Annotated in this window: 77 protein-coding genes, 2 tRNA genes and 3 pseudogenes (2 of these 82 only partly in view); 48 read left to right on the forward strand and 34 right to left on the reverse strand. The window is 63.3% G+C overall.

Annotation, left to right across the window (positions count from 1 at the left end; translation table 11 throughout):
- Positions 1-846: pseudogene (locus tag HRU71_09235) on the reverse strand (IS5 family transposase); it reaches 20 nt to the left of the window's first position.
- 1,225 nt (positions 847-2,071) lie between these two features.
- Here HRU71_09235 and HRU71_09240 point away from each other — a divergent pair.
- The 6 genes from HRU71_09240 (at position 2,072) to HRU71_09265 (ending at position 9,477) form a co-directional block, all read left to right on the forward strand.
- The gene (locus tag HRU71_09240; GenBank protein QOJ03659.1) at positions 2,072-2,293 is read left to right on the forward strand and encodes a hypothetical protein; all 222 of its coding nucleotides are present in this window, start codon (positions 2,072-2,074) and stop codon (positions 2,291-2,293) included.
- An 81-nt stretch (positions 2,294-2,374) separates the two neighbouring features.
- The gene (locus HRU71_09245; GenBank protein QOJ03660.1) at positions 2,375-2,980 is read left to right on the forward strand and encodes a hypothetical protein; all 606 of its coding nucleotides are present in this window, start codon (positions 2,375-2,377) and stop codon (positions 2,978-2,980) included.
- 174 nt (positions 2,981-3,154) lie between these two features.
- Positions 3,155-6,721, forward strand: a complete 3,567-nt coding sequence (locus tag HRU71_09250; protein ID QOJ03661.1) for a DUF3883 domain-containing protein — start codon at positions 3,155-3,157, stop codon at positions 6,719-6,721.
- Between the two features lie 31 nt (positions 6,722-6,752).
- Positions 6,753-7,301 carry a hypothetical protein gene (locus HRU71_09255; GenBank protein ID QOJ03662.1) on the forward strand — a complete coding sequence of 183 codons (549 nt, stop codon included), beginning with the start codon at positions 6,753-6,755 and terminating at the stop codon, positions 7,299-7,301.
- Positions 7,302-7,468: 167 nt separating this feature from the next.
- On the forward strand, positions 7,469-8,023 hold the full coding sequence (locus HRU71_09260) for a hypothetical protein (GenBank protein QOJ03663.1): 555 nt from the start codon (positions 7,469-7,471) through the stop codon (positions 8,021-8,023).
- A 32-nt stretch (positions 8,024-8,055) separates the two neighbouring features.
- Positions 8,056-9,477, forward strand: coding sequence for a hypothetical protein (locus HRU71_09265; protein QOJ03664.1), 1,422 nt, complete (start codon positions 8,056-8,058; stop codon positions 9,475-9,477).
- A 30-nt stretch (positions 9,478-9,507) separates the two neighbouring features.
- Here the strand turns inward: HRU71_09265 and HRU71_09270 are convergent, their stop codons facing one another.
- Positions 9,508-9,846, reverse strand: coding sequence for a hypothetical protein (locus HRU71_09270; protein QOJ03665.1), 339 nt, complete (start codon positions 9,844-9,846; stop codon positions 9,508-9,510).
- Positions 9,847-9,870: 24 nt separating this feature from the next.
- Between HRU71_09270 and HRU71_09275 the strand changes: the two genes are divergently transcribed.
- The 5 genes from HRU71_09275 to HRU71_09295 all read left to right on the forward strand — a co-directional run bounded on the left by HRU71_09275 (position 9,871) and on the right by HRU71_09295 (position 19,680).
- Positions 9,871-10,623 (forward strand): hypothetical protein, encoded by a 753-nt coding sequence (locus HRU71_09275; protein QOJ03666.1) that lies wholly within the window; start codon positions 9,871-9,873, stop codon positions 10,621-10,623.
- Complete coding sequence (locus HRU71_09280; protein QOJ03667.1) at positions 10,620-11,057, forward strand: hypothetical protein; 438 nt, start codon at positions 10,620-10,622, stop codon at positions 11,055-11,057. Before HRU71_09275 ends, HRU71_09280 begins: the two co-directional genes overlap by 4 nt.
- On the forward strand, positions 11,054-14,494 hold the full coding sequence (locus HRU71_09285; protein QOJ03668.1) for a DUF1156 domain-containing protein: 3,441 nt from the start codon (positions 11,054-11,056) through the stop codon (positions 14,492-14,494). The genes HRU71_09280 and HRU71_09285 overlap by 4 nt, the downstream gene beginning before the upstream one ends.
- A gap of 19 nt (positions 14,495-14,513) precedes the next feature.
- Positions 14,514-16,286, forward strand: a complete 1,773-nt coding sequence (locus HRU71_09290) for an AIPR family protein (protein QOJ03669.1) — start codon at positions 14,514-14,516, stop codon at positions 16,284-16,286.
- A 70-nt stretch (positions 16,287-16,356) separates the two neighbouring features.
- On the forward strand, positions 16,357-19,680 hold the full coding sequence (locus HRU71_09295; GenBank protein ID QOJ03670.1) for an ATP-binding protein: 3,324 nt from the start codon (positions 16,357-16,359) through the stop codon (positions 19,678-19,680).
- Between the two features lie 54 nt (positions 19,681-19,734).
- Here the strand turns inward: HRU71_09295 and HRU71_09300 are convergent, their stop codons facing one another.
- A complete protein-coding gene (locus HRU71_09300; GenBank protein ID QOJ03671.1) occupies positions 19,735-19,995 on the reverse strand; it encodes a hypothetical protein in 261 nt (86 codons plus the stop codon).
- 303 nt (positions 19,996-20,298) lie between these two features.
- Here HRU71_09300 and HRU71_09305 point away from each other — a divergent pair, with 303 nt between their 5' ends.
- The 7 genes and pseudogenes from HRU71_09305 (at position 20,299) to HRU71_09335 (ending at position 27,728) form a co-directional block, all read left to right on the forward strand.
- Positions 20,299-20,763, forward strand: a complete 465-nt coding sequence (locus HRU71_09305) for a hypothetical protein (protein ID QOJ03672.1) — start codon at positions 20,299-20,301, stop codon at positions 20,761-20,763.
- Positions 20,714-21,813, forward strand: a pseudogene (locus HRU71_09310) (IS3 family transposase). Before HRU71_09305 ends, HRU71_09310 begins: the two are co-directional and overlap by 50 nt.
- A gap of 143 nt (positions 21,814-21,956) precedes the next feature.
- Positions 21,957-22,097: a hypothetical protein gene (locus HRU71_09315; protein QOJ03673.1), complete on the forward strand. Its 141-nt coding sequence runs from the start codon at positions 21,957-21,959 to the stop codon at positions 22,095-22,097.
- Between the two features lie 592 nt (positions 22,098-22,689).
- Positions 22,690-23,844 (forward strand): hypothetical protein, encoded by a 1,155-nt coding sequence (locus tag HRU71_09320; protein ID QOJ03674.1) that lies wholly within the window; start codon positions 22,690-22,692, stop codon positions 23,842-23,844.
- 243 nt (positions 23,845-24,087) lie between these two features.
- Positions 24,088-24,354: a helix-turn-helix domain-containing protein gene (locus HRU71_09325; GenBank protein ID QOJ03675.1), complete on the forward strand. Its 267-nt coding sequence runs from the start codon at positions 24,088-24,090 to the stop codon at positions 24,352-24,354.
- Positions 24,351-26,444 (forward strand): AAA family ATPase, encoded by a 2,094-nt coding sequence (locus HRU71_09330; protein ID QOJ03676.1) that lies wholly within the window; start codon positions 24,351-24,353, stop codon positions 26,442-26,444. The genes HRU71_09325 and HRU71_09330 overlap by 4 nt, the downstream gene beginning before the upstream one ends.
- Before the next feature lie 30 nt (positions 26,445-26,474).
- Positions 26,475-27,728: pseudogene (locus tag HRU71_09335) on the forward strand (site-specific integrase).
- Between the two features lie 268 nt (positions 27,729-27,996).
- Here HRU71_09335 and HRU71_09340 read toward each other — a convergent pair.
- A tRNA-Thr gene (locus HRU71_09340) sits at positions 27,997-28,069 on the reverse strand.
- A 334-nt stretch (positions 28,070-28,403) separates the two neighbouring features.
- Here HRU71_09340 and HRU71_09345 point away from each other — a divergent pair.
- Positions 28,404-28,583, forward strand: coding sequence for a hypothetical protein (locus HRU71_09345; protein QOJ03677.1), 180 nt, complete (start codon positions 28,404-28,406; stop codon positions 28,581-28,583).
- Between the two features lie 634 nt (positions 28,584-29,217).
- On the forward strand, positions 29,218-29,829 hold the full coding sequence (locus HRU71_09350) for an FG-GAP repeat protein (protein QOJ04971.1): 612 nt from the start codon (positions 29,218-29,220) through the stop codon (positions 29,827-29,829).
- A 214-nt stretch (positions 29,830-30,043) separates the two neighbouring features.
- Here the strand turns inward: HRU71_09350 and HRU71_09355 are convergent.
- From HRU71_09355 to HRU71_09365, 3 genes are all read right to left on the reverse strand, one after another.
- Positions 30,044-30,116, reverse strand: a tRNA-Lys gene (locus HRU71_09355).
- A 144-nt stretch (positions 30,117-30,260) separates the two neighbouring features.
- Positions 30,261-31,268 (reverse strand): hypothetical protein, encoded by a 1,008-nt coding sequence (locus HRU71_09360; protein QOJ03678.1) that lies wholly within the window; start codon positions 31,266-31,268, stop codon positions 30,261-30,263.
- A gap of 106 nt (positions 31,269-31,374) precedes the next feature.
- The gene (locus HRU71_09365; GenBank protein ID QOJ03679.1) at positions 31,375-32,349 is read right to left on the reverse strand and encodes a hypothetical protein; all 975 of its coding nucleotides are present in this window, start codon (positions 32,347-32,349) and stop codon (positions 31,375-31,377) included.
- A 301-nt stretch (positions 32,350-32,650) separates the two neighbouring features.
- Between HRU71_09365 and HRU71_09370 the strand changes: the two genes are divergently transcribed.
- Positions 32,651-33,895, forward strand: coding sequence for a DUF1573 domain-containing protein (locus tag HRU71_09370; protein QOJ03680.1), 1,245 nt, complete (start codon positions 32,651-32,653; stop codon positions 33,893-33,895).
- Between the two features lie 14 nt (positions 33,896-33,909).
- Here the strand turns inward: HRU71_09370 and HRU71_09375 are convergent, their stop codons facing one another.
- From HRU71_09375 to HRU71_09400, 6 genes are all read right to left on the reverse strand, one after another.
- Complete coding sequence (locus tag HRU71_09375) at positions 33,910-35,196, reverse strand: hypothetical protein (protein ID QOJ03681.1); 1,287 nt, start codon at positions 35,194-35,196, stop codon at positions 33,910-33,912.
- Entirely contained in the window at positions 35,193-35,774 is a 582-nt protein-coding gene (locus tag HRU71_09380; protein QOJ03682.1) for a thymidine kinase, read from the reverse strand. The genes HRU71_09375 and HRU71_09380 overlap by 4 nt, the downstream gene beginning before the upstream one ends.
- Positions 35,775-35,903: 129 nt before the next feature.
- A complete protein-coding gene (locus HRU71_09385; protein QOJ03683.1) occupies positions 35,904-41,255 on the reverse strand; it encodes an ATP-binding cassette domain-containing protein in 5,352 nt (1,783 codons plus the stop codon).
- Positions 41,252-43,222: an excinuclease ABC subunit UvrA gene (uvrA, locus tag HRU71_09390; protein QOJ03684.1), complete on the reverse strand. Its 1,971-nt coding sequence runs from the start codon at positions 43,220-43,222 to the stop codon at positions 41,252-41,254. Before uvrA ends, HRU71_09385 begins: the two co-directional genes overlap by 4 nt.
- A 126-nt stretch (positions 43,223-43,348) precedes the next feature.
- The gene (locus HRU71_09395) at positions 43,349-44,275 is read right to left on the reverse strand and encodes a methyltransferase domain-containing protein (protein ID QOJ03685.1); all 927 of its coding nucleotides are present in this window, start codon (positions 44,273-44,275) and stop codon (positions 43,349-43,351) included.
- A gap of 170 nt (positions 44,276-44,445) precedes the next feature.
- The gene (locus HRU71_09400; GenBank protein ID QOJ03686.1) at positions 44,446-45,387 is read right to left on the reverse strand and encodes a hypothetical protein; all 942 of its coding nucleotides are present in this window, start codon (positions 45,385-45,387) and stop codon (positions 44,446-44,448) included.
- Between the two features lie 187 nt (positions 45,388-45,574).
- On the opposite strand from HRU71_09400, the gene HRU71_09405 reads away from it, so the two are divergent.
- The gene (locus HRU71_09405) at positions 45,575-46,756 is read left to right on the forward strand and encodes a trypsin-like peptidase domain-containing protein (protein QOJ03687.1); all 1,182 of its coding nucleotides are present in this window, start codon (positions 45,575-45,577) and stop codon (positions 46,754-46,756) included.
- Between the two features lie 33 nt (positions 46,757-46,789).
- Here the strand turns inward: HRU71_09405 and HRU71_09410 are convergent, their stop codons facing one another.
- The 6 genes from HRU71_09410 to HRU71_09435 all read right to left on the reverse strand — a co-directional run bounded on the left by HRU71_09410 (position 46,790) and on the right by HRU71_09435 (position 59,401).
- Positions 46,790-49,039 carry an FdhF/YdeP family oxidoreductase gene (locus HRU71_09410; protein ID QOJ03688.1) on the reverse strand — a complete coding sequence of 750 codons (2,250 nt, stop codon included), beginning with the start codon at positions 49,037-49,039 and terminating at the stop codon, positions 46,790-46,792.
- A gap of 45 nt (positions 49,040-49,084) precedes the next feature.
- Positions 49,085-50,767, reverse strand: a complete 1,683-nt coding sequence (gene ettA, locus HRU71_09415) for an energy-dependent translational throttle protein EttA (protein ID QOJ03689.1) — start codon at positions 50,765-50,767, stop codon at positions 49,085-49,087.
- A 33-nt stretch (positions 50,768-50,800) separates the two neighbouring features.
- Complete coding sequence (locus tag HRU71_09420) at positions 50,801-52,873, reverse strand: cation:proton antiporter (GenBank protein QOJ03690.1); 2,073 nt, start codon at positions 52,871-52,873, stop codon at positions 50,801-50,803.
- A gap of 301 nt (positions 52,874-53,174) precedes the next feature.
- Entirely contained in the window at positions 53,175-56,603 is a 3,429-nt protein-coding gene (locus tag HRU71_09425; protein ID QOJ03691.1) for a PDZ domain-containing protein, read from the reverse strand.
- 124 nt (positions 56,604-56,727) lie between these two features.
- Positions 56,728-57,663, reverse strand: coding sequence for a hypothetical protein (locus HRU71_09430; protein QOJ03692.1), 936 nt, complete (start codon positions 57,661-57,663; stop codon positions 56,728-56,730).
- Between the two features lie 277 nt (positions 57,664-57,940).
- On the reverse strand, positions 57,941-59,401 hold the full coding sequence (locus HRU71_09435; GenBank protein QOJ03693.1) for a hypothetical protein: 1,461 nt from the start codon (positions 59,399-59,401) through the stop codon (positions 57,941-57,943).
- A gap of 141 nt (positions 59,402-59,542) precedes the next feature.
- On the opposite strand from HRU71_09435, the gene HRU71_09440 reads away from it, so the two are divergent.
- A complete protein-coding gene (locus tag HRU71_09440; protein ID QOJ03694.1) occupies positions 59,543-59,881 on the forward strand; it encodes an STAS domain-containing protein in 339 nt (112 codons plus the stop codon).
- 58 nt (positions 59,882-59,939) lie between these two features.
- Here HRU71_09440 and HRU71_09445 read toward each other — a convergent pair whose 3' ends face one another.
- From HRU71_09445 to HRU71_09510, 14 genes are all read right to left on the reverse strand, one after another.
- Positions 59,940-60,977: a metallophosphoesterase gene (locus HRU71_09445; GenBank protein ID QOJ03695.1), complete on the reverse strand. Its 1,038-nt coding sequence runs from the start codon at positions 60,975-60,977 to the stop codon at positions 59,940-59,942.
- Positions 60,978-60,998: 21 nt separating this feature from the next.
- A complete protein-coding gene (locus tag HRU71_09450; protein ID QOJ03696.1) occupies positions 60,999-61,625 on the reverse strand; it encodes an NYN domain-containing protein in 627 nt (208 codons plus the stop codon).
- A 191-nt stretch (positions 61,626-61,816) separates the two neighbouring features.
- Entirely contained in the window at positions 61,817-62,884 is a 1,068-nt protein-coding gene (gene ruvB / locus HRU71_09455) for a Holliday junction branch migration DNA helicase RuvB (GenBank protein ID QOJ03697.1), read from the reverse strand.
- A 93-nt stretch (positions 62,885-62,977) separates the two neighbouring features.
- The gene (locus HRU71_09460) at positions 62,978-63,610 is read right to left on the reverse strand and encodes a Holliday junction DNA helicase RuvA (protein QOJ03698.1); all 633 of its coding nucleotides are present in this window, start codon (positions 63,608-63,610) and stop codon (positions 62,978-62,980) included.
- Positions 63,611-63,616: 6 nt separating this feature from the next.
- Positions 63,617-64,255, reverse strand: coding sequence for a crossover junction endodeoxyribonuclease RuvC (locus HRU71_09465; protein ID QOJ04972.1), 639 nt, complete (start codon positions 64,253-64,255; stop codon positions 63,617-63,619).
- Positions 64,252-65,760 carry a cysteine--tRNA ligase gene (locus HRU71_09470; protein ID QOJ03699.1) on the reverse strand — a complete coding sequence of 503 codons (1,509 nt, stop codon included), beginning with the start codon at positions 65,758-65,760 and terminating at the stop codon, positions 64,252-64,254. The genes HRU71_09465 and HRU71_09470 overlap by 4 nt, the downstream gene beginning before the upstream one ends.
- Positions 65,761-65,888: 128 nt before the next feature.
- A complete protein-coding gene (gene ispF / locus HRU71_09475; protein QOJ03700.1) occupies positions 65,889-66,389 on the reverse strand; it encodes a 2-C-methyl-D-erythritol 2,4-cyclodiphosphate synthase in 501 nt (166 codons plus the stop codon).
- Complete coding sequence (locus tag HRU71_09480) at positions 66,386-67,387, reverse strand: diaminopimelate epimerase (GenBank protein QOJ04973.1); 1,002 nt, start codon at positions 67,385-67,387, stop codon at positions 66,386-66,388. The genes ispF and HRU71_09480 overlap by 4 nt, the downstream gene beginning before the upstream one ends.
- Positions 67,388-67,488: 101 nt before the next feature.
- A complete protein-coding gene (locus HRU71_09485; protein QOJ03701.1) occupies positions 67,489-74,418 on the reverse strand; it encodes a type I polyketide synthase in 6,930 nt (2,309 codons plus the stop codon).
- A 21-nt stretch (positions 74,419-74,439) separates the two neighbouring features.
- The gene (locus HRU71_09490) at positions 74,440-81,051 is read right to left on the reverse strand and encodes an SDR family NAD(P)-dependent oxidoreductase (GenBank protein QOJ03702.1); all 6,612 of its coding nucleotides are present in this window, start codon (positions 81,049-81,051) and stop codon (positions 74,440-74,442) included.
- A 246-nt stretch (positions 81,052-81,297) separates the two neighbouring features.
- Positions 81,298-83,055, reverse strand: coding sequence for a PfaD family polyunsaturated fatty acid/polyketide biosynthesis protein (locus tag HRU71_09495; GenBank protein QOJ04974.1), 1,758 nt, complete (start codon positions 83,053-83,055; stop codon positions 81,298-81,300).
- A 296-nt stretch (positions 83,056-83,351) separates the two neighbouring features.
- Positions 83,352-84,323 (reverse strand): 4-hydroxy-3-methylbut-2-enyl diphosphate reductase, encoded by a 972-nt coding sequence (ispH, locus tag HRU71_09500; protein ID QOJ04975.1) that lies wholly within the window; start codon positions 84,321-84,323, stop codon positions 83,352-83,354.
- A gap of 67 nt (positions 84,324-84,390) precedes the next feature.
- Positions 84,391-86,121 (reverse strand): M3 family oligoendopeptidase, encoded by a 1,731-nt coding sequence (locus HRU71_09505; GenBank protein ID QOJ03703.1) that lies wholly within the window; start codon positions 86,119-86,121, stop codon positions 84,391-84,393.
- Positions 86,122-86,634: 513 nt separating this feature from the next.
- A complete protein-coding gene (locus tag HRU71_09510; GenBank protein ID QOJ03704.1) occupies positions 86,635-87,270 on the reverse strand; it encodes a hypothetical protein in 636 nt (211 codons plus the stop codon).
- 449 nt (positions 87,271-87,719) lie between these two features.
- Here HRU71_09510 and HRU71_09515 point away from each other — a divergent pair, with 449 nt between their 5' ends.
- The 4 genes from HRU71_09515 (at position 87,720) to HRU71_09530 (ending at position 90,804) form a co-directional block, all read left to right on the forward strand.
- Positions 87,720-88,640 carry a hypothetical protein gene (locus HRU71_09515; protein ID QOJ03705.1) on the forward strand — a complete coding sequence of 307 codons (921 nt, stop codon included), beginning with the start codon at positions 87,720-87,722 and terminating at the stop codon, positions 88,638-88,640.
- A 223-nt stretch (positions 88,641-88,863) separates the two neighbouring features.
- On the forward strand, positions 88,864-89,166 hold the full coding sequence (locus tag HRU71_09520) for a hypothetical protein (GenBank protein ID QOJ03706.1): 303 nt from the start codon (positions 88,864-88,866) through the stop codon (positions 89,164-89,166).
- Positions 89,167-89,256: 90 nt separating this feature from the next.
- Positions 89,257-90,180 (forward strand): PhnD/SsuA/transferrin family substrate-binding protein, encoded by a 924-nt coding sequence (locus HRU71_09525; protein QOJ03707.1) that lies wholly within the window; start codon positions 89,257-89,259, stop codon positions 90,178-90,180.
- A gap of 42 nt (positions 90,181-90,222) precedes the next feature.
- On the forward strand, positions 90,223-90,804 hold the full coding sequence (locus HRU71_09530) for a biotin transporter BioY (GenBank protein ID QOJ03708.1): 582 nt from the start codon (positions 90,223-90,225) through the stop codon (positions 90,802-90,804).
- A 256-nt stretch (positions 90,805-91,060) separates the two neighbouring features.
- Here HRU71_09530 and HRU71_09535 read toward each other — a convergent pair whose 3' ends face one another.
- Entirely contained in the window at positions 91,061-92,986 is a 1,926-nt protein-coding gene (locus HRU71_09535) for a fibronectin type III domain-containing protein (protein ID QOJ03709.1), read from the reverse strand.
- Between the two features lie 157 nt (positions 92,987-93,143).
- On the opposite strand from HRU71_09535, the gene HRU71_09540 reads away from it, so the two are divergent.
- The 21 genes from HRU71_09540 to guaA all read left to right on the forward strand — a co-directional run.
- Positions 93,144-93,560, forward strand: a complete 417-nt coding sequence (locus tag HRU71_09540) for a hypothetical protein (protein QOJ03710.1) — start codon at positions 93,144-93,146, stop codon at positions 93,558-93,560.
- Between the two features lie 320 nt (positions 93,561-93,880).
- Positions 93,881-94,075 carry a hypothetical protein gene (locus tag HRU71_09545; protein ID QOJ03711.1) on the forward strand — a complete coding sequence of 65 codons (195 nt, stop codon included), beginning with the start codon at positions 93,881-93,883 and terminating at the stop codon, positions 94,073-94,075.
- 37 nt (positions 94,076-94,112) lie between these two features.
- Complete coding sequence (locus tag HRU71_09550) at positions 94,113-94,871, forward strand: flagellar hook-basal body protein (GenBank protein QOJ03712.1); 759 nt, start codon at positions 94,113-94,115, stop codon at positions 94,869-94,871.
- A gap of 50 nt (positions 94,872-94,921) precedes the next feature.
- Positions 94,922-95,731, forward strand: a complete 810-nt coding sequence (gene flgG / locus HRU71_09555) for a flagellar basal-body rod protein FlgG (protein ID QOJ03713.1) — start codon at positions 94,922-94,924, stop codon at positions 95,729-95,731.
- A gap of 53 nt (positions 95,732-95,784) precedes the next feature.
- Positions 95,785-96,954 carry a flagellar basal body P-ring formation protein FlgA gene (gene flgA, locus HRU71_09560; protein ID QOJ03714.1) on the forward strand — a complete coding sequence of 390 codons (1,170 nt, stop codon included), beginning with the start codon at positions 95,785-95,787 and terminating at the stop codon, positions 96,952-96,954.
- A 13-nt stretch (positions 96,955-96,967) separates the two neighbouring features.
- Positions 96,968-97,732, forward strand: coding sequence for a flagellar basal body L-ring protein FlgH (locus tag HRU71_09565; protein QOJ03715.1), 765 nt, complete (start codon positions 96,968-96,970; stop codon positions 97,730-97,732).
- 11 nt (positions 97,733-97,743) lie between these two features.
- A complete protein-coding gene (locus tag HRU71_09570; protein ID QOJ03716.1) occupies positions 97,744-98,907 on the forward strand; it encodes a flagellar basal body P-ring protein FlgI in 1,164 nt (387 codons plus the stop codon).
- Positions 98,908-98,915: 8 nt separating this feature from the next.
- Complete coding sequence (locus tag HRU71_09575; protein ID QOJ03717.1) at positions 98,916-99,284, forward strand: hypothetical protein; 369 nt, start codon at positions 98,916-98,918, stop codon at positions 99,282-99,284.
- Entirely contained in the window at positions 99,281-99,814 is a 534-nt protein-coding gene (locus HRU71_09580; protein QOJ03718.1) for a flagellar protein FlgN, read from the forward strand. Before HRU71_09575 ends, HRU71_09580 begins: the two co-directional genes overlap by 4 nt.
- Before the next feature lie 3 nt (positions 99,815-99,817).
- Positions 99,818-101,521, forward strand: coding sequence for a flagellar hook-associated protein FlgK (flgK, locus tag HRU71_09585; protein ID QOJ03719.1), 1,704 nt, complete (start codon positions 99,818-99,820; stop codon positions 101,519-101,521).
- Between the two features lie 15 nt (positions 101,522-101,536).
- The gene (locus HRU71_09590) at positions 101,537-103,471 is read left to right on the forward strand and encodes a hypothetical protein (protein QOJ03720.1); all 1,935 of its coding nucleotides are present in this window, start codon (positions 101,537-101,539) and stop codon (positions 103,469-103,471) included.
- Between the two features lie 111 nt (positions 103,472-103,582).
- Positions 103,583-104,032: a flagellar assembly protein FliW gene (locus tag HRU71_09595; protein ID QOJ03721.1), complete on the forward strand. Its 450-nt coding sequence runs from the start codon at positions 103,583-103,585 to the stop codon at positions 104,030-104,032.
- A 186-nt stretch (positions 104,033-104,218) separates the two neighbouring features.
- Positions 104,219-104,497, forward strand: coding sequence for a carbon storage regulator CsrA (gene csrA / locus HRU71_09600; GenBank protein QOJ03722.1), 279 nt, complete (start codon positions 104,219-104,221; stop codon positions 104,495-104,497).
- Between the two features lie 155 nt (positions 104,498-104,652).
- Positions 104,653-106,092 carry a flagellin gene (locus HRU71_09605; protein QOJ03723.1) on the forward strand — a complete coding sequence of 480 codons (1,440 nt, stop codon included), beginning with the start codon at positions 104,653-104,655 and terminating at the stop codon, positions 106,090-106,092.
- A gap of 324 nt (positions 106,093-106,416) precedes the next feature.
- Positions 106,417-107,835, forward strand: a complete 1,419-nt coding sequence (locus HRU71_09610; protein ID QOJ03724.1) for a PQQ-dependent sugar dehydrogenase — start codon at positions 106,417-106,419, stop codon at positions 107,833-107,835.
- 134 nt (positions 107,836-107,969) lie between these two features.
- The gene (locus HRU71_09615; GenBank protein QOJ03725.1) at positions 107,970-109,454 is read left to right on the forward strand and encodes an N-6 DNA methylase; all 1,485 of its coding nucleotides are present in this window, start codon (positions 107,970-107,972) and stop codon (positions 109,452-109,454) included.
- 104 nt (positions 109,455-109,558) lie between these two features.
- Positions 109,559-110,911 carry an amidohydrolase gene (locus tag HRU71_09620; protein ID QOJ04976.1) on the forward strand — a complete coding sequence of 451 codons (1,353 nt, stop codon included), beginning with the start codon at positions 109,559-109,561 and terminating at the stop codon, positions 110,909-110,911.
- A gap of 389 nt (positions 110,912-111,300) precedes the next feature.
- Entirely contained in the window at positions 111,301-112,803 is a 1,503-nt protein-coding gene (locus HRU71_09625; protein ID QOJ03726.1) for an asparagine--tRNA ligase, read from the forward strand.
- 101 nt (positions 112,804-112,904) lie between these two features.
- A complete protein-coding gene (locus HRU71_09630; protein QOJ03727.1) occupies positions 112,905-113,132 on the forward strand; it encodes a type II toxin-antitoxin system HicB family antitoxin in 228 nt (75 codons plus the stop codon).
- 532 nt (positions 113,133-113,664) lie between these two features.
- Complete coding sequence (locus HRU71_09635) at positions 113,665-113,904, forward strand: type II toxin-antitoxin system HicA family toxin (protein ID QOJ03728.1); 240 nt, start codon at positions 113,665-113,667, stop codon at positions 113,902-113,904.
- Positions 113,905-113,961: 57 nt separating this feature from the next.
- On the forward strand, positions 113,962-115,343 hold the 5' portion of the coding sequence (guaA, locus tag HRU71_09640; GenBank protein QOJ04977.1) for a glutamine-hydrolyzing GMP synthase. The gene runs 175 nt beyond the window's last position; only the first 1,382 of its 1,557 coding nucleotides appear in the window; its start codon is at positions 113,962-113,964; the stop codon falls past the right edge of the window.

Below are 115,343 nucleotides of genomic sequence, written 5' to 3' on the forward strand. Positions count from 1 at the left end.
GAGTCATGCGAAGACATCGCTCGATCATGGCGAGTTTGAGCATCGCCAGGAAGCTGATGGCCAGCTTCTCGAATCGCATGGCGATGCGGCGACATTCCTTCAGCCAGCCCACGCAGCACTCGATGGTCGATCGTCTCCGATAGGCGCGGCGGTCAAAGTCCATTGGAATGCCGCGATGCCGCTGGCGCTGGTCCTCGCGCTGCGGAATCACCGGCTTGATCCGGCAGGCCCGCAGCCAGTCACGCACGCGCGGATAGCTGTATCCCTTGTCGCCGGCCAGACGCCGCGGACGTTGGCGCGGACGGCCCAGCGGCTGCGGAATCGCAATCCCGTTCATCACCGATTCGACCCGCGTCGATTCGTGAACCTGTCCGGCCGTCACCTCGGCGGTCAGCGGCAGGCCGCCACCGTCAGTGACCAGATGGAACTTGCTCCCGAATCCGCCGCGGCTGCGGCCCAATGCGTGGTCTTCCGGCTCCTCGGCGTGGCGTTCGAGACTTTTTTGTCAGCTCCGCCCGCGCAGCGCGCGGCCCGCACGTTCGAGCCATCCACGCACCACAGGTCCCAGTCAATTCGGCCGTCGCGGTCGAGCCGAATCTGCAACGCCCGCAAGACTTGGTCAAACACACCCGCGCTCCGCCAGTTCCGGAAGTAGTCGTACACCGTTTGCCACGGGCCGAACCGCTCCGGCAGATCACGCCAGGGTGCCCCGGTACGCAGAATCCAGAGCATGCCATTCAACATCGTCCGGGGATCGCGCGGCCGTCTCCCGACCGACGCCGCCTTTCGCGGTATCAGGGCTCTCACGAACTCCCACTGGTCATCCGTGACCTCGTGCCGTTTCATGCGTCAACCTCCTGTCGACGCTCCTTCTATCGACCGATTCCTGCATTTTCAGACAGAGCCTAATCCCCCTGCGGGGTTCGGGACCGTCTGACGCACGCGAGTGCGGCAGCGGCCCGTTCAACGCCAGCCCGGGCAGGGAGCTTGTCTGCGGTGACGCAGGCGACCGGCGCGATGATAAGCGTCGGCATTCCGTTTCAAGCGGCGGATGGTGAAAAGCTCAACTGCGAAAGGCGGGAAACCGCTTCTGGGTGAGATCGATCGGAGACGTGCCGAACTGCGATAGAAAGACCTTCGCTGACGGGTAAGGGGAGCTTCTAGATTCGTACCCCGAAATCGTTCGCCAACCTGGTGGACGAAACGATGTCGATGGTGGAAACCGTCGGCATACAGCGATGTGAGCAACCCATGCGGGAGAGACGCACATGGTGCTTCCAGGTCAAGCGACGTGAACGATCGATTGGAGACTGGTTCTAACCGGGGAAGGGCTCTGGCAGCCGGGGTGATGCCCGGTGCCCGCGTAATGTCACGCGGGTGCTTAAAACGCCGGAGTCTGGGAGCGGGGCCTCAGTAGGAGCACGCGGAAGCGTGGTGGCAAAGCGGCAAGGCAGTCGCGATGCCGTTCGAGTGCCAACGGGTGGTGCCGGGCACAAGATCGACGACGAAAGGGCCGACGAGCAATTTCCCATGTTTGCAGACGTGTCGGTGCGGCGCCGGGGCAGGAAAGATCCGCCCCGGCCCGCTATCGATGGGTCGGAAGACAGCCAATGCGGTCAAACGAGGACCCTCGGGAGAGGGCCGTCGTTTGGCAGCAGAATGACGATCCACAGACGGGGTGTACCCGCCAATGGATCGACGGTTTTTGCCCGCAACCGCTATGCGAACACGGTTGCGATGATCGTCGTGCGAGGCACGCCGATTTCCGGAATGAAGTCGGGAACTTGTGTGCATGAAGCACAACGATGAATGCGTGTTGCTACGTGTTGAGCAACTGCAATGAATGAATCTAGCGCGGGCTGCGTAAGCGGTGAAGTCGCAGGCGATGGAGCGACCAAATGCCTTATTGCGCGAGCACGGGCCGATTCAGACAAAGCAGGACTCACACGTAGCAAGCGAGGTAGTTCGTCGAAAGGAGGTGGTTTTCCGCGCGCTGAGCCGGGACATGCGGGGCGACCCGCAGGCACGGCGTGGAAGAGGATTTGGTTTCGAGCGAAAGGAGGTGATTCACATGGGTTGGTGGCGCACGGGGAGCGGCGGGGTCATCGGCGACAGTCCGGCTGACATCATCGACGAATTCGATGAGCGATGTTGGCCGGAAACGTCGAACATCCCGCCCGACGTGCGGGCGCGCATCGTGGCGTGCTATCAAGAGGATTGTGGCAGGGAGCCGACCGAGCAGGAACTCCGCGAACTGCTGGAGTTCTGCGGGCCGGGTCTGAAGGAGGATTGACGCTTGAACGAAAGGAGGTTTTCAAACGGCTTCGCGGGTTGTGCCAGAACAACCCGCCATTTTGAAGGAGGAAGGGAACGTATGGAATATCGGTGCGTAGCGACATCTGTCGCAGGCTTCGTCCAGCAGCTTGCCGTCGCGTACATCACACACGGCTACTGGTTCTATGTCGCTGGGGAGATTCCGGAGGGCAAAGATCCGGACGCCATCGATGCGAAGCTGATTGACCGGTACGGTATCGCCATGTCAAAGTGGGCGCGCTGCCGGCGAAAGAAGCAAGGCCTGGCGAACATGCAATACCTGCGGCACGAGCGATTCTTCGTGCTTCTGGCGACGAAGGGCTGGCACGAGTTCTTTGAGCGAGAGAATGCGTCAATTCGCGATGTGCGCCGTGCGCCGATTAAATTCGCCAGCTACAGTATCGGATGCCGTAAGGGGCGTGATGGGCAGTGGCATGCATCGGTGAGAATCTCGCCTGACCGTTACGAAGAGATCCGCCGTGTGGCAGTATCGGCTGTTTCTCGCGGCGACGTGGTGGCCGTCGACACAATGATCAGGTCGTTCATGTTTCCACGTTGTGCCACTATTCGCCGACAACTCGCGCAATTGGTCACAACGGTGAATCGGCATCGAAGAATCGCAGGACGGGAGATCATTTCGACAATCCATCAAGTAGGCGTGAATTGATGCTTGGCTCGATTTGGCCAAAATACACAAGACATAGATCAAATTTTTGGTGATCATAAACACTTGATACATAATAGTTACTGATCGCAATATAGCATGTGCAGTACCAATCTTATAAGAACACGCGAGCATATTTTCTTGACCGGTTGAATTGTGACGCTATCATGCGCAAGTATGATGCGTGCGATACGTGACAAATCCGCTGGTGCCGACTACCCCGACCGGATTCGGCGTCTCCGCGAAAAGCTGGGCCTGACCCAAGTCGAACTTGCGGAACAGCTCGGTGTTTCGTTTGCTTCCGTTAACCGCTGGGAGAACGGACAGGCGAAACCAGGCGCGCTAGCATGGCAGCAACTTCTGCGGCTTGAATCTTCAGGGGTGGGCGGCGCCGGTGCCATGCCTGGCATCCGAGAGCACTCGACGCCTGCCAACCCTACTACGGACTTTCTTACGTCGCCTGACCGGGTGAGGCTATTCGCCGAGGCTGAGCGACTCTCATTCGGCCATCTCTTCAATCCGACATTCGCCACAGAAATCTCGCTCATCGATCCGCTGCCGCACCAGCGCATTGCTGTGTATGAGCACATGCTTCCGCAGCCGCGCTTGCGGTTTCTGCTCGCGGATGATGCCGGTGCTGGCAAGACGATCATGGCGGGACTGTACATCCGCGAAATGTTGGCGCGGCGCCTCATTCGGCGCGTCCTCGTTGTGCCACCTGCGGGGCTGGTTGGAAACTGGGAGCGGGAGCTTCGCACGCTCTTTAGTCTGAATTTCAAGGTCGTTCGCGGCGCTGACGCACGTATCGACAACCCATTCGCAACGGCCGAAAGTGATCACCTGATTTGCAGCGTGGATACGCTCGGTGGGGATCGCATGTTTGGGCGGCTGCAAGAACAGTCGGTCGAGCCATACGACCTAGTGATTTTTGACGAGGCGCACAAGCTGTCCGCGGACCGCGAGGCTGATCTCTCAGTCCGGCGTACGGACCGCTACAGGCTCGCGGAGGCGCTTGCGGGAATTCACACCGGAGACGTACGCTGGTCGCTTCGATGGGCGGCGCAGCACCTCCTGTTGCTCACGGCGACGCCGCACATGGGGAAGGACTTTCCGTACTACTGCCTTTGGCGGCTGCTTGAACCGGAGGTTCTGCCGACCGTCGACGCATTCAACGCTTACCCGCGGGACGCGCGAGCAAAACGATTCATCCGGCGAACCAAGGAAGAAATGGTGCATTTGGATGGTCGACCGCTGTATCCGACGCGCGAATCGAGCACGCTCAGCTTCGACTTGACCCAAGGCGGCGTCAGCGAGCAAGCGTTGTACGACCAGACGACGGCCTACATGACCGCTTTCTACAACCGTGCTCAGATTCTAAACCGCTCCGCCGCGCGACTCGCTATGAGCGTGTTTCAGCGACGATTGACCAGTTCGACCTACGCGCTAATGAGGTCATTCGAACGGCGCCTTGCTCGTCTGGATAACTTTATCTCGGAGCTGCGCGCGGGGCGCGTAACGCCGGAGCAAATGCTCGCCGCTCAGCGGCGGCTGGACGAGCTGGAAGATCCGTTCGACAGCACAACCGCCGACGACGATGCGAATGACGAGGGGCAGGAGCGGCATGAGATCGCGGAGGAAAAGCTGCTTCAGGCGATCGTTTACACATCCCTTGGCGAGCTTGAGGCAGAGCGCGCGGAAGTCGGGCGACTGCTAAGCCTCGCCGAAGCCGTCCTCGCCACTGGGCACGAATCGAAATTTGAGAAACTACGGGAGATTCTGACAGACCCGAAGTTCCGGGACGAAAAGCTCATTGTATTCACCGAACATCGCGACACGCTGGAATGGCTAGGCCAGCGGCTCGAAGCCCTCGGGTTCACCGACAAAATCGCCTTCCTGCACGGGGGCATGGACTACAAGGTGCGCGAGCGGCAAGTCGAACAATTTCGGAAGCCAGACGGTGCGCAATACCTCGTGGCCACCGACGCGGCCGGCGAAGGAATCAACCTGCAATTTTGCTGGCTGATGGTGAACTACGACATACCCTGGAACCCCGCTCGTCTCGAACAGCGAATGGGGCGCATTCACCGCTATAAGCAGCAACACGATCCTGTCATCATCGTGAATCTTGTCGCCGGAAAAACGCGCGAAGGCCGCGTGCAGGCCACGCAGCTCCGCAAGTTGGAAGCGATGCGCCGGGAACTCGGCTCCGACAAGGTCTTTGATGTCATCGGCCGCACGTACGAAAACGTGTCCATGACCGCGCTGATGGCGCAGTGCCTGACGGAGGAAGGCGCGTCGGAAGCCGAGAGGAAAATCGAGGGCACGCTGACAAGGGAGCAAATCGAGGCTTTGGAGGCACGTGAGAAGCGACTGTTCGGTGACGGCGGTGATGTGAAGCGGGAACTGCCACGGCTGCGCGACGAGGCGCAGGTCGAAGCGTTTCGCCGACTCCTACCAGGATATGTGCGTGGCTTCGTCGAGCGTGCCGCCGCGCAGCTGGACTTCAGCATTGAGGGTGATCTCGATGGCTTCTTCGCTCTGCGACCGGGACGGACGGCGGGGCTCGATCTGCTCTGGTCGGTGCTTGAGACCTACCCCGAAGAAGCGCGCGAACGGCTGACAATTCACCGGCCTAAAGACGCGGACGACGCGATCTTCCTCCATCCGGGTGAGCCGCTGTTCGAGCGACTGCGCGCGGTCGTGCTCGATCGGTTCGCTGCCGACGCTCGGCGTGGTGGCATCTTCATTGATCCCACGGCGGAGCGAGCCTACATCGTGCATCTGCTGGAGCTCAGCGTCGTACGCAGGGCGGCGTCGGCCACTGGGGCTGATGTTGACGCCGAAATGTTGGAATGCCGCCTGGTCGGCCTTAAGGACGAAGCCGGCGTAATCGAGGAATGCCCCGTCGAGTATCTCCTGCTGCTCCGCGGGAGCGACCGATTCCCGCCCGAGTTTGCCCGCGTTGCGATGGCCGCGGATGAGTCGATGATCCGCACAACGCAGTATGCAACTGAAAAGCTGGCGGAGCCGCTTGCCGCCGCCCGACAAAGGGCGCTGCTCGACTCGCTCGCCGAGCGCGAAGAGTTCCTCATGCGGGGTTACAACTCCCAGGATGCGGAGTTGGCCAGTCACCGGGCCCGCTTGACTGACCGTGTTCGCGCCGGCGACGCCAAGGCGCGCGCGGCTGTGGAAGCCATCAAGCAACAGCAGCGGACGCTCGCCGACCGCCGGGATGCGGCCGTCGCAGCGCTGCGGGCCGAACCGGCTGAGATCGTGCCCGGCGAGATTCGATTCCTCGCGCACGCCTTGGTAGTTCCGTCGAGCGATCCCGAAGACCGCAAGCGTCACGATGGCGAGGTCGAGGCGGTCGCCATGCAGGTCGCCACAGCGTACGAGCAGGCACTTGGGGCGACGGTCCGAGATGTATCGACGCCGCCGAAGGCGCGGGCCGCCGGCCTGTCAGACAGTCCGGGCTTCGACCTGCTCTCCATCCACCCAACGGGCGAACGGCGGGCAATCGAGGTGAAGGGTCGCGCCGCCATCGGCGACGTGGAAGTTACCGAGAACGAATGGGCTAAGGCCTGCAACCTGCGTGACGGCTACTGGCTCTATACCGTGTTCAATTGTGCGTCGCAGCATCCGCAGATTACGCGGGTGCGCGACCCGTTCAAGAAACTCCTGTTCCGTGCCAAGGGTGGCGTCGTGATTGACGAGAACGCTATCTTCGCCGCGGCGGAATCATAGAGACCGTTTCCGGTCAGATTGGAGGTTGGTCATGGCGGACGCCCCAAAGTTCGCGCTCCCTACGAGTGGATCCGAAGTTGTATCCAAGATTCTGCACGCCTATGCGCTTTGCGGCGACAAGCCAGCAAGCCTTGACGATGTCGCGGCCAAGGCGGGAATGAACAAAACGCTCCTGTCGGCAAACCACGGATTTCTCGTAGGGCTTGGGCTTGTGAGCGGAGGCAGGTCAAAGTCGCTCACCGATGAAGGCCGGGCGCTTGCGATCGCAATCGGTCACGGTCTGGATCAAGATGAAGCCGCAGCTTGGCGGAAAGTTCTGCGCACCGCCCCGGCAACGCGAAGTGTCCTGGAAATGATCCGAGTGCAGAAGTCTGTGCCGTCTGACGCCCTAGGGGGCAAGATTGCACAATCACTCGGTGAACCCAATTCGTCGGCGACAAAGACCGGAACGAAGTGCTTAATTGAAATTCTCACTCGTTCTGGAATGCTCCGCGAGACTGCCGGATGCTCTGTCAGAGGCGCCGCCTCCGAGCGAGGCAACGCCGCCAAAGGCGGAGCAAACACTCACGGGCGTGGTTGACAGCAGCACCGCGCTGCCCACTCGTGATCAGGTGGCCAGAGTGACGGGGACCGTGTCCAACATTCCGATCCACGTGAACATCGAACTCCATTTGCCGGCTGCATCAGACCAGGCGGTCTATGACGCGCTCTTTAAGAGCATTCGCGAGAACTTGCTGAGCTAAGCACATGGACGACCTCGCTCTCATTCGAACTATCGCGGATCGCGCTTCTCGCTGGCGTGCGCAACAGTCTGAGGGATATGCGATTTCCAAAGGGCCGGAACGCGTACCCGAAGTCAGCGAGCTTCGCGGCGAGCTTCGAGCGCTTGGCGTAACTGAATTCAAGTACTTCTCGGAGGGACTCGACTGCATTCAATATGCGCAGGCCCCACGAGCGGCCATTATTCTCGGGTGGACCGGCTTCATCGACCTTCTCCAGAATCGCATCGCACGTGACGGCTTTGTCGGCTTGAATGCGATCCTCAAACTGGACTTTCACGGCGTGTACAAGAAGGTCTCTCAGGTTAAGTCGAAAGACCAGCTCTGCGAGCACTTTGATGATGCGCTTTTACTTTCGGCTGGAAGAAAACTCGATCTTTATAAGAAGCATGTGTGGACGCAACTCGATGCGATGCGTGATGAACGGAACAACTGCGCTCACGTAGAGGAATACGCCGTAACCGTTCGCATCGCCCTTGGTTTCTACGCGAAGCTCATACAGTACTTGCCGTACACGCTGTGATTGAGAGTTACGACAAATGCGGAGATGGCTAAATGGCTGGTGAAATCGAAATCGTTGGTCCGCGAGACCTTGCGACGCGAGCAGACAGTTTCTCCATGGGTCTAACCAAGTTCTTGGCCGACCTAGCGCTCCCCTCGGAGGGCATTCTGGTCAATCTTGCTGAGCGCGCACAGGTCATCAACAACCTACCCGCCGCAATCGACCCGCTCGACGGAGCTAAGAGACTGTCGGCGCTTTACGTGTCGAAGTTCATTGCGGCGGCGGCAGCCGGATTATTCGATGCGGCCTTGAATTACCTTTGGGACGAGACGATTCATAATCTTCGCGACAAGGTCGCGCGATTCGACCTCGCATACTTCTTCGATACGGTCCTGACCGACCCCTCTACGCGATCAAAGTTTAGGGACGAATCCGACCTCGCAAAACTGGATGACTGGCAACTTGTAAAGGGTTGCCGTGAGACTGGAATCATCACCGACATTGGATTCCGGCACCTGGACTACATTCGCGACATGCGGAACTACGCGAGTGCCGCACATCCAAACCACAACGAGCTTACTGGGCTGCAACTGGTGTCGTGGTTGCAGACGTGCATTCGAGAGGTGCTTGGCCGTGAACCAGAGGGTCCCGTAGTCGAAGTGCGGAAGCTGCTTCACAGCCTGCGTTCCGAGACGCTCACCAAGGACGATGTGCCGCCCATTGAGGCAGCCGTCGAGCACTTGCCGCCGGACCTGGCGCGCAGCTTGATGAGATCTCTAGTCGGCATGTTTTGCGACACACAACTCGCAGCTACAACCCGAACGAACATCATGCTCGTGGCGCCGGGTGTATGGGGTGTCACAGACGACGACGGGCGACACGAGGTCGGCTTGAAACAAGCCACACTGTCCGCAAACGGTGAGGCGACTCGCGCAAAGCTCGCGCGCGAGTTCCTAGAGCATGTTGGCGGACTCCCATATTTGCCGACCGACGCATTGGCTGTCGAGATGGGAACTGCCGTCGATGCGTTGAACGCGGCCCACGGAGGGTGGAACAATTTTCACACCGAAGCCGGACCTGCGCGAATGCTCCGCAATCTGGTTCCCCAAAGCGGTGTCATTCCGCGATCCGTGCTGCAAAAATTAGTTAAAACGGTGACGATGTGCCGCATCGGAAATGGCTATGGCGTGTCTTGGGCCGGGACGGGCACCTACGACGAAATCATCGCATTGTGGACGAACGATGCGGCGAAGGCATTTGTAAACTTGCTCAATGACGCAGAGTTCACTTCAAGGGCGCGCCTCGGTTCCTGCGCCGCGCGTTTTAAGGAGATTGCACAACGATTGCTCGACCAAGTCACGACACCGGCAATCAAGAGAGTACTAGAGGCCATCGTTGCGGCTGACAATGCGGTTGTGTCGAAGCTTGGAAACGTAACGGATTTCAAAAACCTGCTTGCAAATGTGCGAGCGTGACGGCTTGCCGTCCGATGGGAGTTCGCGATTTCACCTGATCCGACACAACTTGACGCACGAATTCATCCGGACGTGGAACAACTTCGTCGCCGGGCGCTGGAAAGCATTCAGCTCGCGATTGAGTTGTTCAATCGGCCGCATGAATGCGCGCGCCCGGAGGCGGTGCTCATTCTGCTGCATCACAGTTTCGAGATGATGCTCAAGTCGCTGATTGTTGACCGGACCGGCACGGCCTTCGACGAGGAACGCGGGTTTTCGTACACGTTTGACACATGTCTTCGGCTGGCGGCCGAGCAACTCGGTCTTATCGACAAAGATCAGCGGCAGTTTGTCTCGATGCTCGACAATCTCCGCGATCATGCGATGCATTACTATCAGGATATCTCCGAGCCCATGCTCTACATCTTCGCGCAGGCGTCGGTTTCGCTCTTCAATGAGCTGATCCGAAAGGCGACCGGCATGGGGTTGCTCGATTTCTTGCCGGGCCGTGTGCTACCCATCTGCTCGATCCCGCCCCAGCAGCTTGGGCGCGTTCTTGACGATGAGTTCACCCGCTTGCGCGAGCTTTTACGACAACGTGATCTGCCCAAACAGCGCGCGATTGCGATGTTGCGGCCGCTGATGGCCTTCAAGATCAATCCAGCGGAACAACAGCGACGAATGACACCGGCAGAACTGGAGGTCGCGCTTGAGAATTTGAGTGCTTCGGAAAGCTGGCGCGTCGCCTTCCCGGAAATCGCGAAGATCGAGTTCACGTCGGACGGCGACGGTATTGCGATGGGTTTCAAGATCGCGAAGGAGACGCCGGAAGCCCTCGCAGTCCGCGTTCTGAAGCCGGATGATCCCGAGCCGCCGGCTGGATTTATCATTCAGAAAGAAATCAACATTTTCGACAAGTTCAACATGGGGCTACTTCAATTGGCCGCCAAGCTCGGTATCAGCGGACCGCGCACGCTGGCGATGGTTCGCCAGTACGGCCTCGACAAAGATGATGAATCGTTTCGCGAGTTGAAGATCGGCTCATCACTCTACAGGCGCTACAGCAAAAAGGCGCTCGATGTCCTGCGGGAGCAGCTTCACACAGTGGAAGAGTGCTGGAAAAGCCACGGGTATGCGCTGACGCATCCGAAGGGAAAGAAGAAATGACGACGGGTGAATTAATCGAAGAACTTGTGTCGGCCCTCAACGGGAAGTTGAGCCGCGAAGAGGTAGAGCATCATGTTAGGTTTGGGCGAGGGCATGGATATCCTGATTGTTGCATTAGGGCGTTCGTGCTCGCGTGCGGCCAGTCATTCGACACGAAAGATAGGCGATACATCACCGTCGCCGGGCGACGGTTGTGCAGTGAGTGCAAGGCGAGGATTGTTGAGCAGGAGTCAGTTCCTCACGTAACACGCGCGATGGATATTGAGGAGGCCTTCTCGGGGCTCCGCACGCGTGTGAACGATATCGTAAATGAACGGCGGAAAGCCCAGCCGGATAACGCGAAGATCGACGAGCAGTTTTCGGAAATCAAGAAATGGGTCAACAAGATTTGCGTACTTCGAACCACGCCGATCGATGAAGGAAGCAAATCATGAGCAACGACAAACGCCTCATCGAAGTCGCCTTTCCGCTCAAGCAGACCTCGCTGGACTCCGTCCACGAGAAGAACGTTCGCCACGGGCACATCTCCACGCTGCACATCTGGCCTGCGCGGCGGCCGTTGGCGGCTTGTCGGGCGGCGTTGATTGCGACGCTGCTGCCGGACCCCGGCACGCCGGAGCTGCGCAAGGCGCTGTGCGAGAAGATCGGCGGCAAGGTCGTGAAGGTCGTCAAGCGAAAAAAACTGCCGAGCGGCAAGGTCGAGGACAAGGTCGTCGAGGAGACCGTCGGTGGCATTCTGCACTGGGGCCGCGAGACGGAGAACAAGGCCGACGTGGATTGGTTCCGCGAGGAGATCCGCAAGGCCTACGGCGGGCGGGCGCCGAAGGTGCTCGATCCGTTCGCGGGCGGCGGGGCCATTCCGCTGGAGGCGATGCGGCTGGGCTGCGAGGTCACGGCCATCGATATCAACCCGGTTGCGTGGTTCATCCTGAAGTGCACGCTCGAATATCCGCAGAAGCTCGCCGGCCAGAAGCGGCGGCTGCCGGACTTCGCCCTGCGCGACGCTGAGTTCATGGAGGAGTTCTTCAAGGCCCACGGCTTCAAGAAGGCGCAGATCCGCACGTTTCTGAACGATCTCGGCCTGACGGCCACGGATTATTCGCCGCCCCTTCCGGGGATGTTGGGGCAAAACGTTGATTCGTCGTTTCTGGAGGCCGACCTGGCCTGGCACGTGCGGGCATGGGGCCGCTGGGTGCTGGCCGAAGCGCGAAAGGAGCTGGCCCGTTTCTATCCGACGTACGCCGACTATCAACCGCTCGAAAATGTCGAGGAGTGGCGGGAGAAGCACCCGAAGCTGGTGCGCCCGATGCGCCTCGTGCCGCTCAAGGACGACGGCACGCCGGATATCGACGCGCTGAATGAGGAAGTGCTTAAGCAGGCGTTTGCGAAGGACAAGAAGTTCTGGGGCAAAGACGCGGAGAGCCAAAAGTACCGCAAAGAAGCGACGGAGGCCTTTTTCAAGAACAAGTCCAATCCGCGTTGGGTGGCCAAGCCGACCGTCGCGTACCTGTGGGCCCGGACGGTGCGGTGCAAGAACTGCCGCGCAACCATCCCCCTTCTCAAGACTCGATGGCTGGCGAAGCGGGAGAAGAAGCGCGTCCTCCTGACGATGGAGCCGAATTCTGACAGGACCGGAGTGGCATTCAGCGTGGAATGCAGAGTTCCTGCTGTGGGCGGCAACAACGCGCAAAAACGAGAGCATGATCGAAGTGTCGGTGCGGGGACGATGAGCCGTGCGGGAGCATGGTGCCCATGCTGTGGCAAGCCCGGCACCGTCGCGATGGAGATGGAGGACATGCGACAAGAAGGTCTAAACGGCCAACTCGGTGCCGTGATGACCGCTGTTGTTCTGGACGGGCCTGATGGGAAAGAATATCGAAGACCAACTGACGAGGAACTCGAAGCGGCGGATTTGGCTGCGGTCAACCTAGATAGCGCTTTTGCGGCCGTGCCATTCGGGGTTCCGGGCGAACCCATGCCCACCAAGGACGCGCTTGGCATCCGCGCACCGCTTTACGGATTCAATGAGTGGCGAAAGCTGTTTACCCAACGGCAATTGTTTGCGCTGGCCACCCTTGTGAACTCTACGCGAAATGCACGGTTGGTGCTCGCCAATGAAAACTACTCCGACGTGTGGAAAGAAGCATTGGCTTGTTATCTTGCGGACGCTGTGGATCGGGTAGCAGATTATGGCTCGATGGTCACTCATTTCCAAACGAAGGCAGAATTCATTGTTAATACATTTCAACGATTTGCATTGCCGATGAATTGGGACTTCACCGAGGTAGCTCCACTTTCAGGCTTGACCGGTAGCTATCAGAGTGCGGTTGCATGGGTTGCGCTCGTTATTAACCATGTAACGAATGCGTCCGCGGCAGCGATGGCGCCCCATATATTCGCGAAGTCAGCAAAGACCTTGAATAATTCGGGCGAGTTCGATGTCGTATTGACGGATCCTCCGTATTACGACGCGATCCCATACTCCGATTTGATGGATTTCTTTTACGTGTGGCTGCGACGGTCCGTCAGCGGCCTCAGCCCATCGTTTGATGCTTCCTTCAAGAGTTCCCTCGGCCCGAAGTGGGACGCAGCAACAGACGACGGTGAATTGATCGACGACGATAGCAGGCACGATGGAAACAGAAAACAGTCTCGCGATTCATACGAGAGTGGAATGGCGCGAGTGTTTGAGCTGTGCCGTGCTGCACTCAAGCCTGAAGGACGACTGGTCATTGTATTCGCTAACAAACAGCCCGCGGCATGGGAGACACTAGTATCCGCGATCATTCGCTCTGGGTTCGTTGTCGATGGCAGTTGGCCCATTCGGACTGAGATGGGGAACAGAACGCGCGCGCTCACGTCGGCTGCCCTCGCATCGTCAGTCTGGCTGGTTTGTAAGAGGCGTTCGGAGACCGCTCGACCCGGCTGGGACAATACGGTGCTAGGAGAAATGCGCTCGCGCATTACCGGTCAATTGCGGTCCTTCTGGGACGCCGGTATCGACGGGCCTGACTTCGTGTGGGCAGCAACCGGGCCGGCGATGGAGGCGTTCAGCAAGCATCCGTTTGTGAAGAAAGCCGACAGCCCGGGTGAAACGATGAGCGTGTCGGAGTTTCTGCGGGCGGTCCGCCGAATCGTCGTCGATTTCGTCGTCGGCCGCGTGCTGACCGAGGCAACCGGCGTGGAGACGGACACCGATACAGCAGCGACGCTGGACGACGTGACCACCTACTACCTGCTGCACCGGCACGACTTCGGTATGGACGATGCGCCAGCCGGGGCGTGCATCCTGTACGCCGTGTCGTGCAATCTGTCGGAAAGCGACCTGGCAGACAAGTACGACCTGCTGGTGCGGTCGGGCGGCGTGGATAAGGACGACGATGGCGAGGCGGACGAAGGCGACGCCGACGCGGAAGGCGATGCAGAGGAAGGCAGCGGCAGCACGTTCAAGCTCAAGGCGTGGAAGCAGCGCAAACGGCCGGGGATGGGCGTTGATCCGCTGGCGGAAGCGACGCGGTCGCGGCGGCTGCGTGAGGAAGCCCAGCCTCGGCTCATAGAGGATACACAACCCGTTGAGTCGGCGCCGGCGGCGCCGAAAATGATGCCGCTGATTGATCAGGTCCACCGGCTGATGCACCTGTGGAAGGCCGGCGACGTGACCAAGGTCGATCTGTACCTGGAAGACCGCGGTCTGCGGCGGAGCGAGTTGTTCAAGCAGCTCTTGCAAGCGTTGATTGAGCTATCGCCGGAAGCGAGCGAAGAGCGAAGTGTGCTGGAGAGCATCAGCAACCACGTGCAGGCGCGGGGAATGAAGGCGGCTGGAACGGCGGCGTTGCCGTTTGTCGAGATAGTCGAAGCGGACGCGGATTGAGCACCTGGAGCATCTACAGATGTCGATAACTGACCGTCATGTCGATCAAGCGTATTCCGACCACAAGGGGACTTGCGGCGGCGTTCGCCAGGACTACTTCGGCCTGCTCTACTTGGAACAAGAATTCGGGTTGTCGCGGGAACAGGCGGCGGTGCAAGTGGCGTTTGGCGGCAATGATTACGGCATCGATGGATTTCATTTCGACCGCGAAAAGCGGAATCTGTACCTGTTCCAGTTCAAGTACTCCGATTCGCATGCGCAGTTCAAACAGTCTTTTCAACGCCTGATCGATGCCGGGATGGAACGCATCTTCGGCGCCGCCACGCAGGACCAGCAGCTCAACCAGCTCTTGCAGCAAATCAAGAGTTGCATCATCGAGAACGAGGCAATCATCGATCGGGTGTGCATCCACTTCGTCTTCACGGGGGACCCTGCCGAAGCGGAGCGGAGTCAGGTGCTCGACAAGCTGCGCGAGGACTTGGAGAACAAGAAATTCCTGATAGATCAATCGCTCGGTCGCCCCATCACGCTGGTCATCGAATTTCGCTCTGCTCGCACGCGCAAGGTGGGCTCGGCATCACATCAGCGCAAGACGAATACTTTTCCCGTTCATCTCACTGAGACGCCGCTATCCCGTGTCGGACCGGACGGGGAATTCATGAATGTGGCATTTGTGAGGCTGATGGATTTACACGAAATGCACCAGCGGATGGGGCAGCGGTTCTTTGAGCGGAACATCCGCGCCGCTCTGTCCGAAGAGCAGGCCGTGAATCGCTCCATATCGCAGGCCTTCAAGCGGATCGTACTGGACGACAAGGACGCTCCAAGCGTTTTTGCGTTCAACCATAACGGCGTCACGTTGTCAGCTGAAGCGCTCGAAAAGGAGGATGGATACCACAAGATTACCGAGCCGAGATTGCTTAACGGTGCGCAGACCGTCACGACGCTGGCCCGTTTCTTGAAAGCTAATGAAGGCAACCAGCGGCTGACGGAGCGACGCGACGTGCTTGATGAAATACACGTACTGTGCAAAGTCGTGACGAAGGCAACGCCGGAATTCGTGACGACTGTCACGATCAACAACAATCGGCAGAATCCTGTCGAACCGTCCAGCTTGCACGCCAACGACATGATTCAGCTTGAGCTTCAGGACAAGTTCCGTGACGACCTGGGCATTTATTACGAGCGTCAAGAAAACGCGTTCGCGAATCTAAGCGACGATGACCTGGAGGGGCAAGGGATCACAGAATACAAGGCAATCGAGTTGCGACGTCTTGCGCAGACGTTCGTCGTAACGGATGGAGATATTGACAAGCTGTCTCGACTCCGAGAAGTGTTCGAGGATGACCGGCTCTATTCTCAAGTCTTTTCCGATTCTCGGCTCAAGGCTGATGCCCGAAAAATCGTGCTCTGTTACAAAGTGCAATTTCGCTTGCGGCGCCTATTGAACGACATCGTCGACAAGGGCGTGAACAAGTATGCGTACATGCACCGTGCCCGCAATTTGCTCTGGGCGCTACTTTGCCAAGGGCTGCTCAACGAATCGGACGTTGAGGGCTTGGCTGAGGACTTTGGCAAGGGATTGAGTCTTGAAGCGAACTACACGGAACGTCTTTCCAAACTCGCAACAACACGGTGCCGCTTTCTGATCGACGATGTTGTCAAGGAAAAGCCCTACGCAGCGAAGGCTGCGGAAGGAAACGTCAGCTTCCTGCGAACGAACGCAGTATACAAACGATGTATGGAGGTCGCATACAAGCGCTGGAAATGGGTTGAGAAGAAGCTCAGGTAAGGCTTCGAAACGTTCCATGATTCAGGCGCAGGTCAGCGCGACCGACTTTGAACGCAAAGGGATGTGAGCAATGAGCAGCGGAAAAACGCCGTGGAAAGCGTGGCATGAAGTGGTCAAGCTGCGCGAAGATGTTCGTACGGGCGAGCTGGCGATGAACGAATTCGCCGCCGACCTCTACGATGTCGTGCTGCAAAGCGGTAAACGGCGCACGTATGAGGATCCGAAGGAGTTCTTTGCGCTCACATACCCAACCACAAATCTGCGCGATCTCTGCAAAGACGTCGTGCTTCGATTGGCGGGGAAAAACCAGAAGGCGATTCGCCAGCTTGAGTTGACGTACGGCGGCGGCAAAACTCACACGCTCATCACGCTCTACCACTTAGTCAACGATCCGGCAAAACTCCCCGACCTACCTAGCGTTAAGGAGTTTCAGGCTCACATCGGGATGACGCCTCCACGGGCGCGCGTTGCTGTCTTACCCTTCGACAAGCTGGATGTCGAGAAGGGTATGGAAGTGCTCGGCCCGACAGGCAAGAAGCGTCGCCTACGGCAGCCGTGGAGCGTCTTGGCGTGGCAGATTGCTGGTAGCGCGGGAATCAAGCTGTTGAACGCAGACGATAAGGATGAGGAGCGGGATTCCGCTCCGGCGGAACCGCTGCTGGTCGAGTTGCTAAAAGCTCCAGAAAAAGACGGCCTTGCGACACTTGTCCTAATCGACGAAGTGTTGATGTATGCCCGCGAGAAGGTCGGAATGGACCCGGCTTGGCGTGACCGCTTGGTCAACTTTTTTCAGTACTTGACGCAGGCAGTGACGAAAGTCGATCGCTGTGCAATTGTCGCGTCGCTTTTGGCGACCGATCCCAAGAAGAGCGACGAACTGGGCAAGGCAATGCAGGACGAGTTGTACGCGATCTTTCGTCGTGAGCGAGAGGAAGGCGTGCAGCCGGTGCTGAAGGAGGATGTCGCAGAAGTGCTTCGCCGGCGGTTCTTCACGCCAGAGTCAATCCAGGACAAGGAGGCATTTCGTCAGGCCGTTTTCGCGGGCTTGAAAGGCATCATCGATCTCGACGACGAAACGAAGAAGGGGCAGAAGAAGGCCGAAGAGCGATACATCGCGAGCTATCCGTTTCATCCTGATTTGACGGAAGTGCTGTACTCGAAGTGGACACAGCTTGAAGGATTTCAGCGGACCCGCGGTGTCCTGCGCACATTTGCCTTGGCACTTAGGGATTCCGAAAAGTGGGACCAGTCGCCGCTGGTTGGCCCAAACGTGTTCTTACACGACGCCGGCAGAGACGGAATTTCAGAGGCGTCCCGCGAATTGACGAGTGTCGCGACCTCCGAAGTGTACGAGGGGAAGCGACAAGAATGGACGGCGATTCTGCAAACAGAACTCGCCAAGGCGCGAGAGACGCAGGATGACTATCCGGGGCTAAAGCACAGAGAAATTGAGCAAGCGGTATTCGCGACGTTTCTGCACTCACAGCCAATCGGTGCAAAAGCGCTGCTGCGTGACCTGCTGGTGCTGATCGGAGCCACGCGACCGGACAAGATTGAATTAGAAAAGGCGCTGCGGCAGTGGTTCGACCGGTCGTGGTTCCTCGACGAATCGGCCGACGCCGAAGTGAAGCCGACGAATGGCACAAAGCCGCTTCCGATCTCCTGGCGGCTCGGCTCGAAGCCCAATCTGCGGCAAATGCACGCCGACGCCTGCACGCGCGTGCCGGATGAACTCGTGGAAATGCGATTGATCGAAGACATCCGCAAACTAAAAAGTCTCACCGCCGGCGCGTCCGGCGCGGGAGCGAAGGTCCATCTCTTGCCTGACAAGCCAGCCCAGATAGAAGACGATGGCGACTTCCACTACGCGGTGCTCGGTCCGAACTTCGCGTGCGAATCAGGGAAACCTGCTGCAGCGAGGCATTTCATCGAAGAAACGACCAGTGCCGAACGTCCTCGCAAAGAGCGCAACGCAGTTGTCCTAGCGGTTCCATCGCGCGACGGTTTGGTTGGCGTAAAAACCGCCATCAAGGAGTACTTGGGATGGGAGACGGTTCGAGACACGCTGAAGCGTCAAGGCCAGGAGCTTGATCCGATTCGGCAGGCGATGTTGCAGGGCTACATCGACGCCAGTAACAAGCGGATTCCCGGCACGCTTCAACAGGCCTACTGCATCGTCGTCACGGTAAATGAGAAGGACGAGGTGCAAGCATTCAAGATACAGGTCGGCGATGATCCGTTGTTTCAGACGATCAAAGGCGACAAGCGGTCACGTATTCAGGACACAGCGATCAGCGCGGACGCAATTCTGCCTGGGGGACCGTACGACCTTTGGCGCGACGATGAAGACGCGCGACGCGTGAAAGACCTCGTGGGGGCATTCGCTCGATTTGCGCGCTTGCCAAAGATGCTCAATCGAAAGGCCATCCTGGACACAATCGTCGCCGGCTGCGCCGAGGGAGTATTCGTCGGAAAGCTGACGCGGCCGGACAAGTCGATTCGTACTTTCTGGAGGCAGCGGCTGGATGAGGGTGTGCTGGACGATTCGGGATTGGAGCTTGTTCTTCCCGAGAGAGCCGAGCTTACCGAGCTGGCGCCGGCGATGGTCTATCCGCAAGCGATCAAAGAGCTGTGGGACGCGCCGGAGCTGACGCTGAAACGTGTCCACGACTTTTTCTCGGGTGGCCGAACGATGAAGGTGAGCCGGGGCGGGTACGAGGAGCCGATTGCAGTGCCACGTGTCGCGGCGCCCATCGTTGATTCGGCGGTGACGGCCGCCATTCGTGACGGGAAGTTGTGGCTCACTTCGGGGCCGGCCAGCTTTCTCGCCGAGGAGGTTCCCGCGGGGCTGCTCGGAGACGACGCGGTCGTACAGGCGCCTCCGCCGCCGATTCCTCCGCTTGATGTACTTCCTCAACGCACGCCAGCCGCGTGGACGGATAATGCAGCGACTGGTCAGCGTCTCGCGGTCGCGATTTCCGAGCGAATTGGGAAAGTCATGCCATGGGTGACGGTACGCGACGCGATTGAAGGCGCTTTGCGTGCTCGGATGATCGAACGTTTGCCTGACTCGGGTCCGTGGCCTTGCGACTATGCCGGTTCGCCAAATCTCCGGCTCCGCGTCGCCGTGGGTGGGCCAGTTCCGAGCGGGCCGACGCCGCCTGCTCCACCCCCGTCCCGCCCTGGGACTCGGTCTGGTGTGGCAAAACTACAACCGAGTCAGATTCAAGACCTCGCGGATGTAATGGGTGAGCTGCTAAAAGCGAAGCAGGATTGCGAAGTGTCTTTCAACGTGCGAATCGATCTGGCTGGCAAGCAGCCGCCTTCAGATTCCGTAATCAGCGAAATAAACCGCGTGTTGAAAAGCGTGAACAGCGAGTTTCAAGTTGGTTAGTAGGAAGGCTTGGGTTCCACTCGCATTTGAACATCGGTTGAATTTCGCCGAGCGTCACACCCGTGTGCCAGGAATGGGTGCAATGCTCTGGTTGAACATGCGCACAGCTTCGCGACGCTCGTCAGGCGTTAATTCCGCGGCGTCGAGTAGTCGATTCCAGTTGTTTCGCAAGTCTGTGAGGCTCTGCATTCCATCAAAACCAGCAGACCCCGCTTTTCGGATATAGACAAGGTCCTCAGTTTCGCTGACCGAAACCTCGGCGATTGCCGGTTTGGTCCAAGTCTCGCCCAGCACGTATGCCACGATTGCCGTCATGAATGGCGACATCTCCGTGAATCGCTTTTGGGTGCAGTTTTTCGGCAAGACTAGGCGCCATGCATGTCATCTTATCGAAGACTCGATGGTGGTGGCCAGCGCGCCGATTTCGCGCACTTCAAAATGAAAACCGTTAGGGCACACGCAGGCGGGTGACCGCCATAACGCTCATCAAACGGGGAATCGTCGGCGAAATCCATTTTTGAATCGGCACTGGAGCCTTCGAGGTCAGCGAAGGCCCGAGTGCCCGGTGGTGTTTTTCAGGTTCTAACGCGGTCCTTCGGGACCGAGAGGAGGTTTTCAATGCAGACATTGACGCTTGCGAGTGCGGAGCTTTTCCGGCGTTCGCCGGACGAGTGTTTCGCGACGTTTGACGAGTTGTGGCGGCATTGTCAGGAGGCAAAGGCGAAGTCCATGGAGCGGTGGCATTCTCCGTCCGAGATCGACCTGGAGGTCGGCGCGGGCGGGCTGGGACTGTCGCTCGCGGATCTGGGTTCCTTCGGACTCAACGATTGGAGTTTTTCGCAACTCTGCTCGTTGGCCGGTGTGAACAAGGACACCGTGAACAAGCTGTCATCGCCAACGGCTCGGGAGGTCTTCAAGGAGACGCTTCCGCACGGTACAAAGCCGTTGCAACTGCTGACGACGGTGACCTTCCCCCCAGAAACTGATCCAGGTTCTGAGTTAGGATTGGGGCTTGGATCAAGGAGGAAGGGTCATGAGCAGGAAGCGATTCAAGGCGGAGGAGATCGTCAACAAGCTTCGTGAGGCGGATGTGTTGATTGCTCAGGGTCGATCGGTGGCGCAGGCGAGCAAGCAGATCGGCGTGGCGGAGCAGACCTACTACCGCTGGCGGAAGGAGTACGGAGGTCTCAAGACCGACCAGGCCAAGCGGCTCAAGGAGCTGGAGCGAGAGAACGCCCGGCTGAAGCGGCTGGTGGCCGATGCGGAGTTGGACAAGGCGATTCTTCGCGAGGCCGCCCGCCCAAACTTCTGAGCCCGCAACGGAAGCGCCAGGCAGTGCAGGAGGCGGTGGAACTCCTGGGCGTTTCCGAGAGGCGGGCGTGCAAAGCACTCAGTCAGTCCCGCGCGACGCAGCGGTATCTTCCGCTGGTTCGTGAGGATGAAGGCCGGTTGACGCAGCGGATCATCGAGCTGGCGGCGGTGTACGGGCGGTACGGAACGCCGCGGATCACGGGTTTGATTCGGAACGAAGGGATGATCGTGAATCACAAGCGGGTGGAGCGGATCTGGAAGGCCGAAGGCCTGAAGGTGCCGAAGAAGCAGCCGAGACGGGGTCGTTTGTGGCTGAATGATGGTTCCTGCGTTCGGCTTCGGCCGCAGCGCCAAGATCACGTCTGGGCCTATGATTTCGTGACGGCCTGGACGCACGACGGCCGGCCGTTTCGGATGTTGACGCTGGTGGATGAGTACACGCGGGAGTGCCTGGCGATTGATGTGGCGAGGCGACTGCGATCGGATGATGTGCTGGAGCGGCTGGCGTGGTTGTTTGCGACGCGGGGTGTGCCGGGGCATCTGCGGAGCGACAATGGTCCGGAGTTCACGGCGAAGGTGGTTCGCGAGTGGCTGGCCCAAGTCGGCGTGAAGACGCTGTTCATCGAGCCGGGAAGCCCCTGGGAGAACGGCTACGTGGAGAGTTTTAACGGGAAGCTGAGCGATGAGGTGCTGAATGGCGAGATCTTCTACACGTTGAAAGAGGCGAAGGTCTTGATTGAGCGCTGGCGGGTTCATTACAACACGGTTCGGCCGCACAGTGCATTGGGCTATCGACCGCCGGCCCCGGAGGCCCGAATGAGCGCGCCGCTGTGGGCAGGCTCCGCTCCGTTCGCTCCGCTCACTGCGCTCCGCCCGCCCACAGCGTGTGCTGTGAACGGTGTTGGACTAACATAACAGGTGGACTAAACCGTGGGGGAAGGTCAGGCGACGAGGACAAGGCGGCGATGCTGAAGCGATTCAAGGCCTCGCTCGGCACCGGCGGCACAATTCAGGATGGTTGCATCGAACTTCAGGGTGACCACCGCGACAAGCTTGTCGAACTCCTCCGACAAGAAGGCTACCGAGCCAAGCCATCCGGCGGATAGCGGTTGTCCTTGCGACGTTCAACCTCGGAAGGCCAGGCTGCTGGAAAGTTCAGGGACTCGTTGCGGTTGGCTATTTCTTCCTTCCAATCCCAGTCAAGGCAATCTTCGTTAGAAGCACGATCAAGGGCACGACAATTTGAGCCAGAAGCATCAGGGTGGTGGTGCGCGGACTGACTGCTATTGGCCAATTGGGGTAGTACTTGGACCAAAAGTATGTGAGCGGCGTCAGGCCGATTATGGCAAATGACACTATGACAAGGAGCCGTTCCTGTCGTGTCAGGGTCATGCCCTCCATAATGATCGATCAGCCCCACAATCGTCCAGATATGACCGGCATAGCCAGCGGCCATAGACCTGTCTGCATGGACAATCCATTCGCCGCCTTTGGGCCCCCAGACTCTTTCCATCTAGGTCGAGAACTTAAGGGGACTCCACAGCCGGCTTGACCAAGGCAACTTTGACGTAGGTATAATCCCGCTTAATCGAGACGGCCGCGCGCCGAGTGCGTGCGGCGGGGCGCTTGGTCTCACTCGGCCGCTAAATCAAGGCCCAGCGGCGCGGTGAGACGGTCTTACCAGCAAAGGATTGCGACATGTCCGCAGCGCTGCACACTGACCCGCGCGTCGATGCTACTGCCGCCGCCATTGAAGCGGTCAACCTCTCGCAGATTCTCGTTTCACAGGCACGCTCGGTGGCAGCCGAGCGCGGCAGTAACAAGCAACAAGTTGAGGCGCTTGTTTCGTTATTGGAGGAGGCCGCGCGCGTTCAGGAGCGGTGGGGCCGGGTGGATGATGAATGGAGAATGCGTCTTGCGGGCATTGTCCATCACACGCCCAAGACGTGGCAAGCCTTCGCCGCGCGGTCGTTTCACGAGCTGGCGATCGAGATGCTGGAGTGTGTGCGTGGTTGGATCGTTAGTGTTGTAGTCGGCATTCCGTCCTTTCAGCAATTACCCGGGAACGCCGTGGACTTGGCGGTACGCTCGCTGGCGTCTTGCCATTCGCAAGTCATCGAATGGGCCGATGCGATTCAAATCGACACGATGGCGCATCGGGCCGTTATTGAAGAGGAGCGGGCTGGTGCAGTCCGCGATTTCGCGGGAACGGCGAGCGATGCAGAGCACAGGCTCGGCTTCAACCCCAATCATGCGCTGGCCTTGCTGGGCGTCGTCGCGCGGCTGCAGGATGAGAAGCCGCTTCCCGATGACCCGCACGATACAACCGATCACTACATTCCATGCAACTATGAAATCATGAAATGGATGGAGGCAAAGCACGGGTGCTCATCAAGTGAGTATGCGAACCTGGAGCGAGAGCTTGTCGGGCTAGGCTATCTGATTCGGGAGCCAGCCTATAACGCGACGCTTCTGGAGATCACAAGAAGCGGAAGGCGCGTGCTCGCAACTGGAGAATTTGGAGGTGTGACGGGCGGTGCGCCCGCTTCACTGGATGGCCTCAAGACCGGGCAACCGATCAACATTGAAATTGATGAGCTCAATCAGATCATTCGAATGGGATCGAAGGTTTGCAGGTTTGGCGGTAGTGAGTTGTGGGCTGTCTTCATCAGGGTCTGGAAAGCTCGCCCAGTGGCCGTGAATCTGGATGAAGTTTCAGGTCGCGAGGGCAGAGCCGTGGCCGCTGAACTCAAGGACCACTTTCGGCGCAATGGTTTTGATGTGCTGGCCGATGCGGTCAAGAACCAGCGGGGCATGGGGTACTACATCGAACTGCCGGATACAACTGAATAGCCTTCCCGAGTTTGCCCGACATTCACCCCACACTAATCTGACACTAAACCTGCGCTGGCCCTGCGCTTGTTCGCCATGATGTAGGCATGGCAACACAAACAGACTCCAAGACAATCGAATCGCGGATCTCACGGCTACGCCGTGAGATTTACCGACTAAGGCTCCTGGCCAAGGCCGCTCGCATTGCCGAGCAAACAAGACTACGCGAGAAGTCATCGGCCAGTCAATTCAAAGGGGGCGGCCATGACCTTTCACGATTCCAACATCAGCACGCCCACGGCGTTGCTCGCGATCACCACCGAAGAACTGGCCGAATTGCTTCGTGTTTCGATTCGGCACATCCAAAGGCAGGAATCTGCCGGCAAAATTGGTCCGAAGCCGGTTCGGTTCGGCAAGTCAAAGCGCTACGTCTTGGACGGCCCGAACGGCATCCGCGCGTGGCTCGCGGCTGGCGCGCCGGATAGGCGGGAATGGGAGGCGAGGCAACGGATGCAGGGAGGCGCAACATGACTCGCGCAAACGAAGGGCCGCGCCCCGGCGAAGGAAACGCGGCCCCGATCAGCAGACCACCGAATTCTATCATCACGCCCGAAGCGGTTCAAGAAGCAAAGCGCCAGATCGCAATCTTTGTGCGCGTCGTCTTTGAGCCGGAAGACATCGTCGAAGTACGAACTCTGCCAAACGGACGAAGCTACTGGTACACCGCACGGGAGCTGCCCGAAAAGGCGGAATTGCTGCTTCGTGAAAACGTCATCGGCCAGAACATCTACATTGGCGTCAATCCGCGAAAAACGAAAGGAGGCAAGGGCGCAGCTGACGTGGCGCTCTGTCGGTGCCTTTTCGCCGACTTCGACGGGATCGGCGTCGAAGAAGCTCTGCGCCGGTGGCACGATGCCGGGCTGGGCGTACCGAGCCTCATGGGCAACAGCGGCCACGGCGTCCACTCTTACCTGAGGTTGCAGCACCCGATCCCGCCCGACAAGTTCACCGAGCTGCAGAAGCGGCTCATTGCGCGCGTCAACAGCGACAAGGCGATCCACGACCCGTCGCGAATCATGCGCCTGCCAGGCTTCTTGAACGTAAAGGACCGGGACAAGCCGGTTCCTTGCGAGATTGTCGAATACGACGAAGTGCGGCGCGTCGAGTTGGCGGACTTACATCAGCTCTTGCCTTCCGTAAAACCCGAACTTGCTTCGCTCCCGTCAGCCGGACCTGAATCGACCGCAAGCAAGGACGTTACACGGGGTACACGGGGCCTCGCGGGCGAGCCCGATCGTCTGGCGGCGGCCTTGGCTGCCTCACTGCGCATCAGGCCGACCAAGAAGGAGAACGACGGCTCGAATCGCCTGCTCGCTGTTGCCTGTCGGTGCGTGGAACACGACCTTTCAGACGCCAATGCAGTCAGCTTGGTGCGCCTGTATTCAAGCGTCTACTTGTTCCCCAAGGATTACGACGATGACCAGATCGTCAGGCGGGTCCGAGATGCTGAAAAGAAGACGGCCCGAGGTAGTGCGAATTCGAATCCGGCATCTAAGGATGGGGGCTTGCCGGAATTGAATTGGGGGCCGCCGGTGCCAGCCTCTCAACTCGGGCCGGGCGATGCCGTCGAGTGGATTTGGGATGGATACATCGCGCGAGGCTACAGGACGCTGCTGACGGGCATTTGGAAAGCCGGCAAGTCCACCCTGCTTGGCCATCTTTTGAAAGGAATTGGCCGCGGCGGTGACGTTGGCGGCGCAATCAAGCAGGGACGGGCATTGCTCATAGCCGAAGAAAGTAGCGGACTCTGGGCCAAGCGGCGAGATCAAATCGGTCTGACGGACAGTTGCGAATTTCTTTGTTTGCCTTTCAAGGGTCGCCCCTCCTTTGTCGAGTGGCGCGCGTTCATCAATTACGTCGCCGGACTCGTTGAGGACAAGAAGTTCGACTTAGTCATATTTGACACCATCTGCATTCTCCTGCCGGTCGTTTCGGAGAATGATGCCGCCGAAGTGAACTCGGCACTGATGCCCCTCCACGCTATCACCGAAGCCGGAGCCGGGCTCTTGCTGGTACACCACCCCCGGAAGGGTGATGGCACCGAGGGGCAGGCGTCGCGCGGCAGTGGTGCATTGCCAGGCTGGGTGGACATCATTCTTGAGTTTCGGCGCTACGACTCCCAGAACAACGAGGATTGTCGACGGACGCTGAAGGCGTACTCGCGTTTCGATGAAACGCCCAACGAAGCGGTCATTGAACTACGCGATGGCCAATACCGGCTCGTCGGGAGCAAGTCCGATGCCAGGCAAGGTGACCGGCTGGTGGTTCTCCAGGAGATCATCGGGAACAGCAGCGCAGGCATGACAGCCGAGGAAGTTCACGAGGCGTGGCCGGAGTCGGGGAAGGTCCCCAAGCCCAGCATCCGGACGATTCGTGGGGACTTTGCCAAAGGGGTTACGGCGGGCTGGTTCAAGTCGAGCGGCACCGGCAACAGAAATGATCCCCTTCGCTATCTCAACAATTCAATTCCGGCAAGCACAGCCTCTATAGGTGCCGGAATCGAATCGGATGGGGAGCTGTACGGGGACGGCGGCTTCGAATCAGGGGGCGAGGCCGCGTGAAGAGGAGCCTGAAACACGGGGCAAGGCGGCATGTGGATAGACCCCGGCCCGGCACCGTATCGTCGATCTAGACGGCCGACAGCATCCAGCCTGCATGAAGGGCAGTCCCGGGCCGGTTGGGAATGGCCGAAGCAGAGGAGAATCATGGCGAGACTATTCAAGCAGTCGTGGTCGAAGAAGAGGCCCGACGGCACTGTCCGGCGCGGGCAGGCCAAGAAGTGGTACATCGAGTACCGCGATGGCGACGGCATCCTTCGCAAGGCCGTCGGCTTCAAGGACAAGACCGCCACGGCTCAACTCGCCGCCGAGTTGGAACGAAAGGCCGATCGGCAACAGTCCGGCCTGCGTGATCGCTTCGAGGATCACCGCAAGCGCCCGCTGGCCGAGCATCTTCAGGACTGGCAGAACGACATCCTCCATCGTGGCCGGACGGAGCGACACGCCGACTTGCTCTACGTCCGCGCCAAGAAACTCCTCGACGGGTGCAAGTTCGCGTTCTGGCCGGACATCACCCCCAGCGCCGTGCAGACGCAAATCACCAAGCTCAAGGACCGCGACGGCATCGGCACGCGGACCGCGAACTTCCACATTCAGGCGATCCGGCAGTTTTGTCGGTGGATGGTTCAGGATGGCCGAGCACCGGACAATCCACTTGCCGGATTGCGGCCGCAGACCATCACCGAGGAGCGTGAGCGGCGAGCCTTTGAAGTCGATGAACTGAGACGGCTGATCGACGCGGCCGAGCATGGTGAACCATGGCGCGGTATCTCCGGCCCGGAGAGAGCAATCCTGTACAAGGTCGCAGTTCAAACCGGCTTGCGAGCGAGCGAGTTGCGGAGCCTGAAGGTCGCGAGTTTCGATCTTGAGAGCGATCCGCCAACCGTGACTGTTACCGCCGCAAACTCAAAGCGGCGGCGAGAAGACACTTTGCCGATTCCGCAACAGCTTGCGGCGGACCTGCGGCACCACTTCGCCGCAAAACTGCCCGCTGCCGCGGCCTTCGCGATTCCTGCGTCCTACGACACCGCGGACTTGCTGCGGTTTGACCTTGCCAAGGCCCGTGCGGTTTGGCTCGATGCCGCGGGGGATGATGAGGAGCGTCAAACGCGAACGAAGTCATATTTCCTTCTACCGACCGACGGCGAAGGCCGCGTGCTGGACTTCCACGCTTTGCGGCACACATTCATTACCAACCTCGCCCGTGGTGGCGTGCATCCCAAGCTCGCCCAGGACCTCGCCCGTCACAGCGACATCAATCTTACGCTTTCACGCTATTCGCACACCAAGATTGGCGACTTGTCCGAGGCACTCACCGCTTTGCCGGATATCTCCGTCCCGCCAGCGGAGAAAGTCAGCCAACGGGCAACCGGAACACATGGAGCCGGACGGCCAGAACACCGGAGCGCATCAGCGAAGCAGGCCGCGCCGCGCGGACATCGACAACGGTCTGCGCTTACCCCTTTTCTTACCGGAACGGGTGACGCAACAGGTCGCGACATGACGGTGGCATGCGCTGCGCCCCCTGATGGCGATAGGAAAAACCGCGTTGAACAGCCGCCGATCGGACTCGAACCGATGACCTGCGGTTTACAAAACCGCTGCTCTACCAACTGAGCTACGGCGGCGTCTTCGTCGCGCGTTGCCGCGACCGGTTACGCGTGCTCGCGTACGTTTGTGATTTTAATGGATTTGCGCTTGCCGGCCAACGCCTCCGGGCTGGCTGGGCTTCACCGTTGGCCGGGGCTTTCAGCGTTGTGTGCATGAACCCCTGGCGATGTGATGGACCGGATACAAGGGCGGACCGCGACCGGCATCGATACGCGGGCTTGTCACGAAGATCCTTCCGCTTGAGTTCGACCACCGTATTTTGTTAATCTGATGATTCGTTCGGGCCTCGCAATCCTGGACGGTCCATGTTTGCGTCGCCCGATGGTCTCTGCTATTCCGCGGAGGAGTGCCATGCGACGCGGACGCATCCTGTCTATCCGTCTGTCCATCGTTGTTTACCTGACCCTTCCCCTTCTGATGACGGCCGCCGCCCGCGCGGCGAGCGGTCCGGCCGAATCCGGGCCATTTGATGACCGCGTGCCCGACGGGCTAAGCGCCCTCCGACTGGTCGAGCATCCGTGCGGTGTATGAGGCCAATCGCCATGCGGCCTTCCCGGTCGCGGGCGGCTGGCAGGCCCGCAACCCCGGCCAGCAGTGGATCACGCGCTTCGACGGCCGCGGCTTTCTCACCGCGCCTGATTCCGGTGAGTGGTCGTGGGGGCTGGAGCTGGTGAGCTACGGCCGGGCGAATGATCCGAGCCGCGCGCGTGAGCAAGCGGGTTCGATTCGTGAACCCGCGTTCCCGTCGCGCGAACATGAAGAGGCCGCTTGCATAGGGTCGCGGTACGGACCGCCGGCCTGCGTCGAGGCCGCTGGCGGGCGCGTGTCGTATCAGTGGGACGACGCGCTGACCGAGTGGTACGTGAATGACCGGCGCGGTCTGGAGCACGGCTACACGGTGCACCGGCGGCCGGAGGTATCTCGAGTCGAGGCGTCCGCGCAGCATGGCTGCGCCGCGCGGGCTGAAGCCCGCGGCTCTTTGGAGGAGCCATTGACATTCACCTTGGCGGTGCGTGGCGACCTGCGTCCGCGGGTGAGCGGGGACGGTCGGAATGTGACGTTTGTCGATCAATCCGGCGCGGCGGTGGTGACCTACGTGGGGCTGACGGTCTTCGATGCCGCCGGCAGGATCGTCCCTGCGTGGTTCGAGGCAGCCGGCGATGAGATGTCGGTTGATTCGAACCCGCTTGCTCACGCGCGCGGCTCGGTTGATCGACATGGGCTTCGGCTGATCGTTGATGATGCAAACGCGGTCTATCCGCTGACCATCGACCCGATCGCCCAGCAGGCGTATCTGAAGGCCTCCAACACCGGGGCGAGCGACTGGTTCGGCTACTCGGTGGCCGTCAGCGGCGACACGGTGGTGGTCGGGGCGTACCGGGAGGACAGCAGCGCTACGGGCGTGAACGGCAACGGAGCCGACAACAGCGCCGCGGATTCGGGGGCGGCCTACGTCTTCACCGGCTTGGGGCCGGACAGCGACGGCGACGGCGTGCCTGACTCGCTCGACGGCTGCCCGAACGATGCCAACAAGACGGCGCCGGGAACATGCGGTTGCGGAACGCCGGACACCGACACGGACGGCGACGGGACGGCCGACTGCAACGACGGCTGCCCGAACGACCCCAACCTGACCACGCCGAACGCCTGCGGGGCGTGTGGCGGCCTGTGCGGCGTCGGCATGGCGGTCTCGGTGCCGTTGACGCTTTGTGGCCTGCACCGCATGCGGCGCAGCGATCGTCGGCGGCGCGCGCCGGGCAGCGCGCCGACCCGCTGACGCCGCGCGGCGGGCGGCAGCATGTGTTTCGTCAGCCGGAAGGCAGGCATTGGCGCAACACCGCCGGCCTGATGCCGATGGGCTTCTTGATGTTCCGCTTGACGCGCAAAAGGAGACCCTGGGCCGCAGCGCAGGATTCGCCCGCAACCCAGGTGGTGATGCGTCGCTGTCACCACCGGGTTGCTTGGCGGCCTGGCACTGAAGCAATTGACCATGAGAGCGCTGGGGCTCGAACCCAGGACCCGCGGCTTAAAAGGCCGCTGCTCTACCGACTGAGCTACGCTCTCGAAGCTTCCCAATTTTAGCTTGCATGGGCCGATCTGTTAAGGATCGCATCGGCCCGGCGTTTAAGCAGCCCGATGCACTACTTGAGCTAATGCCGAAGGAGATCCGCCGCTCGCGTGGTGGCGGTGGCGAGCCGCGCACCGTGTTTACGTTGGTTTCGCGGGCAGCGAGACAATCTCCGCGTTTGCTTCACCCGTTGCCCCGCGGACCACGAGTGCCGTGCCGGGCGTGGTGTGAGCCGATTTCACATAACCAAGTGCCAGCGGCGCGGCGAGGGTTTCGCTCCAGCACGCGCTTGTCACGTTGCCGATCTCGATCCCTTCGCGCGCGATGGCCGCGCCGCGCGGCGGAGGCGAATCGGCTTCGACCACAAGGCCGACGAGTTTTCGTGCGAGAACGTTGTGGGCGCGCATACGCTCGATGACTTCCTGTCCCAGGTAGCACCCCTTGTGATAGCTGATGCCCTGCTCGATGCGGCCGGTCTCGGGCGGGACGACGGTCTCGTCGATATCCTGGACCGATGCCGGGATGCCGGCCTCAATTCGGAGAATCTCCGCCGCGTCGCGACCGATTTCGACCAGCCCGAGTTCCGTCGCGAGCGATTGCGCGGCCCCGGCGGCCTCGGTTGCGCCGGCGCCCATTAAATAGACATCCGCAGCGGCAAGACCAAGAAAATCGTTTCGAGCAACCCGCCCCGCCACACTGCGGATCGTTGCCGCGGCGTGCTGCCATTGCGCCATGGCAGCCAGGTTTCCGCAGCCGATCCGAGCGGCGAACGGCGCGGCCGCCGGCCCGATGGCGGCGAACCGGACGGCGTCTTCGCGCCGGGTCAGCGTGACGTCCTCCGTGATGATGTAGCGTTCCAGATGCTTGTGCGCGAGGTCCAGCCAGTGGCGATCGAGGTCGAGCCAGATGCGGTCGTCGAGCATCAGGAGCCCCGCGTCAAAAACACAGCGGCCCTTGACGTTTGTCGCAAAGGTGTAGTTGCCCTCGCCGGGCGAGAGCGTATTGACCGTGTTGGTGACGAGGTTGTGCAGCCACGCGGCGCGGTCGCGGCCGGTGATCTCAATCACCGCGCGGTCCGCACGCATGAGCAACCCGCCGCGTTCGCGCGCAGCGTGGACCTGTGCCTGGATCTCGGGGGAGTTCACCATGCGGGTATTGTAGTGTTTGCGAACGGTGGCGCGGGCCGATGCGGGGCGGCGCGTTCGTGTGGTCAGGCGCGCTCCGGACCGTCTCCGGTGAGAAAAGGGCGGCCGGTTACTGCCCGCCGCCCCCGGAGCGCGGTTCAGAAGACTCGGCCGGCGGGACGGGCAGTTCCTCGCGCGGGGCGGCGGTGTCGCGCCGCGCTTCGGCGGCGACGGTTCGCGCTCGCGGTTCCTGCGCGCGAATGTGGCTAAAGTCCTCGTCGGAAAGCTGCTCGATGCGCGTCGCGGCGAATTTCTGGTTCGAGACGTTGCCGTTTTCCTGGAGATCGATCACCTGGTGATAGAGCGGCAGGGCATTCGAGCGATCGTGCCTGCGGAAATCGAGCACGACGGCCAACTGAAAGCGGACCGGGTGCGGCGTGTTCGGATCGAGGGCCAAGGCCCAGCGGTAATAGCGGATCGCCAGCTCGTCGTCGGGGTCGTCCTCGCGCAGGTACTCTTTGTAGATCTCCGCGATGTAGAAGGCGCAATCGTCAACTTTGTCGGAGGTGGGGTATTCACGAATCACGCGCTTGAACATCTCCATCGCCTGACGCGCCTTGTCCTTCACGTGCGGCAGCGCGCCGGCAAGCGGAATCAGCCCCACCTCTTTTCGAATCTTGAGCGCATCGTTGTACAGCGCGTCGGCGGCGGGGATCGTGTCTTTGGGTTCAACGCGCACGGCGGTTTGTTCGGGCGTCTCCTGCGTCAGATAGGGGTAGACTTCCACTTTTTCGGTGAGATCGCGCTGTCGACGCGCCCAGTTAGCGCGGACTGCATCACCGCCGGCGAGGAAGGCGCGCTCCAGTTCGACAAGCTGTTGCAGATAGGCGGCGCGCCGCGCCATCATCTCTTCGACGATGTCAGGAATGTGACCTGATGAAACACGCGGACCGCTGGTCGGCGCGTCCATCTCCACGGGGTCGGGCGGCGTGACGTCCACCACCTTGTAGTCGTGCTTGCGGTCGTAGCCTTCGCAGCCCCAGATACCGGGCAGGGCGAAAATCGAAGCGAGCGCGAAGAGTTGAAGCGTCTGGCGGCGGGACATGGGCTTTCCTCCCTGATTCGGCGGCGGCCCCCATCGAATGGCGGTACAGGCCGCGCGGGTCCTTCGGATTGCGAATTCCGGTCGGTATTGGACCGCCGCGCGGCAACCTGGTCAAGCAGGAACCGGCGGAGCGGGGCACCGCCATCTTTTGGCGGGAACGATGGTTACGGGGTTGCGGGTGCTGTACGAATCAGTGGTTTACGGCCGCGTTACACGTGCCGCAGGGCTGGATGTGATATAGTTGGCAATTTACCGCCCGCCGGCGCGGACGGAATCTTAAGATTCGATTCAGGAAACACCTATGAACAAGGCAGCGTGGATCAGCGTACGGGCGGCCCTCGTCTTGAGTTTGGTTGTGAATTTTGGTTTTGGGCAGCCGCCAACGAATGTCGAACCGGGCCAGAAGAAGCAGCAGGATGGTGGGGCGGCGGAAGCCAAAGAGGCGGCGAAGCGGATCAGTGTCCATGGTGGCGCCCCCAAGCAGAAGATAGCACCGCAGCCCTCCGAGCCGACCGTCGTACTCAAGCCCGGCGAGGTTCCCGCGATCAAGTTCGACACGCCGACGTTTAATTTCGGCCGGGTGCGTGCGGGCACGGACGTGACCCACGATTTTTGGTTCACCAACACCGGAACCGGTCCGCTGGAGCTGCTGTCGGTACGTCCGAGTTGCGGTTGCACGACGAGCGGTCAGTACGATCGTGTGGTGCAGCCGGGTCAGAGCGGCAAGATACCGATCAAGTTGAGCACGGGTCACGGTGCAGGGCCGATGACCAAGTCGATATCGGTTCAGACGAATGTTCCGGGCGAGGGCGCGACGGTGACGCTGCAGGTGACCGGGACGCTGTGGCAGGTGGTGCAGGCGGTTCCTACAAACGTCAATTACAGCAGCCTGCGCGCGTCAGGCCTGACCGAGGAGCAGTTGACCAAGAAGGTCATCATCACAAACAACGATCAGGCGCCGATGAAGCCGAGCGAGCCGAAGGTGTCGGGCGGGCCGTTCAAGGCGTCGCTGAAGACGTTGACGGAAGGCAAGGAGTATGAGCTGACGGTCGTTGCGCAGCAGCCGTTGTCCAAGGGGAGCAACACGGCGTCGATTCAGATAGCGACGGGCAATGCCGAGATACCGATGCTGAACATCCCGGTGAGTCTGTATGTGATGTCGGACGTGGAGATTTCGCCCGCGCAGTTGCAGATTCCGCCGACGGCGACGATTCTGAAGCCGCTGGATCGCATGTTCTTCGTGCGGAACTACACCGATAAGCCGATCCAAGTCAAAGAAGTCACGACCACGAATCCGGCGATCAAGACGCAGTTGACCGAGCTTCAGGCCGGGACGGCATGGCGACTGACCGTGACGTTGCCGGAGCAGTACACCGCGGCGGCCGGCGAGCGCATGGTCCTCAAGACGGACAGCCCGACGGTGCCGGAGCTGATCGTGCCATTCATGCAGTCGTCGCCGACGATCGCGACGGGCACCCCGGCCAAGCAGGCGCCCCGGCCGGCGGGCGTCGGTGTTACAAACATGTCGGAGAATCCGCGGGAGTAAGCCGGTTTCCGCCGTCAGAGGATCGCGCCGGCGATCGCACCAGTCATCCAGCAGGCCATGGCGCCGGCGAGCATCGCGCGTGGCCCGAGCGTCAGCAGGTCTGCTCGGCGGCTCGGCGCGAGGCTGCCGATGCCGCCGACTTGAATGCCGATCGAGCTGAAGTTGGCAAACCCGCAGAGGGAGTAGATCGCGATGAGTCGCGAACGCTCGGCCAGCGCGCCGGCGTCGGACAGCTCCGCGAGCCGGCCGTAGGCGATCATCTCATTTGTTGCCATCGATTTGGCGAGCAGCGCGCCGACGGTCCGCGCATCGTCGGCGTGGACGCCATTGAGCCATGCGACCGGCGCAAAGAGCAGACCCAGCAAGGCGTCGAGATTCAGTTTTTCGATTCCGACGGCGCGGAGGGCCTCGGCGATCGGCGCGGGGCGGCCCGCTTTTTCAAGACAGATGTCCAAAATCGAGATCAGGGCAATGAAGGCGATCAGCATGGCCAGTACGTTGATGGCCAGCTTGATGCCTTCGGCCGCGCCGTGGGTGGCGGCATCGAGCAGGCCGCGCGTATGAATCGGGGCTGCCGGCAGGGTTCGTTCCAGGTCGCGTGCGGCGTCTCCGGACGGTGGCACCATGATTTTAGCGAAAACAAATGCCGCGGGCGCGGACATGAGCGAGGCGGTCATGAGATGCCGCGCGACGGCGAGGCGCGCGGCGGCATCGTCGTGTCCAAGCATGTCGACGTAAACCGCCATGACGCCCGCCGCAACCGTTGCGAAGCCGCCGGTCATCAGGGCCATCAACTCCGAACGCGACATGGTGTCAAGATAGGGCCGCACCAGCAGCGGCGCCTCGGTCTGGCCGAAGAAGACGTTGGCCGCGCCGGAGAGGCTTTCCGGGCCGGAGAGGCGCAGCAGCCGCGACATGATCCAGGCCATGGCCACGACAACGCGTTGAAGAATGCCGTAGTGATAACCAATCGCCGACAGGGTTGAGACGACGATGATGGTGGAGAGAATCTTGATTCCGGCGACGGCCTTCCAGGTGACCGATGCGTTGTTTCCGGCGAGCGGGCCAAAGACAAATGCGGCGCCTTCGTCGGCGCCGCGCAGAACGGCGGTGACGAGGTGTGCCATGGCGTCAAAGATCGCGCGTCCCGTCTCGGTCCGCAGGACAAACAAGGCCAGGAGCCACTGAAGGGCCAGGCCGCCAAGGACGGTGCGGACGGGAAACCTCCGCCGGTCGGTCGAGAGGATCCAGGCGACCGCCAGGAGCGTCGCAATTCCAAGCAGGCCGCGGGCAGCATTCATTCGCGAACTTCCGGCGGGCCGGGAAGCGGTGTGAAGTGCGCCCGGCAGCGCGGTTCATAATCATCCAGCCCGCCAACCATGTGCAAGGTGTTCACCGGCGTCAGGCGCTGGGTATAGGGCGCGGGATTGCCACATACGCGGCACGGCGCCTGGCAGACGATCTCCTCGTCGCAGCGGTCAACTAGGTCCGGCATCGGTTCGAACGGCCGGCCCCATGCGTCGTGCGTGATTCCGGCGACGAGCACCACCTTGCCGCGCCGCAATAACTCCTCGGCGACCGGCACGAGCGCGCGTTTGAAAAACTGGCCTTCGTCGATGGCCACGACATCGATCTCGGCGACGCGATCGAGAATGGTCGCGGCGTCGGGCACGGGTTGAGCGTCGAAGCGGTCCTGCCGGTGGGTAACGAGGTGCGTGGGGTCGTATCGGCAGTCAATGGCGTGCTTGAACGCTCGAACGCGCAGGCCGTCCGCAATCGCCTGGCGCAAGAGGGCAATCATGCGCTCGGTTTTTCCGCCGAACATGGAGCCGTGAATGACGATGAGGCGCGGCGGGTGATGGATCGTGGAATCGCTCACGCGGCAGATTGTGGCGGAATAGCGCTCGTTGGCAAGCCTCGAAAAATCGCCGCACCATGAGCCGATTGCGCGAGCAATCGAAGCCAAGGCGCCAGCCCGTTCGATTGCACGCGCAATCGACACCTGGAGTTACATTGCCGCTGCAGCGGCGGACTCCTTCAATACCGCCGTGAATTGCTTTGCGTCGATTTCGGAAATCGAGCGGAACCAGAATGTGACCGTCGCGCCGCTGCTGCCGGCGCGGTTCAGTTCTTGTTTGAACCCCAGTTTCTCTACTTGTGTTGGAGTGAACCGTCCGACCGGTGGGTGCAGGTCCACGCGCAGCGCATCGCCCTGGTGGGTGATGACCTTGCCGACGCGCGACCCGTTCAGCGAGAACTCGACGAACACCTTGCCCGACCAATCGACCACCACGCCGGGCATTATTTTTGTCACCAAACCGACCAGTGCCGCGAGGTCGGCAGGCTTCCAGTTTTTTGTCTGGCCGTGCGGCACCTGGCGCTGCGAGAGGTGCCATGCGCGGCCGTCGGTTTTCCATGGCTGCGCCCCGCCCTCCTTGTTCGCCATGCTCGCGACGCACTGGAGGTAGGCTTTCAGACCCTTGCGGATGAATAGATCGAACGCGCGAGTCGAGATTTCTTTCTTGTCGTGAATCTGCACGCGCACCTGATCGAAACCTTCCACGGCAGGGCGCACGTGAACACGCGGCTCTGATGAATACGCGTGGATGTCATCGCGCTCGTTCAAGGTCAGCAGGCCAAGTTCGCGGTTCAGCGTTCGATCGTTAAACGTCCCGCTCGGCACCCGGAAGAGGCAATCCACCATCCAGCGGCCGCCGGTGAGCGCGTGCAGGAACCACGGCACGGCGGATTGGGGGACGCCGGCGGGCGCCTGGGCGACGATTTCGACCCGCGCGCGGTCGTTCCAGTCGGTTGGTTGCAGACGATCCTTGCCGAACTTCTCGATTTGCGCGACCAGATGCTCCAGCGCCGCGCCCTCCCAATCGACCGGCTTGCCGTCGCGGCCGAGTCGATCGCGGGTATGCCATTTTTTTCCGTCGCGCTCCCACGGCATGCGCACGGGATCGGCATCGGGCGGCGCGGCGATGCGCTCCTCGGCGGGGTGCGCGGCACGCGCCGGCGGCCGGTACACCTCGCGCACGGCGCGCGGCCCGGCATCGAGCACGGGCCGGAGCAATCGGCCGGTGTGCGACGCCGCGACCTGTGCGATGGATTCCGGCGTGCCCGCGGCGACGATTCGTCCGCCCTCGTCGCCCGCCTCGGGTCCGAGGTCGATCACCCAGTCGGCGGTTTTGACGACGTCGAGGTTGTGCTCGATACAGACAACGGTATTTCCAAGGTCCACGAGGCGGTGCAACACGTCGAGCAGTTTCCGCAGGTCTTCAAAATGCAGGCCGGTCGTCGGTTCGTCGAGGACGTACATCGTCTTGCCGGTGCTGGGTCGGGCGAGTTCGGCGGCGAGTTTCACGCGCTGCGCCTCCCCCCCCGAGAGCGTCGGCGCGCTCTGGCCGAGCGGCAGGTATCCCAGCCCGACGTCGTCGAGCGTTTTGAGCAGGCGCACGAGTCGCGGAACGTTGGCGAAGTATTCCATCGCCTGCGCGACCGTCATGTTCAACACGTCGGAGATGTTCTTGCCCTTGTATCTCACTTCGAGCGTGTCGCGCTGGTAGCGCGTGCCGCCGCAGGTCTCGCAGGTGACCCACACGTCGGGAAGAAAGTGCATCTCATGGCAGACTTGGCCTTGGCCTTCGCAGTCGTCGCAGCGGCCTCCGGATCGGTTGAAGGAGAAGCGATTGGCGGTGTATCCGCGGACCTTCGCATCGGGCAGACGGGCAAAAAGCTCGCGCACGAGATCGAAGATGCCGCAGTAGGTCGCGGGGTTGGAGAGGGGCGACTCGCCGATCGGGTCCTGGTCGACGCTGATGATTTTGTCGATGTGGTCGACGCCTTCGATGCGGTCGTGTGCGCCCGCTGTGAGTCGGGCGCGGTGCAGGCGAGCCGCCAGCGCGGGGAGTAATATCTCCGTCACGAGGGATGATTTACCCGAGCCGGATACGCCCGTGACGCAGACGAAGCGCGAGAGGGGGATGTCCGCGGTGATGTTCTTCAGGTTGTGATGCCGCGCGCCGGCGATGCGAAGGAGGTGGGGAGCCGGGGCGTGTTGTCCCGACAGGGGGGGATCCTGCATGGTCGCATGCGCGATCGGTGCAGCGGAATCGACTGCTAGCGCGATCGGCCCCTTTGTGCGGCGGCGACCGCGTTGGGGTGCGTCGATTGGCTGGCCGTCGTCATCGATCAGCACGCGCGTCGGTTCCGGCGCGCTGGCTTGATTGCCCGGCGTATCCCGGCGTTGATCGCGCGAGCGATCGAACTTCACGGGCGACACCACACGCCGGTTCGTCGGCACGGCGATGGCAGCGGTTCCGGCGAGGTATCGCGCCGTGTACGATTCGATTTCTTCCGTGCCGGTGCCGCGCGATCGGGCTGCATGACGCAGCTGCCCGGGCGCGCCCTGTGCGACGATGCGCCCGCCGCCCGCGCCGGCATCGGGTCCGAAGTCCAGAATGTGATCCGCCGAATCCATGACTTCGCGGTCGTGTTCCACCATCAGCAGGGTGTTGCCCAGATCGCGCAGTTTGTGCAGCGCCGCGACCAGGCGCTGGTTGTCGCGCGGGTGCAGGCCGATCGTCGGTTCGTCGAGGACATACAGCACGCCCGCGAGGCCGCTGCCGATTTGCGACGCGAGTCGAATGCGCTGGGATTCGCCGCCGGAAAGCGTCGGTGCGGCGCGACCCAGCGACAGATAGCCCAGTCCGACATCAAGCAGGAACTGCAACCGCGCGCGAATCTCGTGCAGCAATTCGCCGGCGATCGACGTCTCGCGCCGCGCGAGCTTGAGCGTGTGGAAGAACTCCGCGGCCCGCGCGATCGTCATGCCACAGACGTCGACGATCGTGCGATCACCCAGGCGGGTCGCCGCAGGCTGCGGCGCGATGCGCCCGCCTTCGCACGCGAGACACGGCACGTCGGTGACCAGCTCCTGCAAGCGCGTGCGGTACTGCCAACTGACGCGCGTCGCCTCATCAATCGCCGGGAAGAAACCCTTCCACTGGAAGCGCAAACCGGGCTGTTTCGGGTCGAGCGCGATCCACCGATCGCCGAGACCGAACAACAGCGTGTGACGCTGTTCGGGGGTCAGCACGGCAGCCGGGGCGTCAGCGCTCGCGCCGATCTCCCGCGCGAGCGCGCGGATCATCGCCGTGAGCAACGGCCGATCGCGCGCCTGCTCCCATCCGGCAATCGCGCCGTCGAGCAGGCCGGCATCGGATCGCACGATCACGCGGTCGGCGCTCGTGCCGCGCTGCACGCCCAGGCCTTCGCATCGCGGGCACCAGCCGAGGCGGGCGTTGAAGCTGTAGTGGTGCGGGGTGAGTTCGTCGTAGCTGCGGCCGCATTGGTTGCAGGAGAGATGCTGCGAGAAGCGCGTCGCTGCGCCGGCTGGCGCTTCCGCGGCGTCGTTCGCGCGATCGTGCAGGTCGACCACGAGCATTACCCCGTTTCCGAGCGAGAGGCAGTGTTCGATGGAGTCGGCGATTCGACTGCGCGAGCCGGGATTCACGACGATGCGGTCCACGACAAGTTCGACGGCGTGTTTGCGCCGTGCGTCAATGGACGGGAGCGGTTCGAGCGGCGTGATAACGCCGTTGATTCGCGCGCGGGTGTAGCCCTGTGCGGCGCAGCGGTTGAGCAGCGCCTGCCACGTTTCGCCCGGCGACGGTTCGACCGGAGCGCAGAGCATCAGCCTGGTTCCGCGGGGTCGCGCGAGCACGCGTTCGATGATTTCGTCGGATGTCTGCGTGCCGATGGGGACGCGGCAGTCGGGGCAGTGCGGCGTGCCGATCCGCGCCCAGAGCACGCGCATGTAATCGTAGATTTCGGTGACGGTGCCGACGGTGGAACGCGGGCTTTTGCTGGCGGCTTTTTGCTCGATGGCGATGGCGGGCGACAGGCCGTGGATGTGATCGACGCGCGGCTTTTGCAGTTGCCCGAGGAATTGTCGTGCGTAGGCGGAGAGCGATTCGACGTAGCGACGCTGGCCTTCGGCGTAGACGGTGTCGATGGCAAAGGAGGACTTGCCCGAGCCGGAGACGCCGGAGCAGACGGTCAGCTTTCCACGCGGGATATCGACGGTGACGTCTTTCAGGTTATGTTCGCGCGCCCCGACGACGCGAATGACATTCGCGGCGGCAGATTCGTGCGCCAAGGAGCCGGTTGCGCGAGCAATCGACGAACTCCGCGCCGGTGAATCCGATCGCCCGCCACGGCGGATCTGCGGCTTGCGCAATCGGCTCTTTGAAGCGATGCCGAGAATTTCCGCCAGCGCCTGCCCGGTGTACGACGCGGCGACCCGCGCGACCTCTTCCGGCGTGCCCTCGGCGATGATCCGCCCGCCCGCCTCGCCGCCCTCGGGGCCGAGGTCGATCACCCAGTCGGCGGTCTTGATGACATCGAGGTTGTGCTCGATGACGATCACCGTGTTGCCGGCGTCGACGAATCCGTGCAGCACCGTGAGAAGGCGACGAATGTCTTCAAAGTGAAGCCCCGTTGTCGGCTCGTCGAGCAGGTAGAGCGTGCGGCCGGTCGATTTCTTCACCAGCTCGCGGGCGAGCTTGATTCGCTGCGCCTCACCGCCCGACAGCGTCGTACTGGATTGGCCGAGCTTGAGGTAGTCCAGGCCGACGTCGTGCAGGGTTTTCAGCATCGCATGGACCTTCGGGATCGCCGCGAAATGCTCCATCGCCTGCTGCACGTCCATGTCCAGCACGTCGAAGATGCTCTTGCCCTTGAAGTGAATCTGAAGCGTCTCGTGGTTGAATCGGCGGCCGTTGCACACGGGGCAATCGGCCCAGACATCGGCGAGAAAGTCCATCTCGATGCGAGTCGCGCCGTTGCCTTCGCAGGCTTCGCAGCGTCCGCCGCCCTCGGTGCTGCTGACGTTGAAGGAGAACCGGCCGGGTGCGTAGCCGCGCACCTTGCTGTCGGGCAACAGGGCGTAGAGCGCGCGGATTTCGTCGAACAGCTTGATGTACGTCGCCGGATTGGAACGCGGCGTGCGGCCGATGGGCGACTGGTCGATGTCGATGACCTTGTCGAGGTGTTCGGCGCCGTCGATGGCGTCGTGCGCGCCGGGCCTGGCCGTCTCGGCGCCGTTGAGGTCGCGCGCGAGCCGTTGTCGGAGAATGTCGTTCACCAGCGATGATTTTCCACTGCCGGAGACGCCGGTGACGGCGACGAATCGTCCGAGGGGAATGGCGGCGTCGATGTTCTTGAGATTGTTGTGCCGCGCGCCGCGGACGATGAGCCAATTCTGGACCGCAACCGCGTTCGAACCGCCTGCACTGGCCATGAGCGTGCGCGCCGCGCGCGAACTTTTTGGAGGATGCTCAAGTGGGTCGCTCATTTCGCGCTCGATCCTGCGGTGCGACCCGTCCGTTTCGGCGTGATGCGCGTGACTGGCCGGCGATGTTTGGGTACTTCAATCTCGCGCTTGCCCGACAGGTACTGCCCCGTCAGGGATTTGTCGCAATTCAACACCGCGTCAAAATCACCTTCCACCACGATGTGCCCGCCGCGGACGCCGGGGCCGGGGCCGAAGTCCACGACGTAATCCGCCGCGCGCATCGTGTCTTCGTCGTGTTCGACGACGATCACCGTGTTGCCCATGTCACGCAGGGCCAGCAGGCTTTCCAGCAGTTTCTGATTATCGCGGTGGTGCAGACCAATCGAAGGCTCGTCGAGAATGTACAGCACGCCGGCCAGGCCGGAACCGATCTGGCCCGCGAGGCGAATGCGCTGCAATTCGCCGCCCGAGAGCGTCGGCGCGGTTCGATCCAGGCTCAAGTAATCCAGCCCGACGTTGAGCAGAAAATCCATCCGCGCGCGAAGCTCCTTCAGCACTTCCCCTGCGACGATCTTCTGCACCGGCGAGAGCGCCAAGTCGTCGAGCATCGCCCGCGCCCGCGCGACGGGCAGTCCGCAGAACTCCGCGAGATTGGGTCCCTTCCCATTGCTCGATGCCGTGCCGAGGGCCTTGCTGTTAACCGGCAGCCGCACCGCGCGAGCCTGCGCATTCAATCGCGCTCCGGCGCAATCGGGGCAGGGTCCGCGGCGCATGTATTTCTCGTAGTAGTCACGGACGAACGTTGCTTTGGCCTTGCGATGCTTCTCGCGCAATTCTTCCAGCACGCCGTCAAAGGTTCCGCCGTGTTTCCAGATGCCGCCGGACCATTTCCATTCGAACGTCAGGTGCCGATTGCCGGTGCCATGGAGCAGCGCCTCCCGCGCCTTGGGCGGCAGCTTGTTCCACGGCAGGTTGATATCGAATCCCACCGCGCGGGCAACGGCTTCGTAGATGTGCCGCCGCCATTTGCCGATCTTGGTGCGCATCGGTTCGATGCACGGCGCGAAAAAGTTTTTCGACGGATCGGGCACGAGCAGGTCGGGATCGAAGTCCAGCAGTTCCCCCAAGCCGTCGCACTTCATGCACATGCCCGTCGGCGAATTAAAGGAAAACAATTGCGGCGTAAGCGTCTCGAAGGAAATGCCGCAGCGCGTGCAGGCGGAGCTGGACGAGAACACTTTTTCGCCCGAGGACGTTCTGCGGGCGCCCGCTTGCGCGTCTCCGGCGTCCGGCGCGACGATGAGCGATCCTTTGCCGAGGCGCAGGGCGCTCTCCACCGCTTCGGCCATGCGCGAACGATTGTCCGGTGAAATCACCAGTCGATCGACGACGACTTCAATGTCGTGGCGGCGATTTTTCTCCAGTGCCAGATCATCGGTCAACATCACGATGCGGCCGTCCACCCGCGCGCGGACGTAACCGGCGCGGACGAGGTCTTCGAAGAGATCGCGAAACTCGCCTTTCTGGGCACGGGCCTGGGGCGCGAGGATGAGCGCGCGCACGCCGCCCCTGGCATCGTCTGCGCTGCGAACAAAAGAATCGAGCATGCCCGCGACGATCTGCTCGCGCGATTGCGCCGAGATGGGCCGGCCGCATTGCGTGCAGTGCTGCATACCGATGCGAGCGAAGAGCACACGGAGAAAATCGTGAATCGCCGTGATGGTGGCGACGGTGGAACGCGGGTTCCAGCCGGTGGTCTTCTGCTGAATGGCGATGGCGGGGGAGAGGCCGGCGATGAGATCGCAATCGGGCTTTTGCATTTGGCCCATGAATTGCCGCGCGTACGATGAGAGCGATTCGATGTAGCGCCGTTGGCCCTCGGCGTAGAGCGTGTCGAACGCGAGCGACGATTTTCCGCTGCCCGAGACGCCTGTAAAGACAATCAGCTTATTGCGCGGGAGCGCGAGGCAGACCTCGCGCAGGTTGTGCACGCGGGCGTTCTTGATGTCGATGGTGGCGGGTTCCACGGCGAGGCGATCCCCTCATCGGGGCGATTGTAGCCGCGTGCGCATTGCTTGTCAGAGGACGGAATGAAGAGTCCGCGGGTGGAAGCGTCGCCGCGGCATTCCATTGCGCAAAAGGCCCCGGTGTATTCAGGCCGTCCGGGCGGTTCGTCGCGGGCGCGAAACGTGCTCGAGCATTTCCACCTTAAGCTGGCGGATTTTCTCGTCGTCGTAGAGCCAGCGGGGGTAACTGCGCGTCGGCTCGCTGACCTTGGCCGCAGTGACCAGCAGGCGCGTGTGCAGGCATGGCTCGGCAAGGCCGGTCTCGGCGCGCAAATCGGCGACCAGACGCTTGAAGAGCCGCCGCCGCCACCAGCTTCCGCCCAGCGCCGGTCCTGGCACGACCGATGTGATCGTTTCGACGCGCCAGCCGGTGCCGTTGAGCAGTTCCTCGATCTCCTGCGGAGCGTAGCGTCGCCAGGCGGATTCGGGGCCGTGTTCGATCCGCGTGCTTTGCGGCGCGCCGCGCAGGAGCGCATGCGTCGCCTGAAGGCTGACGGGATTCTCGGCGATGAGCACGAGTCTGCCGCGCGGCTGAACGACGCGATTTAATTCATAAAACACGAATTCCGGATCGTCGCGCAAGGCTTCAATCCGGCCGAGGTGAACGACCAGTCCAAAGGCGTGGTCGTCGATCGGAAGGGCATCGGTCTCCAAGTCTTGTTCGATGAGCGTGAAGGGGTAGGAGGCGTCGGAGTTCGGGTGCGGCCGGGCGCGGCGGAGGCGGCGTTTGGCGCGGCAGGTCGGTGGGGCGACGCAGGTCACATCTTTCCAGCCGAGCTTGCCGGCGAGATAGGGCACCTCCGCCCCGGTGGAGCCAATTATCAGGCATTTGTCGCAATCCCCGGTCGCCGCCGGGAGGCCTGACAGGGCTTCGTGGAGTTCGGCTGCGCGTTGGAGCAATCGCCGCGATTCGCCCTCGGCGTCGTGCGGCGCGGCGAGGTCGTCTTCGGAAACAAGCCAGTGGAGTGTTTCGCGCATCGCGCGCGAGACGCGAACCGGAGGGGAATCAAGCATGGGCAAAGGGTCCGTTCAATGCGGCGCGGCGACGCCGGGCACTACATGAATCGGATGTTGCGCGGACTTCGGGTGAGTCCGTTGCGCCGCGCGGGGCGATTTCGCGCAGAATTGGCCGACGCCGCGCGGGTCATGCCGGGTTTTCCTGGAATTGAGAGAAAGCGACGCGCTTAGGGCTGCGTGATGCCTGCGAACTCAATGTCGCCGCCTTCGACCAATGCTTCGATGCGCCCGCCGCCGCCGTTCAGCTCGGCGGTAAGCAGGCCGGCGGCCGTGGCGATGTTGGAGACGGCGAAGCCGTTCAGGTTGGCGGAGACGGCGCCGCCGTCGGCCACCAGTTTCAGCGCCGCGCCAAATCCCTGTTGCACGAGAACGCGCGCGTTGCCGCCGGCGGTTCGCGCGAGAACCTGTGCGCCGATCGACGGCATCGCCCGAATCGAAACATCCGCATTCGAGGTGACTGCGTCCACGTTCCCGCGCGCGCCGCGAATCTCCACCGGGTGGTTTGTTGTCTTCGCGACGATGTTACCGGCTGCGTCGGTCACGAGAATCGCGCCGTCGGCCGTGGCGATCTCAACGTTGGCCGCGAGGCGGAGGATCTCCACCGGACCGCTGGTCAGGTAGATTTCCGTTCCCGCGCCGCGCGGCACGGTCAGTTTCACGTCAAAGGCAACATCCTTCGGCTGCAACCCCTGGGAGATAATCGACGTGACGTTCAGCCGTGCGCTGTCCACGAACGATCGCTCGGCGCGAAGCTCCGTGGCAATCAGATGGTTTTCTAAATCATTCTTGCCGAGCCAGCCGGCCGTGATGATCTCCGTGACTTGCAGCGTTGCTTCGTCAGTGCCGCTGTCTACCTGCTCGATCACCAGCCGGGCCGTATGCAGCTCGACGCGAATGGTCCGAACGCCGGTGAAGTCGAGGGTGCGTGTGGATCGTTCGATGTTCGGCTGGCGCGGGTCAATTCCATCAACGTTTGGAAGTGGCGCGGGATTCTCCGATCCGCCCAGTCCGGGCAGCGGGACGAAGCCGCATCCCACTGCGAGGCAAAACAGTATCGAGACAGATCCAAGTTTCGGTAACGCGAGCCGAACCGATTGGTAGGCAACCACGGGCTGCTCCTTTTGTCGGATGGTGGATTTCCGTGGTGGGTTTATCGGTCAAACGGGGGGTTGACTTGGCCTTGTCCTGCGGCATGACACCGGGCGGCCGCCGTGAGTTTCGATGACGGCAGTCCCGGCCGAATCGTCCGATAGTGTGGCGCAAGCTTCCCTATTATCATTCTCTGGTATGAGCGTGATGGATACCCCGTCCGGTTTTGAAGAACGGCCCGCCCTGCGCGTGCAGAAGCGTCAGTCCTTGCTGGTCGGCATTCTCGTGGGTCTCACGGCCGGCTATTTGGTCGTCGGGCAGCTGCGCGCGTATCTCGAAACGCGCAACACCGGCCCTCGCGCCATCACGCCTCGCGGTGATCTCGCGGCCGACGAGAAGACATCGGTCGAGCTGTTCGCCAACGCGTCGCCGTCGGTTGTTTATGTGCAGAGCGTGCAGCTTGTCGAACGGCGGCGCGGGCTTTTCACGCGCGAGGTTTTTGAAATCCCCGAGGGCACCGGCACGGGGTTCATCTGGGATGAACTCGGTCACATCGTGACGAACTTCCACGTCGTCGAGCCGGGGATGCGGCGAAACACGGAATTGAAGGTCATACTCGCCGACCGTTCATCGTGGGATGCCAAGGTCGTCGGCGTCGAGCCGGATCGTGATCTGGCCGTGCTGAAGATCGATGCGCCGGCGGCCCGATTGCGTCCCATACCCGTTGGGACGTCCGGCGATTTGCAGGTCGGCCAGAAGGTGTTCGCCATCGGTAATCCGTTCGGCTTTGACCAGACCTTGACGACCGGGATCGTGAGCGCGACGGGGCGAACGATCACCGCGCGAAATGGTCGCACGATAGAGGGCGTCATTCAGACGGATGCGGCCATCAATCCCGGCAACTCGGGCGGTCCGTTGTTGGACAGCGCGGGGCGATTGATCGGTGTGAACACGATGATCTACAGCCCCAGCGGCGCGAGCGTCGGCATCGGCTTTGCCGTGCCGGTCGATATCGTGAACGAGATCGTTCCGCAGTTGATTCGACACGGGCGCGTCGTGCGTCCGCTGCTGGGCATCGAGGTGGTCGACGCCGGCATCGCGCGGCAGCTGGGCGTGACGCGGGGCGTATTGATCGGCGGCGTGGCGGAGGGGGGCGGCGCCGAGCGGGCCGGGCTGGAGGGGACCTACCGCCTCGGCGACGGTTCCATCGTGCTGGGGGATGTGATTGTCGGCATTGACGATCGCGAGATCAATGACTACAACGATTTGCGGAACGTACTGGACAGCAAGCGCGCGGGCGACACGGTGAAAGTCACCGTGGTGCGCGACGGCCGCGTGCGCACGGCGCAGGTCAAGCTTACCAGTTCGGTCGACGGATCAGACGAGTAAAGAGGTTGCGTCGCGTCGAAATGGCGGCACAGGCTAACACGCCTTCAGCGGATCGGCGGAGTGTGTTCGCACGACGCGCTCGATCGTGAGCGGCACGCGATCCGCCGCGGCGGGTTCGATGGTAACCCATACGGACTTGAACGCCGGCGTCTTCGATCGCGGATCCACGCGCGGCGGCACGAGCACGTTCGCCTCGGGAAAGTACATCAGACAGTTGCCCTCGCGAATCTCAAACGGCCGCACGCGCAGGCCCGCCATCTCGCCGGCTTGGCTGCGAACGGTGACGAGCTGGTCGTTCGCGAGCCCGCGTCGTTCCAGGTCGCGGGCGTGCAGCAGGATGACGTCGCGGCGCTCCTGCCCGCGGTACAGGTCTTCGTCTTCATAGACGACTGTATTGAACTGCCCTTCGGATCGCACGGTCATCAATCGCAGCGCGCCGGGCGATGGGGGGGACGGGTCGGGCAGCGGCGTCGCGTGGAACCTCGCCTTGCCGTCGGAGGTGGGAAAGATCGGCCGGTGCTGCGTGCGCCCGGCGATGTGAAACTCGGCCTTGGTCGCGCCGATGGTCTTTAATTCCTCGAATCCCGGGACGATCTTCGCAATGGCGGCTCGGATGGATTCGTGCGATTGCATCTCGCGCCAGTCGACGGGGCCGTCTTCGCCCAGCACGGCGAGCGCCAGGTCGGCCACAATCGCCACTTCGCTGCGCGGGCCTTCGTGTCGCACGGGGCCTCCGTCGCTCAATCGCACATAATTGAACATCGACTCCTGCGTCGTGGGTTGCGGTTCCTCGTCGCGCGCCAGCACCGGCAGCACGATGGTTTCCTTTCCACGGCCCCACACGTGCCCCAGGTTCAGCGTCGTGTTGAGGTGGACGACCAACCCGAGCCGGCCCATCGCGCGCCGGGCGAACGCCGAACCGGGATTCGCCGCGAACAGATTGCCGCCGAGGCACACGCCCACGTCCATCTCACCGGCGTCGGCCGCTTCCATGCACTGCATCGTGTCACGGCCCGGCCACGCCGGCAGCGCGACGCCGAAGTGCCGCTGCAAGCGCTCGAAGACCGCCTCTTTCAGCGCAGGCGTCACGCCCATCGAGCCGACGCCTTGCACGTTGCTGTGCCCGCGAATCGGCAACAGGCCCGCGTGTGGCCGGCCGACCATGCCGCGCAGCAGCGCGAGATTCACGATTGCATGGATGTTCTGCACGCCGTGCTCGTGATGCGTGATGCCCATGGTCCAGCCGAAGACCGTCGCGCGCGATCGCGCGTAGCGCTCGGCGATGCGCTCGATCATCGGCCGCGCCACGCCGCTGCGCTGTTCGATTTCCTCCCACGGCAGCGCACGAATGCCGATCTCCCATTCGCTTGCGCCGACCGTCGCCGTGTCGATGAACGCGCGATCGGCCGCGCCTCGTTCCAGAACGGCCTTTGCGATTCCGCAGAGCAGCGCGATGTCCCCGCCGATGTGCGGCTGGACATACAAGCTCGCGATGCGCGAGCCGAACAGCAGGCTGCGCACGTCGGACGGCACGCGGAAGTTCACCAGTCCCGGTTCGATGACGGGATTGATCACAATCACGTCGCCGCTGCGCCGGCGGAGCTGCATGAGCGTGCGCATCAGGCGCGGGTGGTTCGATGCCGGGTTGCCGCCGATGAGAAAGAACAGGTCGGCGTGTTCGAGGTCGTCCAGCGTGATCGTGGCTGTGCCGCTGCCGATGGCGTCATACAGTGCGACGCCGCTGGCCTGGTGACAGTAATACGAGCAATTGTTGACGTGATTCGTGCCGTACAGCCGGGCAAAAAGCTGCAACAGAAACGCGGCTTCGTTCGAAGATCGACCGCTCATGTAGAAGAACGTGCGGCACGGGTCAGTTGCCTTCAATCGCTGCGCGATGCGCGATATCGCATCATTCCAGTCGATCGGCTGGTAATGCGTCGCGCCGGGTGCGGCGTAGAGAGGCTGCACGATGCGACCGGCGGCTTCCAGCTCGCGTGAGGTGAGCAACTCCAATTGGTCGAAGCTGTATCGCTCGAAGAATTCGCGGCGCAGGCCGTCCTGCATGTCCGCCGCCATCGCCTGGAGCGATTTTTTGCAGATTTCCGGCCAGTGCCCCGCCTCGTTGCGCATGCCGCCGAGCTGGCCGCCCATGCCCAGCGCGCAGGTCTTGCAGGCGTTCTTTGATCGCACGCTTTGCCATGCGCGGCGCCAGCCCACGCGCTGTGCGACGCGCAGCGCATACGCAATCGCCTGCCAGCCGCCGCCGCTGCGAACCTTGGCCATACCCCTGATCCTCGTGAAGCGGCGATGATTGTACCCGACGGGCGGTTACAGTTTCAGCTCGCGGTATTTGACACGATGCGGTCGATCCGCGGCTTCGCCCATCCGTGCCCGCCGGTCGGCTTCGTACGCCGTGTAGTTGCCGTCGAACCAGTGCACGACGCTGTCGCCCTCGAAGGCGAGAATGTGCGTTGCTACGCGGTCGAGGAACCAGCGGTCGTGGCTGATGATCAGCGCGCAGCCGGCGAACGCCTCGAGCGCTTCTTCCAACGCGCGCATCGTGTTCACGTCGAGGTCGTTGGTCGGCTCGTCGAGCAGGATGACGTTCGCGCCCTGTCGCAGCATGCGCGCGAGGTGAACGCGGTTTCGCTCGCCGCCCGACAACGTGTCGACCAATTGTTGTTGATCCGTTCCCGTAAAGCCGAATCGCCCGACGTAGGCCCGGCTGTTCACGCGCTGCGAGCCGAGGGCGATCAGTTCATCACCCCCGGAAATGGCCTCCCAGACGGTTTGACCGCTCTTGAGGGAGTCGCGGCTTTGCTCGACGTAAGCGAGCTTCACGCTCTCGCCGATCTCGATCGTGCCGGCGTCGGGTTTCTCCAGCCCGGTGATCATTCGAAAGAGGGTGGTCTTGCCAGCACCGTTGCCGCCGATGATGCCGACGATCGCGCCGGGCGGAATGGAGAACGACACGTCCTGCATCAGCAGTTGCCGGCCGTATGCCTTGGTCAGGCCGTTCGCCTCGATGACGCGATCGCCCAGCCGCGGGCCGGGCGGAATGTAGATTTCAATTTCTTTCAATTTCTCGCCGGCGTCCTGCGCGAGAAGCTGATCGTATGCCTTGATGCGTGCCTTGCTCTTGGCCTGGCGCGCCTGGGGCGAGCGGCGAATCCACTCCAGCTCGCGCTGCAATGCCCGCTGCCGCGCGGACTCGGTTTTCTCCTCGACCTTGAGTCTCGCGTCTTTTTGCTCCAACCACGACGAGTAATTGCCCTTCCAGGGGATGCCCCGGCCGCGGTCCAATTCCAGGATCCATCCCGCCACGTTGTCGAGGAAATATCGATCGTGCGTTACCGCGATGACCGTGCCCGCGTAGCGTTGCAGATGCAACTCCAGCCAGCCGACTGATTCGGCGTCGAGGTGGTTCGTTGGTTCGTCGAGCAGCAGTACATCCGGCTCGCGCAGCAGCAATCGACACAGCGCCACGCGCCGCCGTTCGCCGCCCGACAGGACCTTCACCGGCTTGTCACCGTCCGGGCAGCGAAGCGCGTCCATCGCGACCTCCAACTGCGTTTCCAGTTCCCACGCGTTCAGGGCATCGAGCCGCTCCTGCACGCGGCCCTGGTCCTCCAGCAGCTTCGTCATCTCGTCATCGGTGAGATTCTCGCCGAGCCGTTCGTTGATGCGCTCGAACTCCTTCAGCAGGTCGATGGATTCCTGTTTGCCCTGTTCGACCGCCTGACGCACGGTGAGGGTGTCGTCCAGTTGCGGCTCCTGTTCGAGGAAGCCGACGGTGAATCCCGGCTGAAGTGAAATTTGCCCTTCGTAGTCCTTGTCGACGCCGGCGAGGATGCGCAGCAGCGTGCTCTTGCCAGAGCCGTTCAGGCCGAGCACGCCGATCTTCGCGCCGTAGAAATAGGACAAGTAGATGTCCTTGAGAATCTGCTTCTTCTCGTGGCGCTTGCTCACGCCGATCATCGAATAAATGATTTTGTACGCTTCTTCCGCCATGAGTCCTGGCTTGCTCCTGTGTTTCAATCGTTTTCAGCTTGCGTCCACGCTGCCTTTGCGCACGATCAACATCGAACACGGGCAGTCGGCGGCGATGCGCTCGGCCTTCCAGCCGAACACGTGCGACTCGAGGCCCCACTTTTCGGCCACGCCGATCAGCACGAGGTCGTGCGAGGCGGCCTCGCGAATGACCGCGTCAATCGGTGAATCATCCTCCACCATTCGGAACGTTACAGGGGTCGGTTGCGTGGGATCGGCAAATACTTTATCCACCGCGCCGTGCGCGCCCAGCGGTGGGGCGTTGCGCCGGGTCCGGGGCGTGACGTGCAGCACCGTCACGACGGCTCCGGCGCTGCGAGCCAGCCGCCGCGCCAACTCAAGCGCCAACCGATCATGCGTGCCGCCGAGGAACGGAACCAGTACACGGCCCGCCGTCGTGAACCCGCGATCGACGAAGACACCGATATCACACGCGGCACGCGACATGACCTTGTGAACGGTTCCGCCCAGCAGGGTCTGACCGAAGATCGGCCGGTGAAACCCCATGAGTAAAAAGTCCGCCTGCCGCGCCGCCGCGACCCCCACGATGTCGGTCGCGACATCCGTCGTGACCAGCGAGAGCGGTTCCAATTCGATCCCCGCCTCGTTCGCCGCCGCAGCGAGGGGGGCCACCGCGGAATCTTCCTCTTCGTCCTCGCGGTCGGCCGCGCTGCGGTAGGCGTCCCGGTCAACGGCCGGCTTGAGATGCAGCGCGATCAGCTTGCCGGCGCTGCCGGCGATTTGCCACCCGAGTCGCAACAAGCCCGTTGCCGAGTCGGGTCGCGCGATGGACACCAGCAGGCTCCACGGGCGATCGGCCGTAGGCACGACCACCGGCCGCTCGCGAAAGAGCCGGTCGGGATAGACCCAGCTCAAGACCGGCGTGGTCAGCGCGGTGGTCACCAGGGCCATGATGACCATCATGGCGAAGACGACGTCGGAGATGACGCCCAGTTCGCGGCCGATGTTGAGAATGACCAGCTCCATCAGCCCGCGCGTGTTCATGAGAATTCCGATGGCGGAGGACTCGCGCCAGCTCAATCCGCAGACGCGCGCCGCGATGGACGCGCCGCCGATTTTTCCAGCGCAGGCGGCGAGCACGATGAGGGCGGTATCGATCCAAAGGCGGCCGGAACTCAACAGCCCGATTTGCGTTTGAAGCCCCGCAAAGGCGAAGAAGATCGGAAGGAGGAAGACGACGGTGATGTCTTCGAGCCGTTCCGTCAGGTCTCGGACAAATGCCGAGCCTTTGGGCATGATCACGCCGACAATGAACGCGCCGAACAAGGCATGAATCCCGATGGCCTCCGTCGCCAGCGCGGATGCGACAATCAGGAGCATGACCAGTCCGAACGCACCCTGCGAGAGTCGCCCGCGAAGTTTGTAATAAGCCTCAAGCCGGCCCATCAACGGGCGACCGACCCAGAACATGATCAGGACATAACCGGTAGCCAGAATGGCCGTCAGCCCGGCGCTGTGCAGCCCGCTGGCCCGGCAGATCGCCACGACAAAGGCCAACATGCACCATGCGATGACGTCATTCATCGCGGCACACACGATTGCCAGCGCGCCAACGCTGGTTCGGTGGAGGTTCCGCTCGGTTAGAATCCGCGCCAGCACCGGAAACGCCGTCACGCTCATCGCCGCGCCGATGAACAGGCTCACGGTTGCGAGCTGCATTGCGGGGGGATCGCCAAACAGCCGCGGATACAGGTAACCGGTCAGTGCCGCGCCCAGGGCAAAGGGGAGCAGAATGCTCAAGGCTCCGATGCCGATCGCCGCGCGGCCTTGCTTTTGCAGGAGTCGCGGATCAAGGTCCACGCCGATCAGGAAGAGAAACAGCACGACGCCGACCTGGCTAAGAATATGCAGATACGTCAGCGATGCGAGCGGGAACACGGCTGCCCATGTGCCGGGCGCCAGCAAACCAAACACGCTCGGCCCCAGGACGATGCCTGCGACCATCTCGCCGACGACCTGCGGCTGCCCCAGGCGCGCAAAGAGCCGGCCCATCAGGCGCGATGCGACGAGGATAATCCCAAGTTGCCAGAGAAACGTCAGAAACACAGGTCGATTGTCCCGCCGCGCAGGGCGGCTCCGCGCCAGAGGCTCTTCACGCCTGCTCTTGAACGCGGCAACTTAAGGCAACTTGCCACCTGTGCCAACGTAAACCGGCCTACCGGGGGACGTTTCACAAGTCCGGCGCGCATCGCAGGCGGCGCGTGAATTCGTCGACGGGCTTTGGTGTTCGAAGCGCCATGGGCGATCAAGCTCGCCGGCGAAGCGAGCGCATCGCATCGCCTCAACGCGCCACCGTTGCGTCGTTCAGCCCGTCCGCCGCTTCGTCGTCTCGGCGATTAAGCGGTACTTACTTGTCTTCCTCGCGAATTCCCATTCCGCTTCGATCGGGGTATTTCGGCCGTTGCGGCGGGCGATAGGGATTGCGCTGCAATTCGCCGAGCATGTGCGCGATGGCCGCGTCGAGCTGCGGGTCGCCGCCGTCGACCATCATCGCCGGATCATCCACGACTTCCATGTCGGGATCGACGCCGTGACCTTCGATGCCCCAGGTGCCGTCCTTCTTGTAGTATCCGAAGGTCGGCACGGTCGTGAACGCGCCGTCGATCAGGCCCGGATTGCCCGAGATGCCGATCAACCCGCCCCAGGTGCGCATGCCGATCAGCTTGCCCAGCCCGGACTGACGGAAGTATGCCGGGAACGCGTCACCGCCCGATCCGGCCAAGCCGTTGATCAGCATGCATTTCGGCCCCTGGTGGCTGTCCGGCGGCCACGGCCAATCGTGCCCGTCGCGCCGCGCCCAGTAATTGGTGATCGGCCGATTGAGCAGCTCGATGAAGCGCGTGGGAATCTGCCCGCCGCCGTTCCATCGTTCGTCGATGATCAGCGCCGCCTTGTCCACCTGGCCGTAGAATTGGCGGAACAGATCGTTCTGGCCATCGACGCCGGTGTTCGGGACGTAAATGTATCCAACCTTGCCGTCGGTTTTCTCTGCGACGTATGCGCGATTGCGCTCGATCCACGCGCGGTAGCGCAGGTTGCTCTCGTCGGAGAGCAACTTCACGACCACGTCGCGCGCCTTGTCGTCCATCGCCGGTTTGTCGCTCACCGTCAGCGTCACCGTCTGGTCGGCCAGCCCCTGGAAGCTTGCCCACGGATCGCGCGTCGCATCCACCGGCGCCCGGTTCACCGCCAGCAGGTAGTCGCCGACCTTCACATCGACGCCCGGCTGACTCAACGGCCCGCGTGCGTCGCTGTCCCACGGCGCGCCCTCGTAGATCTTCGAGATGCGATAGGCCGGCGCGCCGGGCAGCGGACCCGTATACAACTCAAAATCGCAGCCCAGCATGCCGACCGACACGCTGGGCTGGCCTTCCAGATCGCCGCCGCCGTAGTAGGTGTGCCCGGCGTTCAGCTCGGAGATCATCTCGGCCGCCACAAAGCCGACGTCTTCACGGCTCGCGCAGTCATCCAGCATCGTTGCGTACTGCTTATAGATCGCTTCCCAGTCGACGCCGTGCATGTGCGGGTCGTAGAAATAATCCCGCTGGAGCCGCCAGACCTCGGTGAGAATCTGCTTCCACTCCTCGCGCGGCGAGACCATTGAACCCATACCGGCGGTAGAGATCGTCTTGTCCAGCTTCTGGTCCTTCGCGGCGTCGACGATCGCCATCTTGTTGTCCTTGCGGACGAGCAATTTCTTGCCATCGGACGAGATCGCAAAGAAGGCCGCGCCAGCCAGCACCGTGTTCTCTTCTTTCTTTTCGTCCGCCAGATCAAAAATGCGGATGGACGGCTCCGTCTCGGCGCCACGGCCCGCGAGGCGCGAGAAGATCAGCTTGCCGTCGTGCGCCACGGCAAGATTGCCGAAGCCGCCGTGCTTGATTTCCAACTGCACGGCGCGGCGCTCGAAATCTTCCAGCTCAATGATGACCGGCTTTTTCTCGTCCTTCTTCTCCCCGGGTTGCGAGGCCGGCTCGCTGGTGGCCGCGGACGCAGGCTGCGATTCCGCGGCGGCGCTGGTCGTCGCCTGACTCGAGGCGGGCTGGCTCGTCGCCGGCTGGGTGGTGGCCGGTTCTTCGTCGCTCTTGGGCGCGAACGGCAGCTTCACGTCCTTGCGCAGCGGCACGACGTACAGCAGGGCCGTTTCGTTGTACACAAAAGTCGTACCGAGGTCTTCGTAGCGCGGGCTGCTCCAGGCGCGGTTGCTGGCAAAGTAGAGAAAGTCCCCTGCGCGGTCGAAGGTCGGCGCCCAGTCGTTGAACATGCCCGAGGTAACCTGGTGCACCTTGCCCGAGGCCATCTCGTACAGGTAAATCGCCGACTGGCGGTTCAGGCCGCTCTTCGGGTAGGCGATCCAGCCGGAATCACGGCTCCAGCTCAATCGCGGGGCATTGGCCCACGGATCGGTGTCGATTACCTTTGTCTCTTTCTTCTCCACGTCGCACAGCAGGACGTTTCCGGCCTTGTCGGTAAAGGCGATGTGCTTCGAATCGGGCGACCAGGTGGGCGTGTAATAAAACGTCTTGCTTCCCCTGGTCAGTTGTTCCGGCTCGCCCTTTTCGTCCGCCGAGCGCCGATAAAGCTCGTACTCGCCCGTTGCGTCGGAGAAGTAAGCGATCCACTTGCCGTCCGGGCTCCACATCGGATCGCGGTCGAACACGCCGCTGCTGCGCGTCAGGTTTCTCGGCGAGCCGTGCTCGGCCGGCAGCGTCCAGATGTCGCCCCGCGCCTCGACGACGGCACGTTTGCCGGTCGCCGAAATGTCCAGCGCCGGCATGTTGCCCGCGACGTCCACGCGCCGCGGACGCAGCTTCGGCCGATCGCCCGGGATTGTGACCGACACGACCTTGTCGGATTTCGCGCCGAGGTTGAACAGGCGAAGCTCCGCGCCTACCTGGAAGACGATTTCGCCTTCTCCGTTGGCCCCCGGACCGTTCGACGCCCACTTGATGTCGAAGTCCTTGTAGTGCGTGTGCTGCTGTGTGCGGCCGTTTGTCGTGTCATACGACCAGATGTTCTGGCGATGCTCCGGCCCCGCGTCGCTTAGATAGTAGACGATCTGCCCCTGCCACATCGGCTGGGTGTCGGTGCCCTCCCACGTTGTCATCTGCTTCGATTGTTTCGTCTTCAGGTTGAACAGCCAGATGTCGGTGGCCATGCCGCCGCGGTAGCGCTTCCACGTGCGGAAGTCGGTCGTGTGCGGCGTATAGGCCAGCCACTCGCCATCGGCACTGATCGCCGCCGTCGCGCCATAAGGCACAGGCAGTTTCACGGGCAATCCGCCCGCCGCGTCCACCGTGAAAAGCTGCATCTGTCTCCGCAGCCCGGCCAAGCCGTTTGTATAGAAAAGCAGCCGGTCGCCGGTCGCGCCTTCGGCGACGAGGCCCGCGTGCGCCGCCGGAACCCAGTCGCACATCGTCTCGCCGTCGGGGTGATGCGTGATGCGCTTCGGCGGACCGCCCTCGACCGGCACGACGTATAAATCTCTATTGCCGTCGTAATTCCCGACGAAGGCGATGTGCGCGCCGTCGGGGCTGAACCGCGGGAACAGCTCCGTCCCCGGCGGACTGGCCAGCGGCGCCGCCATGCCTCCCTCGCGCGAGACGACCCAGATGTCATTCGCGTACACGAACGCGATCTTGTCGCGGCTCACGTCGGGGTAGCGCAGCATCCCGCCATGCGGCCGGATTTGTGCCGCCGCCGACAGGGCGAAGCAAAAGACGAACAGGACTGGGCAACAGAAATGTAACGCGCGGGAAACTACCGAACGGTGCATCGATTCTCCTCGAGTAGAACGGTCGCCGCCCAAAGCATAACCGCTCTTACTCGATTCGAGCAGGCTGATCGCGCCGGCTCCGGCGAGGGCCGCCTCACGGGGGATCAATTCCCGAGTGCGGCCTTCAGACGTGCATCAGCTCCTCGTGTTGCGACCTCCGCTCACGCGGCAGGATCGGCTTGTCGGCGGGCTTGACAGGGATCGTCGCTTTCGCGAAGCGCCGGCGAAGCCGCCGACCGGCCCACAATAGGAACCCCGCACCGATGACGCCCGCATCTAACACGACCATGCAGGTGTATTTCGGGTAGGTGTACCAGAGCGGCCGCACGGGGAGATAGGGTCCGTTCTCGCCCCAGATGGCGACCAGCGCCTTGTAGGCCGGCCAGCGCAGCGCGCCCAGCCACTTGTAATTGAAGTAATAGGCGTAATCGAAATTGTACAGGTCGTAGGGAAGGGGCACGGTGTATTCCTTGCCGTTGGGTCCCCACCCGTAGGCGAAGCCGGTGACCGCGTTGCGCACGAACAAGTCGCGGTCCTTGTGCAACTCCTTGAGCGTCGCCGGTCTGCCGTCTTCGTGCTGATAGATGACGCCGTTGGTAGGGCCGACGATTCCATGCGTGCCGGCGTAGTCGACCTCGATCACACTGTGAAGGCCGAGCAGATTGGCATCGTGCTGGACGACCATTCGCGAGCTGATCCCGTGTGCGGCGAGCAGCGCCATGAAGGCGCGGCTGTTGGACTGGCAGGGGCCGAGGTGGTGCGTGCCATATTCCAGGATTGGTCTCGGGCCGATCCGGAACGGATTGTAGAGATAATTCAGCCGGACCCAGAAGGGAAAGTGTTCGACTTCTTCTCGCGTCGGATGGTAGATCTCATCACGCACATAGCGTGACACGGCGCGGACGACTTCAACGTCGGGTGTGCCGGGCGGGGCAATCTTGAATGCGATGTCGCGGATGAAAGCGCTGTCCGCCTGCGCACTGAAATAAAGCGCCGCATTGGCCAACAGGACCAGCGCGACGAAGCAAGCCGGTTTGCTCCAGCGTCTCGAACGATTCACACTCTCTACCCAAACCCTGTCGAGCGGCGTGCCGTAGGCGCTGGCACACGGCGCGAAATCCACGACACCTTGCATTCTAACGCGAAACGCAGGGTTCCCAACCGGAATGCAGAAAATATTCTGGGGTGGAAGGTCACGGGCGTCCGGCGCGATCTCGTGCGTGGGTATGAGTCCGCACAGTGGCCGATTTCCGAGCAGGAACGGTACAAATCATGACGTTTTCGGGCCTTCCTGCGGCCCCGCCGTTGCGAGGAAAATTGGACCTACCGGCAGCATTTTAGCGACCTTTGTTGTCGGCAATGCCGCCCGTTCCGAGAAGCCAAGTCAGCATGGCGTTAGCGAAAATTTGATTGCCCCGCTCGTTGAAGTGCATGTCGCTCGGCCAGCGCGTGGATTCGCCGGCCTCGTTGGCGCGGATCAACGCTTCCCCAAGATCGACGTAGCCCAAGGACTCGTCCCGGCAAAGGGTCTCGAGCCGGGCCGACAGGGGGGCATCCGCGCGATCAAAATATTTACATATATCTACTATAACCAGTTTCGCGCCGCCTTTGTCCGCCGCGCGACCCAGTGCGGTCAGGATACGCAGGTTCAGTTCCAAGGCCTCGCCAGGCACGCTTACCTCGCGCCGTGCGACGCGCTGCCGCCTTTGCTGAAGCTGTACAAGCCCTTCGTAAGCTGGAACCAGGACACGCGTGAGCAGAAACGAACGACGGGCTTTTGGCTTGATCCGGTGTCCGCCGAAAGGGCCTTCGATCAGGGCGCGCTGTAAATCGACAAACCGCTCATAGTCGGCGGGGGGATGCAACGCCAGCCCGGCCCCCTCCAGTGAAAACGTCGGACGAATCCAAAGCCGTTCCTGTTCGCGGCCTGGAAACGCACCACCTTCGTAGGCCGTCACCGTCCGCACCATGTGAAATCCCGCGACCAGGACAAATACATAATCCGGCTGATAGCGCCGGGCGTGATGCTCCCACGTCATCAAACATTGCCCCACGCCGTAATTCGACACGCCGAAATTGAGGACTTCGTATTGTCGGACACCGCCGGCGGGGGATTCGACGCCGGCAGACTTTCCGTTTAACGCACGCTCCAGCATCTGCCCGGCCGTCTGCTCCCATGGCACCTGCATTGCTTCAACCATCGAATCACCAAGCAGCGCGATTCGCGTCACGCCTGCGGGCTTCGACTCGACCCACTCACGATCCCGAAAGCCCTGCGAATTGAACTTCATCGGGACGCTGAAATCGATGGCGTACCACTCGTGTCCGCCCCAGGTCAGCTCCATGCCCGGCACATGAATCCAGCCCAAATCGCGATCCGGCTGAAGAAAGAGCACATCGTGTGCAGGACGGCTGCCTGCGTAGAGTTGTCCGCCGATCTCCGTGCACACGGCGCCCAGGATGCCCGCCGCGGCTATCGGCGCCAGGGCGAAGAGTGCTCGGCGGCCGAACCGCGCCAGCAGCAGACCCACAAACAGCACCGTTGCGCCGACCGTGCACAGGATGACAAAATAAGGAAGCGACCAGCGGCCAAGAATCCACCCCCCGCTCGAGCGGCGCATCGCCAGCGGTATCACGGCCAGGGCGGTTGCGAGCAGCGCGTAGGCATACCCCTTCGTGGGACTGCGCGGCGTTGGCCGATGGATCGGCGCGGCCAGTCCAGGGGAAGGGACCGGAGCTGTTGCGGGGCCGCTGGTTGCGGTTGGATTGCCGTAATCAGGCGGCAGCGCGGTACTCATACTGGTTAGCCTATTCGCTGTTGCCTGCTTTGGCGAACCCGGCGACGCGTCGCAGAAAAGAACGGGGCCTGGAAGCGGAATCCGCAGTTCATGTGGCATCGCGCGTGTGCGGGAAGGTCTTCGAGCCGGGAGGCTGGCAGCGTGAGCGGGCTTCAATGTCAGGTGCGGCGTCACGACAAGGGATTCGTGGCGCGGTTGAAGGGAACGTTCGGCTCCGTGGAGACGGACACGCTGGACAAGGAGTTGGTTCCGGCGCTGGGGGCCGCGCCGGGTCGAATCATCCTCGATCTGTCCGGGCTGGAGATGCTCGGCAGCGCCGGGGTGGGGGCGATGCTCAAGCTGCGCCGCAAGGTGGACGAAGCCGGCGGCAAGCTCGTGCTGGCCGACGCGCCGGAGAACATCATGAAGATTCTCGAGTTCTCCGAATTGCACCGCGTGTTCACGACCGCGTTGACGGTCGACAGCGCGATGCACGATTAGCGCGGCGGGTGTTGGAGTGCGGCCCGCGGAAGCGCAAAGACCGAGCGAACCCCATGCCTCATGGTCGCGGCCCGGTCTTAACCGCCTGCCAGCCGTAATCAAAATACTGATGTAGAAATGTACCGTCGGCCCGCACGTCGATGATGCCGAAGCCTTCCTCGACGCCGCGGTACGATCCCTTCCACCAGCCGGCGCAGACCGCACCGTCGTTGATGAAGGTGATTCCGTTCAGCTCGCACCGGTCGCGCTCGTGAATGTGCCCCGACAGGCACAACTGAACGTTGCGCGTCAGGTAGAGCGGCAGGCGCTTGGGCCCATCGGTGCAGACGAGCGAGTTTTGCAGCTTCCAGTGGATGCCGTCGATCAACTGTTCGTGGCCGTAGGGCGTCGCGGTGACCGTCGGGATGTGCTCGCAAAGGATGATCGGCGTGGCCGGGTCGGTCGCAGCGAATTCGGCCTTGAGCCAGTCGAATTGTTCATCGTCAAGCCGGCCCTCGTAGGGGTAGCGGGTCGTGCCGCCGGGCTGGAGATTGTCGAGACAGAAGAACCGCCAGCCTTTGTGCGAAAAAGTGTGCCACGTTCGAGGCAGCCCCAGCTCGTCGCCATACAGCGCCTTGCCGTAGCCGGCGGCGTCGGGTTTGAGGCCGCTCTTTTCCGACCAGCCGAGGATGTCATGGTTGCCGATGGTGTGATACACGGGCAGGTCGGTGTGGTCGTCGAGGATTTTCTTGAAGAGCGCGAACTGCGCGTGGGCCTTTTCGCGGTCGACCTCCAGCGCGTCCCAGATGAGATCGCCGCCGGTGAGAATGAAATCGGGCCGGGGTTTGAGATTGTTGGCGGCTTTCAGCGCGGCGGCGAAGCCCTGGTCGCCGCGCCGCTCGGTGGTGACGTGGATGTCAGTGAAGTGGACAAACCGAAACGCCTGCGGTCGGGAGGCGGTGGCGCTCCCTCGCGGTGCACCGGTTTGATCGCCGTTTCCCCCCGCGCCGGTCAATTCCATCGCCCGCGCGATCGGTGCGAACGGATCAAGCGCGGCGGTCGCAGCACCGGCGACGGCGGTCTTCAGTAAATCGCGTCGAGTTGGCTTCTGTGGCATCCGATGGTTCCAGCTATTTTGTTACCACGCTGACGGCTTGGTGATTGTTCCGCCGTGGCCGTCAGGCAACGTGACCGGGAACTGGCAACGCGGCAACAAAGCCAAAGGAAACGTCCTGTTCTTATCCGCCGCCGAACGTAGTTCTACGGCCGCGCCGCGTGCAGCATTTCGAGTCGGCACATAGACAATGAGTTGCTTTTTGGGGAACCGAAGCTTGGTGAAATTCAGCGCGGGTACTAGGTCCGAGTCTCCGCTGATGACGACAAAGCGATCCGCAGCGTCTTGGTATGCGTCATCGACCAAATGGACGGCGATGCTCACGTCGGTGCGTTTTTCTTCCGCTGCTACGTATCGCCTTGGGCCGCTGTATGTACAAGATGCTACTCGGCAGGTCAGATTCTTGTTTTTGAACTTGCCGAGAACGATATGAACCTTCGGGCATGTTGCTAGGGCCCGTAAGTAAACCAACTGGTTGGCTTGTGTAGGTCCGCTCACGATGGCCGTAAAATACTTGATGGTTTGGATATCGTCGTCCTGGCGCAATCGCTCGCACAACCTCTGAATGTTCAGCCATTTGTCCGTTGTTCCTCGGACCGCGCCATAGTAAAAATTGAAACCGTCAATGTAGATGATGCTTCGGCGACCCATGACACATACGAGGATAATGCCGGCAGCCCAAAAAAACAGGCAGCCATGTAGGCTGCCCAACCGGCGTGTAGCCGGGGAGTCGTTTGTAATCCTGCTGGATCATACACCGCGTTCTCGATTTGTCAAGTCGATCCATTCATGGCCATCAATCCAATATGCAGGATGCGCCCGGGACGCACCCTGCGACGGCCTCACGCATCAAACAACGGCGCGGTTTCGTTCGATGCAGCCCCCGATGCGATCTGCGCCGGCGTGTACGGCCGTTTCAGGTGCAGGCAGGCGGCCTGCGTCGCGCAGCGGCCCTGGCGCGTGCGCGTGACGAAGCCGATCTGGAGCAGAAACGGCTCGACCACGTCTTCCAGCGTGTCACGATCCTGTCCCATCGTGGCGGCGAGGGCCTCGATTCCGGCCGGGCCGCACTTGTAAACGTCGATCAGCGCCGCCAGAAACGCCCGGTCGAGCTTGTCCAGCCCCAGCTCGTCGATCTCCTCGATGGCCAGGGCCTGTTGCACGACGGCCGCGCTTAACTTTCCATTGGCCCGCACCTGCGCATAGTCGCGCGCCCGGCGCAGCAGGCGATTGGCCACGCGCGGCGTGCCGCGCGAGCGCGCCGCCAGCGCCGCCAGCGCGCCGGGCTCGGCCGGTGCATCCAGCTTCTCGGCCGAGCGGCGGAGAATCTCCACCAAATCGTCCGCCGAGTAAAAGTCGAGGTGATAGCGCAGGCCGAAGCGATCGCGCAGCGCCGCGGAGAGCATCCCGGCGCGGGTCGTCGCGCCGATGAGCGTGAACCGCTTGAGTTGAAAGTTCACGGTGCGCCCGCCGAGGCCTCCCTCGATGGTGTAATCGACGCGGAAGTCCTCCATCGCGGGATAGAGAAATTCTTCGACAACCGTGTTCAGCCGGTGAATCTCGTCGATGAACAGCACGTCGCCCTCGTCGAGGTTGGTGAGCGTGCTCATCAGTTCGCCCTGGCGCGTGATGGCCGGGCCGCTGGTGACGCGGATGCGATCGGCGACGCCCATCTCCTCGGAGATGACGTGGGCAAGAGTGGTCTTGCCCAGGCCGGGTGGGCCATCGAGCAGGACGTGTTCGAGCGGTTCGCGACGCTTCGTCGCGGCGGCGAGGGCGATGCGAAGTTGCTCGATCACCTGGCGCTGGCCGATGCACTCGTCGAGCCGGCGTGGGCGAAGCGCCCAATTGACCGTCTCCTCGCGGGCGTCGTCGGCAGCTTCGGCGGAGATGATTCGTTCGCGCGGCATGGGGAAAGCGTAACACGAAACAGGTATTCGGTGAACGGTTCGCCGGGCTTTCGGCCAAGCGCTCTCTCTGCGAGGGAGAGAGAGGACGGCGCGTCAGCGTTCCGCGCCGGCACGGATGCGATAGGCGGCTTTGACCCATTCGTCCGGCGTGGCGATGTCGCCGTGAAGCTGCGCGGCGCGGGCGATCCACCGCTCGGCGTCGGCACGGCTGTCGCCCCAGGCGACGATGATTTCGATCGCGTCGCGCTGCGGCGGTGTGAACGGGCCTTGTGCCGCCGGGGGCACGGTGCCGGCGGCGAGCGCGTGCTCGCGCAGCTTGCCGCGCAGTTCGGCGATGATCTGCTCGGCCATGCGCTTGCCGATGCCGGGCAAGCGTGCCAGTGATGCGGCATCGCCCGACTCAATGTACGCGGCGATCTGCGCGGCGGGGGCTGCCAGCGCACGAAGCGCCTTGCGCACGCCGACGCCCTTGACGGTGATAAGCTGGCGGAAAAACGCGCGGTCCTCGGCGTGCAGGAAGCCGATCATGCGCGGCGTCAGGTTTCCCCCGGCTGCGTTGCCTTCGAGGTATTCCAGCGTGTGAAGCTGAATCGATTCGCCGCGCGACGCGGCCAGTTCCGGCAGGGCATAGGCCGGCACCAGCACCTCGCGGGCGAGACCGTCTTGCTCGAGGACGACGGACTCGTCGTTGGCGTCGGTGAGTGTGCCGCGCAGTTTGACGATCATGTCCGGTCAGACTCCTGTCGCGTGGCGCTTGCCGCGGTCTCGGCTGGTCGCCGCGATCGTTGGGCGCGTCTTTGACGCGCGGCCTTCGTCTCGCAGCGGGTCGTTCATCGCGGCGCACCACGCAATGGCCATCGCGTCGGCGATGTCGGCCGGTTCGGGCAGCCGGCGAAGCCTGAACGTGGACGCGATCGCGCGTTGCATCTGAATCTTGCTCGCGTGGCCGTTGCCGGTGAGTGTCTTTTTGACGGCTGTTGCGGGGAGGCTGGCGACCGAGAGACCGCGGCGAGCGGCGGCGAGCAGGATCGCGCCGCGCGCATGGCCCATCAGAATCGCGGTGCGCGGGTGCTTGTAGTGCGCGTAAAGCTCCTCGACGGCGACGAGGCACACCGCGTGTTCCGCCAGAATCTCACGGATGCCTGCGTCGATTTCAGCCAGGCGCTCGGCGAGCGGCCGGTCTGCGGCGGTGCGAATGACCCCCGCATCGACGACGCGCGGCGCGAACGAGCCGGGCGATGCCGCGAGAATCGCGTAGCCGGTGCAATTCAGACCGGGATCGACACCGAGGAACAGCCGGGGCGTTCCGATGGGCGAACCGCGTCCGAGCGGCGCGGCGGCGCGCCGGGCACGGGGCCGCGCGGCGGTCATTCGAGTCGCCATAGGGTTCCGTCCGGTCGATCTTCGAGCGTGATGCCCAGGGCCGTCAGTTGATTGCGCACATGGTCGGCGATTTGAAACTGTTTGGCCTGCCGCGCCTGATTGCGCACCTCGATCAGCAGCTCGACCAATTTGGCCGTCTTGTCGTCGCCGACGGACTTGGCGGCCGGGGGCTGCTCGAACAGACCGAGCAATCGGCCGAGCGTGATGAAGGTCCCCGCAGCGGCGATGGCGATGCCGCGAGCGGATTTGTCTTTGTTTGTCTCCAGCCGCGTCGCGTCGAGAAAGCGATTGATCAGGCCGGCCATGTCGAACAGAACGCCGATCGCGCCGGCGGTGTTGAAGTCATCGTCCATGGCTTCGAGGAAGCGGATGCGCGCCTGGAGCAGGTCGTCGATGAGCGCGAGCGACGGTCCTTGCAGCGCCGGCTCGTTGAGACGATCGATGCCGCCTGCTGGCTGATAGGGGTCGTGTTCGGTCGCGCGGCGCAGTCGCTCGAGGAGGCGATAGAACGTGGACAGACCGGTGCGAGCGGCTTCGAGCGTCGCATCGGAGAAATCAATCGGCGAGCGGTACTGCGATTGGAGAATGAGCAAGCGCAGCAGCTCCGGCGGGTGCTGCTTGAGCAGGTTTACCAGTTGCAGCGACGCCATGACCTTCTCGAACTCGGGATCGCTCTTGGAGATTTTTTTGGTGTTGAAACGCGTCAGGCCGTGGTGCAGCCAGAAGCGCGCGAAGGGTTTGCACGTCGCGGATTCGGCCTGCGCGATTTCGTTTTCATGATGCGGGAACTTGAGGTCCATGCCGCCGCCGTGAATGTCGAACGTCTCACCGAGGTATTTCATCGCCATGGCGGAGCATTCGATGTGCCAGCCCGGGCGGCCCTTGCCCCAGGGCGAGTCGTATTTCACGTCGTCGGGTTCTTCGGGCTTGGCGGCTTTCCACAGGGCGAAATCGCCGGGGTTGCGTTTGCCGCCGCGGACGAGTCCTTCGCGCGTGCCGGCGTGCTGCTCTTCGGCCTTGCGGCGCGATAGCTTGCCGTAGTCGGCGTCCTTGCTCACGTCGAAATACACGTCGCCCTCGACGACGTAAGCGGCGCCCCTGGCGATGAGTTGTTCAATGTGCGCGATGATCTCGGCGATGTGCTCGCTGGCGCGGGGCATGTGATCGATCGCGCGGACGCCGAGCGTGTTCAGCACTTCCACGTATTGCTGCTCGAGGCTGCGGGCCAGTTGCATGACGGTCGTGCCCTGCTGGGCGGCCTGGGCGATGAGCTTGTCCTCCACGTCGGTGACGTTGACCACCCAGGTGACCTTGTAACCCTTGTAGGTGAGATAGCGTTTGATGACATCGAAGATGACGGGGCCGACGGCGTGGCCGATGTGCGCGGGTTTGTAGACCGTTGGGCCGCACAGGTAGATGCTGACGAAGCCGGGGATGACCGGCTCGAAAAGCTCCTTCTCGCCGGAGAGCGTGTTGTAGACACGTAGCGTCATGTGGCGTGTGTTCTCGTTTTGTTCCAGCGTGGCCGCCGGGGGCCGCGGCCATGCCGCCTGTTGTCGGCCGTTCCGCCCGCCGGACAGCGGGGTACAGGATAACGAGGCGGCGCAATGCGTGGAAGCGCTTACGCGCCGGCGCGGCGCGTCATGCCGACCACGCAGATGCAGCCCATTGCATCGCCGCGACCGATGGCGTCGAGGCCTTCGTTTGTCTTCGCTTTGATGGCGACGCGCTCCTCGGGGATGCCAAGCAGCGCGGCGACGTTTGCGCGAAGCACAGCCTTATGCGGCGAGAGCCTGGGCCGCTCGGCGTGCAGGACAACATCGACGTTGACCGGCGCGAATCCCTTCGCGGCGGCGGCGGTGAGGGCGTGCGCGAGGAATCGCGTGCTGTCCGCAGCGGCGTTCGTCGGGTCGGTGTCGGGGAAGTGTTCGCCGATATCAGGCAGGCCGGCCGCACCGAGGATGGCGTCGGTGATGGCGTGGAGGACGAGGTCGGCGTCGCTGTGGCCGACGAGGTGCTGGTCAATGGGCAGCTTGAGACCGCCGAGTGTGAGCGGGCCGCCCGGCGCGAGGCGGTGCAAATCGGTGCCGATGCCGACGCGATGAATGACGGGATCGCTCATGGCGTCGTGTCCTCCAAATCGTTCCAGACGCCGCTGAAGACTTCGACAGCCGGCCCGGTCTTGAATACGTGGCCGTGAATATTGACGCCTGGATTGGATTCATCGCTCGCGTCCGAACCGGGCCAGTCATGGCCCGGAAATGCAGACGGGCGATCCGCCGCACGGCTGTGGCGGCTCGGACTTGTCGCGCTATCGCGCAACCATTCGATCTCCAGATCGCCGCCGGGCAGATGAAGCAGTGCCGTGGTGTCGAGGCGATCTTCCAGCACGCCGGCGACGAGGACGGCGCAGGCGCCGGTGCCGCAGGCCTGCGTGATGCCGCTGCCGCGCTCCCAGGTGCGCATGATGGCTTCGCGCCGCGAGAGGAGCTGTGCGAAGTGCGCGTTAACGCGATTGGGAAAAGCCGCGTGCCGTTCAATGAGCGGGCCGATGTGCGTGAGATCAACCGCGGCGACATCCTCGACAAAGAAGACCGCATGCGGATTGCCCATCGAGACGCAGGTCATGGTGAGGCGCTGCTCACCGACTTGCAGCGGTTGTTGGATGCAGCACTCGCCCGGCGCGGCCACGGGAATGTCGCGCGGGTTGAGAATCGGCGGACCCATGTCCACGCGCACGCGCTCAACGCGACCGCCGCGCAGAAAACAAGTCGTCTCCAGCACGCCGCGGTCGGTCTCGATGCAGATCGTTCGCGCGTCGCCGCCGCCTTGTTCCCGCCCCGCCAAGCCGTGCTCGATGGCGTACTTCGCAACGCAGCGGATGCCGTTGCCGCACATTTCGCCGCGCGAACCGTCGGCGTTGTACATTTCCATGCGCACATCGGCGGCAACACCAGGCCTCGGCGGGCCGATCAGAATGAGACCGTCCGAACCGATGCCGCGATGGCGGTCGCTCACGGCGCGCGCCAGCGGCGCGTGCCGCTCGACGGGGATCGGATGACGGAACGCGTCTACGTATACGTAGTCGTTTCCGAGGCCGTGCATCTTGGTGAAGGGGATCGTCATCTTGTCGTTGTGGTCAGAATCGCAAACCCGCAACCTGGCTGCCAGACGCCGCGACCAGGCCATCCGAGCTGGTTCAAGCCGCGCATGGCCCTTCACTACATCGGCACGGCACGAATGCCGAAGTGCTTCATCTCGTAGATGATAATCCCGTCCACGCTCAAAAACCCGTCGGCCACAAGCAGCGGCGCGGGGCCGTTCTCGCGGCGGGTGATGGCGGCGGTGACTTCGACGTGCTTGTTTCGCGGGATGATCTGGCCGCGATATTGCCATTCGTGGGGCAGGCCGATGGCGATGGATTCGAAGCGATGGGTGTGAGCCAGCTCCGGCCAGCGATCGCGGGCATATACTTTGAGCAATTGCAGGAAGGATTCCAGCCCCAGCGAGCCGGGCCAGACCGGATCCTGGTAAAAGTGAGCCTTGAAGAACCATGCCGAAGGATCGACCGTCGTCGAGCCTGCGACATAGCCCAGACCGTGCGGTCCGCCATCGAGCAGCAGGGCATCGATGCGGTCGATCATGCGAAAAGCGCGGCCGGGCAGTGCGAGGCCTTCGCCGAGATCGCCACGAGTCTTGACCGCATCATCCGGCGTGAAGGGCGGATCATCGGGGAGATCAAACGGCGCGCGGCCGGCGGCGAGTTGTGCCGCGGTGGGAATGAATCGTCGCGCGGCGGCGTCGCGGATGCCGACCTGCTGTGCGAGCGCTGCGGCCGAGAAGAAGCCAAACGACGTATCGCCGGAGTAAATCAACTCATCGCCACGGCGCATCTCGAAATCGAATTTCTGAATAATCATGCCGCCGGCGCGGGAGACGCTGGTCATGCGCACGCGCGTCGTGAGCGTGGCCGGCTCTGCTAAAACCTCCATGTGCTGCACCGCGCGGCCGCCGAGATTGCGGAAGCTCAAATCGACATCGCTGGTCAGTGCGGATCCGCAATAGGCGGCAAGCCAGCCGCAGGGTTGCAAAGCGATTTCGAGCAGCACGGCGAAGGGCATCGCGCGTTGTCGATTTGCTGCGACGTACCATGCGCCGGGTTGCGGCGCAGCGTCGTCCGCGATGGGCACATCGTACTCGGCCGTGATCCAGCCGCCCGGCTCCAGGACCCACGGCGGCGGCTCGATGTCGACGATGCGATCAAGAAAGTGATACGGCGGTCCCGGCAGGCGTGCGATGCGTCGCTTTGAATCGAAGACGGCGTACGGCTCGCCGAATGCGTCCGAGGGTTTGCCGATGGCGAAAGCGAGGATGCGATCGGTGTCGTAGATCGCGGCGCGGCGACGCGGTTTCGCGATTGGAGTCGACGGATTGCGGTCCGTCGGTTTTGAGGACGGCGCGCGCTTCAAGGTCGGCGCCACGCGTGATCGCTCCCACGTCGATTCAATTCGCTTGCGCGAAAGGCCCGTGACCTGCAACGACATGTTATCCATGCGCACGATGCGTTTTTCGTCAGCATACAGGAGCGCATCGGCGAGCACGTACGGTGTCTGCGCGCCGTCGGCCTCGGCGCGATAGCCGATCTCTTTGACATGCAATTCGTATCGCACGGTTCGCGTTCTCGGCGTGACGGGACCGCGACATCGCAGGGCGCTGGCGATGCCGGGAATCGGCTCGTAGCAGACGCCGTCGCGCTCGCCGACCCAGCCGAGCCGCAGCAGGAAAAACCGCAGCGTGTGCACGCAGCATTCGTACATCAGCGTGCCGGGCATGACCAGGTCATCCACAAAGTGGCACGTCAGATACCAATCGTCGGGCTGCACGTCGGCCTCGGCGATGACGAGACCCAACCCAAAGCGCCCGCCGCACAGATCGAGCGTCGTTACGCGATGAATGAGCGTCATGCGCCCGTCGGGCAGTCGCAGTGGATCGCGGAGCGACAGCGAATCAAACGGCGCGCCGAAACAACCGGCCAGATCGCCGCGCCGCAGTGCTTCGAGTTGCGCGTCGCCGAACGACTGCGGCGCCTCTTGCGACACGAGCGGGGCAAAGCCGCCGGCGACGCGGCCGCCCGACGGTGCTTTGTCTTCTGCGGTCAACACAATGCCGTGCGAGTTTTCGATCTCCTGCGCCGTGAAGAAACCGGCGCAGCCGTCGCGCATGGTGAGAACGGTCTGCCCGTCAATCGTGCCGTCGAACCGGAAGAAGAACAGATACGTCTCGCCCTGGCGGACGAAGCGATCGATGGTGATGTCGTAACGGATCGTCTCGCCGGGCCGAGGCAGGCCACGGTGAAAGGTGACCGTCGCGTCGAGCAGGCGATACGCGCGAACGCCCTTCGCTACGAAATCAATGCCGAGGTAGCCGGAGAGAAAGAGATCGGCCTGGCCTGCTTCGACGGTGATGCTGATCGGTGCGCGATCGCCGTCGAGGTACCACGCGCCGGGCAACACATCGTGCTCGGTGACAACGCGGCCGTGCGTGAGCGAGCCTTTCTCGCCTTCGATTTCGAGGATTCGGTCGACGAGCATGAGCGGCTCGTCGGGCAGGCGCACGCGGACGGGGTAGGTGTCGACGACGGCGAACTCGGGGCCGAGGACGTTCGCGGCGCGGCCGACGGCGAATTCAAGACACTTGGCGCGATCCAGCAGCGGAGGCGGCGTGCTTGTCGCTGCTGCGTCCGTCGGGGAGCGCCACGCCGCGGTCGAAACGGAAGACGGTCCCTGCTCGTCGCGAAGTTGCGAAGAACCAGCGAGCAGACGCGCATAGTCGTCCATGGCGGTGCGCGAGAATCGCAGAAAGGTCTCGTGCGCTTGCGACGCGGCATGGGTCACGTCGCGATGGGACGCGATCAACCCCGCATCGCACGGCGCGGAAAACGACGACGCCCTCTCACGGGTTTCCGCGGTCGCGACCAGGGCCGGCGCGGCGAGACGGCGAGCCGTCGGCAATCGCGGCTTGCCCAGCCGTACGCCGACCGGAACGCGAACCGTCGTGTCAGGGCGAGACGTGACCGACTCGATTCGTTGCCGATGGATTGGGGCGCCGTCTGATTCAAACAATGGCCTGAAGTCAATCGGCACGCCCTCCGTGTAAAGCGACGCCAGCAGGTGAATGAACTCGCCGACTTCGTCCTCGCCGCGCGGCACGGCCGACCGCGCCCAGTGGGGTCGATCGGCCAGTGTGCGGCCGATCATCCGCGTGCAGGAGGCCAGCGGACCGATTTCGATGAATCGGCGCACGCCGTCGGACCAGGCTCGTTCAATGAGCGCGGGAAAGTCGAAGCCTGCCATCGCTTGGCGCGTGATGGATTCGGCGGCGCTGGCACGCGTCACTTCGTACGGCGCGGCCGCCGCCGCGCTGTAAAAGCGCACGCCGGCCGGTGGAGTTGCGTCAAGCAAATGAATATCGCGATACGCCTGCTCGACCGATTTCGCCGCGTCGCAATGCACCGCCGGCACGCCGGCCAGCGCGACCCCGCGGCAGCGAAGTGCCTTCATCGCGGCATCCACGTCCGGGCGCAGGCCGCCAATGACGCACTCGTCGGGCGTGTTGACGATCAGCAGTCGCGCACGGAGCGGCCGGCCCTCGCGCTCGGATTCGACCAGCGCCTTGCGCACGGCGTCGGCAGATCGCGGCACAACGACCGCGCGCCAGTCGATTTCCAGGTCACCCGGCAGCCCCCAACTTCGGCGCAGGGCGTCATAGGGCGGGCCTAACTCCGAACCAAACAGTGGCGACGCCGACATCCGGCGAAGCATCTCATCGGGCGTTCGCCATGCGCGCGAGGCAAAGAGGCCGACCGATTCGCCGAGGCTGTAGCCGATGACGGCGCGAGGGCGAACCCCGAAGGCCGCCAGCAGATCCGTGACCGCCATGCCGAAGCCGACCTGTCCGAAGATCGGACGGCGCAGATCGGCGGAGATCTTACGCTCGAATTCCCGCTGCGCGGCGTCGTCGGAGAAACGCCACGGCGCGAACCAGTCGATCATCATTAGCGAGGCGGCGCGCTGGGAATCGCGCTCCAGAGCGGCGAGCGCCGACGGGAACGCGTTAAGCAACGCGCTGCCCATGCCGAGGTAGTGATTGCCGGAACCGGGATAGACGAACGCGATATCGCTCGCGCGGCGATGTGCGGCGGGTGCGTAATAAACGCCATCGCGCCCGTCGAGCGCGGCGTCGGCATCGCGCGACAGCGCAGCCCGAGCGGCGTCGACCGCCCGGTGAATCGCCGGTGCATCCGAGGCGACCAAGGCGAGCCTTCGAATGTCGTCGGTCACGGAGATCGGCTTGGCGCGCGCAGCGGGGTCTGTGCGAGCGAACCATTGACGGGCGGCAAGATGCACATCGTTCCCGGCTTGCGCCGCGATCTGCGCCAGCTCGTCCAGTTGCGCGAGAAGTTCCGTCGCCGAAGCAGCGCACAGGCCGAAGATCGCCGGCGCGATCGTGCAAATCGGCCGAGGCGCGGTCGCCGCGTACTCCGGTCGGACAGGCTCTTCCAGCAAAATCGCGATGGATTCCCCGAGCGGCGACGAGGCCGAAGCGAGCGCGCGGCGAGGGCCTTCCGCACGATCGTGCGACCAATGAATCGGCCGCGCCAGGCAGCGCGAAGGATCGGCGAGATTGAGCGAGCCGGATGGAAGGGTCTTGTGGTGCAGCGCCAGCGCGGCACGAACGAGTGAGGCCATGCCCGTGGCAGCGCCGGCGGCACCGTGCGCGGCGCTCACGCTCCACGCGCCGCGCGGGCTGAAGCCTGCGGCTCGTTGGGCGGGCCAGGTACCCTGGGCGCGCGCGGAGGAAAATTCGGTCAACAATGCGTAAACACGATCGCCGTCTCGCTCGGCATCGTCCAGGCGCTTGAGCACGACGGTTGCCGCGCCTTCGGCTACTGGCTTCGGGTCTTCACTGGTATCACGCCGTGATTGCGTCGTCGCCCAGGCGGCGCGCACGTCGCCGGCCAGATCGACGGCTCCCGCGACTGCGGCATCAATTTCGCCGCGCTGCAACATTCGCGCGGCGATCTCCACCGCTCGCAGGCCCGACGCTTCCTCGCATGAGACCGCAAAGCACGGCCCCCCAAACTGGAACTCCCGCGCAATGCGGCTGGCGATCATGCCACCCAGCGCGCCGACGGTTCGCGGCGCGTTTAACGCCGGACCGGTGGCGTTGCGCAGCTCGTCCAGCCACGATTCGAGCTGCTCTTCATCCAGCGTTAGCCCCAGGGCCTCCGCCCAGCGGCGCACCTGCCCCGCGAGCCACCAGCGCAGGTGAAAGTTCGTGGTCTCGAAATCCAGCGCCATGCCGACCAGCGCCGCCGTGCGAGGTCGGCGGCCGCGCATCGGCATCTTCGCATCGGCCAGCGCGGCGGCGACGGATTCAAGCATGACGAGCTGCTGCGGCAGAATCTCGGGCAACTCCGCCGGCGGAATGTGGTAACGCTTGATGGAAATATCGAGGTCGCGCAGGTAAGCGCCGCGCGCGGCCGATCGCGCAAGCCCTTCGCGAACAAGGTGGTCGAGATAATCTTCCACGCCGCGCCAGCGATTGGGCGGTCGCGTCCGCGCGGTCGCATCGCGTGCTGCTGGATCGTCTAAGAACATCGCGCGGGTGAATGCGTCGAGGGATTCGCACCGCCCGAATCGCGCGTCCATACCGACGATGGCAACGGGCGGTTCAATCGCAGGCGTCGCGGCGATTGACCCGGCGAGAACCGGAGCGGCCTCGACGACGTCTTCCTCGATCAGCACATGCGCGTTAATGCCGCCGAAGCCGAAGGCGCTGACGGCCGCGCGACGCGGCGTCGGTTCCGCGCGGCGATTCCAAGGCTCGGGCGCGGCGAGCACGCGAAACGGCGAATCGGCAAGCGGGCTGTTCGGCGAGGCGCGCGTGAAGTTCGCAGAAGGCGGCAGCACGCCCTCGCGCATCGCGAGCAGCACCTTGATCAGCCCGGCCGCTCCGGCCGCAGTCAGCAAATGCCCGACGTTGGACTTGACCGATCCGATCGGCACGGGCGCTTGCGACCCCGGCACATCGGCCCACAGCGTGCGCAGCGACGCCAGCTCGACGGCATCCCCCGCGGGCGTGCCGGTTCCGTGGCACTCAACAAGGTCAAGATCCGCCGGCGACCAGCCCGCCTGCTCGTAAGCAGCGCGCATCGCGCGAAGCTGCCCCTCGCTGTCGGGCGCGAGCAGGCTGCCGCCGATATCGTTGGACAGGCCGATCCCGCGAATGACGGCGTAGATGCGGTCGCCGTCGCGACGGGCGTCGTTCAGCCGCTTCAACAGGACGATCCCCGCGCCTTCGCCGACGACCAGCCCATCGGCGGATTCATCGAACGGCGCGCAACGTCCGCTTGCCGACAACGCCCGCAATTGCGAGAAGCCCATCTGCGTATAGAGGCATTCGGGGCGCGACACGCCGCCGGCCAACATCGCGTCGGCGCGCCCGGACGCCAGTTCCTCGCACGCGAGCTTGAGCGCATATAGCGACGACGCGCAGGCCGCATCGAGCGTGTAGGCACAACCACCCAGGCCGAGGGCTTCACCCAGCAGCGCGGCGGGCAGGCCGACGGCGGCGGCGTTCAATGGGTGCGGCGATTCGCTCGATGGAATCACCGTGTCCGCGGCGCGCCCGAGGACGCTTTGTGCGAACGCCCGGCCGATGATTTCGCGCGTGATGGCCGACGCGCCGTCGGTGGGCAGGGCGATGGCGGCGAGGATCACGCCAGTGCGTGCGCGATCGACTGGTCGGCTGGCCGGCGCGGCGTCCTCCAGTGCGTCGCGGCCCGCATGCAGCACGAAGTGGTAGAGCGGATCAAGTCGCTCCAGCGCTTCGCGCAGGTCGGGAGCAAGCGTCAGCCCGCGCGGATCAAGGCGAAAATTCTCGACGTAACACGCGCGAAGCGAATAGACTTTGTCGGGCGCGGGTCCGTCGGCCAGGGCATCCTTCGGATCGAGAATCCATCGACCGGGCGGCACCTCGCGCGCGGCATCGGTGCGCTGCACGATGTTGCGCCAGAAATCGGCGAGCGACGCCGCGCCGGGGAAGACGCCGCCGATGCCGACAATTGCAATCGGGACCGAAGCACTCATGGTTTCGTCATCGAGGCCGGATCAGACCGTCAGGCCGATCGGTGATTGTTTGCGGAACGCGGCGGACAGGCCGGCGTCGACGGTGCACTGATAGCCGTCGATCCGCGCGACGATCGTGCCGTGGTGGTCGCTGAAAACGAAGTCGGCGGTGACGCGGGCGCGAGACGACTCGGTCACACGCAGGGTCACGCGAACGCCATCGCGGGGGAATCGCGCGTGATACTGGCGATACGCGGCCAGCCCGCTTGGCAGCGACAGCGCGGACAACTCCTCGTGGCACCAGAGAATCGCCAGTTGAAACGCGGCGTCGATCGCCAGCGGGTCGGTGAGCCATTCACCGCGAATCGGCTGGGCCATCCACTCGCGCGCGTTTGGGGCGGTCCGCACGTCGGCGACCAGGCCGCGTGGCGAGATGCCGGAGATCGCCTGTATCGCGCGGAAATGCTCGCCGTGGAAAAGGACCTTTCCATAGGCCGCGTCGATCGCCAGCGAGAACGGGCGTTCGGAAAGAGTCTCGATTGTGGCGCGATCGTCGCTGGCCGGCGCCGGCCGGGCGCTGGCCAGCACGGCCTGGGCGCGGGCGTGCAGAATTTCGCGGTCGCCTCGGCCGATGGAGCGCATCTCAACCGGCACGACAAATTCGCCGCCGCGCTTCGTCGGCGCGCCGGTCAGCCAGTGCAACGTGCGGGCACCGCCGTCCAGCACGACGCCGCGAAGAATACGAAAATCTTCAATTCCCCCCAGCACGAGGCCGGGGTTGGCGTGAATGGCCGCCTGGCCCAGCCATTCCATCGTGACGGCGGCCGGCAGGACCGGATGCCCATCGAGCAGGTGCGAGCGGAGGAACGGATGGCTCTCGATGTCGATGCGGCGATTAAACGCGGGACGCATGTCGGCGTCGGTGGCGTCCGCCGCGCGTCGTGTCTGCGCCGGCATTTCGAAGCCGTCGCCGAGAATGACTTCCACGGCATCGGTCGGACCGATGCATTCGCGCACCATGGCCCGCGCGCCGGCGTCGAGCGGAATCAGCGACACGCCGCGCTGGGCGAAGGCGCGCTTGAGGCCCTCGTTGACCATGCCGCCGTCCCACGGGCCCCAGTTGATCGCGCAGACGCCGGCATGCGGCAGGCGCGCGGCGAGCCGGCGGGCGACCTTGTTCAGCACTTCATTGGCGGCGGCGTAGTCGGCCTGACCGGCGTTGCCGAATCGACCCGCGACGGACGAGAAGAGAATGATCTGCCGCAGTTCGTTCGTATCCAGCGCACCGAGCAGCGACGCCAGCCCGCGCACCTTGGTGTCATACACGCGGGCGAACTGTTCGTCGGTCTTGTCCTCCATGCGACGATCTTCCAGCACGCCCGCGGCGTGAATCAACCCGCGAATCGGCCCCCACTCACGCCGTATGCGCTCGATCAAGGCACGGGTCGCCGCGGCGTCGCGCACATCGACCGACTCGTATCGCACGCGCGCCCCGGCTGCGATGAGGCGGGCGAGCGTGGTCCGAATCTCGCGCTGCGCCAGGTGATGCTCATACGCGGCGCGCAGCTCGCGCGGCCCGACGCGCTGACCGGCGAACGCGTTCGTCGCGATGGCCTGCTTGATCGACGCCTCGTCGCTTAATCCGTGCAGCCAGGCCGGCTCATCCGTCGGAACAGGCGAGCGCCCCAGGAGCACCAGTGCCGGTTGCACGGCCAGCGCGAGCGCTTCGGCCGCCGCCGCGGTGACCCCGCGCGCTCCGCCGCTGATCACGACCACGTCGCCGGGGTGCAGCGAGGGCTTTGCCTCCATTGCCGGCGCATCGGCGAGTTCAGGCACAACGCGCCCCGCAGCCGACAGACCGACCTCGATTTCATCGCCGCACCGCAGCTCCGTCGCCAGGGCGTCGGCGGCCGCGTCGGCCTCCAAGTCTGGCGCGATGTCAATCGCGCGACACCAAACGCCGGGCCATTCATGCGCTGCCGTCTTGAGGATGCCCGCCAAGCCTGCCTGCGCCGCGTCGAAGTCGCCGCCGGTCAGGCCGAACCGGCCGTCCATTCGCGTAACGCACGCGAGCAAGGCGCCTCCCTCCTTCACGGCGGCCTGGAGCGCGGGCGCGGCACGACGAACGAGCGCAAAGAGATTTCGCGTGGCTTGCTCGGTCTCGCTGCACCAGAGCGGCGCGCCGGGATGGGTCGGAGGAAGCGTGAGAATCAGCGCGGACGGGTTCGCGGGCCATGCTGCGGCCGCCGAATCGTCGGGAGTACTCGAAACAACGTGAGCGGCGAAACCGTCCGAGCGAAGCCGGTCGGCAAGGCGATCCGCCAGCTCGTCGCCTGCGCCAACAATCCAGATCGTCGCGCCGTTCGGCACGCGCCAGGCGCGATCGGCGGGCGCGGAGGACTCCCGCGCGACTAGGACGCGACGCCGAAGTCGCACCGGATCAGCCGCGCTCGGCGCGGCTTCAGCACGCGGCGCTGCCGGTTGAGTGACTTCACGCGATCCGGCTTGTTGCGTCGAGGATGCGTTCGCAATGCCGCCCCCCTGCGAGGCGAAATAATCGACGATCTGCGCCAGCGTGCGAAGGCTGCCCATGTACTCGGGTTTGACCGAGGCGACATCGGGCAGGCGACCCTCGACCGCCGCGAGGATTTCGACCCGTTTGATCGAGTCGATTCCGAGATCGGCTTCCAGGTCCATGCCGAGATCGAGCATGTCGCGCGGGTAGCCGGTGAGCTGCGCCACGACGTCGAGCAGGACGGTCGAAAAGACGGACGTCGTTGATGAGTCCGGCTCGTCGGAAGCGGGCGAGGCTGACGAGCTTGCCGCGGCGTCGTGGGCGGTCGCCGGCGTGGTCGGCCGGCTCGGCTCGCTCCTGACCGATGAATCGCCTGCGGGCGCGTTCAGGCTCGACTCCACGAACGCGAGAATCTCGCGCAGCGTGCGGATGCCGCCCATGTATTCCGGCTTGATGCCGCCGAACGCCGGGATGCGCTCCTCGATGGCCGCGACGATCTCCACGCGCTTGATCGAGTCGATGCCGAGGTCGGCCTCGATGTCCATGTCCAGCTCGATCATGTCGCGCGGGTATCCGGTTTTTTCGCAGACGACCTCCAGCACGACATTCTCATGGGACGCAGACGCGGTGGGGGCCGCCGCGGTCCGCGCGAGCGTCGAAATTGGTTGGGCCACGGGCGCGATCGGTGCGGCAGCGGGGCCGGGTGCGGTGGGCGTGGCCGGCGCGACGGGCGGCGGAAGATGCGAACCGGTCGTCATGGGAACAGCCTGTGCGGAGCTGTTGGTTGGCGTCGCCGCGCGAGCGATCGACAGCGCGAGCGATGGAGCCGGAGGCGATGGTGGCGGTGCGTTCATTGGCGTGGCCGACGGCGCGCCGGCGAGAAGTCGACCGTGCGTTTCAAGGAGTTGCACAAACGCGCGGTGGGCTTGTTCCTGCCCTTCGAGGAATCGCTGGTGTGCCGCGGCGGTTTGCTGTTGCAGCGCCTGCATGGCTTGCAACCCCTCGCGAAGCAAGTGCGCCGCGTCTGAAGCTGGGGCCGCAGGTGCATGATGGCGCTGCGCGGTCGGCGCGGCGGAATGAAAATGCTCGTTCATGGTTGTCTCGATCTTCTTTGTATTCGGTGCAACGGGCGATGCCGCTGCGGCTGCGGGTATTGATCGTGCCGGTATGGTCGGCGTCGGTGAAGGCGTCGGCGTTCGCGGCGCGGCGGATGACGCGAGTGGACTAAGTTGCGTGGGCGCGGCGGCGGCGGCCGATGGTTTCGACGGCGAACGCGCGGAGCCTTGATCGGATTCGGTCTTTCGTGGTGCGCGGTAATTCGCGCCGGTCAGCGGGATGATCATGCGCGGCGTACGCGGCTCGGGCGTTTCGCGTTCCCATTTCGTCAGGTCAACACGGCGGCCCTGCGCGGCCAGCTGCGCCAGAACACAGGCGAGATGAAACATTCCGTCGCGGCCGGTCGGCGCATCCATCGCCAATCGCGTGTGCGGTCGATCGCCGAGCGTCGCCTGGACCAGGCCAGACAAGACCTGCTTCGGTCCGACTTCGACAAAGGTATCAACGCCGGCGTCGGTCAGCCCTCGCACCACGGCGATGAAATCGACCGGCGACGTAAGCTGCTCTCCCAGCACGGCCCGCGCCGCTGCTCCGGCGGGGTACAACGCACCCGTTGCACCGGCCAGCACCGGCACGCGCCCCGCCGCGAACGCAACGGCTTCCAGTGCCTGCCGAAAGGGTGCCGCAGCCGATTGCATGAGTGGGCTGTGAAACGCGCCGGAAACTTCCAGTGCTTTCGTCGCCCAGCCTCGCGCCTTGCACGCCTGGGCCGCCGCGGCCACGGATTCACGCGCGCCGGAAAGCACCGCCTGCGCCGGCGCATTGCGATTCGCCAGCACCACATCCAATCGCTCGGCTTCGATGAGCGATGCGATCTCGTTGACGGGTGCTTTCACCGCAAGCATCGCGCCGCGCCCGCCGTCGCCCGCGGCCATCAGCCGACCGCGCAACCGGGCGAGCCGATGCATCGTTGCTTCGTCGTAGCGACCGGCGACGCACAGCGCGACCAATTCGCCGAAGCTGTGGCCCGCGAGCAGATCGGGCGCAACGCCGTACCGCTCCAGCACGCGCGCCATGCCGAGCGAGACGGCCCCCAGCGCGGGCTGGGCATGCTCGGTCTGGTTCAGCTCGCGTGCGGCGGCCGACTTCGCGGCGTCGTCCAGCGGCCCGCGCGGGTAAATCAGATCACTGATGCGCGGGTCAGATTCATCGGCTGCGGCCTCCGCCGACTCCAGCGATGCGATCAACTCGGGAAACGTGCATGCCAGATCGCGCCCCATGCCGAGATGCTGACTGCCCTGACCGGGGAACAGGAACGCCAGCTTGCCGACGGGTCGCCCCGTGCCATGCCAAAACGTCGCAGGCCGCTTGTGCGGCGCACGCCGGCCGGAATCACGGCCTTCGCCGAGATCGATCCGCAGGCGAGCGTCGTTCAATAGCGCAGCGAGATCGTCGCCGGTCTCCAGGACCATCGTCAGGCGATGCGCGTGCTCGTGGGAGAAAGCCTTGCGTGAACGTCCGGCGAGGTGTGCGATCCACGCGGGTGACGAGCGGCCGGCGCGCACGTGCTTCGACCAATCCTCCAATTGTTCGCGCAGTCCGGCGGGTGATTCGCTCGACAGCGCGATGATCTGCGCCGAGCCGTCCCACGCCGGTTCGGCCAGTGCGCCGGGCGCGGCTTCCAGCAACGCGTGAAAATTGCTGCCGCCGAAGCCGAACGAGCTGACGCCCGCGCGGCGCGGACGGCCACGCCGAGCCACCCACGGGCGCAATTCGGTGTTGATATAAAAAGGACTTGTGTCGATATCCAGCTTCGGATTGGGCCGGGCGACCTTGATCGTCGGCGGAAGTGCGCGGTGATGGATCGCCAGGGCCGCCTTGATCAGCCCCGCTGCGCCGGCCGCCGCTTTTGTATGGCCGATCTGCGACTTCACCGAGCCGACGGCGCACCAGCGCGCGTCGGCGTCGCTTGCCGCCTCGCGATACACGCCCGACAGCGCGTCGAACTCGACCGCGTCGCCGACTTTCGTGCCCGTGCCGTGGGCTTCGATCAACTCAACGTCGTGCGGCGCAAGCCCGGCAATCTTGTACGCATTGCGCAGCGCCCGGGCCTGGCCGGCGGCGTGCGGGGCGTAAATGCTCTGCGAGCGGCCGTCACTGGATGTGCCGATGCCGCGGATGACGGCATAGATTCGATCGCCGTCACGCTGGGCGTCGGGCAGGCGCTTCAGCACGAGCATGCCGATCCCCTCGCCGAGGACCGTGCCATCGGCGTCGTCGGCGAAGGGCCGCGCGTCGCCCGTCGGCGAAAGCGCCGGCGTCTTGCTGAAGCACATATACATGAAAATATCGTTCAGGGTATCGACGCCGCCGGTGAGCGCCAGATCACAGCGCCCCGTGGCCAGCTCCATCATGGCGAGGTGCGCGGCGCTCAACGAGCTGGCGCAGGCTGCATCGACCACGCAGTTTGTCCCGCGCAAATTAAGACGATTGGCGATTCTACCGGCCACCACGTTGCCCAACAGGCCGGGGAACGAATTCTCCTGCCAGCTCACGTACGCGTCGGAAATTTTCGCCAGCGCCGCCTCAGCCTGATCGGCCGGCACGCCCGCCTCGGCCAGCGCTCGCCGCCAGATCGGATGACCCAGCCGCGCGCCCAGCGGCAGCGCCAACTCCTGCAAGCCGGTTACGCCGAGAATGACGCTCGCCCGCTCGCGATTGAACTCGCGCGACTCGCCGTAGCCCGCGTCCTCCAACGCCGCCTTCGCAACGACGAGGCTCAACAGTTGCGACGTGTCGGTCGCTTCGAGAATCGTCGGCGGGATGCCGAACTCTGTCGGGTCGAACTCCGTCGGCGAGAGAAACCCTCCGCGCCCGCAATACGTAAAGTCCGGCCGCTTCGGATCCGGGTCGACGTAGTCGGCGATGGACCAGTGGGTCGGCGGCGTCGGCGTGATCGCGTCGTCTCCGCGGCGCAGCAGCCGCCAATAGGCGCGGATGTCCGCCGACTTGGGGAACATGCAACCCATGCCAATGATGGCGATGGGCTGGGAGGGTTTGTCCGACGTTCGCACGCTGTTCATTCAGGGGTCCGACTTCGGAAAGTGCGTAAAGTGCCTGGCCGATCCGGGCAGGTCTTTTGTGAAAGGGGGAAGTATAAGGGAAAGCACGCCCGGACTGTATCGGATGCCGTCATTATAAAACATTGAGAAGAACAAGCTTATGGCTGCGGACAGAATTGGAAGGCGCGAATTGCCAACAGCGAAATGACCGGTATTCGAGCGTTCTCGCCGTCAAGGGAGCTTTCGCAAGATGCTCCTCGCACGTCGTTATTCAGCCAGAATTCCCTGCACGTCCGCCAGTTCCATCGGCTCGAAGCGCCCCAGGTCCGGCGCGATCTCCACGCCCTGCGCCCGCAGCCAGTTCACGCGCGTCAGCACCGCCGCGCCCAGCATCAAGTTCATTGCCACGGCCACCACGGTTCGATTCTGCCAGCGCTCAAGGCACGAGCCACGCGCCCATTCGTTGAACGCGCCCATGGCCGGGCCGCACCAGATCTGGTAGTCCGCCTTGCGCGTCGGCTCGCCGGCGTTCGCCCATTTTGACGCTTGTCCAAGATAAGACCGGAAGACCAGGGCCATGCGATGCTTGGGGTCGGCCTCGGCGCGAGCGATCTGCGACGGGTCGCGCTTCTCGAAGAACGCGCGGGTCTGATCCCACGCCTGTTCGAGCGAGCAGCGGAAGAAGTCCCGCTCCAGCGCCGTGCGATGCGCCGCGGGCAGCGAATCGAGGCTTTCGTATTGACGATACAAATCGTAAAGCCTGCGGGCGCGCATGGCGAACATCGTGCCGAACTTCAAAACCTGCACCTTCACGCCCATCTCGAACATGTCGGCCGCCGGAGCCATCGTCACGTCGGCCTGCGACGCCTTCGCCAGCATCTCGCGCACCGCATCGGACGTGCCCGCCTCGACGCACGCCTGATTGACCGAGCCGGTCAGCACGAAGGCCGCGCCCATCGCGAAGGCCGCCGCCGCCGCCGCGGGCGTGCCGATGCCGCCGGCCGCGCCGAGGCGCAGCGATCGGTCGTATTCAAACTCGGCCTGCAACTCGTCACGCAGGGCCATCATCGTCGGCAGAAGCGCAAGCGACGGACGGTTATCCGTGTGCCCGCCCGAGTCAGCCTCGACAATGAGGTCTTGCGCCACGGGAATGCGCATCGCCCATTGGGCTTGCTCGGCGGTGATATCGCCGGACGCAACGAGTTTGTTGAGCATGGCTTCGGGCGGGGGCGAGAGAAACTTCCGAGCGACTTCCACGCGCGAGACCTTTCCCAGCACGCGGTTCGGACAAATCACACGGCCTTCCGCGTCGCGCGCGATGCCGCTGACCCGGTAGCGCACCAGTGGGAGTGTGAGATCGAGGTAGGCCGACGCATCGACGACGCGCACACCGCGTTTCAGGTAGAGATCGACCACGGCGGCTTCGAGGTCCGGCTCGCTCGGGCTGTGGATGAGATTGAAGCCAAACGGTCGACCGGGTAGCACTGCTTGCACGTGGTCGATGGCGCGGGCGACGCGGTCGACGCTCAATCCGGCCGCGCCGAAGAAGCCCATCATTCCGGCGCGTCCCATCGCTTCAACGAGTTCGACCGAGGCGATGCCGTTGGCCATTGCGCCGGCGAGGTAGGCGTATTCCAATCCGTAGTCATGCCGGAACGAGGGATCGCCCAGCATTGAAGGGTGCAGCGCCGGAGCAAGGGCAAAAAGCGGCAGGACCTGTTCGCCGGCGCTCGATGTGGAATCAATCGGCACGGTCGTGCCGAGTGTGCAGACACCGTCCACCGCGAGCGCGATGCGCTCGCCGTGCACCACCACGGCGATCGGCGAGTTGACTCGGCGCAGGGCCTGACGCACGTCATGCGGCTCCCACACCGGTTGCCTGCCGGACGATCGCCACCAACCGCGCACGAGCGGCGCGGCGGCGGAGCACGGTTCGCGAATCGGCTTGGACGCGGGCTTGGCCGGTGCCGATTCGTCGAGTGGTGTGACGGCATCGGGCGCCTCGGAAGCGACACCGTGCGGCATGGCAGCGGCTTGCGGAGGCCATGAAGCGTTCCCATCGCGCAGCGGCAGCGCCCGCGCCGCGCGCACGCCCAGATCTATCAGTACGTTGGCCCCGGCGAAGATCGTCCCCAGCGCCAGCCGCGCGCCGGATCGCGCCGTGTTCGCCGCCGCCGACAACGCATCACGACTTGTGTCGATAACGCCCGAGGCCATGGAAGACACCAAGCCGCTGCCGCTCGACGGTTCGCGCCGCACGGGGGAGACCTGCTCATGGGATTGGTCAGGATTGCCCATCGCTTTGCGATTCTACCGGCAAGTCACCCGCCGAGCACCTTCAGCGAGACGCCGCGCTTCTGCTCCACGGCTTCCCGCAATTGCGGCGGGATCTGAAAGACCGTGTCTTCCTCGGCCGTCGTGCAAAGCTCGACCCCGCCGGCCCCCAGCGACGCCAGCCGATCCAGCACGCCGCGCACGACCGATTCGGGCGTGCTGGCCCCCGCCGTGACGCCGACAAGTGTCGCGTTTGTGACCCAGGCCGGGTCGATCTGGTTCGCCCCGTCAATCAGGAAGCCGCGCACGCCCCGCGCCGCGCCGACCTCCACCAGCCGCGCCGCGTTGCTGCTGTTGCGCGAGCCGACGACCAGCAGCAGGTCCATCCCGCGGCGGGCCATCTCCTTCACCGCGTCCTGCCGGTTCTGGGTCGCGTAGCAGATGTCGTCGGTCGGCGGAAGTTCCAGGCTTGGAAATCGCGCGCGCAGGGCATTCAGCACGCCGGCCGTATCGTCCACGCCGAGCGTCGTCTGGGTGAGTACCATGAGTTTGTCGTGCGGCGGAAACTCGACCGTTCGGGCGTGCGCTTCGTTCTCGACAAGTGTAATCTTCCCCGGCGCTTCGCCCATCGTGCCGATCACCTCGTCGTGCCCGGCGTGGCCGATCAGCGCGATGTGATAGCCCTGCCGCACAAAGCGATGAACTTCCAGGTGCACCTTCGTGACCAGCGGGCAGGTCGCGTCGATCAGCCGCAGACCGCGCGATCGCGCTTCGTCGAATACGCTCGGCGCGACGCCGTGCGCCGAAAGAATGGCGACCGCGCCGACCGGCGCTTCGGACAATTCCTCGATGAACACGGCCCCCTTGCCGCGCAGATCGGCGACGACGTGGCTGTTGTGCACGATCTCCCGCCTCACATAGACCGGCGGGCCGAACGCCTCCAGCGCCAGATCGACGATCTTCACCGCGCGATCGACGCCGGCACAGAACCCGCGGGGATTGGCAAGGAGGACGTTCATCGATTGCATAATGATAGCTTGCGACGGCGTTGAAGCCGATGGCGTGCAATCCGTCTGCTTCGTGTATTCACGATGCCGCCAGTTCCTCCCGCGCTCCGGCGATCAGCGGCCCGATCGCTTCCGCGGAAAAATCGAACTTCACCCCCGCCGCGGCGAACAACTCCGGCAGCGGTCGGCGGCCGCCCAGGGCCAGGCCCCGTTGGTAGGATTTGACCGCTCCGGCGTAGTCCCGCCGCGAGTTGAAATAGACCCCCAGCGCCCCGAGCTGCGCGATGCCGTATTCGACGTAATAGAACGGCACGGTGAACGGGTGATTCTTGCGATGCCAGCTCGTCGCCAGCGCGTCCTCCATGCCGCCGTAATCGACCCAGTGATTGAATCGCCTGTTCAGCGCGGTCCAGGCCGCACGGCGTTCTTCGCGTGTGTGCATCGGGTGGGTGTAGACCCAGTGCTGGAACAGGTCGATCGTACTCATCCACGGAAAGAAACGCACGATATTGCTTAGGTTGTCCAAGTGCGCCCGCTTCGCGTCGGCCGGCGAGTAAAACTCCGTCAGGTGCGGTGCGGCCAGAAGCTCCATCCCCATCGACGCGACCTCGGCGAACTCAATCGGAGGCTGCCGCAGCGCCGTCATCGGCTCGTCGCGCACCGCGAACACATGAAACGCATGCCCCCCCTCGTGCAGCATCGTCTGCACGTCGTCCTGCGTGCCCACCGCGTTCATGAAAATGAACGGCAAACGACGGCCTTCGAACGCCGTCATGTACCCGCCAGGCGCTTTTCCCTTGCGGCTTTCCAGATCGAGCAGGCCGCCCTCAATCATCTGCGCAAACTGCTTTTCAAACACGTCGCCGACGCGCGCGAAGATTCTTCCGCATCCCGCGATTAACTCCGCCGCGCCATGAAACGGCGCCAGGGGTTCGCGCCCTTGCGGGTCCACGTCCATATCCCACGGCCGAAGGGTATCCAGACCCAATTGCCGCTTGCGCTGCTCGGCCAATTGCTGCGCCGCGGGCACGACAAGCTTTTCCACGCTGGTGGCGAACGCCTCGCAATCCGCCGGCGTGTAGTCGAACCGCTCCCAGTCTCGAAACGCGTATTCGCGGTAGTCCTTCAGCCCCTTGTTCACCGCCATCTGATGTCGGATGCGCACCATGTCGTCGAAGATCTGCTCGATCTCGTCGCGCCGGCTGGTCCAGCAGGCGGTGATCTTCTCCCACGCCTCCCGGCGTACCGACCGATCCGGCGACTCCAGCAGCTTGCTCATTTCTTCGAGCGTCTGCTCGCGGCCGTCGTGCTGCACGGACATCCCGCCGACGATCTTCTGGTACTGCTGGGAGAGCTTGTCATCCTCGGTCGCCAGCGGGACGTTTCGCTCGTCGAACAAATCCACTCGCGTCCGAAGCTGTTTCAACCAGACTTCGAATCGCTCCGGCGGCAGATCGCGCGCATGCTCGCAAGCCAGCACCTTGCGTTCCAGCGTGTTCGTCCAGACCTTAACCTGCGGCGCGACGTTCTCCACAAACTCCAAGTAGCGCTTTTCAATGGTAGTGTCGTCTGTATGGCATGTCATCGCCACGTATCGCGTCGAGCCTTCCTCGTCGAGCCATGCATCCAATTCCGACCAGTCCGCCAGAAAGGCCTCGAGCGCCGCGCGGCTGCCCAGGACGCGGCCTTCCAGATCGCGGTAGTACGGTTCGATCACCGCTACGTCTCCGAGGACGGCATCGGCCGCAACAAAGCGGCGTGGGTAATCACACGTCGTGGGCGAGGTCGTCGGTGAGGTTGAGCCAGCCATGAAGCAATCCTTTCCAGGAGCCTGTTGCGATCGAGCGCAGCGTGCGTAATGGTATCGTCGCGCACGCGGCCCGGCCCGGTTCGAGTGATTACGAACGCAATTCTCTACGGAGTAAAAAAGGCGTGCGGCACCCTGTTGGTATTGGCGCGGTCAAAGGGTGCCGCAGCGAGTGGAAGACGATTAGTTGTTCTCCCCATCGGTCAGCACGAGGCCGATCGATGAGAAGCGGTTAACTCATTCTACGCAGCGAACAGGTGTGGTGGCGGGGATATGAAATTCTGTTGCCCGCAAACGTCACCGGCCGCTACGTCATCACAATAACATCATATCCTACAGAAGGTTAGCAGTCAATGAAAAGTTCGCGAATTCGAGCCATAGCCGAGAGAATTTTAAAGGAAGGCCCGGTCGCACTTGATCGCTCCGCGAAAACGAGCCAAATGGGGCGTGAGTTCGATGCTGTTAACTGCCCAAAGGACGCCGCAGCCGAGATCAGTGTAACGAGGATTGAAAGGGCTACAGATTTTTGGGCGGCGGCTTGAGCCGATTTCGGATTGCGGGGCGGGCGGCAAGGATCGGTTGGGCGGCCGCTTCGTTTACCCTTGGCCGGCGGGCGGCAGCGCGATGGGCGGCGGCGACAAAGCCGTCCAAATCCTGAAAATCCCACTCGTTTCGCGCCACGGGGACGGCATGGGAATCCAGGACGACCAATCCGTGGTGGTCCACGAGCGCTCGCGCGGCGAACCGGTCGCAGCGGGCCTCTTTCTGCCGAGTGTTGCGCCGAGCCTGGCGAACCAGCCAGTGATACAACTCGTGCATGAACACAAACAGCACCAACTGGTAGGGGTCTTGGACGACAATGCTGTAAATCTCCCGCCACCACCGGCCGCGACTGGACCGTGCCCGGGCAAGGTAGGTTTTCAACGGGTACGGGTAGCTCACGTGCCGCCCGACATTCACGTAGATTCGCCCGGTCTTATAGAAGCACGTACCTGAAAAATCCGAGGAGCGGCTGTTGCGAATCGTTACATCCAGCCCGTGGAGCGGCCATTCGCCGGCCGCCTCGCGGATCATTTTCAGGAGCCGGTCGGTATCGAGTGCTGTCAGATTGCGAAACCGCACGAAGTCATACTCCTGTTCGATTGCCGGCATCGGGATGAGGGGTTCGCCCACCCCCCGGTTACGTCCGCGAACCATCGAACGTAAATGTCCATCGGCCGAGCAGATAGGCCGGCTGGAGCGCGTGTTTATGTGGTCTTGCGGTTGCCGGCTGATAGTCGTTGCATCAATCGGCCTCCCCCCATAATCAAGGCGATGCCCAGGCGCAGCGGTGTGCTACTGGAACTGGAGGTTTTAGGACATACCCGAACCTTCGTATTGATCGGATGTTTCGTCGTTGCTTCCGCCCCGGTCAGGCGGTAAAATCCAGCGAGAGACAGCCGGGTTGCTACCGGGGACCGGCCGTCTCGACCTACCCCGCCGTTCCGTGCCGGACATGGCGGCGGATGCAACACGGCGCGAAGCGTTTCAACCATTGGTGGATTGCGGTCGTGCCCCCGCCTCGCGGAACCCCCAGGCAGCCTTGTAAGGGAGGCCCTTTCATGAGGACTCGATTCGATCACGTTCTGAACCCGCGCGGCGTGGTGGCGCTGGGTCTGATGGCGGCGTTCATCGCCGTGGGTTGCGGCGGCAACATCAGTCCGTTCTTGTCGGCCCAGTTCGCGCAGACATTTCTGAACCTTCCCGATCGCAATCAGGGAACGCCGACCACGACACCGGATAACACCACGCCGGACACCGCGATCACGTCGGTGTGCGCGCTGGATGCGGCCAATAGAAATATACAAATTGCGCTGGTGAATCAAGCGCAGCAGCCGGTGTCGTTCGCGATCACGCTGGCGGTGTCGGCGGGTCCGGGCGGCTTTGTGTGCGATGCCGAGTTGCCGAATTATCTCAACGCCGGGTACGTCGATGCCCTGATTCCGGGACAGACGGTCCTGGTGGTCGGCTGCGACACGGTGCCGCTGCTCTCGGGCACGCGGATTCTGGTTCGGCGTTACGGCATCAACGAGCTGGGCAGCCCGTCGCTCGTGGCCGCGGCGCCGGGTGCCGAGACGACGCGCACCCTGCTGACTGCGACCGGCAGCCCGTTGATTCCGCTGCCGGAACTGATCATCTTTGGGGATGCGGATCCCAATTTCATCTGCACGGGCGCGAACCTCTGCACCCAGCGCGGGTTTGTCTATACCAATCCGTCGGGCATTCCGGTCGGCAAATCCGCCGAGGTCATTCGCATTCAGGGCACGCTCTGTGCGCAGGGCTTCGGCACGGCACCGGAGTGGCGGCTGGACAAAACACCCTTCAACAACGCCGTGCAGCCCTTCCAGTATGCCGCAGGCGGCACGATCGTCGCGACGGTTCTGGATCGTTCGGGCGACGCCGCGAGCAACCAGCGCAATCAAGTCGTCTGGCTCGTCACCAACGAAAACGGTGACACGATTCACCTTCCCGATCCGGGTTGATTTTTCGCAACACAACGCAACCCATCGGCCGGTCCGCTGCGTCCGCGTGATTCTTTATCAGACCGCGCGGCTGCGCTGTCGGCTGCGCGGATTTTTTGGGTGCAACAACGCGTCCAGCCGGGTAACGTATGCATCGCACGGACGCACGCGTGATTCATCGCCTTCGGGTTCGCATCACGCCACGGAACGGACTCCACCCCGTCGCCGGTTGGAGTTCTGTTCCATGCTGGGATACGTGCTGGCCTATCGTCCTCTCACCCTTGACGGAAGCCTTGTCACCTCCGCGGGTCGGCGGTTCTTCTTCACCGCCGGGCCGAATGACACGGTGCTTCGCGGCGGAGACTGGGTTCACTTTGAGCCGCTGCCCGGTGCGGCGACGCCGGATGCGCACCACAGTGGAACGTCGACGTTCGCGCGAATCATCGCACGGGCGGATCACGTGGCGTCGTTGTGTGTTTCATCCGGCGACGCGGCGGCCCTGCTCGCTGCACTGGCCGGGGAATCGCTCTTGGAGCGGCCCGCTTGAGGGGCCTGGCTTGGGGACGCTATACTTTGCCCCCGAACGGGTGCCGGGGGCAGTCAGCCCGACCGGCAACCCCCTTCAGGAGCAGCGGCCATGCCACGCATGTTTCGTTCAGCCCGATTGCTTCAATCCAGGTTTCCGTGGGTCGCGGTCTTGGCGCTGATCGCAGGCGCCGGATGTTCCCAGGCGGGTGGCGACAGCGCGATGCGCGACGTAATCATGGTGGGCACGACCAAGGCCGACCCGTTCGGCATTCCGGCCGAATACCGGGCGCTGCACGCCGGCATGGAGGAGGCGCTGGGTCGGCCGGTACGTTTCAATCCGCAGCCCGGTGGCGAGGCGATCGCCCAGCAACTGACGATGGGCGACATGAAGTTTGCCATATTGACCGCCCAGGAATACGCCTCAATCCCCGATGCATCGCATTTGAGATTGCTGGCCAGCGCCGTAAACGAGATGGGTCGGACGTCGCGCAAGGGGCTGCTGATCGCGCGCGCGAGTGACCAGCGATTCAAATCGGTGGCGGATTGCGCCGCGAAGCGATTTGCGTTCGGGACGTACAAGGACTTGCTGACGGACTACGCGGCGCGAAAGGCGCTGGAGCGTGGCGGGGTGCCGATGAATAAATTGCTCCCCGAGTTGCTGCCGCCGCCGTTCTGCTGGGAGCAGCGGTTGTATGTTCAGAACGACGCGGCCGTGAAGATCGCGCTGGATCTGACGGTGAATGCCGGCGTGGTCGACGAGACCGTCTTCAACAAGCTGCCATCGACCGGAGGGAATCCGATCAGCGGCCCGTCGAAGGATCAGTTCAAGGTGATCGGCGAGACCGATCCGGTCCCGGAAATGGTGATCGTGGCGGGGCCCGGCGCGGCCGAGGACGACGTGAAGAAGTTGACGGACTATTTGCTGAATCGCACGGCGGAGAATGAGGCGATTTGCAAGCAATTAATGGTGAAGGGCTTTGCCCCGGCGAATCGCTCCGAGTATGACGCATTGAAGGCGATGATGCCGCGTTGACGGATACGCGCCCCGGGGATGGAATTCAATCGAGGAATCGCAATGACGCACGCCCCGCTTGCTGACAGGTTGTTCTTCGCCGGTGCCCGGCGCCGCTCCCTGGCCGCCGACCTCGCGTTGGTGGTTGCGGGATCGATGCTGGTGGCACTTTGTGCGAAGGTGCAACTCCCGATGTGGCCGGCCCCGATGACGCTCCAGCCGTTCGCGGTGTTGCTGGTGGGCGCGGCACTGGGGATGCGGCGCGGCGCGGCGGCGCTGGCGGTTTATCTGTTGGAAGGCGCCGCGGGCTTGCCGGTGTTCGCCGGTCCGGTCGCGGGGATCACCTACTTCGCCGGTCCGTCGGCCGGCTATTTGTTTGCGTTTCCGGTCGCGGCGGCCGTGGTGGGAGCGCTCTGCGAATTGGGCATGGGCCGGCGAATCGCCACGGCTGCCATGGCGATGGCAGTCGGTCAGGTGATTATCCTGTGCGGCGGATTCCTTTGGCTGGCGTTTCAGGTCGGCATCAGCGCCGCGTTCTTCGAAGGCGTGCTGAAGTTCCTTCCGGGCGATGTGCTCAAGATCGCTCTCGCGGCCTTGGCGCTGCCGTGGGCCTGGCGGCAGATTGATGGCAAGCCGTCAGTCTAGAACTGGTTTCAAAACTCCTCTCCCTGTTGGGGGAGAGGTTGGGTGAGGGGGAAAAGTAGTTCAAACGAAAGGATTCACCCTCACCCCGACCCGCTCCCTGAAAGGGAGAGGGGATTGTGAAACAGCTTGTAGTGCTGTCAGCAGGGTGAGTTGCAGCGCGGCCGCGAAAGAACGCGCCAGGTCGTCGCGGCATGAAGGCCGCGGCGCACAACATGAAGCAGTGATGCCTGGAACCCTCCAGGACGGTCTGTCTGCCTTATTTCGATCCCAGCAGGTCCGCCGTGAAGAGCGCCGTGTCGCCTTCAAGTGTGCCCGTGGCGTAATCGGCACAGACGGCGTTGTCGGTCTTGAGCGGTGAGCCGAGCTTGGCGCGAACAAACCCCGCGATGTCGGCGCCGGTCACGAAGCCGTCGTTGTCGATGTCGCCCAACAAGGCGCACGGGCAGCCGAGGGTGAACTGCGTGACGGCCTCGGTGAAGGGCGTTTCGTCGGCCTGAAAATTCCGCGCCTTGATGCGCAGGGTGTATTCGGTGCAGGGCGTCAGGCCGGTGAGGTTGACGCTGGTAGCTCCCGCGCCGGTGATCCAGGCGTTGGCGCCGCTGCCGTCGGGCGGGGTCAGTTCGTAATAGAATCCTGTCTGGATGAAGCCGACGTTGGTGAAGGTGCCGAGGGCCTGCACGGTCATGGACGTTTGCGTCACGTTGGAGAATGAGACGCCGGTCGGGGTCTGAATCGGCATGGCGGCGGTGAGGGTGGAGCTGTTCGCGGTGACGTTGGGCGAGGGGGCGTTGCTGTCGCGCGCGCGGACGACGTAGTTATAAACCGAGTTCGGCGTGAGATTGATGTTCGAGAAGTCGCGATCGGTGGTCCATCCGCTGTCCTGTCCGCCGCCCGCGCCGCTGACGTAGTCAAAGAAGTACTGCACCGGCGGCGAGCCGCTATCGGTCGCCTCGGCGGCCTGCATCACGACGGTTGTCGTACTTGTGGGCGTCGGCGGGATGGTGAAGAACATCGGATTGGGCTCCGGCGAGTCGAGGTCGTCGTCGCAGACGCCCTGGGGATTGGCCAGCGCGTTTTGCAGGCCGGAGTGCTGGATCGCCGTGCCCTGGTTCGACCCGCCGCCGGTTGTGCAACCGGCGTGCGTGTGGATGCCGATCGCCAGGCCGGTGGACTCGTCGATGACGGGTGAACCCGAGTTGCCCCCCGTCGTGTCCGTCGCGTAACGCACGGTGTTGCCGGAGAGCGAGACGTACGGCCCGACGTGCGTCTTTTGCACGTAGTTCCAAGTCGGCGAGACCGGCGCGGAGACACCGCCGTAGCCAGTGATGCGGATGTCCTGGCCGGAGACGGGCGGAGCGAATGGCGCGAGGATGAAGTAATCCCCTTGCGCCTGGGCCGGGGTCAAATCGGTATTGGAGTTCTTAAAGCAGCCGAAATAGCACCAGTCGTTGCCAACGCCGCCGTTCTGCGACTGAACGGAGGCAGGGTCGATGGGGTACTGATCCTGCGGCGGCGGGTTGACCGTCGAGCCGCCCGAGGTGGACAGCGGCACGTTGAACTGCATGACCTGAAGCGAAGCCCCCGCACAGTGCCCGGCTGTAAGCAGACACTTGTTTTCATCATTGAAGAGCCAGGCCGTGCAGGTGACGGGCATGGCGCGGCCGACGCGCGGATCGTTGGACAGCACGCGGTCATCGACGGTGCCACAAATGCTGCGTTCGTTGGCGTCTTCTTCGAATACCGGCTCTCCGGCGATGGTCTCGCGAATGACGATGCGATTCTCACCGGTTCGCGGGGTGGCGAAGAGTTCGATGCGCACGGCATCGCCGTTGAAATAGGCGCTGGTGTTCTGCCATTGCCGGACGTGCGAGGCGTACAGGATCTGGAAGTAACCGTCGAGCAGCGAGGTGATAACCAGGAACGACCCGGTTCCGTCGGCTTCATTGCCCGCTAGCCGCACCTCGTCAAATTTGAGCCGGATCCATGAGGCATCGGGGACGCGAATGGTTTCCGCAAAGACGGCGTCGTTGGAACGACCGATATTCTCCACTGGGCCGGAGTCGATCGGCGTGGGGGCCAATCGACTGGGGATTTCACGAGGCTGGGCGAATGCGGAAGGCAGCCCTGCGAACAGCACGAGGACGGTCGGACACAGGAATCGAGCAGGTCGGAATGCATTCATGACGGTCTATTTTAAGCACGCAAGGATGCAGGATGAAAGCGAAAACGGCGGAATTTGCCGATGCTTGATTGCTTTCGGTCGATTCGCGCGCCGACTCGCGGGTATGGCGGACCGAATTTGGTGGCGCAGGTGTGTGCGCGCAAACGCCCGATGGATTATGGGGTTTGCCGCGGGGGTGTTTCTGTGCGGCTGCAATCGGCCGGGTGCGATCGACGTGGACCTGACCAGCCATCCCGTGCGATTTCTGATTGACCACCAGGGCTGGCCGCGGCCGTTCGTGTGCCCGCGTGTGACGGAGTTCGCCGTAGCAAGCGATGAAGACGGGGCGGTGTGGCAGTTGGCGGCGGAATCGGCCGAAGGGATCCCCGCGCGGGAGTTGGCGATTGTCTATGGTGAGTTGCCGCGTGGGTTTGTGCAGATCGTGCCGACCAGCGGGCGTCCGCCGCGGCTGATGGAAGGGCGGACGTACTACGTCGCGGCGGGTGGACCGAAATCAGTCTATCGCATTGTGTTCGCGCTGCCGCTGGAGCGGGGGATGCCGCTGCCGCAGGGAGCAGTCGGAAGTGGTCAGTGAGCAGTGGTCAGAGAATGCCGTAGGGTGCGCACTCGACGCACCAATTTCTGATCAAATCTTTCCCGGCGAAAGTCGCGCGATGGTTGTCGCGGGTCGGCAGACGATGCGCGGCGGGGTGTGATTCTTGAAGCGTGATTGAGGCGCTTCATCGGGCGACACGCAACTTTTTTTCGCACTCAATCCACCGAGAAATCGAAACTTAGCGAACATCGCAGGCGCTGATGCCGGCTCAAACCTCGCGCGCTGGCACGCCCGATGCTTAGGCCAGACGGCGTCCGGCCTGCGCCGTGCGCGTGGTCAGCATGAGTGAGCGAGCGTGAATGAACGAACGAGCGGCGACAACCGGTGATGCGTTGCGAGCGACGTGGGGCCGTGAGGTAAATCGGCACGAGCCGAACGGCTTGCGACGGCTGGGGGCGGCCGTGGTGCGAAGCGCGATGATCGCCGCGACGCTGCACATGATTGAATCGCCGACCCGGGAGCGGGCCGAGGAAGCAAAACGCCTCGATCGCTAGGAGCGACGAGGCCGGGGCGACAGGAGGTCGCTGGGACATGGTTCAGGGACTTTGGCAGTCGGCCGGAGGCATGCTGGCGCAGGATTACCGGCAGACGCTGCTGGCGAACAACTTGGCCAACGCGGAGACGCCGGGCTTCAAGCCGCAGCGCGTAGGCTTCCTGGAGCGCCTCAACGCCGCTCGTGCGCGCGGCGATTTGGCCTCGCTATCGGGGCCGTGGTCGGAGCTCACCGGGGGCGTATTCGAGACAAAAATCTATACAGATTTCACCGACGGCCCGATCGTGCCGTCGGACAGCCCGTTCGACGTGGCCATCCGCGGCGAGGGCTTTTTGTCTGTTCAGACGGCCGAGGGTCCGCGTTACACGCGCGATGGTCGCATGGTGATGGACCAGGGCGGCATGCTGCGTCACGCGGCCAGCAACGCGCCGGTGCTTTCGTCGGAGGGGCGGCCGATCGTGGTGAATCCGTTGAGCGGTGACAAGCCTCGGATCGACGGGACGGGTCGGGTGTGGCAGGGCGAGAGCATTGCGGGCCGGCTGGGCGTGGTGGAGTTCGCCGATCGGCAGGGGTTGGTTGCGCAGGGCGAGAATTTGTTCGACGCGGGCGGTCAGGCGTCGCGGGCGAGCCGTGCCGAGATCGTGTCTCGGGCATACGAGGCGTCGGGCGTGCAGCCGGCGGCGGCGCTGGTGGAGATGATCGCGGCGTCGCGGGCGTATCAGATGAACGCGACCATGGTCACGATGCAGGATCAATCGCTGGGCCGGGTGGTGAACGAACTCGGGCGCGTCGGATAAGGGCGATTGGTGTTTTGCCGGCGAGTGGCTCGCCGGTTGAAGGGTTGAGCATGGGCATTCAGGCACTTTATACCGCGGCGACGGGCATGAAGGCGATGGACTTCAAGCTCGACGTCACGGCGAATAACCTGGCGAACATCGAGACGACGGCATTCAAGCGTTCGCGCGTGAACTTCGAGGACATTCTCTACCAAACCATCGAAGAACCGGGAGTGCGCAACGGGCTGGATCAGCCGCTGCCGCTGGGTCAGCAGGTGGGTCTGGGCGTGCAGGTTTCGAACACGCAATTGAACTTCGAGCAGGGGTCGTTTGACCAGACGCAGCAACCGTTTGATCTCGCCATCGAGGGCGAGGGGTTCTTCCAGGTGCAGGCGTTCATCGACGGACAAGAGACTACTGTCTATACTCGAGCAGGCAACTTCACGAAGAACGCCAACGGCGAGCTGGTGCTGGCGAATTCGTTCGGGGCGCGGCTGGAGCCGCAGATCACGATTCCGCAGGACGCGGTGGATGTTCAGATCTCGCCGCAGGGGCTGGTGGCGGTGCGGTCGCAGGGAGCGCTGGAGTTTCAGGACATCGGTCAGATCCAGCTGGCGCGATTCATCAATCCATCGGGTCTGAAGCAGTTGGGCAAGAACCTGTACGGTCAGACGGATGCGAGCGGCCCGCCGCTGATCGCGAACCCGACGCAGGACGGGACCGGTTCGCTGCTTCAAGCGAACCTGGAGTTGTCGAACGTCGATCCGGTGCGGGAGCTGGTCGAGCTGATCCGCACGCAGCGGTCGTTTGAGTTGAACTCGCAGTCGATCCAGAGCGCGGATCAGACGCTTCAGACGGTGAACAATCTTCGGAGATTCTAACAGCGGATCGGCGCGTGACGCGCTGAATCCGGGATGACGTCGGAGACGCAGGCATGACACGAGGGATGATGACCAGCCGGACCGCTGCGATCGTGCGAGGAGAACCCGCGCCGCGCGGGTGCGTGGCGCGCCTGACGGTCACGCTGGCAATTTGCATTTGCCCTGTGCTGCCGGACTTGGCGTCGGCCGGTGAAGTGCGCATCTGGCCGTCGGCGGTCGTGTCGGATGGCGAGGTGACGCTGAAGGATGTGGCGGAGTTTGTGGATTTTTCGCGCGCCGAGCGCGCCCGGCTGGAAGCAGCGGTCGTCTCGCCTGCGCCGTGCGAAGGGGGGGAGGCGCTGTTGACGCACGATGATGTTCGCCGGGCGCTGGTGGACGGCGGTGCGAACCTTGCCGAGGTGCGGTTGCTGGGCGCGTCCCGGTGCAAAGTGTCGCGGCCGTTGGGCGCGCCGCGTCGGTCGTCGCAGCCGGTTCGTGCATCCGCCGGAAACACAGGGGTTCAACGGCGCGCCAAGCGCGGCGTCATGGCACCGTCTGTTCAGGCGAAGGAGCCGACGGCGCGCGACGTGCGGACGTTGGAGACGGAGGTTCGCGAATTCCTGGCTGCTCGGCTGGCGGGGCTGCCCGGTCGCATAGACGTGCGTTTCAGCCGTGCCAATCGGCTAGATCTTGCGCTGCCGGCCGAAAGCCATCACTTTGAGATTCATGCGGCGTCGCCCGTGGCGCCGGGCCTGGTCACGCTGGAGGTGCGGTCGCATTCGGCGGATGGGGCGACGCGCGAGGTACCGCTGGTCGCCGAGGTCGCCGTGCTGCGCGAAGTGGTCGTTGCGCGGAGGCCGATCAACCGCGGCCGGTTGATCGAGCCGGCGGACCTGGCGGTGCAGGAGCGTCGGTTCACCGACGCGGCGGATATCGGGTTGACGGACGTGAGCGCAGCGGTCGGACAGCGCACGCGGGACTTCATCGCGGCGGGCGCGATGGTGACGGCGGGATCGATCGAGGCCGCGCCGGTGGTGGAGCGTGGGGATGCGGTGACGATCTGGATTCGTCGCGGCGGAGTCGTTGTGAAGGCATCGGGTCGCGCCCAGCAGGCGGGCGGGCTGGGGGATGTGATTTCTGTTCGCCGTGAAGGGACGAAGCGCAAGCAGGATTTGATCGAAGCGGTGGTGACGGGGCCTGGGACGGTGACGATCTCGGATTCGATGCGCCTGGCAAGCCGCTGAAGGAGCAGACGTGATGCGTCGGTACGTGATGGGACTGGTTGTGCTCGGTCTGGCGCCGGCGATGGCGGCGGGGCAGTCGTCGTCGCTGTTCAATCGCGCGCAGGCGCAGCCCATGCAGCAGGCCGGCGCAACGACGCAGCCGGCGATCAACGGAGCGGTTCGAGCGGAGAACGGCGCGGCGATTCCGCAGGTGCCGATGGTGATTCCGCCGCCGTCTCGCAACCTCGCGCTGGTGCAGTATTCGCTCACGTCGATCGCTCCTCCGGAGCCGAAGGCGATCGGCGTGAACGACTTCATCGGTGTGATCGTTCGGCACCGGCTGCGGTATCAGACGGATTCGCGCCTGGAGCAGAAAAACAAGTGGAATCTCCAGTCGAAGCTGGCGGCGTGGTTCCGGTTTCATGATCGCAAGCTGGTGCAGCAGGATTTCGAGCGTGGCACGCCCGAGGTGAAGCTGGATCACAAGAACGACATTCAAAACCGGGGCGTGTCCGATCGGCGCGACGTGTTCGAGACGCGCTTGAAGGCGAAAGTCGTGGACGTGAAGCCGAACGGCAATCTCACGATCTTCGCGCTGACGCAGGTCGAGATCGACGACGAAAAGCAGTTCATCCTGATGACCGGCGAGTGCAACAAGACCGACATCGCCCCGGACGGCAACGTGACCAGCGACAAGATTTTCAACCTTGTCATCAAGACGGACAACGACGGCGCGGTGCGTGACGCGGTGAAGCGCGGCTGGTTCAAGGAATTCCTCGATACGGCGAAGGCGTTTTGACGGGATTGGGAATGATTGAGTTGACACAACGAGCCGCGGGCTTCAGCCCGCGCGGCCGATCGAATGATCGAGACCGCTTCGCGTCGACACGCGGCGTGCACGTGATCGCGGCGCTGCTTCTGCTTGGCATCGCGGCCGAGGCGCGGGCCACGCGCATCGCCGACGTGACGCACCTGCAAGGCCGGCGCGAGAACCGGTTGCTGGGCTACGGTCTGGTGATCGGGTTGCCCGGCACGGGCGACGGCGGGAAGTATCTCGCGTCGGTGATGCAGCTCCAGGCGATGCTCGCCAAGTTTGAGATCCCCGTTCCGGCGGCCGCGCTGGCGGATACGAAGAACGTCGCGATCGTCATGGTCGAGGCAACGCTGCCGGAGAACGGCGTGCGGGAGGGCGACCGGATCGATGTGCGGGTGAATTCGACCGGTTCGGCGAAGAGCCTGATGGGCGGCTACCTCGTGCCGACGCCGCTTCAGGGGCCGGGGCTGGATCGCATATTCGCGTTCGCGTCGGGATCGGTGCGACTGACCGATCCGGCGGTCAAGACGAGCGGCCTCATCGTGCAGGGGGCGACGATGGAGGCGGATGTCATCCACAACTACGTGAACGAAGCAGGGCAGATCACGCTGGTGATCGAAGACGTGCATGCGAGCCACGCGCTGGCGTCGGTCATTGCGCAGATGATCAACGAGAGCGTGTCGGAGATGGGGCAGTCGCGGCGATTGGCAGAAGCGATCGGCCCGAAGAACGTCGTGGTGACGATTCCCGAGGAGGAGCGTGATCGGCCGGCGGCGTTCATCGGCCGGATCGAGAGCACCGAGTTGCTGATGCCTCCGGGCGAGGCGCGGATCGTGATCAACCGGAAGACGCAGACGATCGCGATTGGGGATGGTGTGGAAGTCGGCCCCGCGGTGATTTCGCACAACGGGATGTCCATCATGACGCGGCAGCCCCCGCCGGTGCCGACGGCGGATGCGCCGGTGGTCGGTGAGCAGTTCGTGGCGGCGATTCAGCCGGGCGGCGGCGTTGCCGGGGCGAATGATGCAACGCGTGCGAAGTTGCAGGAGCTGGTGGATTCGCTGAACGCGCTGGGCGTGCCGGCGAAGGACATCATCGAAATCGTCGAGAACCTGCACAGGCTGGGGAAGGTGACCGGCAAACTGGTGGTGGTGGAGTAATCGCGAGCATGGAAATCAATCCGGCATTCTCGATACGCCCACAAGCGGCGCTAAGCCTCGCGGCGGATTCCGCGCGCAACGTGGCTCGCGCGATTGACGCTGCGCCGGCGGGAAAGACGGCGAGCGAGATCGGTCGCAAGCGCGTCGGCGAACTGGTCGGCAGCATTTTTTATGGCCAGTTGCTGCGTCAGATGAATCAATCGAGTTTGCGAAGCGATCTGTTTCACGGCGGTCGCGGTGAAGAGGCGTTCCAGGGGCAGCTTGTGCAGCACCTGGCGGAGCGGATCGGTCGCTCGAAGAACGAGCCGGTGTCCAACGCGATTCATCGCTCGATGCAGCGACGGTTGGGGAATGCAACGGACGGAGCGGCGTCATGACGGCGAGCGCGAAGAACAAGTTGGCGCCCATGACGCAGGGTGTGGAGGCGCTGGCGCGGCTGCTGGATCAGTTGATCGCGCGGCACGAGGCGTTGCACACGGTGATCGCGGACAAGCTCGAGTCGATGCGCCGGTCGGACGTGCCGGCGATGCTGGAGGCTTCGGCGCGCGAGGCGGCGATGACGGACGAGATTCTGAAGCTGGATCAGCAGCGCGCGGCGGTCGCGACGGATCTGGCGACGCGGATGCAGTGGCCGGCCAATGTGACGGTTCGGATTCGCGCGTTGGCGGCGCGGCTGGAGCCGGCGGCGGCGAAGAAGCTGATCGATCGCGCGGACGTGCTGCGCGAGAAGATGCTGGCGGTGGCGCGGGCCAATCGCGTGGTGGAGCTCGTCTGCAAGCAGATGCTCCAGCACATGAAAGCGGTGTTCGCCGATCTCGTGCATCCGGATGATTCGAACAGAACGTACTCGGCGGGCGGCGGGGTCGAACGACCGGCCGGACCGCAGGTGTTCAACACGGTGGTATGAGACATGGGACTTAGTTCAGCCCTTGGGATTGGTCGCTCGGCGCTGGCCGCGTATCAGGCGGCGTTGCAGGTTGTCGGCCACAACATCGCCAACGCGGGGACGCCGGGCTACGCGCGGAACGTCGCGAACCTGTCGGCCGTGCCGGGGGCGAGTCTGGGCGTGGGCCAGGTCGGTTACGGGGTCACCGTGACGGGGGTACGGCGCAACGTGAGCGAGGCGCTCAATGCGCGGCTGCGCACGGCGGGGTCGAACGTGCAATCGTCGGTCGCGCAGCGCGACGTGATGGCGCGGATCGAGGGCATTTTCAATCCGCTGGGGGACACGAATCTCGGCTCGCTCATGAGCGAGTTCTTCAAGACCGTCGGCGACTTGCAGAACAATCCGCAAAACACCGCCTCGCGCAGCATGGTCACGACGAGCGCCGGCGCGGTCATCGACAAGATTCGCTCGATGCGGGCCGATCTGCTTTCGCTTCGGACCGACGCCAACCGCGAAATCGAAGTCGCCGTGCAGCAGGCCGATCAGCTCGCGTCGCAGATCGCTTCGCTCAACGTGCAGATCAGCACGGCGGAGGCGTCGTCGGGCGGGACGGCGGCCGGACTGCGCGATCAGCGCGATCAGTTGCTGGGTCAGCTATCGGACCTGTTTGAGATCACGGTGCGCGAGCAGCCGTCGGGCGCGATCAACGTGTACGTCGGCAACGACGCCCTGATTCAGTTCGGCGAGTCGTTCGGGCTGAAGACGACGACGGAGATCGACGCCAACGGGCTGGCTTCGGTCGTCGTGCGGTACAAGCATCACAACGGCCCGGTCGATGCGACGAGTGGTCGCGTCCCCGGGCTGATCACGGCGCGCGATTCGTACGGGCAGTCGCAACTGGATCGGCTCGATGCGATGGCGTCGGCGCTGATTCACGAGGTCAACAAGCTTCACGCGAGCGGCAAGGGGTTGCAGGGTTTCTCGAGCGTGACGGGGACGTACGCGGCGACGGATCCGAGTCTCGCGCTTTCGACGACCGGCAACGGCATTACGTTTCCGCCGAAGACGGGTTCGTTCTTCATCGACGTGAAGGACAACGCGACGGGTGTCTCCACGCGGCATCAGATTCACATCGATCTGGACGGCATCGGCAGCGATTCGTCGCTGAACTCGGTCGCGGCGGATATCACCGCCAACGTGCCTGGCGTCACGGCCACGGTTCTGGCCGACGGTCGCTTGCAGCTTTCGGCGGCGGCGGGCAGCACGTTCTCCTTTGCGGACGACACGTCGGGATTTCTGGCGGCGGTGGGTGTGAACACATTCTTCGCCGGCAGCACGAGCCGCGATATCGAGATCAACGCGGTGGTGAAGAACAACGCTGCTTTTCTGGCAGCGGGCAAGACGGATCTGCCCGGCGACGGCTCGAACGCGACGGACATCGCGGCGTTGCAGAACAAGGTCGTGACCGCGCTGGGCGCATCACTGAATGAGTATTACGCATCGACCGTCGCGGAAATCGCGGTGACGTCGGCGAGCACGCAAAGCGCGTCCGATGCCGGCGCGATCGTGTTCGAGTCGCTGACGAACCAGCGCGAAAGCATCAGCGGGGTGAACCTCGATGAGGAGGCGATCTCGATGATTACGTACCAGCGGGCCTATGAAGGCGCCGCGCGGTACATGACCGTGGTGGACGAAATGCTCCAGGTGCTCTTGGGCATCGTGCGGTAAGGAATTGAGACGAACATGGGTTTGAGCGGAATCAACCGAGTCTCGAGCAACATGCAGGCACTGGCCATGCTGAACCAGCTCCAGCGCAACACGGTGCGCCTGGCGTATGACCAGCAGCGTCTGGCCAGCGGCAAGCAGTTGCTCTCGGTCAGCGACAACCCGCTCGCGGCCGAGAAGATCAGCCGGCTCAACCAGTCGCTCCAGCGGCAGGATCAAATCCTTCAGAACCTGCGCCATGCGGACAACTACCTGACGGCGGCCGACTCGGCCCTGGTGGATGTGAGCGACTTGCTGACCCAGGCGGCGCGGATCGCCAGCGAGCAGGCCGGCAGCCTCCAAAGCACCGAGGAACGCGCGTCGCAGGTCGCCGTCGTGGATGGATTGATCGATCAGTTGCTGAACATCGGCAACCGTCAATATCAGGGCGACTACCTGTTCGGAGGCCGGCAATCGCGCCTGGCGCCGCTGGCGACGAGCAGCGGCCGCGTGACGCTCCAGGGCGACGTTGCCGGAAGGCGGACGCTCGTCGGCGAGGACCTCGCGCTGCCGTTCAGCATTCCGCTGGCGGACATCTACGGTTTGAACAGCGAGGTAAGCGGCGGGTTTGTTGACTTCGATGTGCAGCTTGATCCGGCCGGACGCATCAACGAACTGGGCGGCTTTGCGAATGCGGGCGTTCGGCTCGGCGTGCTTCGCGTGACCGAGACCGGCCCGAACATCACGTTCGACGTCGATTTCACCGGCGTCGAGACGATCAACGATCTGATCGCGCGATTCAATGACGCGGCGGTGAACGCCGGCGCAACGTTGAGCCTGGGGGTCAGCCCGGCCGACGGCGGCGCGCTGCGCATCACAAGCGGCGGCGGCAACGGCATCACCGTCGCGGACATCGGCAACGGAACAACGGCGTTTGATCTTGGCCTGCGTGGGACGGTCGGCGCAGGCACGCCGCTGGATGGCGGAAACCTGAACCGCCGGGTCACGATTACGACACGTCTCGCGGACTTGCAGCCCGGCGGGCTGGCGTTGCCGGACGGCGTGGTGATTACCAGCGGCAGCAAGACGGTGAACGTGAGCTTCGCCGGCGCGACGCGCGTGCAGGATGTGCTGAACGCGCTGAACTCCGCCGGCGCAGGTGTGCGGGCGTCGATTACCGAGGACGGCCGCTCGATCCAGATTGAGAACCTGATCGCGGGCACGCCGCTGATCATCGGTGAGAACGGCGCGGGGACCGACGCCGAAGCGCTGGGAATCAAGACGATCGACCGCGGGGTTTCGCTGTCCCGTGTGAACAACCAGCGCGGCATTCACCCGGTGAGCGGGAGTGATCTTCGCATCACGAACGCCAACGGCGTGTCGTTTGAAGTCGATCTGACCGGTGCGAACACGATCGGCGACGTGATTGATGCGATCAACGCGGCGTCGGTGCTGGCCGGCGCGGGCGTGACGGCCAGCACGTCGCAGGGCGGAGCAGGTCTTCGGCTGGCGGGTCCGGCGGGTCCGAACAATCTGATGGTCGAGGCATTGAACCTGTCGCCGGTGGCCGCGGAGTTGGGAATTCTCAAGAGCGGTACGCCGACAGCGCTGGAGGGCGAGAACGTCGCGCCGTTCAGGCAGCCGGGGATCTTCAGCGCGTTGTATCGGTTGCGCGATGCATTGCTGGCGGACAGTTCGTCGGAGATCACCGAGGCCGGTTCGCAGATCAACGCCTTGCAGCGCGACGTGGCGACGGTGCAGGGCCAGGTCGGCGCGGCGTCGAAGGCGATGCGCGATCGGTTGCAACAGACCGATGATGCGGTGGCGGCGACGCGCATTTTGTTAAGCGAGCTGGAAGACATCGACTACACGGAAGCGGTGACGCGGTTTCAACAGGCGCAGACGGCGCTTCAGGCCAGCTTGTTGAGCAGCAGTCGGATATCCAATCTGTCGCTGTTGGACTTCCTGCAATGAGAGGACGCATGGCAGGCGGCGACGGGTTTTTCAGGGACGGGACGGTCGGCGGCATCGCAGCGCCGCGACGGTCGCAACATGCCGCCGGGTCGGCGGCCGGGAGCAGAGGACATGGTTATTGAAACGTCACGGTTCGGAGGAATCGAAGTGGACGATCAACGCTTTTTGAATTTTCCGCGCGGCATCCTGGGTTTTCCCGACGATCGCGAGTTCGCCCTGATTCAGACGGGCGAGAACAGCGCGTTCTACTGGATGCAGGCGGTGCATCGGCCGGAGCTGGCCTTCGTGGTGTGCGATCCGCGGATGTTTCTTCCGGATTACCAGATCGCGATCAAGCCGGAGGATCTGACGCAGATCGGCTTGTCGGACACGGTCGGCTCGCAGGTGTTTGTGATCGTGAACAAGGTGGGCGAGACGTTGACGGCGAATCTTCAGGGTCCGCTGTTGATCAACGTGGCGACGCGCGTGGGCAAGCAGCTGGTGCTGTCGGAGAAGAAGTATACGACGCGCCATGAATTGATGAAGCTGCCGCAGCGCGGCGTCATGGCCCGGACGGCCTGAAACAGGGAGGTTGGCAGGCGTCGAGACCGCGTGATGCCTAGGATTGGGTGAGGTGAATTCGCCCGATCCGGAGGCGCGACGTGCGGCCTCGGAAGTTGAAAGCCCGCGTGAGTGCGGCGGCAGGGTTTGCCGTGTGCGGGCGGAAATTGCGGAGCCGACGGCTTCGCAACCAGGAAGGAGCCTGGCATGCTGGTACTTTCGCGACAGCGCGATGAAACAATCATGATCGGCGACGATATCGAGATTACTATTGTCGATATCAGAGGAGACAAGGTGCGCCTGGGGATCACGGCCCCGTCGCACGTCGCTGTGCACCGGAAGGAAGTGTACGACGCGATCCAGCGGGAGAACCGCGCCGCGGCCAACATCAAGCCCGAGGACTTGCCTCCGGACGCGACGCGCCCGGGCGGCAACCCACCGCCGGGCGATGGGCCAAGGCCGCCGCGTGGACCGCGTCGGGGTTGAAGCGGGGCGAAGGGAGCGCGTGGCGGGTGGCTGAAGGAGTCAGCCCGCGAGACAAACGCGGACCTGCACGGTGCGGGCGAGCGACAGCGACTTGGACTGGACTTTGACGGCGGCATGACGCCGCGACGCCAGCGACAATCACGGAGGATTGTGATATGTCACGCATTAACACGAACACGGCCTCGATCACCGCGGCGCGCGAGCTGACGCGCTCCAACGACCGGTTGCTCACGTCGCTGGAGCGGCTCTCCAGCGGCCTGCGCATCAACCGCGGCGCCGACGACCCGGCAGGCTTGATCATCTCCCAGAACCTGCGGTCGGAAATCGAGAGCGTGCGCCAGGCTGTCGCCAACTCGCAGCGGGCCGCGAACGTGATCGCCACGACCGAAGGGGCGTTGAACGAGGTGGCCGCCCTGCTGAACGACATCCAGGCCAAGATTGTCGAAGCGGCCAACGTCGGCGCCGTCTCGGACGATGAAATCCGTGCCAACCAGCTTCAGATCGACTCGGCCATCGAGTCGATCACGCGCATCGCCAACACGACGACCTTCGGCGGGCGAAAGTTGCTCAACGGCGCGCTGGGGTATGTCACCAGCGGCGTCAACAACGCCGAGCTGACCGACCTGCGTATTAACAGCGTCTCGTTCGGCACCGCCAGCTACATCCCCGTGACGGTCAACGTCATCCAATCGGCGCAGCATGCGGCGCTGCAATTCCAGACCAGCGCCGTGACGTCGGATGTCACGATCGAACTGGCGGGTCCGAACGGGGTCACGTCCCTTTCGTTCATCGCCGGGACGGCGGCCAGCGCCATCGGCGCGGCGATCAATCTCGTCAGCGATGCCACCGGCGTGCGGGCGTCGCTCATCAACAACGCGAACGCCGCCAGCGGCATCGTCCTGGAGTCGATTGCTTACGGCAGCGATGCCTTCGTACAAGTCACCGAGCTGGGCGGCACGAGCGGCGTCTTCAATACGGTGGACGAATTCAGCAACGCGGTCCGGCGCGACACTGGTCGCGATGTTTCGGCCACGGTCAACGGCGCCAGCACCCTCGGCAAGGGACTCAATCTCTTCCTGAACACGACGAGCCTGTCGATCGAGCTGCGGCTGCAGGAGGCCTTCAACACGGCCGGGTCAAGCTCCTTCACGATCACCGGGGGCGGCGCGATCTTCCAGCTTGGCCCCGGAGTCGACACGAATCAGCAGGTGAACATCGGTGTCCAATCAACCGCGGCGACCAACCTCGGAAATCTGACCGTCGGGTATCTGTCGGACATCGCCAGCGGCGGGTCGTATTCGCTGCTCAACGGCGGCGCGAAGCAGGCGGGCGAGATCGTGGCCGAAGCAATACGACAGGTGTCGATAATCCGCGGCCGGCTCGGCGCGTTCGAGAAGAACACACTCGACACCAACGTGAACCAGCTTCGCATCACCCTGGAGAACCTGACCTCGGCGGAATCCACGATTCGCGATCTGGATTTCGCCCAAGAGACGAGCAATCTGACGCGAAATCAGATTCTCGTGCAGGCCGGGACAAGCATCCTGGCGGTGGCCAATCAGACGCCGCAGAACGTGCTGGCGCTGCTGCGCTAAACCGGGCGACAGGGCACAATCGACGAGGCCAGGGCACGGTCTGAATGATTCAGGCCGTGCCCCCTTCTTTTTGGGGCCCTGCGAAGCCGATTTCGAGCGGGAATCGCGGGCGGGATTGCCTCCGCGTCCGATTGTTTCGCAAGGGGGATTCTGATAGAATAACGCTCGAGCGCGACTGAATGACCGCGCTCGAAAGGCGGACCCCGCAGCCGCCTTTGGATGGGAGGGGATGCGTCGTTACCGGCTTCCCGCATCTTCCTGCCTGCGTACTCCAGCCTGATGGGTAGTTTGACGAAACGATCATTTAACTGAAGAGGACGATCCATGACTCGACGAATGGCGCTTGGGGGAATTCTGACGGCGTTGGCGATCTCGGTGTTTTCGGACGCCGCGCGCGGCCAGCCACTGACCACGGTTCGCGTGGCGAGCGGTCTGACCAATCCGATTTTTGTGACGGCGCCGCCCGGCGACACGAGCCGGCTCTTTATTGTGGAACAGCGCGGCAATCCCAGTGCCTCGCAGGCGCGCATCCTTGTGATGGATCTCACGACCAATCCGCCTACGCTGCTGGGCACGCCGTTCCTGGTCATAAGCGGCCTTGCCACGGGAAATGAGCAGGGATTGCTCGGCATGGCGTTCGACCCGAACTATCTGTCGAACGGCCGGTTCTATCTTAATTTCACGCAATCGGGAGGCAGCGGGACGTCGATCGTTCAGCGGAGAATCGACGCGAACCCGCTGGACAACGTTCACACGGATGCGATGGGCAGCCCGAACACGGTGATTTCGTACGTGCAGCCGTTTACCAACCACAACGCCGGTTGGATGGGTTTCAGCCCGGTGGATGGGTACCTGTACATTCCGACCGGGGACGGCGGCAGCGCGTGCGATCCGTCGCAACGCGCACAGAATTTGAGCGTCGTTTTCGGCAAGACGTTGCGTTTGGATGTCTCCGGGGCGACCGGGTATACCATTCCACCCACCAATCCGTATGTGGGCGGCGGCGGACTCGGCGAAATCTGGAATTACGGACTTCGCAATCCGTGGCGGTGCGGGTTCGATCGCGCCAACGGGAACCTGTACATCGGAGACGTCGGGCAGAATCGCAAGGAGGAGATCGACATCGATCCGGCTGGCGTGTCCAATCGAAACTACGGCTGGGATTGCATGGAAGGATTTGATTGTGCCAACTTGTCGTCACAATGCGTCGGCACGACCAACGGCTGCACCTGCGGGGCGGCGGGCCTGATCGCCCCCGTTCATGACTACGATCAGACGATCGGCTCGCGCTGCGCCGTGACCGGCGGCTACGTTTATCGCGGCTGCCGAATGCCGGGTCTGCAAGGCACTTACTTCTTCGCCGACTATTGCAGCGGCGAGATCTGGTCGATGCCGGCCGGCGGCGGCACGGTCACGTCGCGCACGGCTGAACTGGCCCCCGGCGGCGGGTTGGCCATCAGCCTGATCACGTCCTTTGGCGAGGACGCCCAGGGCGAGCTTTATATTTGCGATCAGTCCGGCGGGGAGGTCTTCAAGATCATTCCGCGCGGCGTCGGCGACACGAACGGTGACAACGTCGTCAACCTAAATGACGCCGATTCGTTCGCGCTGGCCTGCGTTGACCCCGTGGCCTACGCGCTGGCTTTCCCCGGGTTGGATCCGTTCATTCGCGCGAACATGAACGGCGATTGCGAAGTGAACGGGCACGATGTCGTGCGCTTCGTGAAGACGCTCGTGCCGTAAGCCGGGGCTCCCGTCGCTTCAACGCAGCGCCGCAATGAGAATTCATCTGCGGCACAGGCATCTGGCTTGTGATTCACCGTAACCTGCGCGACCCGCGGCTTAACCCCGCGGGTCGTTTTTTGTATACTCCCGCCATGCCGCGCCTGGTTCCCTCACTCAGTGCCCGCCAGCGCCGCCGCGCGCTGGGGCAAGTCTTCACGCCGCGGCTCGTCGCCGACTTCATGGCGCGATGGGTCTGCGCGCGTCGTCCCGAGCGCGTTCTCGATCCTGCGCTGGGCGAAGGCGTCTTCGTCGACGCGGTCGAGGCGCTCGCGCGACGCAGCCGATGGTCGCCGCGCATCGACTCGTTTGAGGTGGATCGAACCGTTGCTCGTTCGCAATCCGGCCACGATTGCCGTTTGTTGACCATTCGATGGGAGGATTTTCTGCTTGCCGACATTGCGACGCACTACGACGCCATCATCGCGAATCCGCCCTATGTTCGGCATCACGAGTTGGAGTACGGCGAATCGGTGCTGCGGCGGATTGACGCGCTGGCGGGCCGGCGGCTGTCGCGTGCGACGAATCTGTATGGCTTGTTTCTTGTGCGGATCGCGTCGTTGCTCGCGCCGGGTGGCCGCGCGGCGATCATCACGCCTGCGGAATGGCTCAATGCGGAGTTTGGCGTGACTCTAAAGGCTTTTCTGCTGGAGCGCAATTTAATCGACGCGATGATTCAATTTGATCCGTCGTTGCTCGTCTTCCATGGTGCGCTGACGACGGCGGAGATCGTGCTGCTGCGCCGCGGGCGGCGCGAGGGTGATTCAATCAGGCTGATGAACATCAAGACGCTGGATGATCTTCCGGCGGTGAACTTGCGCGGCGCTCGATGCGTGCGGCGCGATGATCTGGACCCGACGCGGAAGTGGTCGCCGTTGTTTGACGCCGCGCGCGCGGCAACGCCAGCGGGGCGTTCCGCGCGAACTCGCGACGCGCATGCTGCAACCGGTGCAGCCATGAGACTCGGTGACGTGGCGACGTGCTCGCGCGGCATCGCCACCGGGGCGAACACGTTTTTCGCGCTGCGCGAGTCCGAACGGTGCAAATGGAAAATCAGCCTTGCCGATTTGCGACCGTGTATTACCAAAGCGGCGCAGCTGCGCGAGCGGCAACTTGATGCGGTCGCGCTCCGCCGGCTCGTGGAACGCGACGAACGGATCCTTCTCCTGCATCCCCGGCGACCGCTTTGCCCCGCGATGAAACGCTATCTGGCGCACGGCCGGTCACTGGGCGTGGACCGCCGCCACTTGCCGAGCCATCGGCCGGTCTGGTACATGCCGGAGAATCGCCCGCCCGCACCGATTCTAATCGCCGTGTTTTCACGCGGCGAATTTCGCGTTGTTTGGAATGAGGCCCGGGCGATGAATCTCACCGCGTATCACGGCATCTATCCGCGAGCGAGCGATGGCGATGGAGCCGACCGCCGGAAGGCGAAGCAATTGTTTAAGTACCTGTGCAGCGCAGCCGGCCAGCGCGCGATCGCGCTGCACCGTCGTGTGTATGGCGGCGGGCTGTACAAGCTCGAACCGCGCGACGTGGAGGCAGTGGAGATTCCGAACGGTCTCATGGGCACGAAATAGCGGGATCGTCTGTGGGTTTGTCGCCGGCTCGCAAGGTCGGCATCATGTTGAATTGTGACGAGCGAAAGGCAAGGTCCATGCGATCGATTTCTCTAACACGCGGCATGCTGGGTTTGCTCATCCTCGGCGCGATTGCGCGGTCGGTCGGCGCGGGGGAACGCGCGGGAATTGAAGCGATTCCGGCGGACAAGGCTGTGCTGAACGAAATCGACCGGCGCGTGGACGCCGCCCTGCCGGCCTGGCTTGCTTTCTACAAAACATGCCACGCTCATCCCGAGCTATCGCTTCAGGAAAAGGAATCCGCCGCTCGGATCGCCGCTTCGTTCAGGAAGGCCGGCCTCGCCGTGACCGAGAACTTCGGCGGCCACGGCGTCGTTGGTGTGCTCGAAAATGGCAAAGGCCCGACGGTTCTCATCCGCGGCGACATGGACGCTCTGCCGATCATCGAAGACACCGGTGTGCCGTATGCGAGCAAAGTAAAGGTCGAGCTTGGTGACGGCTCGCATGTCGGCGTCATGCACGCCTGCGGCCATGACGTGCATCAGACCGTTCTCGTTGCGACGGCGCAGATGCTCGCGGAGATGAAAGAGCATTGGCGCGGTCGTGCGGTGTTTGTGGCGCAGCCGGCCGAGGAGATCGGCCGCGGCGCGGGGATGATGATCGAAGCGGGTCTGTTTGAGAAATTCGGCAAGCCCGACGCGTGCATCGCCCTGCATGTCTCGCATGAGATTCCCGCCGGCACCATCGGTTACACGTCCGGCTGGGTCTATGCCAACGTCGATTCAGTGGACATCACCATTCACGGGCGCGGGGGCCACGGGGCCTATCCGCATCAGGCGGTCGATCCGATTGTGACCGGGGCACAGGTTGTGCTGGCGTTGCAGACGATCGTGAGCCGCCGCATGAATCCGCAGGAGCCGGGCGTCATCACCGTCGGCTCGTTTCACGCGGGGAGCAAGCACAACGTCATTCCCGATGACGCGACGCTGCAACTGACGGTGCGGTCGTACAAGCCCGAGGCGAGGAAACTGTTACTCGATTCGATTCGTCAGATCGCGACGGATGTCTGTAATTCGGCGGGCTGCCCGAAGCCGCCGACGGTGACGGTGCTGGAGCAGGATCATACGCCGGCGAGCTACAACGATCCGACGCTGACGGCCGCGTCGGTCGAGGTGTTTCGCGCTGTGTTCGGAGACGACCTCGTCCTGGAGCGGCCGGCGAGCATGGGCGGGGAGGATTTCGGGCAATTTGCCGCGCGGTCGGGCGCGCCGGGCTTCATGTTCAACATCGGCACGGTGGACGAGGCGCGATACATTGCCTCGCAGAAACCCGGTGCCGATCCGCTGCCGAGCGTGCATTCGGCGAAGTTCGCGCCGGTCCCCGAGCCAACGCTGCGAACTGGCGTGCGCGCGATGACCTCGCTGGCGATGAGCCTGATGAGCAAGAGCGAAAAGTAGGGTCCGCTGTGCGGACCGGTTGCCGAGAAGGGTGATCGGCTCGGTTGATCGGCAGGGGATCCTCCCCGCACGGCGCGAGCGTTGTCGGCGGCTTCCGCCGCCGGATGGATTCCCCCTGTTGGACACTCTCACCGAAGGACGAGCGCGGATTGGTTCGACGCGAGAATCCTCTGATTTTCCGTCCGTCCTCCGGTCGGTGAAAAAGAAATCAAGAATCACCGATCGACAGGGGCTTGCACGCGTTGCTCGCTGCGCCCCTGGCAACACGTGGGCGCGCCCCTGGAGCGGTGCACGCCGCGGTGAATCGCATCGCTTCAACGTCCACCGCAAAACCCATAGAATGCGGGCATTCGAGAACCCGCAGACCTCGATCAATCGAGAGCATCATTATGATCGCCGCCATCAAAGACCTTCACCAGCACGTCGGCCGGACCGTCACGCTTCAGGGTTGGCTTTACAACAAGCGCGACTCGGGCAAGATCGCGTTTCTCGTCGTGCGCGACGGGACGGGCCTCTGCCAGTGCGTCGTGGCGAAGTCGCCGCAAACCGAAGGCTTCTTTGAGAAGGCGCGACACGTGTCGCAGGAGTCGTCGCTGCGCGTGACCGGCGTTGTGCGCGCGAACGAGAAGCAGATTGGCGGGCACGAGTTGGACGTGACCGCGCTGGAAATTGTGGGCGAGGCGGTCGATTACCCGATCACGCCCAAGCCGCACGGCATCGAGTTCCTCATGAAGAACCGCCACCTGCATTTTCGCAGTCGGCGGCAGTGGCACATCCTTCGTATTCGCGCGACGCTGGTCGATGAGATTCGCGGCTACTTCAATCGCAACGGGTTCACGCTGATCGACACGCCGATCTTCGCGCCGGCCGCCGGCGAGGGCGCGCAGACGCTGTTCACGGTCGATTACTTCGGCGAGCCGGTCTATCTGGCGCAGACGGGACAGTTGTACGTCGAGGCGGCGTGCATGGCGTTTGGAAAGGTTTATTGTTTCGGGCCGACGTTTCGGGCGGAGAAGAGCAAGACCCGGCGGCATCTCACCGAGTTCTGGATGGTCGAGCCGGAGATCGCCTACGCCGAACTGGATGATGTGATCGCCGTGGCGGAGGACTTCATTTGCAGCATCGTGCAGCGGGTGTTGCGCGATCATCGGGCTGATCTGGAGTTCCTTGGGCGCGATCTGGCTTCGCTGGAAAAAGTGCAAAAGCCCTTTTATCGACTGACGCACAAGGCGGCTGCGGAGATTCTGCGCGGCGGCCGGGGCCGGGCGCTGCTGGAGAATGATCTGAAAGTGAAGACCGCGCGGATCGAGGAGATCGGGCGACTGTTGGCCGAAATGGAGTCGCGCGAGAAGGCGGCCGGTGTGAAGCAGTGGGAGCGGGACAAGCTGGTGGCCGAGATGGCGGAATTGAAGGAGGAGCTGGACGATCTGGAAGTGGAAGTGAAGAACATTCCGCATCACATTCAGCTTGCCGAGGGATTTGATGAGAACGGCGACCTGGGCGGCAGCGACGAGACGATCATCTCGCGGCTGCACGATCGGCCGGTGTTCGTGACGCATTACCCCAAGGGCTGCAAGGCGTTTTACATGAAACAGAACGCCGACGATCCGACGCGGGTGAACAACGTGGATCTGCTCGCGCCCGACGGCTACGGCGAGATCATCGGCGGCAGCCAGCGCGAGGACAGTCTGGACGTGCTGCTGCATCGCATCCACGAAGACGGCCTGAACCCGGCCGACTACGAGTGGTACCTCGACCTGCGGCGGTACGGCACCGTCCCTCATGGCGGCTTCGGCCTGGGCGTCGAGCGGACGCTGGCCTGGCTGTGCGGATTGAAGCACATTCGGGAGACGATCCCGTTCCCGCGGATGATGGGTCGGTTTTATCCGTGAGGCGTTAATGATTGAAGAACGATGCCTGGGGCCCGATACTGGATTTGAGAAACCGGGCAGTGGGAGATACAATCCAGTTGTTGAGAAGGAACAACAGGCCCATGAATAACGGTCCAATTAAGATAGTTGTTGAAAAGCACGCCGACGGATATGTTGCGTATCCACTTGGCATGAAAGGGGTTATCGTCGCCCAGGGGGACACGTTTGACGATGCGGTTCGTGAAATCAGGTCTGCAATTCAGTTTCACGTCGACACCTTCGGCGCGGACGCGTTTGGTGAAAGCGAACCCATTGAAGCATTCATTGCTGAAACCGCAGTCACGCGATGATTTTTCTGCTTGACAGTTTCCTCTATATAGTATATAGACTATTTAGTGAATAGGCTATTTAGACCTTAGTGCCGAGTTGGTTACGGCCAGCGAAGGTCAGTACGTTCACCATTTGGAGGAGTTCATGGCAGGCTTTGTTCGGACAATATTGACAAAGAACGAATTGCCGGGGGTGGTCACTGAAAAGTGGTCTTACGATGTTCTCAATGAGGGGTTTGTTCCTTTCCCTAAGAAGCTCTTGCGATGCTTAAGCTCAATTTTTTAGCAAAGGATGGCCTAGATCATCTGGCCGCAGTGCTTGCGATCGTGGGCTACAAGCGGCCAAACTTGACGCGCCTACCGAGTCTTGATTACTTGGCGTTTACTGCGGGCCTTAGCGATGACAAATTTCGAACTTGCCTTCAAGCCCTAGGGCGGCGGAAGCTTGTGACGACGGCGGGAACGGACTAAGAAGAATTAGAAGTTCGCCTCGACGGCCTCCTTGAAGAAATTAGGGTAAAGTCGGCCGGTAGGTAGTCATGGAGCGGAATGGATGCCAAAGTTTCCGATTGATGCCCCAAAGCGACGCGTTCTTAAAGCATTTGCGAAACTCGGATTTGTTGTGGTTCGTGAGCGCGAACATATTGCCTTGCAGCGTACAAATGACGACGGCACTACGACTCCGATGACAATTCCAAACCATGCGACACTCAAAGGATCAACGCTTCGAACGATTTGCAATCAGGCCGGAATCTCTCGCGAGCAATTTCTCAAGGCCTACAACGAAAGTTGATCGGCCGGTACCCGTGCCAATTCCTTGTAAGTGGAATCTCGCGACATCTTATATAATATCGCCATGACCCACCAGACCATCGCCATTCTCGATTTCGGCTCGCAGTATCTGCAACTCATCGCGCGGCGGGTGCGGGAGAATCAGGTGCATTCGCTGATCTTCGCGCCCGGCGCGTCGCCGGAAGAGCTGTGCAAGCACAACGTCATCGGCGTCATCTTGAGCGGCGGGCCGGCGAGCGCGTACGAGAAGAATGCCCCCCAGCCGCACGCTGGGTTGTTTGAACTCGGCTTGCCGATCCTCGGCATCTGCTATGGCATGCAGGCGGCGGCGCATCAGCTCGGCGGGCGCGTCGAAGCGGCGGCGCTGCGCGAATACGGCCGAGCGAAACTGGAGATCACCCGGCCCGATCCGATCTTGGCCCACGTACCGGAATCGACGACCGTCTGGATGTCGCACGGCGACGTGGTGACCGATTTCGGCGGCGATTTTGTCACGCTCGCCCGCACGCCCTCGTGCCCCCACGCGGTCGTTCGTCACAAGTCCCGCCCGCTGTACGGCGTGCAATTCCACCCCGAGGTGTCGCACACGCCCGAAGGCGGCCAGATCCTGCGAAACTTCCTCTACGAAATCTGCGGCGCGGCCGGCACCTGGAATCCCGGCTCAATCATCGATCAGTCCGTTGAGGCCGTCCGTCGCACCGTCGAACCCGGCGCGAGCGTCATTGTCGGGCTGTCCGGCGGCGTCGATTCGGCGGTCACGGCGGCGCTGATCCATCGCGCGATTCCTGACCGCCTCACGTGCATTTTTGTTGACAATGGTCTCTTACGCGCCAACGAGCGGCAGCGCGTCGAAGCGGTGTTTGAAGGCCATTTTCACATGGACCTGCATGTGGTCGATGCGGCCGAGCGATTTCTCAATCGTCTTGCCGGCGTGACCGATCCGCAGGAGAAGCGCCGCCGCATCGGCCACGAGTTTATTGAGGTGTTCAAATCCGAGGCGACGCGCATCCCCGGCGCGCACTACCTCGCGCAGGGCACGCTTTATCCTGACGTGATCGAATCGGGCCATTCGGCCGCGGGACCGGCGGCGAACATCAAGCTGCATCACAACGTCGGCGGGCTTCCGGCGGAGCTGGGCTTCAAATTGGTCGAGCCGTTGCGCGATCTGTTCAAGGACGAAGTGCGCATCATCGGCGAAATTCTCGGCCTGCCGGAGGAACTTGTCTGGCGGCATCCGTTCCCCGGGCCGGGTCTGGCGGTGCGCATCATCGGCGATGTCACGCACGAACGGTGCGAGCTGCTGCGCGCCGCCGACCGCATCATCATCGAGGAGATCACCGCGTCGGGCTGGTATCGCAAGATCGCGCAGGCCTTCGGCGTGCTGCTGCCGGTTTCGAGCGTCGGCGTCATGGGCGACGGGCGCAGTTACGCCGGGCAGAA

It is taken from the genome of Planctomycetia bacterium (genome assembly GCA_015200345.1).
Lineage (GTDB): Bacteria > Planctomycetota > Phycisphaerae > UBA1845 > UTPLA1 > PLA3.

What these genes read in the sequence shown, in the direction of transcription:
- HRU71_09240 (QOJ03659.1), top strand. Translation starts at nt 2,072, where the DNA reads ATGGGTTGGTGGCGCACGGGGAGCGGCGGGGTCATCGGCGACAGTCCG.
- HRU71_09245 (QOJ03660.1), top strand. Translation starts at nt 2,375, where the DNA reads ATGGAATATCGGTGCGTAGCGACATCTGTCGCAGGCTTCGTCCAGCAG.
- HRU71_09250 (QOJ03661.1), top strand. Translation starts at nt 3,155, where the DNA reads ATGATGCGTGCGATACGTGACAAATCCGCTGGTGCCGACTACCCCGAC.
- HRU71_09255 (QOJ03662.1), top strand. Translation starts at nt 6,753, where the DNA reads ATGGCGGACGCCCCAAAGTTCGCGCTCCCTACGAGTGGATCCGAAGTT.
- HRU71_09260 (QOJ03663.1), top strand. Translation starts at nt 7,469, where the DNA reads ATGGACGACCTCGCTCTCATTCGAACTATCGCGGATCGCGCTTCTCGC.
- HRU71_09265 (QOJ03664.1), top strand. Translation starts at nt 8,056, where the DNA reads ATGGCTGGTGAAATCGAAATCGTTGGTCCGCGAGACCTTGCGACGCGA.
- HRU71_09270 (QOJ03665.1), bottom strand. Translation starts at nt 9,846, where the DNA reads ATGCATCGCATGATCGCGGAGATTGTCGAGCATCGAGACAAACTGCCG.
- HRU71_09275 (QOJ03666.1), top strand. Translation starts at nt 9,871, where the DNA reads ATGCTCTACATCTTCGCGCAGGCGTCGGTTTCGCTCTTCAATGAGCTG.
- HRU71_09280 (QOJ03667.1), top strand. Translation starts at nt 10,620, where the DNA reads ATGACGACGGGTGAATTAATCGAAGAACTTGTGTCGGCCCTCAACGGG.
- HRU71_09285 (QOJ03668.1), top strand. Translation starts at nt 11,054, where the DNA reads ATGAGCAACGACAAACGCCTCATCGAAGTCGCCTTTCCGCTCAAGCAG.
- HRU71_09290 (QOJ03669.1), top strand. Translation starts at nt 14,514, where the DNA reads ATGTCGATAACTGACCGTCATGTCGATCAAGCGTATTCCGACCACAAG.
- HRU71_09295 (QOJ03670.1), top strand. Translation starts at nt 16,357, where the DNA reads ATGAGCAGCGGAAAAACGCCGTGGAAAGCGTGGCATGAAGTGGTCAAG.
- HRU71_09300 (QOJ03671.1), bottom strand. Translation starts at nt 19,995, where the DNA reads ATGACGGCAATCGTGGCATACGTGCTGGGCGAGACTTGGACCAAACCG.
- HRU71_09305 (QOJ03672.1), top strand. Translation starts at nt 20,299, where the DNA reads ATGCAGACATTGACGCTTGCGAGTGCGGAGCTTTTCCGGCGTTCGCCG.
- HRU71_09315 (QOJ03673.1), top strand. Translation starts at nt 21,957, where the DNA reads ATGCTGAAGCGATTCAAGGCCTCGCTCGGCACCGGCGGCACAATTCAG.
- HRU71_09320 (QOJ03674.1), top strand. Translation starts at nt 22,690, where the DNA reads ATGTCCGCAGCGCTGCACACTGACCCGCGCGTCGATGCTACTGCCGCC.
- HRU71_09325 (QOJ03675.1), top strand. Translation starts at nt 24,088, where the DNA reads ATGACCTTTCACGATTCCAACATCAGCACGCCCACGGCGTTGCTCGCG.
- HRU71_09330 (QOJ03676.1), top strand. Translation starts at nt 24,351, where the DNA reads ATGACTCGCGCAAACGAAGGGCCGCGCCCCGGCGAAGGAAACGCGGCC.
- HRU71_09345 (QOJ03677.1), top strand. Translation starts at nt 28,404, where the DNA reads ATGCGACGCGGACGCATCCTGTCTATCCGTCTGTCCATCGTTGTTTAC.
- HRU71_09350 (QOJ04971.1), top strand. Translation starts at nt 29,218, where the DNA reads ATGTCGGTTGATTCGAACCCGCTTGCTCACGCGCGCGGCTCGGTTGAT.
- HRU71_09360 (QOJ03678.1), bottom strand. Translation starts at nt 31,268, where the DNA reads ATGGTGAACTCCCCCGAGATCCAGGCACAGGTCCACGCTGCGCGCGAA.
- HRU71_09365 (QOJ03679.1), bottom strand. Translation starts at nt 32,349, where the DNA reads ATGTCCCGCCGCCAGACGCTTCAACTCTTCGCGCTCGCTTCGATTTTC.
- HRU71_09370 (QOJ03680.1), top strand. Translation starts at nt 32,651, where the DNA reads ATGAACAAGGCAGCGTGGATCAGCGTACGGGCGGCCCTCGTCTTGAGT.
- HRU71_09375 (QOJ03681.1), bottom strand. Translation starts at nt 35,196, where the DNA reads ATGAATGCTGCCCGCGGCCTGCTTGGAATTGCGACGCTCCTGGCGGTC.
- HRU71_09385 (QOJ03683.1), bottom strand. Translation starts at nt 41,255, where the DNA reads ATGAGCGACCCACTTGAGCATCCTCCAAAAAGTTCGCGCGCGGCGCGC.
- HRU71_09395 (QOJ03685.1), bottom strand. Translation starts at nt 44,275, where the DNA reads ATGCTTGATTCCCCTCCGGTTCGCGTCTCGCGCGCGATGCGCGAAACA.
- HRU71_09405 (QOJ03687.1), top strand. Translation starts at nt 45,575, where the DNA reads ATGGATACCCCGTCCGGTTTTGAAGAACGGCCCGCCCTGCGCGTGCAG.
- HRU71_09410 (QOJ03688.1), bottom strand. Translation starts at nt 49,039, where the DNA reads ATGGCCAAGGTTCGCAGCGGCGGCGGCTGGCAGGCGATTGCGTATGCG.
- ettA (QOJ03689.1), bottom strand. Translation starts at nt 50,767, where the DNA reads ATGGCGGAAGAAGCGTACAAAATCATTTATTCGATGATCGGCGTGAGC.
- HRU71_09425 (QOJ03691.1), bottom strand. Translation starts at nt 56,603, where the DNA reads ATGCACCGTTCGGTAGTTTCCCGCGCGTTACATTTCTGTTGCCCAGTC.
- HRU71_09435 (QOJ03693.1), bottom strand. Translation starts at nt 59,401, where the DNA reads ATGAGTACCGCGCTGCCGCCTGATTACGGCAATCCAACCGCAACCAGC.
- HRU71_09445 (QOJ03695.1), bottom strand. Translation starts at nt 60,977, where the DNA reads ATGCCACAGAAGCCAACTCGACGCGATTTACTGAAGACCGCCGTCGCC.
- HRU71_09450 (QOJ03696.1), bottom strand. Translation starts at nt 61,625, where the DNA reads ATGGGTCGCCGAAGCATCATCTACATTGACGGTTTCAATTTTTACTAT.
- ruvB (QOJ03697.1), bottom strand. Translation starts at nt 62,884, where the DNA reads ATGCCGCGCGAACGAATCATCTCCGCCGAAGCTGCCGACGACGCCCGC.
- HRU71_09460 (QOJ03698.1), bottom strand. Translation starts at nt 63,610, where the DNA reads ATGATCGTCAAACTGCGCGGCACACTCACCGACGCCAACGACGAGTCC.
- HRU71_09465 (QOJ04972.1), bottom strand. Translation starts at nt 64,255, where the DNA reads ATGACCGCCGCGCGGCCCCGTGCCCGGCGCGCCGCCGCGCCGCTCGGA.
- HRU71_09470 (QOJ03699.1), bottom strand. Translation starts at nt 65,760, where the DNA reads ATGACGCTACGTGTCTACAACACGCTCTCCGGCGAGAAGGAGCTTTTC.
- ispF (QOJ03700.1), bottom strand. Translation starts at nt 66,389, where the DNA reads ATGAGCGATCCCGTCATTCATCGCGTCGGCATCGGCACCGATTTGCAC.
- HRU71_09485 (QOJ03701.1), bottom strand. Translation starts at nt 74,418, where the DNA reads ATGAGTGCTTCGGTCCCGATTGCAATTGTCGGCATCGGCGGCGTCTTC.
- HRU71_09490 (QOJ03702.1), bottom strand. Translation starts at nt 81,051, where the DNA reads ATGAACAGCGTGCGAACGTCGGACAAACCCTCCCAGCCCATCGCCATC.
- HRU71_09495 (QOJ04974.1), bottom strand. Translation starts at nt 83,055, where the DNA reads ATGCCGCACGGTGTCGCTTCCGAGGCGCCCGATGCCGTCACACCACTC.
- ispH (QOJ04975.1), bottom strand. Translation starts at nt 84,323, where the DNA reads ATGAACGTCCTCCTTGCCAATCCCCGCGGGTTCTGTGCCGGCGTCGAT.
- HRU71_09505 (QOJ03703.1), bottom strand. Translation starts at nt 86,121, where the DNA reads ATGGCTGGCTCAACCTCACCGACGACCTCGCCCACGACGTGTGATTAC.
- HRU71_09510 (QOJ03704.1), bottom strand. Translation starts at nt 87,270, where the DNA reads ATGCCGGCAATCGAACAGGAGTATGACTTCGTGCGGTTTCGCAATCTG.
- HRU71_09515 (QOJ03705.1), top strand. Translation starts at nt 87,720, where the DNA reads ATGAGGACTCGATTCGATCACGTTCTGAACCCGCGCGGCGTGGTGGCG.
- HRU71_09520 (QOJ03706.1), top strand. Translation starts at nt 88,864, where the DNA reads ATGCTGGGATACGTGCTGGCCTATCGTCCTCTCACCCTTGACGGAAGC.
- HRU71_09525 (QOJ03707.1), top strand. Translation starts at nt 89,257, where the DNA reads ATGCCACGCATGTTTCGTTCAGCCCGATTGCTTCAATCCAGGTTTCCG.
- HRU71_09530 (QOJ03708.1), top strand. Translation starts at nt 90,223, where the DNA reads ATGACGCACGCCCCGCTTGCTGACAGGTTGTTCTTCGCCGGTGCCCGG.
- HRU71_09535 (QOJ03709.1), bottom strand. Translation starts at nt 92,986, where the DNA reads ATGAATGCATTCCGACCTGCTCGATTCCTGTGTCCGACCGTCCTCGTG.
- HRU71_09540 (QOJ03710.1), top strand. Translation starts at nt 93,144, where the DNA reads ATGGGGTTTGCCGCGGGGGTGTTTCTGTGCGGCTGCAATCGGCCGGGT.
- HRU71_09545 (QOJ03711.1), top strand. Translation starts at nt 93,881, where the DNA reads ATGAACGAACGAGCGGCGACAACCGGTGATGCGTTGCGAGCGACGTGG.
- HRU71_09550 (QOJ03712.1), top strand. Translation starts at nt 94,113, where the DNA reads ATGGTTCAGGGACTTTGGCAGTCGGCCGGAGGCATGCTGGCGCAGGAT.
- flgG (QOJ03713.1), top strand. Translation starts at nt 94,922, where the DNA reads ATGGGCATTCAGGCACTTTATACCGCGGCGACGGGCATGAAGGCGATG.
- flgA (QOJ03714.1), top strand. Translation starts at nt 95,785, where the DNA reads ATGACACGAGGGATGATGACCAGCCGGACCGCTGCGATCGTGCGAGGA.
- HRU71_09565 (QOJ03715.1), top strand. Translation starts at nt 96,968, where the DNA reads ATGCGTCGGTACGTGATGGGACTGGTTGTGCTCGGTCTGGCGCCGGCG.
- HRU71_09570 (QOJ03716.1), top strand. Translation starts at nt 97,744, where the DNA reads ATGATTGAGTTGACACAACGAGCCGCGGGCTTCAGCCCGCGCGGCCGA.
- HRU71_09575 (QOJ03717.1), top strand. Translation starts at nt 98,916, where the DNA reads ATGGAAATCAATCCGGCATTCTCGATACGCCCACAAGCGGCGCTAAGC.
- HRU71_09580 (QOJ03718.1), top strand. Translation starts at nt 99,281, where the DNA reads ATGACGGCGAGCGCGAAGAACAAGTTGGCGCCCATGACGCAGGGTGTG.
- flgK (QOJ03719.1), top strand. Translation starts at nt 99,818, where the DNA reads ATGGGACTTAGTTCAGCCCTTGGGATTGGTCGCTCGGCGCTGGCCGCG.
- HRU71_09590 (QOJ03720.1), top strand. Translation starts at nt 101,537, where the DNA reads ATGGGTTTGAGCGGAATCAACCGAGTCTCGAGCAACATGCAGGCACTG.
- HRU71_09595 (QOJ03721.1), top strand. Translation starts at nt 103,583, where the DNA reads ATGGTTATTGAAACGTCACGGTTCGGAGGAATCGAAGTGGACGATCAA.
- csrA (QOJ03722.1), top strand. Translation starts at nt 104,219, where the DNA reads ATGCTGGTACTTTCGCGACAGCGCGATGAAACAATCATGATCGGCGAC.
- HRU71_09605 (QOJ03723.1), top strand. Translation starts at nt 104,653, where the DNA reads ATGTCACGCATTAACACGAACACGGCCTCGATCACCGCGGCGCGCGAG.
- HRU71_09610 (QOJ03724.1), top strand. Translation starts at nt 106,417, where the DNA reads ATGACTCGACGAATGGCGCTTGGGGGAATTCTGACGGCGTTGGCGATC.
- HRU71_09615 (QOJ03725.1), top strand. Translation starts at nt 107,970, where the DNA reads ATGCCGCGCCTGGTTCCCTCACTCAGTGCCCGCCAGCGCCGCCGCGCG.
- HRU71_09620 (QOJ04976.1), top strand. Translation starts at nt 109,559, where the DNA reads ATGCTGGGTTTGCTCATCCTCGGCGCGATTGCGCGGTCGGTCGGCGCG.
- HRU71_09625 (QOJ03726.1), top strand. Translation starts at nt 111,301, where the DNA reads ATGATCGCCGCCATCAAAGACCTTCACCAGCACGTCGGCCGGACCGTC.
- HRU71_09630 (QOJ03727.1), top strand. Translation starts at nt 112,905, where the DNA reads ATGAATAACGGTCCAATTAAGATAGTTGTTGAAAAGCACGCCGACGGA.
- HRU71_09635 (QOJ03728.1), top strand. Translation starts at nt 113,665, where the DNA reads ATGCCAAAGTTTCCGATTGATGCCCCAAAGCGACGCGTTCTTAAAGCA.